Annotated in this window: 92 protein-coding genes and 1 pseudogene (2 of these 93 only partly in view); 15 read left to right on the forward strand and 78 right to left on the reverse strand. The window is 49.3% G+C overall.

All coding sequences use genetic code 11. The features are described 5' to 3' along the window. The 15 genes from FLT43_RS14140 to FLT43_RS14205 all read right to left on the reverse strand — a co-directional run. Window positions 1-161, reverse strand: partial view of an ABC transporter ATP-binding protein gene (locus FLT43_RS14140; protein ID WP_087443987.1) — the beginning only. Its footprint begins 532 nt before the window's first position; the window shows 161 of its 693 coding nt (coding positions 1-161); the start codon lies at window positions 159-161; the stop codon falls past the left edge of the window. Further along, window positions 161-1,261, reverse strand: a complete 1,101-nt coding sequence (locus FLT43_RS14145) for an ABC transporter permease (RefSeq protein WP_087443986.1) — start codon at window positions 1,259-1,261, stop codon at window positions 161-163. Before FLT43_RS14145 ends, FLT43_RS14140 begins: the two co-directional genes overlap by 1 nt. 298 nt (window positions 1,262-1,559) lie before the next feature. After that, on the reverse strand, window positions 1,560-3,824 hold the full coding sequence (locus FLT43_RS14150) for an alpha-amylase family glycosyl hydrolase (protein WP_208620096.1): 2,265 nt from the start codon (window positions 3,822-3,824) through the stop codon (window positions 1,560-1,562). Between the two features lie 360 nt (window positions 3,825-4,184). Next, window positions 4,185-6,197: an NAD-dependent DNA ligase LigA gene (ligA, locus tag FLT43_RS14155; RefSeq protein WP_087443985.1), complete on the reverse strand. Its 2,013-nt coding sequence runs from the start codon at window positions 6,195-6,197 to the stop codon at window positions 4,185-4,187. Window positions 6,198-6,299: 102 nt separating this feature from the next. Further along, on the reverse strand, window positions 6,300-8,675 hold the full coding sequence (gene pcrA / locus FLT43_RS14160) for a DNA helicase PcrA (RefSeq protein WP_087443984.1): 2,376 nt from the start codon (window positions 8,673-8,675) through the stop codon (window positions 6,300-6,302). A 155-nt stretch (window positions 8,676-8,830) separates the two neighbouring features. Next, a complete protein-coding gene (gene pcrB / locus FLT43_RS14165; RefSeq protein WP_164776532.1) occupies window positions 8,831-9,535 on the reverse strand; it encodes a heptaprenylglyceryl phosphate synthase in 705 nt (234 codons plus the stop codon). 179 nt (window positions 9,536-9,714) lie between these two features. Then, window positions 9,715-9,846, reverse strand: a complete 132-nt coding sequence (locus tag FLT43_RS30505) for a hypothetical protein (protein WP_255321612.1) — start codon at window positions 9,844-9,846, stop codon at window positions 9,715-9,717. A gap of 138 nt (window positions 9,847-9,984) precedes the next feature. Next, window positions 9,985-13,335, reverse strand: a complete 3,351-nt coding sequence (locus FLT43_RS14170; RefSeq protein WP_087443982.1) for a DEAD/DEAH box helicase — start codon at window positions 13,333-13,335, stop codon at window positions 9,985-9,987. 549 nt (window positions 13,336-13,884) lie between these two features. Continuing rightward, window positions 13,885-15,291, reverse strand: a complete 1,407-nt coding sequence (locus FLT43_RS14175) for an undecaprenyl-phosphate glucose phosphotransferase (RefSeq protein WP_087443980.1) — start codon at window positions 15,289-15,291, stop codon at window positions 13,885-13,887. 56 nt (window positions 15,292-15,347) lie between these two features. Further along, window positions 15,348-16,271 (reverse strand): glycosyltransferase family 2 protein, encoded by a 924-nt coding sequence (locus FLT43_RS14180; protein WP_174818210.1) that lies wholly within the window; start codon window positions 16,269-16,271, stop codon window positions 15,348-15,350. Next, window positions 16,268-17,218, reverse strand: coding sequence for a glycosyltransferase family 2 protein (locus FLT43_RS14185; protein ID WP_244194308.1), 951 nt, complete (start codon window positions 17,216-17,218; stop codon window positions 16,268-16,270). Before FLT43_RS14185 ends, FLT43_RS14180 begins: the two co-directional genes overlap by 4 nt. A gap of 11 nt (window positions 17,219-17,229) precedes the next feature. Then, a complete protein-coding gene (rfbD, locus tag FLT43_RS14190) occupies window positions 17,230-18,069 on the reverse strand; it encodes a dTDP-4-dehydrorhamnose reductase (RefSeq protein WP_087443978.1) in 840 nt (279 codons plus the stop codon). 3 nt (window positions 18,070-18,072) lie between these two features. Continuing rightward, window positions 18,073-19,089 carry a dTDP-glucose 4,6-dehydratase gene (rfbB, locus tag FLT43_RS14195; protein ID WP_087443977.1) on the reverse strand — a complete coding sequence of 339 codons (1,017 nt, stop codon included), beginning with the start codon at window positions 19,087-19,089 and terminating at the stop codon, window positions 18,073-18,075. A gap of 11 nt (window positions 19,090-19,100) precedes the next feature. Beyond that, entirely contained in the window at window positions 19,101-19,649 is a 549-nt protein-coding gene (gene rfbC / locus FLT43_RS14200; protein WP_087443976.1) for a dTDP-4-dehydrorhamnose 3,5-epimerase, read from the reverse strand. A gap of 15 nt (window positions 19,650-19,664) precedes the next feature. Beyond that, window positions 19,665-20,408 carry a sugar phosphate nucleotidyltransferase gene (locus tag FLT43_RS14205; protein WP_087443975.1) on the reverse strand — a complete coding sequence of 248 codons (744 nt, stop codon included), beginning with the start codon at window positions 20,406-20,408 and terminating at the stop codon, window positions 19,665-19,667. A gap of 728 nt (window positions 20,409-21,136) precedes the next feature. On the opposite strand from FLT43_RS14205, the gene FLT43_RS14210 reads away from it, so the two are divergent. Beyond that, the gene (locus FLT43_RS14210) at window positions 21,137-22,063 is read left to right on the forward strand and encodes an NAD-dependent epimerase/dehydratase family protein (RefSeq protein ID WP_087443989.1); all 927 of its coding nucleotides are present in this window, start codon (window positions 21,137-21,139) and stop codon (window positions 22,061-22,063) included. A 739-nt stretch (window positions 22,064-22,802) separates the two neighbouring features. Here FLT43_RS14210 and FLT43_RS14215 read toward each other — a convergent pair. The 9 genes from FLT43_RS14215 to FLT43_RS14255 form a co-directional block, all read right to left on the reverse strand. After that, a complete protein-coding gene (locus tag FLT43_RS14215; RefSeq protein ID WP_087443974.1) occupies window positions 22,803-25,700 on the reverse strand; it encodes a glycosyltransferase family protein in 2,898 nt (965 codons plus the stop codon). Between the two features lie 41 nt (window positions 25,701-25,741). Further along, on the reverse strand, window positions 25,742-26,689 hold the full coding sequence (locus FLT43_RS14220; protein WP_164776535.1) for a glycosyltransferase family 2 protein: 948 nt from the start codon (window positions 26,687-26,689) through the stop codon (window positions 25,742-25,744). Window positions 26,690-27,104: 415 nt separating this feature from the next. Then, on the reverse strand, window positions 27,105-29,192 hold the full coding sequence (locus tag FLT43_RS14225) for a CgeB family protein (protein WP_164776546.1): 2,088 nt from the start codon (window positions 29,190-29,192) through the stop codon (window positions 27,105-27,107). Window positions 29,193-29,219: 27 nt separating this feature from the next. Beyond that, entirely contained in the window at window positions 29,220-29,600 is a 381-nt protein-coding gene (locus FLT43_RS14230; protein ID WP_087443971.1) for a hypothetical protein, read from the reverse strand. Window positions 29,601-29,630: 30 nt separating this feature from the next. Beyond that, entirely contained in the window at window positions 29,631-29,936 is a 306-nt protein-coding gene (locus FLT43_RS14235) for a hypothetical protein (protein WP_087443970.1), read from the reverse strand. Between the two features lie 163 nt (window positions 29,937-30,099). Then, entirely contained in the window at window positions 30,100-31,392 is a 1,293-nt protein-coding gene (locus FLT43_RS14240; protein WP_087443969.1) for a nucleotide sugar dehydrogenase, read from the reverse strand. A 24-nt stretch (window positions 31,393-31,416) separates the two neighbouring features. Next, window positions 31,417-32,478: a glycosyltransferase family protein gene (locus FLT43_RS14245; protein WP_087443968.1), complete on the reverse strand. Its 1,062-nt coding sequence runs from the start codon at window positions 32,476-32,478 to the stop codon at window positions 31,417-31,419. 47 nt (window positions 32,479-32,525) lie between these two features. Continuing rightward, window positions 32,526-33,269: an ABC transporter ATP-binding protein gene (locus tag FLT43_RS14250; RefSeq protein ID WP_087443988.1), complete on the reverse strand. Its 744-nt coding sequence runs from the start codon at window positions 33,267-33,269 to the stop codon at window positions 32,526-32,528. Window positions 33,270-33,283: 14 nt separating this feature from the next. Next, window positions 33,284-34,102: an ABC transporter permease gene (locus FLT43_RS14255; RefSeq protein ID WP_244194307.1), complete on the reverse strand. Its 819-nt coding sequence runs from the start codon at window positions 34,100-34,102 to the stop codon at window positions 33,284-33,286. 339 nt (window positions 34,103-34,441) lie between these two features. Here FLT43_RS14255 and FLT43_RS14260 point away from each other — a divergent pair, with 339 nt between their 5' ends. Next, on the forward strand, window positions 34,442-36,910 hold the full coding sequence (locus FLT43_RS14260; RefSeq protein WP_087443966.1) for an O-antigen ligase family protein: 2,469 nt from the start codon (window positions 34,442-34,444) through the stop codon (window positions 36,908-36,910). Window positions 36,911-37,388: 478 nt separating this feature from the next. Then, a pseudogene (locus FLT43_RS29715) lies at window positions 37,389-38,410 on the forward strand (IS4 family transposase). Window positions 38,411-38,442: 32 nt separating this feature from the next. Here FLT43_RS29715 and FLT43_RS29340 read toward each other — a convergent pair. The 6 genes from FLT43_RS29340 to FLT43_RS14285 form a co-directional block, all read right to left on the reverse strand. Further along, window positions 38,443-38,610 (reverse strand): hypothetical protein, encoded by a 168-nt coding sequence (locus FLT43_RS29340; RefSeq protein WP_167386817.1) that lies wholly within the window; start codon window positions 38,608-38,610, stop codon window positions 38,443-38,445. Next, window positions 38,607-39,488, reverse strand: a complete 882-nt coding sequence (gene galU, locus FLT43_RS14270) for a UTP--glucose-1-phosphate uridylyltransferase GalU (protein WP_087440740.1) — start codon at window positions 39,486-39,488, stop codon at window positions 38,607-38,609. Before galU ends, FLT43_RS29340 begins: the two co-directional genes overlap by 4 nt. A 191-nt stretch (window positions 39,489-39,679) precedes the next feature. Further along, window positions 39,680-42,199 (reverse strand): U32 family peptidase, encoded by a 2,520-nt coding sequence (locus FLT43_RS14275; protein ID WP_087440742.1) that lies wholly within the window; start codon window positions 42,197-42,199, stop codon window positions 39,680-39,682. Window positions 42,200-42,868: 669 nt separating this feature from the next. Further along, window positions 42,869-43,300: a transposase gene (locus tag FLT43_RS30160; RefSeq protein ID WP_340162472.1), complete on the reverse strand. Its 432-nt coding sequence runs from the start codon at window positions 43,298-43,300 to the stop codon at window positions 42,869-42,871. Between the two features lie 63 nt (window positions 43,301-43,363). Next, window positions 43,364-44,149, reverse strand: a complete 786-nt coding sequence (locus tag FLT43_RS30165; protein WP_244951379.1) for an IS110 family transposase — start codon at window positions 44,147-44,149, stop codon at window positions 43,364-43,366. Between the two features lie 1,106 nt (window positions 44,150-45,255). Next, on the reverse strand, window positions 45,256-45,459 hold the full coding sequence (locus FLT43_RS14285) for a hypothetical protein (protein WP_087440166.1): 204 nt from the start codon (window positions 45,457-45,459) through the stop codon (window positions 45,256-45,258). Window positions 45,460-45,791: 332 nt separating this feature from the next. Between FLT43_RS14285 and FLT43_RS14290 the strand changes: the two genes are divergently transcribed. After that, window positions 45,792-47,420 (forward strand): nitrite/sulfite reductase, encoded by a 1,629-nt coding sequence (locus FLT43_RS14290; RefSeq protein ID WP_087440167.1) that lies wholly within the window; start codon window positions 45,792-45,794, stop codon window positions 47,418-47,420. A 221-nt stretch (window positions 47,421-47,641) separates the two neighbouring features. Here FLT43_RS14290 and FLT43_RS29720 read toward each other — a convergent pair whose 3' ends face one another. The 12 genes from FLT43_RS29720 to uvrB all read right to left on the reverse strand — a co-directional run bounded on the left by FLT43_RS29720 (window position 47,642) and on the right by uvrB (window position 62,377). Next, on the reverse strand, window positions 47,642-47,725 hold the full coding sequence (locus FLT43_RS29720) for a putative holin-like toxin (RefSeq protein ID WP_220182436.1): 84 nt from the start codon (window positions 47,723-47,725) through the stop codon (window positions 47,642-47,644). 183 nt (window positions 47,726-47,908) lie between these two features. Continuing rightward, window positions 47,909-48,676, reverse strand: a complete 768-nt coding sequence (locus tag FLT43_RS14295) for an HAD family hydrolase (RefSeq protein ID WP_087440229.1) — start codon at window positions 48,674-48,676, stop codon at window positions 47,909-47,911. 171 nt (window positions 48,677-48,847) lie between these two features. After that, window positions 48,848-50,077 (reverse strand): thiamine pyridinylase, encoded by a 1,230-nt coding sequence (gene bcmE, locus FLT43_RS14300; protein WP_087440168.1) that lies wholly within the window; start codon window positions 50,075-50,077, stop codon window positions 48,848-48,850. A gap of 58 nt (window positions 50,078-50,135) precedes the next feature. Beyond that, a complete protein-coding gene (locus FLT43_RS14305) occupies window positions 50,136-51,377 on the reverse strand; it encodes an HAD-IIA family hydrolase (protein WP_087440169.1) in 1,242 nt (413 codons plus the stop codon). A gap of 17 nt (window positions 51,378-51,394) precedes the next feature. Then, entirely contained in the window at window positions 51,395-52,156 is a 762-nt protein-coding gene (locus FLT43_RS14310; RefSeq protein WP_087440170.1) for a class I SAM-dependent methyltransferase, read from the reverse strand. 11 nt (window positions 52,157-52,167) lie between these two features. Continuing rightward, the gene (locus FLT43_RS14315; RefSeq protein ID WP_087440171.1) at window positions 52,168-53,184 is read right to left on the reverse strand and encodes a thymidylate synthase; all 1,017 of its coding nucleotides are present in this window, start codon (window positions 53,182-53,184) and stop codon (window positions 52,168-52,170) included. A gap of 18 nt (window positions 53,185-53,202) precedes the next feature. Next, window positions 53,203-53,670, reverse strand: coding sequence for a nucleoside 2-deoxyribosyltransferase (locus FLT43_RS14320; protein ID WP_087440172.1), 468 nt, complete (start codon window positions 53,668-53,670; stop codon window positions 53,203-53,205). A 66-nt stretch (window positions 53,671-53,736) separates the two neighbouring features. After that, window positions 53,737-54,429: a thiamine phosphate synthase gene (gene thiE, locus FLT43_RS14325; protein ID WP_087440173.1), complete on the reverse strand. Its 693-nt coding sequence runs from the start codon at window positions 54,427-54,429 to the stop codon at window positions 53,737-53,739. Continuing rightward, window positions 54,426-55,238: a bifunctional hydroxymethylpyrimidine kinase/phosphomethylpyrimidine kinase gene (gene thiD / locus FLT43_RS14330; RefSeq protein WP_087440174.1), complete on the reverse strand. Its 813-nt coding sequence runs from the start codon at window positions 55,236-55,238 to the stop codon at window positions 54,426-54,428. Before thiD ends, thiE begins: the two co-directional genes overlap by 4 nt. Then, entirely contained in the window at window positions 55,235-56,077 is an 843-nt protein-coding gene (gene thiM, locus FLT43_RS14335) for a hydroxyethylthiazole kinase (protein WP_087440175.1), read from the reverse strand. Before thiM ends, thiD begins: the two co-directional genes overlap by 4 nt. A gap of 1,373 nt (window positions 56,078-57,450) precedes the next feature. Next, window positions 57,451-60,327, reverse strand: coding sequence for an excinuclease ABC subunit UvrA (uvrA, locus tag FLT43_RS14340; protein WP_087440176.1), 2,877 nt, complete (start codon window positions 60,325-60,327; stop codon window positions 57,451-57,453). Window positions 60,328-60,379: 52 nt separating this feature from the next. Then, on the reverse strand, window positions 60,380-62,377 hold the full coding sequence (uvrB, locus tag FLT43_RS14345; RefSeq protein ID WP_087440177.1) for an excinuclease ABC subunit UvrB: 1,998 nt from the start codon (window positions 62,375-62,377) through the stop codon (window positions 60,380-60,382). Between the two features lie 461 nt (window positions 62,378-62,838). On the opposite strand from uvrB, the gene FLT43_RS14350 reads away from it, so the two are divergent. Both FLT43_RS14350 and FLT43_RS14355 read left to right on the forward strand, forming a co-directional pair. Next, complete coding sequence (locus FLT43_RS14350; RefSeq protein ID WP_087440230.1) at window positions 62,839-63,651, forward strand: flagellar motor protein; 813 nt, start codon at window positions 62,839-62,841, stop codon at window positions 63,649-63,651. Further along, on the forward strand, window positions 63,635-64,450 hold the full coding sequence (locus FLT43_RS14355) for an OmpA/MotB family protein (RefSeq protein WP_087440178.1): 816 nt from the start codon (window positions 63,635-63,637) through the stop codon (window positions 64,448-64,450). Before FLT43_RS14350 ends, FLT43_RS14355 begins: the two co-directional genes overlap by 17 nt. A 258-nt stretch (window positions 64,451-64,708) precedes the next feature. Here the strand turns inward: FLT43_RS14355 and FLT43_RS14360 are convergent, their stop codons facing one another. The 5 genes from FLT43_RS14360 to ftsE all read right to left on the reverse strand — a co-directional run bounded on the left by FLT43_RS14360 (window position 64,709) and on the right by ftsE (window position 70,658). After that, window positions 64,709-66,067 (reverse strand): PDZ domain-containing protein, encoded by a 1,359-nt coding sequence (locus tag FLT43_RS14360; protein ID WP_373994934.1) that lies wholly within the window; start codon window positions 66,065-66,067, stop codon window positions 64,709-64,711. A 191-nt stretch (window positions 66,068-66,258) separates the two neighbouring features. Beyond that, window positions 66,259-67,698, reverse strand: coding sequence for a S41 family peptidase (locus FLT43_RS14365; RefSeq protein WP_087440179.1), 1,440 nt, complete (start codon window positions 67,696-67,698; stop codon window positions 66,259-66,261). 72 nt (window positions 67,699-67,770) lie between these two features. Further along, window positions 67,771-69,006 carry a murein hydrolase activator EnvC family protein gene (locus FLT43_RS14370; protein WP_087440180.1) on the reverse strand — a complete coding sequence of 412 codons (1,236 nt, stop codon included), beginning with the start codon at window positions 69,004-69,006 and terminating at the stop codon, window positions 67,771-67,773. A 64-nt stretch (window positions 69,007-69,070) separates the two neighbouring features. Continuing rightward, window positions 69,071-69,982 (reverse strand): permease-like cell division protein FtsX, encoded by a 912-nt coding sequence (ftsX, locus tag FLT43_RS14375; protein WP_087440181.1) that lies wholly within the window; start codon window positions 69,980-69,982, stop codon window positions 69,071-69,073. Then, complete coding sequence (gene ftsE, locus FLT43_RS14380; protein ID WP_087440182.1) at window positions 69,972-70,658, reverse strand: cell division ATP-binding protein FtsE; 687 nt, start codon at window positions 70,656-70,658, stop codon at window positions 69,972-69,974. The genes ftsX and ftsE overlap by 11 nt, the downstream gene beginning before the upstream one ends. A gap of 278 nt (window positions 70,659-70,936) precedes the next feature. Here ftsE and FLT43_RS14385 point away from each other — a divergent pair, with 278 nt between their 5' ends. Both FLT43_RS14385 and FLT43_RS14390 read left to right on the forward strand, forming a co-directional pair. Next, on the forward strand, window positions 70,937-71,962 hold the full coding sequence (locus FLT43_RS14385; RefSeq protein ID WP_244193994.1) for an alpha/beta hydrolase: 1,026 nt from the start codon (window positions 70,937-70,939) through the stop codon (window positions 71,960-71,962). 104 nt (window positions 71,963-72,066) lie between these two features. Continuing rightward, window positions 72,067-73,503 (forward strand): VanW family protein, encoded by a 1,437-nt coding sequence (locus FLT43_RS14390; protein ID WP_087440183.1) that lies wholly within the window; start codon window positions 72,067-72,069, stop codon window positions 73,501-73,503. A 334-nt stretch (window positions 73,504-73,837) separates the two neighbouring features. Here the strand turns inward: FLT43_RS14390 and FLT43_RS14395 are convergent, their stop codons facing one another. Then, the gene (locus FLT43_RS14395; RefSeq protein ID WP_087440184.1) at window positions 73,838-75,013 is read right to left on the reverse strand and encodes a KamA family radical SAM protein; all 1,176 of its coding nucleotides are present in this window, start codon (window positions 75,011-75,013) and stop codon (window positions 73,838-73,840) included. Between the two features lie 312 nt (window positions 75,014-75,325). On the opposite strand from FLT43_RS14395, the gene FLT43_RS14400 reads away from it, so the two are divergent. From FLT43_RS14400 to FLT43_RS14430, 7 genes are all read left to right on the forward strand, one after another. Then, window positions 75,326-75,559 carry a lichenicidin A2 family type 2 lantibiotic gene (locus tag FLT43_RS14400; RefSeq protein WP_244193995.1) on the forward strand — a complete coding sequence of 78 codons (234 nt, stop codon included), beginning with the start codon at window positions 75,326-75,328 and terminating at the stop codon, window positions 75,557-75,559. A gap of 12 nt (window positions 75,560-75,571) precedes the next feature. Next, window positions 75,572-75,769: a lichenicidin A2 family type 2 lantibiotic gene (locus FLT43_RS14405; RefSeq protein ID WP_244193996.1), complete on the forward strand. Its 198-nt coding sequence runs from the start codon at window positions 75,572-75,574 to the stop codon at window positions 75,767-75,769. An 83-nt stretch (window positions 75,770-75,852) separates the two neighbouring features. Beyond that, window positions 75,853-78,903 carry a type 2 lanthipeptide synthetase LanM family protein gene (locus FLT43_RS14410; RefSeq protein ID WP_087440186.1) on the forward strand — a complete coding sequence of 1,017 codons (3,051 nt, stop codon included), beginning with the start codon at window positions 75,853-75,855 and terminating at the stop codon, window positions 78,901-78,903. A gap of 25 nt (window positions 78,904-78,928) precedes the next feature. Further along, the gene (locus FLT43_RS14415) at window positions 78,929-79,642 is read left to right on the forward strand and encodes a flavodoxin family protein (protein WP_087440187.1); all 714 of its coding nucleotides are present in this window, start codon (window positions 78,929-78,931) and stop codon (window positions 79,640-79,642) included. Further along, window positions 79,629-80,705, forward strand: coding sequence for a zinc metalloprotease (locus FLT43_RS14420; RefSeq protein ID WP_087440188.1), 1,077 nt, complete (start codon window positions 79,629-79,631; stop codon window positions 80,703-80,705). Before FLT43_RS14415 ends, FLT43_RS14420 begins: the two co-directional genes overlap by 14 nt. Beyond that, entirely contained in the window at window positions 80,702-82,840 is a 2,139-nt protein-coding gene (locus FLT43_RS14425; protein ID WP_087440189.1) for a peptidase domain-containing ABC transporter, read from the forward strand. Before FLT43_RS14420 ends, FLT43_RS14425 begins: the two co-directional genes overlap by 4 nt. Then, window positions 82,837-84,228: a S8 family peptidase gene (locus FLT43_RS14430; RefSeq protein WP_087440190.1), complete on the forward strand. Its 1,392-nt coding sequence runs from the start codon at window positions 82,837-82,839 to the stop codon at window positions 84,226-84,228. Before FLT43_RS14425 ends, FLT43_RS14430 begins: the two co-directional genes overlap by 4 nt. Before the next feature lie 364 nt (window positions 84,229-84,592). On the opposite strand, the gene argH is transcribed toward FLT43_RS14430, so the two are convergent. The 30 genes from argH to FLT43_RS14580 form a co-directional block, all read right to left on the reverse strand. Then, window positions 84,593-85,993, reverse strand: a complete 1,401-nt coding sequence (argH, locus tag FLT43_RS14435; RefSeq protein WP_087440191.1) for an argininosuccinate lyase — start codon at window positions 85,991-85,993, stop codon at window positions 84,593-84,595. 126 nt (window positions 85,994-86,119) lie between these two features. Beyond that, window positions 86,120-87,376 carry an argininosuccinate synthase gene (locus FLT43_RS14440; RefSeq protein WP_087440192.1) on the reverse strand — a complete coding sequence of 419 codons (1,257 nt, stop codon included), beginning with the start codon at window positions 87,374-87,376 and terminating at the stop codon, window positions 86,120-86,122. 57 nt (window positions 87,377-87,433) lie between these two features. After that, window positions 87,434-88,384, reverse strand: a complete 951-nt coding sequence (argF, locus tag FLT43_RS14445; RefSeq protein WP_087440193.1) for an ornithine carbamoyltransferase — start codon at window positions 88,382-88,384, stop codon at window positions 87,434-87,436. Window positions 88,385-88,505: 121 nt separating this feature from the next. Further along, window positions 88,506-89,708: an acetylornithine transaminase gene (locus FLT43_RS14450; protein ID WP_087440194.1), complete on the reverse strand. Its 1,203-nt coding sequence runs from the start codon at window positions 89,706-89,708 to the stop codon at window positions 88,506-88,508. After that, window positions 89,705-90,562: an acetylglutamate kinase gene (argB, locus tag FLT43_RS14455; RefSeq protein ID WP_087440195.1), complete on the reverse strand. Its 858-nt coding sequence runs from the start codon at window positions 90,560-90,562 to the stop codon at window positions 89,705-89,707. Before argB ends, FLT43_RS14450 begins: the two co-directional genes overlap by 4 nt. 133 nt (window positions 90,563-90,695) lie before the next feature. Next, window positions 90,696-91,949: a bifunctional glutamate N-acetyltransferase/amino-acid acetyltransferase ArgJ gene (gene argJ / locus FLT43_RS14460; protein WP_087440196.1), complete on the reverse strand. Its 1,254-nt coding sequence runs from the start codon at window positions 91,947-91,949 to the stop codon at window positions 90,696-90,698. Between the two features lie 39 nt (window positions 91,950-91,988). Continuing rightward, complete coding sequence (gene argC / locus FLT43_RS14465) at window positions 91,989-93,050, reverse strand: N-acetyl-gamma-glutamyl-phosphate reductase (protein ID WP_087440197.1); 1,062 nt, start codon at window positions 93,048-93,050, stop codon at window positions 91,989-91,991. 239 nt (window positions 93,051-93,289) lie between these two features. Continuing rightward, entirely contained in the window at window positions 93,290-94,504 is a 1,215-nt protein-coding gene (locus tag FLT43_RS14470; protein ID WP_087440198.1) for a cation:proton antiporter, read from the reverse strand. 64 nt (window positions 94,505-94,568) lie between these two features. Further along, window positions 94,569-95,021, reverse strand: a complete 453-nt coding sequence (locus FLT43_RS14475) for a cation:proton antiporter regulatory subunit (RefSeq protein WP_087440199.1) — start codon at window positions 95,019-95,021, stop codon at window positions 94,569-94,571. Further along, on the reverse strand, window positions 94,978-95,487 hold the full coding sequence (locus FLT43_RS14480; RefSeq protein ID WP_087440200.1) for a hypothetical protein: 510 nt from the start codon (window positions 95,485-95,487) through the stop codon (window positions 94,978-94,980). The genes FLT43_RS14475 and FLT43_RS14480 overlap by 44 nt, the downstream gene beginning before the upstream one ends. Window positions 95,488-95,786: 299 nt before the next feature. After that, complete coding sequence (locus FLT43_RS14485; protein ID WP_087440201.1) at window positions 95,787-96,725, reverse strand: YitT family protein; 939 nt, start codon at window positions 96,723-96,725, stop codon at window positions 95,787-95,789. Between the two features lie 207 nt (window positions 96,726-96,932). Then, window positions 96,933-98,049, reverse strand: a protein-coding gene (prfB, locus tag FLT43_RS14490; RefSeq protein ID WP_115057802.1) for a peptide chain release factor 2 whose coding sequence is annotated in 2 segments (ribosomal slippage) — window positions 96,933-97,976 and window positions 97,978-98,049 — 1,116 coding nt in all. Because the reading frame shifts where the segments join, the coding sequence is not laid out codon by codon here. A gap of 186 nt (window positions 98,050-98,235) precedes the next feature. Next, window positions 98,236-100,746 (reverse strand): preprotein translocase subunit SecA, encoded by a 2,511-nt coding sequence (gene secA, locus FLT43_RS14495; RefSeq protein WP_087440203.1) that lies wholly within the window; start codon window positions 100,744-100,746, stop codon window positions 98,236-98,238. A gap of 383 nt (window positions 100,747-101,129) precedes the next feature. Next, window positions 101,130-101,672 carry a ribosome hibernation-promoting factor, HPF/YfiA family gene (gene hpf / locus FLT43_RS14500; RefSeq protein ID WP_087440204.1) on the reverse strand — a complete coding sequence of 181 codons (543 nt, stop codon included), beginning with the start codon at window positions 101,670-101,672 and terminating at the stop codon, window positions 101,130-101,132. 202 nt (window positions 101,673-101,874) lie between these two features. Continuing rightward, complete coding sequence (locus tag FLT43_RS14505; RefSeq protein WP_087440205.1) at window positions 101,875-103,134, reverse strand: DUF438 domain-containing protein; 1,260 nt, start codon at window positions 103,132-103,134, stop codon at window positions 101,875-101,877. Then, the gene (locus FLT43_RS14510; protein ID WP_087440206.1) at window positions 103,127-103,375 is read right to left on the reverse strand and encodes a DUF1858 domain-containing protein; all 249 of its coding nucleotides are present in this window, start codon (window positions 103,373-103,375) and stop codon (window positions 103,127-103,129) included. Before FLT43_RS14510 ends, FLT43_RS14505 begins: the two co-directional genes overlap by 8 nt. 151 nt (window positions 103,376-103,526) lie before the next feature. Continuing rightward, window positions 103,527-104,621: a GerAB/ArcD/ProY family transporter gene (locus tag FLT43_RS14515; protein WP_087440234.1), complete on the reverse strand. Its 1,095-nt coding sequence runs from the start codon at window positions 104,619-104,621 to the stop codon at window positions 103,527-103,529. Window positions 104,622-104,660: 39 nt separating this feature from the next. After that, window positions 104,661-105,866, reverse strand: a complete 1,206-nt coding sequence (locus FLT43_RS14520) for a Ger(x)C family spore germination protein (protein ID WP_244193997.1) — start codon at window positions 105,864-105,866, stop codon at window positions 104,661-104,663. 2 nt (window positions 105,867-105,868) lie between these two features. Further along, the gene (locus tag FLT43_RS14525) at window positions 105,869-107,392 is read right to left on the reverse strand and encodes a spore germination protein (protein ID WP_087440208.1); all 1,524 of its coding nucleotides are present in this window, start codon (window positions 107,390-107,392) and stop codon (window positions 105,869-105,871) included. Between the two features lie 290 nt (window positions 107,393-107,682). After that, the gene (locus FLT43_RS30870; protein ID WP_087440209.1) at window positions 107,683-107,952 is read right to left on the reverse strand and encodes a glycosyltransferase; all 270 of its coding nucleotides are present in this window, start codon (window positions 107,950-107,952) and stop codon (window positions 107,683-107,685) included. A gap of 12 nt (window positions 107,953-107,964) precedes the next feature. Beyond that, the gene (locus FLT43_RS14535; protein WP_127510909.1) at window positions 107,965-108,501 is read right to left on the reverse strand and encodes a hypothetical protein; all 537 of its coding nucleotides are present in this window, start codon (window positions 108,499-108,501) and stop codon (window positions 107,965-107,967) included. 11 nt (window positions 108,502-108,512) lie between these two features. After that, a complete protein-coding gene (locus tag FLT43_RS14540) occupies window positions 108,513-108,695 on the reverse strand; it encodes a hypothetical protein (protein WP_087440211.1) in 183 nt (60 codons plus the stop codon). 430 nt (window positions 108,696-109,125) lie between these two features. Further along, the gene (locus tag FLT43_RS14545) at window positions 109,126-109,323 is read right to left on the reverse strand and encodes a hypothetical protein (RefSeq protein ID WP_087440213.1); all 198 of its coding nucleotides are present in this window, start codon (window positions 109,321-109,323) and stop codon (window positions 109,126-109,128) included. 139 nt (window positions 109,324-109,462) lie between these two features. Continuing rightward, the gene (locus FLT43_RS14550; RefSeq protein ID WP_087440214.1) at window positions 109,463-110,257 is read right to left on the reverse strand and encodes a formyltransferase family protein; all 795 of its coding nucleotides are present in this window, start codon (window positions 110,255-110,257) and stop codon (window positions 109,463-109,465) included. Further along, on the reverse strand, window positions 110,254-111,192 hold the full coding sequence (locus tag FLT43_RS14555) for a polysaccharide deacetylase family protein (protein ID WP_087440215.1): 939 nt from the start codon (window positions 111,190-111,192) through the stop codon (window positions 110,254-110,256). Before FLT43_RS14555 ends, FLT43_RS14550 begins: the two co-directional genes overlap by 4 nt. 198 nt (window positions 111,193-111,390) lie before the next feature. Next, a complete protein-coding gene (locus FLT43_RS14560; protein ID WP_087440216.1) occupies window positions 111,391-111,588 on the reverse strand; it encodes a cold shock domain-containing protein in 198 nt (65 codons plus the stop codon). Window positions 111,589-111,649: 61 nt separating this feature from the next. After that, window positions 111,650-112,450: an acylneuraminate cytidylyltransferase family protein gene (locus FLT43_RS14565; RefSeq protein ID WP_087440217.1), complete on the reverse strand. Its 801-nt coding sequence runs from the start codon at window positions 112,448-112,450 to the stop codon at window positions 111,650-111,652. Next, on the reverse strand, window positions 112,447-113,370 hold the full coding sequence (locus FLT43_RS14570; protein WP_087440218.1) for a Gfo/Idh/MocA family protein: 924 nt from the start codon (window positions 113,368-113,370) through the stop codon (window positions 112,447-112,449). Before FLT43_RS14570 ends, FLT43_RS14565 begins: the two co-directional genes overlap by 4 nt. Further along, window positions 113,371-114,354 (reverse strand): Gfo/Idh/MocA family protein, encoded by a 984-nt coding sequence (locus tag FLT43_RS14575; protein ID WP_087440219.1) that lies wholly within the window; start codon window positions 114,352-114,354, stop codon window positions 113,371-113,373. Window positions 114,355-114,422: 68 nt separating this feature from the next. After that, window positions 114,423-115,343, reverse strand: partial view of a nucleotidyltransferase family protein gene (locus FLT43_RS14580; RefSeq protein ID WP_087440220.1) — the 3' portion only. The gene runs 132 nt beyond the window's last position; only the last 921 of its 1,053 coding nucleotides appear in the window; its start codon lies off the right edge, out of view; it ends in the stop codon at window positions 114,423-114,425.

The following is a 115,343-nucleotide window of genomic DNA, read 5'->3' on the forward strand; positions in this document are numbered from 1 at the left end:
GCGATCGACAGAAAGGTGCTCTTCCCTGAGCCGGACGGGCCGACGACGGCGACAAATTCCCCTTCATCGACTTGCAGGGACACATTTTTCAAAGCCATTACCGTCGTATCCCCTCCGCCATACTGCTTATTGATATTTTCCAATACAAGCCTGGCTGTCATTACTCCACCCTCCCTATCGCTTCCATGGCGTCGACCTGCGCGATGCGCCGCAAGGATAACAAGGCTCCGAGCACCGACACAAGCACGAGCAGCCCCGAGTACGTGGCCAGAACCTTGCCGCCGAGCTCGAACGGCATGCTGGCCGGCAATATGAAGCTAAGGCCGAAGGTCAATCCAATGCTGATCGCGACGGCGACGACCGCCAGCAGCAGCACTTGTCCGATAAGATTCCGCGCCAAATACGATGTGCTCGCCCCAATCGCCTTGATGATGCCGTACTGATTCGTTTTTTGCAAAGTAATAACATAGAAGAAAACAGCTTGCACAAAAGCGGCGATGACGACGAGGAAACCGATCATCATCGATAAAGAGCCTTGTTCTTCCTTGAAACCAGGGATGCCTGACATCGCCTCCTTCAGCGTCGCCGTCTCGACGCCATCGAAGTGGGAAGCCAGCGTATCCGGAACCGACGGGTCCCCTTGTATCGCAATCGCGTTATAAGACGGGGCTGGCCGGCCCAACGTGTCCATCATCGCATCCATACTCTTCATATCCATGTAGATGACAGGCGTATGACTGAATGTCTGCCCTTCCGCAAAGCCGACGACCTTCATGGTTGCCTTCGTATCTGGGATGGTCAACGTATCACCGAGCTTTACGCCATCTTTTTGCAGTGAGCGGTCAACCACCACTTCATGCGCATCGTTCACCGCCGGGGATGCCCCTTCCACGATCGGAGGCATCAGCATCCCCTTCGTATCGATGGCGAACAGCGTCACATCGGACTTCCGCTCCGATCCGTCCCGGGTCAGCGTCAGCATCGTCTGCGCCAGCGGCGTTGCTTCCCGCACGCCGTCCTGCTTGGCGACTTGCGCCAATCGCTCTCTCGGCAAGGAGGAGCGCGCCAGCTTGAACTCCGAATCGGACTGGTAAACGAGGAAATCCGCCTTCATCCGCTTGATCGCGGACGCATTATCATCCGAGAGGCCGTTCGCCAGACCGGATATGATTAAGGTTAAGGAAGCAATCATGACCATAATGAACCCGATCAGCAAAAAACGGGCTCGGGCATGCTTCAATTCCCGCATCGCTAAAAACATGTTGTTCCCTCCTTCTCTCTTGCACGGAATGCTGGAAACGCCGTCTGTCACAGTCAACCAGTGTCCCTCCCGCTTGTGTCAGTATAGAATATGAAAATGAACTCATCATGAACGGAACGTTACAAAAAGGAAAGCGGACTAGATGCAGCCCAAAAAAGCCTTGATATGTCCGGATCGCTCCGAACGCACCAAGGCTGGTGGATAGAGATTACGCTATGGAAACACACTAAAATATATATGTCGATGCTGGGCATCAAGGATCGAAGCAATCCGGGCAATCATGTCAACCAACCCGAGTCTAAGGCTGCCAGGTGTACACGGGAGTGTCGCTTGTTCCCGTCGGGTTCGATGTCGCCGTGAACGTCCGGTTCGCCCCGCCCTCCCAAGTGACATGCCCTGCCGTGTCTGTGATGATGAATTTAAACTGGAAGGTTGCCCCGGCCGGCACGCTGACCGGCAAGAACCACTCTGGATAATTCGGATTCATGAAGGAATCGAGCGCTTTATCCGGATTCCAGCCCCCCAGTTCGGCAATATCGCCGATGACATAGACATTCTGTCCCGGCTGCGTCGTCTTATTGACGTGGAAAATGACCTGCACTTGATCCCCGCCCAGCACCTGGTACCGGAACGGGTTGCTCGTCTTCCCGCCCTTCGTGACGGTAATCGCATAGTCGCCGGCCGGCACATGCGGAACAACGGCAGCGATCCGGTTATCCTGTGCGGATACGACCGTGGCCTGCTGAGAACCGAACGCGACCGTTGTCGCACCGCCCAAGCCGGTTCCATAAATATAGACGGTGTTGCCTGGCCGGCCCATCGTCGAGATGACGTCGCCGATATGCGGTTCCGCAGGATCGGCTGGCGGATTATGCGACCAGACGCTGACCTCGCCGCCAGCGAGTGTAAAGGCCGGAATCTGAAACGCTCCGTTCTGATTGACGACGGTCATTGCCCGGCCATATAGCAAGCCGTCCAATGCATCGGCATAGGTCCCCGCGGGAAGGGTCGTCCTCAAGGCCGGGACGGATACGGAACGATCCGGCTGCCTGTTCACGGCGACAATGACCTGTGTGCCGAAGAACTGGCGCTTGTAGACGAGCGCATCGTCATTGCTGTACAAAATATCGGTCGTCCCGTATGCCAAGGCCTCATTGGACTGCCGCAGGGCCGACAGCTTGCCGATAAGGCGGTAGGCTACCGTCTGCTCGCTGAACGCCGGGGCCGCAGTCTGCATGAACAAGCGGCCCGCATCCGACCCGCCATGGCCCGGATTCAAATATTGCTCCGTGCCATAATAGAGGTTCGGGATTCCGCGCGAGGTAAGCAGCACGGCCAGAGAAGCATGATAGGGCTTGTCATTCGGCTGGATATAGCGGAAGCGCGACACGTCATGATTGTCGATAAAGGTGACGGCCTGATTCACCACCGTATAGTCCGCGCTCGTCTGTACGAGCATTTGTCCGAAATCGCTCATGCTTCGGCTGAAATCGCCAAACGCTTGCCGGTTCGCATTGTAATATTCGAAGTCCAGGTTGTTGACGCCTGTCCGATCCGGGAACGTCCGGTATTCATCATACTTCGGATCAGGCCGGCCGATGAAAAATTCCCCAAAGTGGGTCACCGGACCGCCCGGAGCAGAATCGATCGCATCCTTGAATCCCTTCACAAATGCCGGGTTCATATGCAGCGTGGCATCATGGCGGAAGCCGTCGATGCCCTTCGCCTTCCAGAACTTGCCCGCCTTCTCCAAATGCTCGATGACGACGCCGTTCTCCTGGGAATAGTCGGCGAGCGAAGCCAATTCCTTATGCCGGTACCCGAATTGGGATGTATCGCTGTCCGGCCGGTCCCCTTCATGATGGAAAAAGCCGTTCATATCGTTGAGGATGTCGGCGATTCGGTTCTCCACCTTGCCGTCGCCGTTGTAATCAATTGGGTTGCCGTCCGGGTCGAACACATACTGGCCGGAGCTGTCGCGATCCGGTTCATACAGCACGCCGTCGCCGTCCGGCCGCGGGCCGGAATGGTTGGTCACGAAATCGATAACCACCTTGATCCCGTTGTCATGAAGCGCATCAACCAGCGCCGTGAAGTCCTGCATTTTTCCGAAATGAGGGTTGGTGGCGAAGTAATTCCGCGCATGGTAGCCGTGATAGGACGCATACATGCCGGCGATCAGGTTCTCCCGGTTCTCGTACGGAGCGGAGATCCATACGGCCGTAATGCCCATATTTTTGAGGTACGGGATTTTCTCCTGAATGCCTTTCCAATCGCCGCCTTGATATTTGTTCAGATCGGTTCCGTCGCCGCGTCCATCCCCATTGTCATCATTGAACAGCTCCGGAGGCGTCCTCGGGGGAATGTTGTTCGCGGGATCTCCGTCATAGAAGCGATCCGTCAAGATCTGATAGATGACGTCCTTCGATGTCACCGGGCCTAATGATCGTCCCGACGCCGCGGCGTCTGCGGGCAGAGGATAGGCCGCCGTATAGCCAACGATCAGAGCTAGCGCCAAGAACACAGAGAATAGCTTCTTCATGAACCGATTCATTGTCATCATGATGGACACCTCTTCACCTATAATGGAAAGCTGGCTTGCCCTCATCGCGGTTCTTCCCTGTCTATCATGCTGAAAAAGGAAAGTTCCGCCTGGAGCGATTCATACGTGGTGCATCCGTTTCTTTTGTTTATGCCGTGAAGTCGATTATGCCATTCTAGGTCGGTATGCCGCCTTAGCTGGCTGGTGCTGAAATGATCACCTCCGCTTCTGCATTGCCGTTGCATCCAGGAACAATCTTGATTCAATGGTTTCTTATCTCATGATTACATAAATCTGTTATCGGTGTAAATGCATCTTTTCGTATGAAAAAAGCCCCTCTTCCTGAATGGAAAAAGGGCTTACCGTATCGCTTATGCTGTCTTATTCCGCTGGCATTGCCTCTTGCAGTAGACGAACTAACTCATTCTCGTCGGTAATGACGGAGATGCCCAACTGCTCGGCCTTGGCGAGCTTGCTGCCGGCCTTCTCGCCGGCGACGACGAGATCCGTCTTCTTGGATACGCTGCCGGTTACTTTGGCGCCGCATGCCTCCAGCTTCGCGGTCGCTTCTTCCCGTGTCATGAGATGCAGCGTTCCGGTCAAGACGACGGTCTTGCCGTAGAAGAAGGAATCCGTGCTGACCGGCTTCGGCTTCTCGATCGGCTGCGGGCGCACGCCGAATTCAAGCAGGCGCTTCACGCTCGTCTTGTTCACTTCATCCTCGAAGAACGAGACGATGCTGTCCGCGACAATGTCTCCGACATCCGGAACGGAGATGAGCTCCTCCCGCGTCGCATTCATAACGCCCTCCAGCGTGCCGAAATGCTCCGCAAGCGCTCGGGTCGTCGTCTTCCCCGTATTCGGAATGCCGAGGGCGAACAGAAACGCAGACAGATCGCGCGTCTTGCTCGCTTCGATCGCCTGGAGCAGATTATTGGCCTTCTTCTCTCCGAACCGGTTCAGTCCGACAAGTTGATCGAACGTCAGCGTGTACAGATCCGACGGATCATGAACGTCCAGCTCATTGTAAATCTGCTCGGCCGTCATAATGCTGAACGTCTCGATGTCCATCGCATCCCGGGACGCAAAGTGCACGATCCGCCCGACAATCTGCGGCTTGCAGTTCAGCTTGTTGTTGCAGAACAGATGGGCCCCGCGCATCTCCAGCTCCGATCCGCAGGACGGGCAATGCGTCGGGTACACGATTTCTTCTCCATCCTGCTCCTCCGTCACTTTACCGAGAATCTCAGGGATGACGTCGTTGGAACGCCGGATAAAGACGCGCGATCCAAGGGCGTGTTTCAAGTTTTTGCGCTCGATGTCCCCAACATTGTTCAAGGTGCAGTTCTGGACGGTCACGCCGGCCAGCTCCACTGGCTCGACGCGCGCGACCGGAGTGATCTTCCCCGTGCGGCCGACTTCCCAGTTGACCTCTTCAAGCACAGTCGTTGTCTCCTCCGCCTCGAATTTGAAGGCAATGGCCCAGCGCGGGAACTTGTCGGTGTAGCCTAAAACCTCCCGGGTGCGCATATCGGTAATCTTGACGACCGCCCCGTCGATCAGGTAATCAAGCGTCAGGCGCCGTTCCTGGATCTGCTCCAGCTCGGCATGCACCGCTTCGATCGAATCGAAGTAGGAGATATACGGATTGACCTTGAAATGATTGTCCTTCAAAAACGCCATCATCTCCTGATGGGTCTGGAAGGCCAGTCGATCCGCGTAACCAATATTATAGAAGAACGCGTTCAGCTTCCGCTGCGCCGTGACTTGCGGATTCAGGTTGCGAAGCGCGCCGGCTGCGGCGTTCCGCGCATTTTTGAGCGGATCGGCGGCCGTCTTGTTGTACGCCTCCAGCACAGACAGGTTCATAATCCCCTCGCCCTGTACCTCTATCGTCCCTTCCTTGTAAGGAATGGTCAACGGAATGGAACGGATTGTTCTTACTTGCGGCAGAATCGACTCGCCGACGGTGCCGTTGCCCCGCGTCGCTGCCTGGACCAGCTTGCCGTCCGTATACGTCAGATTGAGCGTCAACCCGTCGTATTTCAACTCGACGACATAAGCGGGATCCGGGAGCGGCTCCCGATCCGGATTCTTGGTGTTGTAATCCTGAATCAGGCGCAGCACGCGTTGATGCCAGGTGTGAAGATCATCTGCCGACTGGGCCTTGTCCAGACTCCATAGCCGTGCCAGATGACGATGCGGCGCGAAGCCCTTCAGCAGCTCCCCGCCCACGCGCTGGGTTGGCGAATCGGGGTGGATGGTGCCTGTTTCTTTTTCCAGTGCGTCCAATTCGTCATACAGGGCATCATATTCCTTGTCGCTGATCACCGGATTGTCGAGCGTATAGTAATGGTAATTGTACCGGTTCAATTCCGCCACGAGTTGTTCCATTCGAGATTGTGCGTTCGTCACGGAGGTACTCCTTTCTATCTCCTAATCGTTATGAGGTTGTTATAAAAGCAAATTCTAACCGGGCAAGCGCCCGCTGTCTCGTTATACTTTGGTTACCGGGGCGAATGCGGCCAGCAGACGCTTGACGCCGACCGGAGCCGGGAAAGCGATCTGCAGCTCCATGTCCGTGCCTGTTCCTTTGACGGATACGATGACGCCGGTGCCCCACTTCGCGTGCGCGACCTTGTCTCCGGCCTGATAGGAGGACGAATCGCCGTTCTGCTTCGCCTTGTCGAGCGAAGAGGTCACCGTCACTCCGCCCGGCTTGGACGAAGCCGGTGCTGTACGCTGACCGGCCGCATCGCCTGTACGGCTTGTACGGCTGCCCAAGCCGCCTGTGGAGGCGCCACTGGCGGGGCCGCTATAGCCGAGTCCGCGCCCGCCGTAGGAAGCCGCGGAATTGCCGCGGCCATAGCGGTCGAAGCGCTCGTGGCGCGCGCCTGACGGCGACACATCCTCCTTCAGCTCGTCCGGAATCTCCCGCAGGAACCGGGACGGCGGATTCGCATTCGTCCGTCCGAAGAGCGTACGGGAACGGGCACAGGTCAAGTAGAGCTGCTCCTCGGCCCGCGTAATGCCGACATACGCCAGACGCCGCTCCTCTTCAAGCTCTTCGTTATCGCTGAAGGCCCGGCTGTGCGGGAAGACGCCTTCCTCCATCCCGATAATGAATACGTACGGGAACTCCAGCCCTTTGGCGCTGTGCATCGTCATCAGAATGACCGCATCATCCTGCTCCTCCGGCTCATTGTTCATCGAGTCGATGTCCGCGATCAGCGCCAGGTCGGTCAAGAAGGCGACGAGCGACTTGTCTTCATTCCGCTGCTCGAACTCCTGGGTGACCGACAAGAACTCGTCGATATTCTCGAGACGGGCTTTCGATTCCAATGTATTTTCCCGCTGCAGCTCTAGCCGGTATTGGGATAGCTCCAGCATCTTCTCGGTCAGTTCCGTCACCGACAAATAATCCACCATCCGGTTCAGGCTGTCGATCATGGCGTAGAACTCGCGCAGCGCGCCCTTTGTCTTCGCGGCGATGTCGAGCCCGTCCATATTGTCGAGTACCTTCATCATCGACGTCCCCCGCTCGGCCGCCGCTTCTGCCAGCTTGGCCATCGTCGTCGCGCCGATGCCCCGCTTCGGCACGTTAATAATGCGCTCCAAGCTGATATCATCGTCGGGATTCGAGATCAGACGCAGGTAGCCGAGAATGTCTTTGATCTCTTTACGGTCGTAGAACTTGATGCCGCCGACGATCTGATACGGAATATCGGATTTGATCAGAATTTCCTCGATGACCCGAGACTGCGCGTTCGTCCGGTATAAAATGGCATGTTTGCTGTAGGATTTCCCGTTCGCTTTGTTCTTATTGATCTCGCCGATGACGAAGTAGCCTTCGTCATGCTCCGAATCAGCCTGGTAAAGCTTGATCGGCTGCCCTTCCCCTTGATCGGTCCACAGCTTTTTCGGTTTGCGGCCGGTGTTCTGGTTGATGACATTGTTGGCGGCATTCAAAATATTCGCGGTCGAACGGTAATTTTGCTCGAGGTAGATAACCGTCGCTTCCGGATAATCCTCCTCGAAGTTCAGAATATTCGTAATGTCGGCGCCGCGCCAACGGTAAATCGACTGGTCGCTGTCCCCCACGACGCAAATATTATGATGCTTGTCCGCCAACATGCGGCACAGCATGTATTGCGCCCGGTTCGTATCCTGGTACTCGTCGACATGAATATATTTGAATTTATTCTGATAAAAATCGAGCACCTCCGGCTCTTCCTTGAACAGTTGGATCGTTGTCATAATAAGATCGTCGAAATCAAGCGCGTTGTTGCTCTTGAGCCGCTGCTGGTACTTCGTATAGACCTTCGCCACCACGCCTTGGAAGTAGTCGCCGATGTTCTGCTCGAACCGCTTCGGCGAGAGCAGCTCGTTCTTCGCGCTGCTGATGGCGGCCTGGATGGCGCGGGGCTCGAATTTTTTGGTATCGAGGTTCAAGTCCTTCATGCAGCCCCGGATGACCGAGAGCTGGTCCGTTGAGTCCAGGATGGTGAAGTTCGACGTGAAGCCGATGCGCTCGATATCCCGGCGCAGAATGCGCACGCACATGGAGTGGAATGTCGATACCCAGATGTCGCGGCCCTCTGAGCCGACGAGCTTCGCGACCCGCTCCTGCATCTCGCGGGCCGCCTTGTTCGTGAACGTAATCGCGAGAATGGCCCAAGGCGGAGCCTTGCGCTGCGAGATGAGATAGGCGATGCGGTGCGTCAGCACGCGCGTCTTGCCGGATCCGGCGCCGGCCATAATGAGCAATGGGCCGTCCATCTTTTCAACCGCGCGGCGCTGCTCCGGATTCAGTCTCGCTATCGATTCATGGAGATCCACTCCGGGATGGGATGATTCTAAAAATTCAAACATGAGGAAGTGCTCCTTTCATCCTTACTGTCTAACCGCCTGCTAGGATTGCTTAGCGTTGGCGGCCGGATGCCGGTGCCCCTAAGCACCGGCTGTATATGCTGTCTATCATTACATGATGTCATTAGTAATGCGGTTTGGAAGGAAGGCCGCTCGCCTTATGGTGTAAGCCGGACGGCCTCGACCGTCCGCAGCGCGGCTTCCATGTCTTCGTACACAATGTTGCCGACCACGACCGTATCCGCCGCTTCCGCCGCCTCACGGGCCTCCTCCTCCGTACGAATGCCGCCCCCGTAGAACAGTTGGGCGTGGCTTAGGCTTTTTCGCACATGATGAACCAATTCCATATCGCCATACGTCCCACTGTATTCCACATAGACGACCGGCAGCCGCATCAGCTTGTCCGCCACCTGCGCATACGCTCCCGCTTCCGCCGCTGTCAGTCCGGTCTCCGCTTCCGTCAGCTTGGCCGCGGTCGCCTCGGGGTTCAATATAATGTAGCCTTCCGGGATGAGCAGCTCCCACGGAATCATATAGCCGTACTGCTGAATCGCACGCTGATGCTGACCGATCATCCAATCCGGATTCGGCGTGTTCAGCACCATTGGGATCAAATACGTATCGAATCCAGGCACGACGGAATCCAGATTCGACACCTCCAGCGCGGCCGGCAGCTCATAACGCCGAATGCGCGACATCAGCTCCACCGTATTCTCGAACGTCACGCCGCTCGATCCGCCTACCACGATCGCGTCCGTTCCGGACAGACAGATGCGGTCCAGATCGTCGTCGCTGATATCTTTGTCGGGGTCTAATTTGAACACGTGTCGCCACGCTTCGATTGCAATCACAGGGGTATGCACGATGTTGTCCTCCAAGCTTCGAATAAACTGCTCTTCCTAGTGTACCAAATTCAGTCTACGAATGCAGTCAGGAGGTGTCAATGAGAAGAGATGCGGGTCAGTGATAGAATGTATGTTCTTATTATAATATTGTAATCAAAATTAAGGGGGAAGTCACGAGGAAGTTGGAGGGGGGGGACCTAGCCGAACCATGCTTCGTATACGATGCTAATGATAATAACCCATAGCGCCACGCCTAGCAGCAGCGCAATCACCCAGCCACGGCCGGTTGCCAGATGATCGGTGTCGTTGCTTTTGTCCTGATGGTTCATTTCGCCCACTCCTCCATATATTACGTATATCCTCATTGTGGACGGAACTTGCCGGGGGATATACGTAAAATACAAAAACTCCCCCCCTGCAGGTTTGGTCCGGCAGGAGGCGAGATGGATGCTATTCCTTATTGGTAGTCACGTGACGCTCAGCAACTCGCGAATATCCTCTTCCGTCAAGGCGGACGAGGCGCTTCCTTCCGCATCGATTACTTCGTCAATCAGATCGCGCTTGCGCTGCTGCAGCTCTAATATTTTCTCTTCAATCGATCCTTCGGCCACCAGACGGATCACTTGAACGACTCGCTTCTGCCCCATGCGGTGTGCTCGTCCGATCGCTTGTTCCTCCACGGCGGGGTTCCACCACAGGTCATAGAGGATGACCGTGTCCGCCCCCGTCAAGTTCAACCCGGAACCTCCCGCCTTCAGCGAGATCAGGAACAGCTCCGCTTCCCCCGCATTATAACGGTGGCACATATCCACGCGCTCTTGGGCCGGTGTCTGTCCATCCAGGTAGAAGAGAGTCCTTCCGGCGAACTCCAGCTGTTCCCGAATCAATTGAAGCATACTGGAATACTGGGAAAAGATCAGCACTCTCCGGCCGGACGCGGTCAATTCCTCGACTTGCTCCAGCAGATGCTGCAGCTTACCCGAAGGACCGCTGTACCCTTCCACGAACAAAGCAGGATGACAGCACAGTTGGCGCAAGCGGGTAATGCCGGCTAATATTTTCATTCTGCTCTTCTGGAAGCCTTCCGTCTTCAGATCTTGCGCCGTCGTGTGCTGCAGCTTGGCCAAATAGGCAGCGTACAGCTTCTTCTGCTCCGTCGCCAGCTCCGGGTACTGCACTGATTCGATCTTGTCGGGCAGTTCGGTCAAGACATCTTTCTTCAACCGGCGCAAAATAAATGGGCGGACGATACGGGCGACCCGCTCTGCCGGAAGATCGCGGAAAGCCTTCTGGTTCGTGAACAGGCCGGGGAAGACCGCGTTGAAAATCGACCACAGCTCGTCCAGCGAATTCTCGATCGGCGTGCCTGTAAGCGCGAAGCGCCGTGCAGCGTTGATCTCGGATACCGCCTGCGCCGTCTGGGACGAAGCATTCTTAATCGCTTGCGCCTCGTCGAGAATCAGGGTGTGGAACGGCTGCTCCGCATAGAACTCGATATCCCTTCGGAGCAGCGGATAGGAGGTCACAATGACATCCGCCTCCTCCATCTCCGCCCATAGCGCGGCACGCTCTTTCTTCTGCCCTGCAACCACGAGCACGCGCAGCTGAGGAGCGAACCGGGCGCATTCCTGCGCCCAATTGTAGGTTAAGGAAGAGGGCGACACGATCAGAACGGGCTGCTTCTCTTCTGACGATTCCTGTTCCTGTTCCCGTTCCGACAGGATATAAGCGATGCTTTGCACCGTTTTGCCAAGGCCCATATCGTCGGCCAGGATACCGCCGAACCGATAGGATGCGAGCATTTTGAGCCATTGGAAGCCTTGTGCCTGATAATCTCGCAGCTGGGCCTGAAGCCCGTCCGGCACCTCATAATCAAGTTCATCCAAGTCATTGAACCGCTTCACGAATTGACGCAAATCACGGCCAAATCGAATGCTGCCGGATACGGACGCACGCTCCGGCAGCTGTAGCGCTCGTACAGCGGGAAGCTGGATGCGGTTGCCGCGAAGGTCGGCCGCGCCCATCCCAAGGCTTTCCATCATGTCAGCGAAGCCTTGATACTCCTCCTCTTCCAGCGACAGGAAGGAGCCGTCGCGTAGCCGGAAATATTTCTTCTTCTCCACAATGCTCCGCATAATGTGCAGCAGCTCGCGCTCCTCGATCTGCTCCAATTCGAATGAAATGTCCAGCCAATTCATATCCCCTGTAAGATCGGCGCGCACCTTCGGCTGACGCTTGCGATGGCGAACGATATTCTGCAGCGTCTGCGACAGATAGATCTCGGCTCCCTCTTCCTTTTCCAGTACAGGCAGCAAATGATACAGCACTTCATACTGCTCATCCTCCGTCTCGGACAGCCACCGCTGCCCGGTAGGCCGGAGCCCAGCCGCCTCAAGCCGCTGCAGGAGCTTCCCTTCGCGGGCGGCGTCACGAATCAGAATACAGTCTTGCTCCGCCGGGGCATCCTGTCGTTCCTCAAGCGGCTGAATCTCAATAGCCCCGTACCGGAATAGTGCCCGGGCGGTCAAGATGCCGTCGGCATAATCCACATACAGTTGAATCTGCGGTTCCGGTTCCCGGATCCGTTCACGAAGCGGCTTGGCGATGTTCACCTGGCCCAGTTCGCGCAGCGGGGGCAGCACATGCTGTACGAAGCCGTTCAACTGCTCCTCCGACATGTCCAGCTTGCCGTTCGACTGAGTTACAGACATATGAGTCAACAGATCGTGAAGCTTGTGGATCTCTTGCGGATCAAGCGGGTATACCATGCCATTCATCATCGCGCAACGATAAGACGGCAATACCGTTACATTCGCCAGCTCCCCTACGTCTAACTGATAGTTCGCCCCCGTCTTCCGGGTAATATGGAACTGGAGAGGAAGCTTGCCCTCCCCAAGTTCCATCCGGGTCCCCAGCGCCCCCAATCCTTCCAGTCTCGCATCGACATCCGGCAGCAGCCGCAGCATGTCCGCCCATTGTCGCGGATCAACGAACATGTCTTTCCGATCCGTCACAGGCAAATACCCTGCCAGATCGGAATAATACTCCCGGTAGGCTTCATCATTATGCTTCATCTGAATAAGCAGATCCAGCATCGCCCGATCTTGCTCTCCGATCTCGTGCCGCATCGGATCATACGTGAACAGCGCCGTGAATGGATGAGACTTGGCCAGTTCTACACTTTGCAGGAAGGATTTCACCTTCTGAACGACATACAGCCGCTTCACGCCGGTCCGCAATTCGATCATCACACTGGGATTTTTGAAAAATCGGTTGGTCACGACGCGAAATGTGTATTCGAACTTTAACCGCCCTAGGCCCTGTCCTGTACTGGAGCTGTCGAGCGAACTCTCCCCCATGCCGATAGCCTGATTCATCTTGTAATGAGCAATGAGATCGCCGGCGGGGCGATACTTTGCCGCTTCTTTCTCCGCCATCGTCAGCATCGCAGCTCGGTTGTCAGCGGGGCGATGCGTGTTGAGCCAGGCCGGTCCTGTACTGCGGCTTCCTGCAACGTCCAGAGCTTCTCTACCGCTCTCCTGATCATGGATCGCGATAAGCACTGCCGCAATATGCTTGCAATCATTATCATAGGAATAGAAGGCGGGACAATCGCAATAGGTGCTGATCTCCCCGTCAGGCCATATCTCTACCTCAACCGAGTAGCTGCTGCTTCCCTTCACGCGCGCAGTATAGCTGCATCCATCTGCAGACTTCTTCAAGCGTGACACCTTGCCCAGGCGGTAATAATCTTCTCCACGCTTATAGGAAGTAGAGCCGCAGAATGATTTCACATCTGTCAACGTAAATGCCGGCATTGCCATCTTCCCCCCATTCTCTCTTGCCTCGTCCTATCCGCCTCAACTCGCCCATCATCATAACATGATCCAAGCTCAATCTATGTCAATGAACGACAACCGTCGTGAGTCGCCACAAGTTCATCCCACTGCCGCTGCGTCGTTCGCATCTCTATGATAGGTATCGGTCCTGCCTCTTCGATACGAATTATATTATTCCGCTTAAGCGTCTCCTCAAGCTCCGCCTCATGTTCTTCCCATTGATGCCGTAAGGCGCCCCGCCGTCGGTGTATCCGACGATGAAGTAAAAGCTCTCATCTTGATCAAATTGCAACGGCTCGCATTCTGCCCATGTAACGCCACGCTTTTTCCTGGATTTGTGTTTGCTGCGTGATTTCTTCCGTGATATATCTATTCTTTCTCCTCTATCCTGCATGACCATATTCATTGATCCTCAAATCATTACCCGAGCCAAAAAAAGGTCCTTCTATCCTCAGATAAAAAGACCTTTTCTACCAAGTTTACTATTTTTGCATACCTACATCACCGCCCATATTTTGGATATATGATTCAGTATGCATTTTTATTAACAAACCCGTTCCAAATCGTCTTCCAGATGATTTTAATATCGAATAATAAAGACCAGTTCTCGATATAGAAGATATCATAGCGGATGCGTTCCTCGATCGACGTGTCGCCACGCAGGCCATTGCTCTGCGCCCACCCGGTAATCCCGGGACGGACATGATGCTTGACCATATACTTCGGAATCTCTTCCTTGAATTGCTCCACGAAGAAAGGCCGTTCCGGGCGCGGGCCGACGACACTCATATGACCCAGCAGCACATTGAAAAATTGCGGCAGCTCATCGAGACTTGTCTTGCGCAGAAAGCTGCCGAACTTCGTCTTCCGCGGATCATTCTCCGTCGTCCACACCGTATCCGATACGATGTCCGTGCTCACCTTCATCGAACGGAACTTGTACATGTGGAAGGTTCGACGGTTCAGACCGACCCGCTCCTGCTTGAACAGAATCGGCCCCGGCGAAGTCAGCTTAATGCCGAAACCGATAAGCAGCAGAACCGGCGAAGTAATGAGAATCGCGACAAGCGAGAATGCGATATCGAAGCCGCGCTTGAACACCCGGTTGCGAAGCACATCAAGCGGAATATCGCGAACGTTGATCATCGGCATTCCGGCAAAGTTGTCGAAGTATGGCCGCGATGGTAGATAATCGAAGAAGTCCGGAATGATGAGCGTCCGCACTCCCGCCTTTTCACAAGCCGCGATAATGTCAGGGAACTTGTGATGCGCGTTCAGCGGAAGCGCGATAATGACTTCGTCGACGAGCTTGTCGTTAAGAAGCTGAGCCAGGTTGTTGAGGGTGCCGAGGATGGGCTTATAACGCTTTTTCTCCAGGGCATCCCACTCAGCCTGATCGTCCAGGAAGCCGATCACCTCATACCCCATATCCGGATGATTTCGCAAATTTTCATAAAACCGCTTGCCTAAGGAGCCCGCTCCCAAAATAACGATAAACTGCTTGTTGTATCCCTTCTGCCGCAAGGAACGCAGCATCACCTTGACCGTATATCGATAAATAACAGTTCCCATTGTGGCCGCCGTAATAAAGATGGCCAGAAATTCGCGTGATATGTGGACCTGCTTGAAAAAGAACAACAGGCCAAGCAATATAAATAAACTGATAGCATGCGTTTGGATAATACGGAGAAGCTGATCAGCGAACCGCTTTTTCCGATGAAAATGGTACAAAGAAGACATCGCACCAACCATAAGCACAATAACGGCATAGATCCCGCCCCAAGCGACATATGTAGAATAAGGGAGAGCGCTGTCGTTCTCCAGCCATCCGCTTATGAACTTTATCCACCAGGCCATCCCAAACGCTATCGCGATAATTAGAATGTCGAAAATCATGTACAACTTCGACAGAAAATTTTGATTTTTGCGGAGCATATGCAACCCTCTTTTTCCTAGACCTAGCCCCATTATACTAGGATTCGGCAATAAGGTTAAGACGATATATCCTTTTTGTTGGAATAGGCTGGCTTGGGCGGCCGTAGAGACGCTCTTACACGAGCCAATACATTCATGAGCATCGCCAGTCCCAGCTTTGCTCCTATCCCGGCATACATGAGCGCAGTCACCCAGAACGGATACTTTTTCTTAAAATGCTTATTGTAAAGCACGTAAATCGCCCTATGAAATTCATACGTAATCTTATACGGTTTATTCCGGCTGCTGGCTCGTTTGTAATGAATGATCTGGGTCTTCGGGTAATAATAATTGACCCACCCCGCCTGCTTAATCCGGTAGCACCAGTCGACATCTTCCCCATACATAAAAAACTGCTCGTCCAACATGCCGACCTGATCGATCGCTTCACGCCTTACCATCATAAAAGCCCCAATCAAACAATCGATCGGATAAGCCTCGTCGGGGTCCAAATCTTCACGATGATACGCATTGATCCTTGGACTCTTCGGAAACAGCTTCGATAAGCGGGATACATAGAAGAACGTAGCCGCCGGCGTAGGGAACCCCCTGCGGCATGCCTTATCCAGTGACCCATCCGGCAGAACGACTTTACATCCTGACGCCCCAACTTCAGGATGTTCGTCCATGAACCGAATCATCACATCGAGCGTATCCGGTTGGATAACCGTATCGGAATTAAGAAGCAGAACATACCGGCCTTCCGCGACACGCATACCTTGATTATTGGCTTTCGAAAAGCCAAGGTTGTGTTCGTTCGTAATAAGCTTGACTTGCGGGCATTGCTGACGGAAGACTTGCAGCGAGTCGTCACGTGAAGCGTTGTCGATTAGGATGACTTCATACTGGAAGTTCGTTACCGATCGGTAGACGGACTCTATGCAGTTCAGCGTGAGCTGTTTGGTGTTATAGTTGACGATGATGACAGATAAATCAATCATTTTAGAATGTCCCCTCTTATCATCATAAGACGAAAAACGAGATTGTCCAACTTGGATTGCCGGTAGAGCGGCGTCGTCAAAGCATAATGAATTCGCGGTGCAAGGGTCCGGCCTGATACGAGAAAGTGTTGCAATCCCTCTCTCTGCTCTATTGGTAATAAATCTCCCCAGCAACGTTCAAACTCTTTCGCTTGAGTCCATAATATTTTTTGAGCCCGATGCTTTTTATAGCTGTTCCATTTTTTTGTCCATTTATCAACAAAGCCTTGCTGCCCACCTACAACATTATGTTGATGCTGCCGATAGTAAATGCTTGGTTTCTCATCATAAATGACTTTGCCAAAGGCAGATACGACCAAATATGCCCACCAATCATGCATGACGATATTTTTGGGAGACGGCATATTACGCTGCATCAAATCAATTGCCGGGCGGTTGATCATGATTGTGGCACCCACTGCAATATTTTCAACCAATGCATTAAAAAAAGATGGTCCTTTCTTCGGGACCGGGGGCCAACAGTTGAGCGGCTGCAGCGTATTATCCACCATGAGTGTAGGAGTTAAATACATCATGGGTAGACCGCCGGAATGGATACTTAATGTCTGTATGCCTCTCTCCAACTTATCCGGCATACAAACATCATCCTGATCGCAGAAGCATATATAGTCTGTATCCTTATGAACATGATTGGTAAGAAGCTCAAAAAAACTAGTAATGACTCCTACGTTTTTTTCATAAAAAGCCTCTATTTTATAAGGGTAGTGGGATACATATTCGCGAATAATTGCTGTTGTACGGTCAGATGAACCGTCATCACGTATGGTAATGAAGAAATGGGAGTGAGTCTGCTTCAATAAACTATCGAGCTGCTCCGCCAAATACTTTTCCCCGTTATAAGTAGAAACAAGAATCTGAACTTTGCCCCGCTGTTCTCCCATACTCATTCACTTCCATCTCAAGGTTGATGTAAAAAATCACGCAGCGCTTCCCGCCAGTGCCGAATCGGCGTAAAGCCATTCACTCGAATGGCCATTGGCTCCAAAGCTGAATAACGAGGCCGAGGAGCCGGGCGCGGGAATTGCTCTGTCGTACATGGATCAACCTGGACTGCCATCTTGGCTTCTTCAAAAATAGCTTTGGCAAATTCATACCAGGTGCATATTCCCGTATTCGATGCATGATAGATGCCGTACTTTTCAGTCGCAATCAGTTCTTCCAAAAAGAACGACAAATCACACGTGTATGTCGGCGAGCCCCATTGGTCATTGACGACTTGTAAGGAATCGCGTTCAGCACCAAGCTTTAACATCGTTTTGACAAAATTACTGCCGGAAGCTCCATACACCCAGGACGTTCTTACAATAAACCAACGGGAACTTAGAGACTGAACCAATTGTTCCCCCGCTCGCTTCGATTTTCCGTACACGGTTAATGGGTTAGTATTGTCATATTCATAATAGGGGCTTGAGCTATTGCCGTCAAATACGTAGTCTGTGCTAATATAACAAACTTTGGCTTTCACATGCTCTGCTGCTGCAACAATATTTCTCGTTCCGATGGCGTTCACCAGGTAGGCATTATCTTGATCCGTTTCTGCATGGTCGACCTCGGTATACGCCGCACAATGAATGATCGCCTCTGGCTGCAATTCAGTAATAATGTCTCGGCATCGCTTCTCGTCCGTAATATCTAAGTCCGATCTTCCCATCCCTATTACACGATGTCCTTTTTCAGCAAAAAGGCGGACTACGTCCGCCCCTAACTGCCCATTAGCGCCTGTTACGAGTACTTTCATCCCTTACTCCCCCAGCCGTACCCCGTATTGTTTTTCATAATAGGTTTGGTATGCTCCGGACTGTATTCTCTCCCACCATGTTCGGTTGTTCAAATACCATTCAATCGTTTCTTTAATCCCTGTCTCAAAGGTATGCTTCGGCTTCCAGCCGAGTTCGGTCGTTATCTTCGTCGCATCAATTCCATAGCGGCGATCATGCCCTAATCGGTCTTCCACATACTTGATTAACGAATCAGGCTTTCCAAGCTGTTCAAGAATGGTTCGAACAATGTGAATGTTCGTCCGTTCATTATTCCCACCTATATTGTATACTTCCCCACCGCGGCCTTTATGAATAACCAAATCAATGGCGCTGCAATGATCCTCGACATACAACCAGTCGCGAACATTAAGTCCATCCCCATAAATTGGGAGTTGTTTATCATTCAAGGCATTGGCAATCATTAATGGAATCAATTTTTCAGGGAATTGATAGGGTCCATAGTTATTCGAACAACGGGTGATATTCACAGGGAGACCAAAAGTCTCATGATAAGCTCGTACCAGCAAATCTCCTCCAGCTTTGCTAGCAGAATAAGGACTGTTTGGGGCCAATGGTGTTGTTTCAGAAAACAGCCCCGTTTCCCCAAGGGAACCGTAAACCTCATCCGTCGATACTTGAACGAATTTTGTGACACCGTGCTTTTTGGCAGCATCAAGAAGTACTTGTGTTCCTAATACATTTGTCTTCACAAATATTTCAGGGTCAAGAATACTCCGATCGACGTGGGATTCCGCCGCAAAGTTGACAACCACGTCCACACCTTCGCTAAACAACTTCTCCATCGCTTGAGAATCTGCAATATCCGCTTTAACAAAGCTATAATTTGGGTTGTCTTGAATTTGACTCAAATTCTCAAGATTACCTGCGTACGTTAATGCGTCTACGTTTACTATTTTATAGTCCGGGTATTTGTATAGCATGTAAATAACAAAGTTACTTCCGATGAATCCTGCTCCACCAGTGACTAGCAGTTTCATAAGACTTTCTCCTATTCAAAATTGATTTCTGCCAATTTGAGGACAGGATGAACCTTATCCTTGTCGGAAAGAATGGGATATGATGTTGGCCAATCAATCCCAAGGTCCGGATCATTCCACAGAATCCCTCGATCATGCTCTGGAGAGTAATACTCATCCACTTTATAAAATACTTGAGTATTAGGGACGAGCGTGCAAAAACCATGGGCAAACCCCTTAGGTACCAGTAACTGATGTTTATTATATTCGGTTAGTACTACCGCTTCCCATTGGCCGAATGTAGGTGATTCCCGCCGAAGATCTACAACCACATCGTAAATGGCCCCGGATAATACACGTACCAGCTTAGTCTGTGCCTTAGGATTCAATTGATAATGCAATCCCCTTAGAACACCTGGTTGTATAGATAAAGAATGGTTGTCTTGTATAAATTTATTCATAACGCCTAAAGAGTTGAACTCGTTCTCATTGTAACTCTCCATAAAAAAACCACGGTGGTCACCATGGACCACCGGTTCAATTCGCAATGCACCCTCTATGGATAGTGGAGTGATCTTCAATATTACTCTACCTCCTCACAGTTTCAATTTACCAAATTCATCACCTAAGACAATATTTTTAGCTAACTCATTAGCTCGTGACAAAGAAGTGTGCGTCCCGGCATCTGTCCACCAGCCCTGTAAAATATCATATGTTAATTCATTACGTTGGATATAGGCATTATTAACATCCGTTATCTCTAGTTCACCACGTAGTGAAGGTTGTAAGGTTTTAATGATCTCGAACACATGATGGTCGTACATATAAATTCCAGTAACAGCATAGCTGCTTTTGGGCTGTATGGGCTTTTCCTCTATAGACAAGATATGGTCCCCCAACAATTCGGCTACTCCAAAACGTTGTGGATCATGTACTTTTTGCAATAGAATTTTAGCACCTGATGACTGTTCTCTAAAATTTTGAACATACTCTCCAATTTGGTCTTGAAATACATTATCCCCAAGAATAACTACCATTTGATCATTGCCAACAAATTGTTCGGCCAACCCTAATGCCTGTGCAATTCCACCTGCTTCATCTTGTACTTTATAGGTAAAAGAAACTCCCATTTCTGTTCCACTGCCTAAGAGATTTACGACTTCCCCCATATGCTCTCTGCCTGTTACAACAAGTATATCATATATCCCTGCATCCTTAAGTTTATGTATAGAATGAAAAATCATGGGATATTTGCCTACAGGAAGCAAATGTTTGTTTGTAACCTTCGTTAACGGGAAGAGACGGGAACCCGTTCCACCAGCAAGTATGATTCCTTTCATTTCATGCATACATCCTTTTTAATTAATTTTTCTGACACATTCATGTGTTGTTTCAGTTTTCAGTTATAGTAAATTGAAAGAAAAGAACTATGTAAACCCAAAAAAGACTTATTTACTAACCCCACAATTGTTAATTCCCGCTGACTTTATTGTTGTCTGGCCACTATACTTTTTATTTGCTTTGCCTAAAAAATTATGTTCACACATAACCATTATTACGCTCACCAGTATAAGCGCAGGGTAGATTCTCATATAAGTCGCTCACGACGGTTACAATCCGGTGCTATAGACTACATCATTCAAATTTTTCAGGATTACATCAAGAAATATGTTTAGAGGCAACCTGTCTAGTCCGACAGGTTGGTCGGAAAAATATTGCTCACATCTTCCAAGCCACGCTACTTCAGTATTTAGAAATAGCTCAGGAATTCCTACTCACTCACTGATTTCTTCTGATGTCTAAGCGATCTACATTTAGATATTAGTACCTACGCTTGCATTACTTGAGCCAATATACAAGTAAGTTCGCAGATATTATAATGGTTATGAGCCACTTTCAATCGACCTCATAAATTTAGCTAGCTCAGTAAACTCTTTCTACTTTTTCTATTGCTCTCTTCATTTCTTTGAAAGGGGCTTGAATGTTGACTTTAATTCTAATCAATTATAAGGTGTAATTAACTATTTATCTATTAGATAATACTCAAGAGGTGTTTGACTTGAAAATAATGGTAATTGGCGGTGCAGGATTTATTGGCTCGAATATAGTAGATACATATGTTGAAAACGGTCATGAAGTTGTTGTTGTTGATAATCTCAGTTCTGGAAAGCTGTCCAACATCAATAAAAATGCTCGTTTTTATAATAAAGATATACGCAACAAAGACATAATCAATATCATTAAATCAGAGCGTCCAGATGTTATAAATCATCATGCCGCTCAAAAGTCTGTACCAGCATCGGTAAAAAACCCAACTCTAGATGCTGAAATAAATATTTTGGGTTTATTAAATATATTGAATGCCTCAATTCAAGCAGAAGTAAAAAAAATTATCTTCGCTTCTTCAGGCGGAGCACTAAGTGGAGATAATTCTATTATACCTACCTCAGAAGTAACTGTTCCTATTCTCATGTCACCCTATTCAATTACTAAGTTTATGGGAGAAAAATACATACAATATTTTTCTGATGCTTATGGAATATCTTATACTATATTAAGGTATGCCAATGTATATGGGAAAAGACAAACTTCGGACGGTGAATGTGGGGTTATTCCAATATTTATCGAAAATATTATTAATGGTCGACCATCATACCTTTTCACATACCATGACATGCCAGGCGGAACAACAAGAGACTATGTATATGTAAGTGACGTATCTTCTGTGAATAATATAGTATTAAATAAAGGGGATAATCAAATATACAACATTGGTTTGGGTACTGAGATCGGAGTTGCAACTATTTATGAGTTGCTTCAGGAATTAACGAATACTAATCTCCCCTTAGTACGAAGAGATGAACGTGCTGGGGATATAAGAAGAAGTTCATTATGCCCTAAAAAAGCCAATAAGCAACTTGGCTGGGAACCAAAAATTGATCTCTATGAAGGCCTAAAAATAACTTTATCCCACTATTTCGCATTACATAAATAGATAGAACCCTCCTGATCAGTATGGACCACCTATTTCGTAGACATCGATAAAGGTCCCTAGCCAGTTGAAGTGCCCCTTATAACAGATTTTGGTAACCCCTCCCTGGGTAAACCAATGAAATTATAAGGCGGCACTCCAGCATTCTGGTAGTGTGGGGACAGTTCACAACGAGTCTATCAACAATATTGTGTAGTTAGGGTAGCTGAGGGCAATAAGCGTTGGTTTCTACCCGCAATCGCGTTCAAATATCATTCGTACATTTCCCCTCCCTGAGCTCTCCAATCCCTCGTGGTATGGGATCATACCGTACCTGCTACCGATCCTGTTGTCCCCCACCTTTCTGGAACCAATTTCGGCTAGCACAGCTTACATTAACCCGTATTCCTAGTTTAAGTAGATTTTATCCGCAAGAATGCATTCGTGTATTCTTGTAATCCTTAGCGCTGAAGAACTGTGTCCAGTTGAATTAGTGAGTCGTCCACTCACTCTAGGAGGCTTCTAGGCTTAATTATCCAACAACTAGATAGTTTCTATTATCGTTCCACTTTTCCCGCGAAAACACGAGGTTGGGAGAGGCTGGTAATGCGACCTTCCACCGAGTGATGGTTTGTCATTAATTTTTTTGTAGGTTCTAATGCGCAATATTACCCGATACTACAAACGACTCATATTATGAAAAATGAATTCTTCTGCAAACCTTTGGATGGTTTTAGGCTACGTAAGACAAACCGCCCCTTTTTTATAAATCAGTTTGCCGAGGGCTTATCAGGCCAATTTCTCGCATAATACTATTTTCTTTCCCACACTGTACTCTAACCCGCTCTGCAGCATTCTTTGATAAAAAAGAAAACAAGTCTGGGTCATAGTATAATTTTTTTATTCCAGTAGCCAATCCTTTATAATCCTCAGCGTCGACGATAATCCCACACTTATCATCTAAAAATTCAGGTACTGCCGCAACTTTATTCGTAATAGGAACCAAACCTGAACACATAGCCTCATCTCTAGATACTCCTTGAGTATCCATTCTTGTGGGAACCAAAAAAATACCAAAGTCTCGATGTAGATTTGCAATCTCACTTTGCCTAAGAAATTTTTCAACCAAAGTAACATTGGAATATTTTTTCAATGGCTTTGTTGTTGCCTTAAATAATTTCCCGTGTCCAACTATCATAAATTGTAAATCATAAAAAAACGGTTCTTTGGCTAGTTCAAGGAGTGTCTTAACCATAAGATCGTTAGCATAATTATGATTACTATATGGTCTTATAGATAAAATCTTTTTTCTCTGATTTGTTTTTTTCTCTGCAAACACAAATACTTCCTCGTTGACGTAATTGTGAATGATACTATAATATTTTTCAGGCAGTCTCATACCTACATCCTCAAAAACTGTATCTAATAGATATGACGAAACAAATACAAAATGTAATGAATAATCGGAACCCAAAGCTAAATCAAATATTTGTTTCCAAAATGCTATTCTCTTTTCACTCTGTATCTTAGCATTTTCAATTGTGCGAGTATTAGTTAAATTATGCTCTCTTCTTCGATATGATTGAATTTCTGCACCGTGAATCCATATTATTACTCTTTTTCCTTTTATGATATTTTTTATACTTCCCCATAACTCTTCAGTTAGAGAATGAATAAGAATAGTTTTGTAATTCCCATTTAGAAGAAGACTGTTTAAATGTTCATAATAACCCGTAGTAATGTCAATTCCATAAAATTCAGAATATTTTGATACTTCTTGGTTATTATATTTAAACACATCTACAATCATGCCGTTTTTCTTATACTCCAATAACCGCGAATGAATAAACGTATAACTATATAGATTGTCATAAGATGGGTAAAAATTTGAAATTAGCATAATACTCGATTTATTTAAATGAACATCATCAATCCACTCACTACGGTCTTCCATGGAAGGTTCTATCATTTCAGCAATCTTGTATAACTTATTCATACTAATTCCAGTATCAGTTACTACAAGATCATCAACAGTACTGCAATTATCACCTGTAAAATTCATACAATAATTGAATTCATCAATTGATAAACCCTTGGCTTTAAGTACCCCCTCATCAATATCTTTAATTATAGTATTTAGTTGCTCGCTACTAAAAGCCTGTGAGCGTATAAACGCTCTCCTCATTGCGAATTCTTCTGTTGTGTGATAGCTTAAGCCCTCTTCGTACAAGTTAACCATTCCATTATCGAAATAATAATAACGACATTTTCCTAAAGCATCCAATTTCGTATACTGAATAGATAAAATGAAATCTTCAACATAATGTCTGCCATAGTAATCGTGAGGAGAAAAAAATACAAAATAAGGGTATTTATTCTTAATAATATTCATTTCTGATAAAGTAATCTCTTCATAGATACTAACTAAATCATTTTCAATTTCAAGGTTCCCTAAATCCGAAATAATAAACAAATGTTTATTTAGTAACGATTGATTTTGAAATTGCTTAATGATGTATTGAATTTCTTCAATAGTTGTACAGTTCGCAAATATCGCAACTTGGTCATCTTCTGATTCAACCGAAAAGTTAGAGATTTTGTTAAGTATATAGAGGAGACGATGACGATAAGTGTGTTCACGTAAGACTTTTCTAAGACCTAAAAGTCTAAATTTGGCATAATAAATATCATCAGAAAAATTTATAATTTCATCAATCAATCTTTCCCCATCATCTGTAGAAATAACTAAATCTCCAAAAAAATTACGTCCCCCCCTTGAGTAATTACTAAACGTAACTGTATTGGATGCAAGCAATTCAAAAATACGTCTTGCACACATAGTTTGTGACTGCTTAACAGAATTCAAATTTATATTATAACGATAACCTTTATAGGCTTTATTAATTTCCTTTGGAGGTAAGTATCCTTTAATTAAACGCCTAAACGATGGCGGAAACATATAATTAGCGTCCTTACCATTATAATTTCTATCGTAGATATCAACTTCTTTGATTTTGGAGAGTTTTTCAATAAAAACATTTAAATCTTTATTCCGCTCTGGATATCTTTTATAATAAGCTCCTGCAAAGCAAACCTTATCTTCTCTTTCTATCCATTCTATTGGATTATGGAATTTAGGCTGAGCTGCAAATGGCATTAAAAAAACCCGTTCATGCTTAAGCAATTTCTTATATTTAGAAATACAATCAATGTCAGTTGTAAATACATAATCAGCGTACTTTGCTACAGCTAGAAATGTATTAAAATGAACAGGATCCTCCTTATTCCAAAAAACAATGGGGATATTCTTTTTTCTGCAGTAATGAAATATCCCAATTAATTCATCACTTAAGAAATTAACTTTAGAATTCCAAGATCCATTAATGCCTCTCCATGCAGATTCAACAAAGAACAAATCCGGTTGAAAGTTATCGAATTGAATTTTCCATAAATCAGGTTTGATCTGAAGCATTTTACACTCCGGTTCAAAAGAGTGGTACGTAAATTCATCCATTATACAGGAAATTTTTACGTTTTTTAGATTGTTAAAGTGTTTATTGTTAGCATCATCAATATCCTGAACAATATTTAATTCTAAAAATAGTTCTCTTCTTTTTTGATTTAAGATAGTAGTTCTTTTATTGTAATAATCGATGTCCAAAAGTTCATCCCTCCTCCCATCTGCCTATATAATGCCCAATCTTACACATATATTTCACTGTGTAAGATTTTGATACTTTCCAGGATAGACTCTGTTTTTTTCTTGTGTAGAGGATACCATTTTTTTATTATTTCATCATAATCTCCTTCAGTTACTTTTGTAAGCATACTTTCAGTTGTACTATTAATCCTCTTTATAAGTTCTATTGTCAGTTCAATTAAATCATTTTCAGGGCTTGCATTTTCTAAACAAAAATCAAAAATACATTGTAAGATTGTATCACGGTCAAAAAATGACTTACGGTTAAATATTTGAGTAATAGATAAGTTCTCATCATCTTCACGAATGGTTCGAAAATGAATAATATAAGGACAAACTACAATTTTTTTAGAATAAAACCATGTCTCTAACGATGGTGGTAAATCTTCAAAGTAAGTTTTTTTTAAAAAACCAATATTGTTCTCTTTCAAGAGTGATAATTTGTAAATCCGATTTGTAAAACTTCCACTGAAAAAATCATGAGGAGGTCCTAACCGAAGATTAGTATAAGGTTGTCTTATATAATTGTTAATTTTAGACTCAATATACTGGACAGGAATTAATTTTTCGTTAGACTCCAATTTTTGAAACATTCTGCCTAGGGCCATATCTGCATTATTTCCACTTATGCAGGTATACATTTTTTCTAAAGCATCTAAAGGATATGCATCATCTGAATCTAAAAATGTAATATAAGTACCTTCTGCATAATCAATTCCTGTATTTCTCGCTTCTCCAAGGCCACTATTTTCGGTATGATGTAATATCTTGAATTTTTTATTTCTTCTTGCATATTTTTCGGCTATAATCATTGAATTATCTGGTGTACAATCATTGATAATTAGTACTTCGATATCCTCCATTGTCTGATTTTCAATAGAATAAAGACACTCATCTAAATACTTTTCGGTATTATATACAGGGACAACAACAGTTATCTTCGGAGCCATATCCATCCCCCTATCGCCTGAAATAAGGCTAACTTGCGCCACTATTAGGAAAACAAATTCGTTTTCTTCAAAATATCCCGCTAATCTTTAAAATAACCAGTATTTAAAGCTCTATTTTTTAAATTCAAACAATTGATAAATTCCATGGATACCCACTTCTTTGGGAAGTGCCTATCTTCCTTTCCACACAAATCCTTCGGTTCTCGCTGGTCTCTCCTCAAGCATAAAAAGCATCTTTCGCAAACACCCTGCCAGTACGCCTGTACATTCTGCATACTTCAGTAGCTTTAAGAGCACGCCCCATAATAAATTCCGCTATGAAACTCAAAAAAGGGACTAAAATGCACGACTAAAGTAACATTCACATCCATGCAAATTAAAGTTAGGATGGTTATCATACTATAGGACGAAAAACTTAAACCTGTTTTTTTAATAGGTTTACTAAAGACGACTTTGGAGTTGGGTTAAGAGCAATTTCTTTTATAATAACTTGGACATCCGATTTTATTTCCATCGTAAACGTTAAATAATGCGAACTTTCCTTTTTTCTAATAGTAGTGCATCCAGTAGGTAATAACTGATTTGCTCCCAAATACCGATCCTGAGCATCGTAAAAGGAACATAACAGTCTAAAATGTCCTTGAACAACGGTATTTAAATATACACAAATCAGACCTTCAGAGTTGCAATACTCTTCAACCGTTATTTTTTTCCTAAAATCTAACTTAATCGTTTTTTTGATGGAATCAACTGTATACAATCCAACACTTCCATCTGATGTAATATACTTCTGCAAACTCTTCGGTGTATGAACAATATTAAATAAATGATTTCCTTTAATTGACAATGGAATGTCATAGTATAGTGATTCAGGTTTAATAAAATCACTAATTTCATTTATTACCTGCATTGATACGCCTTCATTTAATTCAATATCATCTACTAAATCACACTTCTCAAAAGGATATCCTTCACAAAAATTAAAGGGGTCAATAGATAGACAAGGGACGCCATTAATTGTTGAAGAGTCTATAAAATTACTTTCGAACCCAATCTCTTTTATATAATTCACTGAAATAATTGAACGATCTATTTTCAAATTATCGGTTATTACATATTTTTTGTTTCCATCTTTCAACTCAAACGAATTATCTCTATAAGAATAATAACACCCTTTACCAACGGCTGTTACTTTTTCATATTTTAGAGATAAAACCAAATCAGTTAAATAGTTTTCTCCATAATAGTTGTTAGGACGCAGAAAAGCACAATAATCAGAATCATTGAAGATAGCTGAAGACATCGAACTCTTCGGTACAACTGAAATATTACTGTCGTCAATTTGATTTGATATTGACGACCATTTATCAGTGAATATATATAATCTTTTATACTGGTACTTTTGTCTTTTAAATAATGTAATAACAGAAGTAGCCTCAGCTATATCTTCAACTATGCTGTAAATGGTAATTCTAGGAGAATTGCTATTTGCACTAGTCTTATATACAATTTCATAAATAAATTCGATTCTCTCCTTATAAGTATGCTGACTCAATACTTTACGTAATGCAGCAAGCCTAATTTTATCTAGCAAAAGCTGATCACTTAAGACTGCAGTTAAACGTCGCTGGAAAGTATCAGGATCCTCGAATTGAATTATTAGATCTCCAAAAATAGTCTTAAGTCCCTGACATTCATTACTCACTACCAGAGTGTTACATGATAAAAGTTCAAATGCTCTCCTTGCCTGCATGGTTGAAGAGTGCTTTACAATATTAAGAGTAATCCCCATTGTATAGCTTTTATATGCAATATCTACTTTACTCGGTGGAAGGGAACCAGCAATTAATTTTTTATATTTTTTAGGGTACATATAATCGGTATTTCCTGGATAAGGATTCCGATCATAAATTACCACTTCCCCATATTTCGTCAAATTCTCTATCATATCTTCAAAGTCTTTTTTTCTTTCTTCTCGCTTATTGTAAAATGAGCCGGCAAAGCAAGCCGCATTAACCCGTTTGTACTTTTCTAGAGGTGAATATATCTGAACACAAGAAGCAAACGGCATACAGTAAATTTGATCATGCCCTAATAATCGCTTATAGAGTGGAACGCAATCTAAGTCGGTAGTTAACACATAATCAAAATATGAAGCAATGTGCAGAAAAGTAGTAAAATGAATAGGATCCTCCTTATTCCAAAAAACTGTTGGTACAGCATTAGAATTACACCATTTAAGCAAATCAAGAAATTCATCTGAAGGTTTAGGTAATAGCTTTCTTTTCCAAGACTTATTAAATCCATTCCAAATTGACTCTACAAAAAAAATATGAGGCTTAAATTCTTCAATTTGCTCTTTCCAATTTGTAAAGTCCAGATTCAAGAATTTACACTCATGAGGAAAAAACAATTCACTTAGCTCGTCCAACATACCAGCAATTCTTAAGTCTGATGCAACCTGAACTGGTGGCTCAATCGTCTTCATTCTATACAATAGCACTATTAATACCTCTCCCATTTAGTTGATTCAACGTTTTTTCTTTAGATATCCCCCAATTTTTTTGGCAGTTCCTTTTATACCTAGCACAGCATAATAATAAGCAAGCTTTTTAGTAGGATAGAGAACTTTCGAAAAAAAACTAGATTCAGACGATAAAATAATAGGAAATTGATCATATGAAGCTGTTGAAATGTTTAAATGGCTTACTTTTGGGTTTTGTACTGGTTTCTCAGCAAAATGCCTTCGAGAAGTGCTGCCGCTACCTTTACACTTCATCAATTCTAAGTTTAATATGTCTACTTGCTGCCGCAGCTCCCTATTTTCTTCTTGATATAGTTTACAAATAGCTTTAAGCTGTGTCTCACAATAATTCTTTTTTTTTCGACTCGCACTGTAATCGTTCGACATTCACATTTAGCTCCTTTACAGTTTAAACATTCAAAAATTTTCTGGCACCCTCTTCCTATACTTCCAATATTTAATTGTCAATTTAGCAAGTTTCGCATTACGTATCAGATTATACTTGTATTCTAAATCAAAATATTTTGACTCTAATTGGCAGTTTTGGTATATTGCAGACCTGTAATGTCTTAGGGTTTCTTCTTCATTGTCTAGTTGTTCAAGTAGGTCTCTATTTTTTTGATCGATGATTTGTTCTAACTGTTGTATTCTCCCCTTAAGTTCTTCATTTTCTTCTTTCAACTTTTTTAAAAAATCAAATGAACAATCTGATTGCGATACCATTTTTTCGACTCCTAAAACTTTAGTAAGGTTTAGCTTCTAAAACTCAACATAAAAGAAAAATTAGTTAATGACTTTTAATACTCATTCTTATCTTGCACTGTTATGTCTCTCGATGGATTACATACCAAAATCTCTAGAAAAAGTTGTGTGTTCCATTATTACCTCATCCAACAACTTCATACATTTCTCCTTTACTATTGCGTTTATATTGGTATATATTACCAAAATTGATTACTTCCAAGCCTGATCTCAACTGTGACCTAATGATATTCTTCGTATCTAATAACATTGGAGTTCGCATTAATTTTGCTATCTTAATTTGATTTAATTCCTTAAATTCATTATGATCTGTTAGTACCAAAATTAGATCAGCGCCGGTAACAGCTGTTTCCTCATCTACAAATTCAATATGGGAAACATGTGGATCATGGATTGATAGGTTATATCCTTTTTCTTTGAGGATCTCTATGATTTCTAGTGCAGGAGATTCACGCATATCATCCACGTTCCCTTTATAAGTTACACCAAAGACCGCGATCTTCGGACAATCGATCCCCTGCAACAATTCACTAGATAGTTGAACAACAAATTCTGGCATACTGTTGTTTGTATCTCTTGCAAGTTTAATGATATTTGCATAATCAGGTGACTTTGCGTAAATAAAATAGGGATCTACCGCTAAGCAATGTCCTCCCACACCTGGACCCGGACTATGTATATTTACTCTCGGATGCTTATTAGCCATATTAATTACATCCAACGCGTTTATATCTAAGTCATAGCAAATTTTAACTAATTCATTTGCCAATGCAATATTCACGTCTCTGAAGGTATTTTCCATACATTTCGACATCTCGGCAGTCTTTGCTTCTGTCCTTATGATCTCCCCTTGTACAAACGCTGAATACACCTCTGCTGCAGCTTGTGTGCATTTTTCAGTAATCCCACCTACAATTCGATTATTATGGATTAATTCTTCTAAAATTTGCCCAGGGAGCACTCGTTCAGGACAGTGTGCAAGATAGACATCCTCTCCTGCTTTAAATCCATTATTTTCGAATACTACTTTAATATGATCATCCATAGATCTCGGAGAGATTGTAGATTCCACAATAATAGTATTTCCTTGTTCCAAATACGGGATAATGGATTGACACGCACTTACCACATAGGACAAATCACAGCTCATATATGAGTCATTATTATTTGGAGTAGGAACTGCCACAATAAACACATCAGCCTTTTCGGGATGTAAGGAAGCCTTAAACCTCTGAGAATGAATAGCATCTTTAATCAAATCCGCAAGCCCAGGTTCTTCAATATGTATAGACCCGTTGTTCAATGTCTCAACAATGCTTGCATTTACATCCACACCAATAACTTCGTATCCATGACTCGAGAACATTGCTGCAGTAGGTAAGCCAATATAACCAAGACCTAGCACACAAATTTTCATTATTAATCCCTCACATCTACATCTTCATTTTATAAGTCTATTTAAAAATGCCAGATAGTCTGATGACCTTTTAATCCAAGAATTTTCATTTATAAATGATTCATTTACCTCAGTATGATCATTCGATTGAGATAACTGTAGCACTGCCCTCTCGAATTCTTTGTGCTGGGAATAGAATTCCAACCGATTGTAATTAAATTTATCTAATTCTTTCCAATAACTGCTTATGATTGGTTTAGTTAAAGCAATATACTCGTAAAGCTTCACGGGATCAACGGCCCTAATCAGTTCATTAACCTGAAATGGTAATAACATGATATTTCCTGAATAGATATAGTCAATAACGTCTTCATGGGGAATTACCCCCACTAAAATGATGTTGTCTGGCAACCCTTCAGGCTTGTATTCGCATGGACCTATTAAATAAATTGAATAGTCTGGGTATTGCTTTGCAAAAAAAATAATGGTCTCCCAATCGAGCCAATGACTAATCGTTCCTATATAAACTAGGTTGGGTTCAAAGAGTACCCTTTTTTTAGGTACTCGACTAAACGTGTTCTCATCCACTGCATTTGGAATGGTCGTCACAGCCAACCGACAGTCTTGATATCTGCGTTTCAATTCAAGAGACAATTGTTGAGAGCTTGTAATTACTGCATCTACTTGATTAAGAGTGATGCTTTCTTCTATAATCATTCTTTCTCGAAGCCTGCCGCTATAAAAAAAAGGCATGTTATCCATACACTCGTATACAAGTACAGCTTTCCCTTTTTTACACTCTGGAATGTATTGATGCTGCAAAGGGCCTGTTAGTATAATAATATCGTATTCACGGTGGTTTAATAGCGTTTGTATATATTTTACGTTTATCATTTCAATAGCTCTCAGCTTAAGCGAGAAGGGGAGAACATAAGTATCTATAATACTTAAGTTTCCTTTACTAAGCTTTTGAACTACGCCTTTGCCCAACGGTGTTAGTGAAAGAAAATCCACCTCTACATCTTGTAAAGATAAATACTCGGCTATAAATTGAGGTCTTTGCTTAATCCATTTCCAACTAACAGTAGAGAAATATAAAATTCTCATGTTTCACCTCTTACAGCATCAAACGCAATTAACATTTTGTACTCATTTCATTTACTTTTCGACATATTTTGATATTCTTTAATGACCTCTTTAGAATCTCCGACTCTTGCTACTTGTCCCTGTTCTAACCAAAGCACACGATCACACAACTTTTCCACTTGACCTAAAGAGTGAGAAACAAACAGTACGGTAGTCCCCCCCTCCATCATAGATAGAATTTTCTTTTCTGATTTTTCTTTAAAGTTCATATCCCCGACGGCCAACACTTCATCCACGATTAGAATCTCAGGTTGAACTATTGTAGCAATGGAGAAACCTAGTCTGGCTTTCATCCCGGAAGAGTAGTTTTTTAATGGAGTATGGATAAACTTACCTAGATCAGAGAACTCAACAATTTCCCTAAGTTTTTCATCAATAAATTTTTTGGAGTAACCTAGCAGCAATCCATTCAGTTTTATATTTTCAATGCCAGTTAGCTCCCCATTGAAACCGGCCCCTAATTCTATTAAGGGGGCAATGTTACCCCTTCTAGTAATCGTTCCGGTCGTAGGCTTTATCACGCCAGCAATAATCTTAAGCAGAGTACTCTTTCCAGCACCATTGTTCCCAATAATACCAAACACTTCACCTTTTTTTACGCTGAGGCTTACATTACGTAGTGCAAAAAAATCTTCATAGCTGATTTCCTTCTTCATCTTTTTTACAAGAAAATGTTTAAATGAATCAACTCGTTCTGTAGCCAAGCGATATTTCATCGTTACATTGGATACCTCAATAACTATTTCATTCATAGTATACCTCTGTCTCATAAATGATAAATAAAACGATCCTGTGACTTATAAAACACAAATAACCCCAGAACTCCATATATAAGCATATATGCGATGCAAAGCAAATGCGACATAAGATCAGGAGCAACGCCATTCATCATAACGTCTCGAAACATATTCACGATTGTGAACAGAGGATTTATCATTATTAACGGCATATATTTCTCGGGAATAATAGACGCAGGATAAAAAATTGGCGTCATGTACATAACAACCATTAATATAATTGAATAAAAATGCTTCATATCTTTAAAAAACACATTTATTGAGGCTAGGATTAATCCTATGCCGGCTGAAATAATTAATAAATACAACATAGGGAAAAGAAACATTAGGTTAATCCATCGAAAAGAGAGTCCGGTAACTATCATTACTGCTCCAAGCGGGACTAGTGCCACAAATGTCGTAATAAAAGATGAACACACACGCGATAACGGGAAGAAGTACTTTGGAACATATACTTTCTTTATTAATTGACCATTTGCATAGATTGAATCCATCGCAAAATTTGTAGCCTCCGAAAAAAACTGATAGACAATTCGTCCAATCAAAACATAAACGGCAAAATGAGGAATCTCATTTTTAAATAATGTTGCGAACACAATACTCAACACGACCATCATTAATAAAGGATTTAACATACTCCACAAAATTCCCAATACGGAGTTACGATATTTTAACTTTATATCTTTTCTAACCAATTCGAAAAATAAATCTTTATACTTAAATAAATTACTTAGATATTGATTCATTTTATCTCCCTTAGCTATATTTATAGTATCGTCTTCCATCATTTCAAGTGATAGAGCTCAAGATCCAGAAAAATGCCAATGACTCCAAAGCGGCTTGATAGCAACTTGGAGTTCATCATCTTATTCTTGCTTCCAACTTGGAAATGCAGCAACAAACGACAATATGCAATTGCTTATGTTGATTCAGCCATATTTTTGTCGCTTTATACATTATAGCGCAAGTTGATGACAGGGATCGAACATAAAATCTAGTGTCGAATCTTTCACTACAATCGCTAAGTAAAATGTTGTAGGTCTAGTTCTCATAAAGCAGTCAAATGGAAGTTCTCCCCCGCCTATGCTATTATTATATTCGTAATTTACTAGCAAAGGAGAATAACTTTGTCTACATATGGCTACGGGGCTAAAAAGCCCAAACAAAAAAACGACAAAAGTAACCATTTTTCTCTTGCTCAATGGGGAGCAATAGTTACTCTTATTTTATTCTTAATCTGGTCGCCATTTCAGTTCGGTCTATTCAACGGACAAATCACACAATTTGAAAAACCAATTTACTGGTCTATTCTCATAGCTTCTATTCTAGCATTTTTGACAGTAGGAGTCCTGCTTCAATTCAAAAAAAGAAATTATGACCAGTCTGACGTGCTTACTCTCTTTGTATTTCTACTGCCTTTAACCTACGGAGTTTCGGCATTTTTCGCGGCTTCCAGTTATTTGGCAGTAAATGCGATTTTTATTATGTTAATTTATGCCGTTTTCTTCGCTCTTATTAAACTAACAACAGGCGAAGAGAAGATCAATCGCATCATCCAGATTACGTTAACAGGTTCCGCCTACGCCATAGTCTGGTTTGGATTAATGAACTGGTTAGGAAATGGGAAGCTTGCGGCGGCATTGATTGGCTGGTTTTCTAGGCTTAATGCGGATGGACTATATGAGCAAGCGATTTGGGTAGATGCGAATGGACCGCGTCTTGCCTCGGTGTTCCAATACCCGAATACGTATGCGGCCTATTTGATGGCCTTTTTGTTTGTAGCCGTGTTTTACTTAACGACAACCCGTAAGGCCGTTAGTCATGCGGTCCACGGTTTTATGTTGGTGCCGATTATTTTATCTATTCTTCTAACCCTTTCCCGTAGCGGTCTGGTGTTATTGCCAGTTGTGTTTGTGGTGGTTCTCTTATTTGTAAAGCCGGCACGGCAGATTCTGTGGATTATCCATCTGGCCATCAGCGGCGCTGCGACACTAGTTATTTTGAATACAGTATCGGCTATCGGGAATCAAGTACATCTGAACGAGTCAGGCAGCTCCACCTTGAGAGGGTGGCTCTATATTCTTGGAGCGTCCGCTGCATGTGCCATATTATGTTGGATTGTACAACGATTCTTTGCACCATGGTTGGAACGCAAACTGGAAGGCTTCTCAATGAAGAAGTGGTCCAATGCTCTTCTTCCTGTAGGGGGAACCATCATTGCTGGAGTGCTGATAATCTTTTTGCTAGGAACCGGCCTCAAGAACTTGTTGCCGGAAAGTATCTCTTCACGTCTCAGTTCAATCAACTTCCAGCAGCACAGTGTGCTCGAGCGGATTACGTTCTACAAAGACTCTATGAAGCTAGTGGCTGACTATCCAGTCTTCGGTGCGGGCGGCGGCGCTTGGAGCGCATTGTATGAAAAGTACCAAAACAACCCGTATGAATCAGCCCAAGCTCACAGCTACTACATGCAGTATCTTGTTGAGTCTGGATTTTTTGGCTTCATTATATTAATCGCCTTTCTGGGCATTATTTACTGGAAGTACGTTCAATCCTTCCGTAACGCGGAAGAGACGAAGCGGAATAGCTATTTCATGTATTTCATTTTGGCGACCAGCATTTTGGTACATAGCGTGATGGATTTTAACATGAGCTATGTTTATATCGGGATTATCGTCTTTATTAGCTTGGGAGGAATGGCGGCATCAATTTCAACGGAGCCACTTAAGAAAATAAAGCCAAGTACAATCAAAGCGGCTACGGCAAGTATTCTCGGCATCGCAGGAATAATAATGTTCATCACATCTCTATTGTTTATTCAGGCGTCGAGCTCGTTCGCCAAAGCGGATAAAACGCTAGTTGAAACCAAAAATTTCAATCTGACAATGGAATACTTGAATAAGGCATTGAAAATACGACCAACCGTTCCAGAGTATGCTGCATTTAAAGCTGACCTGTTCAAACAAGTATATACTCAACAGGGAGATGAGGACTTTTTTGCTGAAGCGGAGCATACGTTGCGACAAGCCCTTGATAAACAACCAGGGAACCGAATATTACTATTACGACTGATAGATCTTTATGAACAAAAGGGAATGGATTCGGAGTTGTACGAAGTACTCTCTGAAAATGCTGAACGTTTTCCATGGGATATGACTTGGTATGAGAAGTACATGGCTGCTACTTTACGCCAAGGGATTATCATTAATAACGATTCACCAGACAAGAAAAATGAATATATGGATGAGATTATTGCAGCATTGCGCCATGTCGAACAAGGTGTGGAACATCTCAAAACTTTGCCGGAAGGACAGCTTCAGGGGCGAGAATTCATAGTAACGAACACGATGGCCATGAATGCTGGCCGGGCGTATATCATGAAAGGAGAGCCTGGGGAGGGGGCTGAAGCAATGAAGCCTTACCTGAACGAGGACCTTTCTAATGCGGATAACCGGGAGCTAGCCCGTTGGTATGTCGGAGCAACTATCCAGAACGGCCAAGTTGATCAGGTATGGTATGATAAGATGCTCAGTGTGGACCCTGAAGAAAAAGAGCGAATTGAGCAAGTTGCTGGAATGCGGTTTTTAAAACAATAGAAACTAAAAAACGGTCCTTACGGGCAATGTCATTAAGATAAGGCGCGGAAACCATAATCTAGCAAAAGAGCAGGTTATCGAAAAGATAGCCCGCTCTTTTTTTTGAAAGAAAATCAAGACTTAACAGGTAGATGGATATGTGTGGCGAAGACCCTTGAAACACGAGGAGGCCACGTCCATGAATGAGTATGCGATTTCGCTAAAAAAAACGCTGACATCCCTCATACGAGAAATGGCAGCCGCACCAGCTCCTTATGTCAAAAATCCTAAAAAAGACTTTACCCGAAAGAAAAAGCTTTCTTTTGAAACGGTGATGCAACTCCTTATCTCCATGGGAGGGAACAGCCTATATAAGGAACTTTTGGAATCACAAGGCTATGACGTAAACACCGCAACCACTTCTGCTTTTGTCCAACAGCGGAATAAAATTCTGCCGTCTGCTTTGGAATTCTTGTTTCACGCATTTACGCAATCGGTTATGGACATCAAGGACTACCGAGGGTATCGATTACTTGCCGTTGACGGTTCGGATTTGCATATCGCAACTGACTCTGCGGACACGGACACCTATTTTCAAAGTCAACCGAACACGAAAGGCTATAACCTTCTGCATTTGAACGCTGCCTATGACTTGTGCAACAGACTGTACGTGGATGCCATTGTTCAGCCACGAAGGTTATGCAACGAGGGAAGGGCGCTGGCTGCTATGGTTGACCGTTCTCCCATCAAGGGCAAAACCATTGTGATTGCCGATAGAGCTATGAAAGTTACAACAATTTCGCGCATCTTGAACGCAAAGGGTGGAACTATGTCATACGGGTAAAGGATTTGGATTCCAATGGTATTCTTTCGGGCTTGCGTTTGCCCTCTAGCGGAGAGTTTGATAGGGACATTCATCTGACACTTACCAAAAAACAAACCAAAGCGGTCAAGGCTCATCCAGAGAGGTACAAGTTCGTCCCTTCCACGTCAACCTTTGATTTTTTGTATTTTCACGAGAACTTGTTTTACCCGATTTCCTTTCGGGTGGTTCGTTTCGTCCTGCCGAGTGGCGCTTTTGAGACCGTCATTACGAATCTTACCGCCACGGATTTCCCACCGGGTGAAATCATGTCTATGTATAACATGCGATGGGGCATTGAAACCTCATTCCGGGCATTAAAGTACACCGTCGGTCTGACGAATTTTCATGCAAAGAAACGAGAGTCCATTACCCAAGAGATTTTCGCAAGAATGATCCTGTACAATTTCGCTGAAATGATGACCTCGCACGTCGTCATTTCCCAAATGGAGAAACGGCACCCCTATCAAGTCAACTTCACGGTTGCCGTTCACGTGTGTAGACACTTCCTGCGCTCAAGGGACGATGAACCCTCGCCCGATGTTGAAGCACTGATCCGCAAAAACATTTTGCCGATTCGCCCCGTTCGCCCAGGGCAGCAGAATACGCGCAAAATCCGCTGGAAATCAGTAGTTAGCTTCGTCTATAGAGTAGCATAATTCGTTTCATATGAACATTTTTTTTAAGCGGATCATCCCTCCGCTTTGTTTGCTGTACACTTTTTTCCTTGCTTGTATACAAAAAAGAAACGGCACAGGGCTTTTTCCCATGCCGTTTCGGATTCCATTTTTATTTCCGCTCTTGTCTTGGAGCTAAACTTAATGACATTGTCCTTACGGGCCGTTTTTTTAATACTCATTTAAAATAGTATGGCTCCTTTATAATATCCTTTAAATATTTCAGGAGCTCATCTCGCAAATCAGGCCGTTGCAGGGCATAGTGAAGGGTCGTTTTGATAAAGCCTAACTTCTCTCCGACATCATGCCTTTCCCCTTCAAAGTGATATGCCAGCACTTCCTTCTCTTGGCTTAGCTCAGCTATGGCGTCCGTAAGTTGAATTTCGCCATGTACTCCCTCTTTCTGCTGCTCCAGCAGTTCAAAGATATGCGGTGTAAGGATATACCGACCCATAATGGCCCAGTTCGAAGGGGCTTGGTCTTGAGCTGGTTTTTCGATAAGCTGTTTTGCACGAAGCAACCGTTCGTTTATTTGTTCCCCTGCAACGACGCCGTAACGTGATACGTCTTCCCACGGAACAGGCTGGACCCCGACAATGGGCGCTTCATGTGCCTCGTACACGTCAAGCATTTGTCTCAGACACGGCGTATTGGCTTCGACGATATCGTCCCCCAGCAGCACGGCGAATGGCTCATTGCCAATAAATTTGCGGGCACACCAGATGGCATGGCCCAATCCGCGCGGCTCTCTTTGTCTTATGTAATGGATATCTGCCAATTCGGACGGCTTTTGAACTTCTTCAAGCAGGGCAAGTTTGTCTCGTTCACGAAGCAAATACTCCAGTTCAAAGATACTATCAAAATGATCCTCGATCGCGCGCTTGCCTTTTCCCGTCACAATAATAATATCCTCAATCCCCGATGCGACAGCTTCTTCGACGATATATTGAATGGTCGGCTTGTCCACAATAGGAAGCATTTCTTTCGGCATCGCTTTCGTCGCTGGCAGGAATCGGGTTCCCAGCCCAGCCGCCGGGATAATCGCCTTTCTGACCTTCATGAAGTTTCTCCTCTCTACTTCAATTTCTATTCTAAATCACCGTTTTTTCTTGTATTGGTTACCGCCTATTATATCGCAAAAACGGTAGACCCGCTTCATAAGGAGCTTCAGGTGGAGAGAAAAACCCTTCCTAACAAAAAAAGCAGGAACCCACGCAATGCAATGGTTCCTGCCTTATATAAGCAATTACGTTATTTCACCAACTGCCCGCGCGTGACACCGAGCTGGTTCGTCGCCTTCAAAGTGCGCCATACTTCGGTGCCGCTGATCTCAGCACGGAGAGCGCGGCCGTACAGGTCGATAACTTGATGAACCTGTTCCGGCGTCTCCTCCAGGAATTCGACGCGGTAGCTGCCTACGCCTAAGTCCAGGAAGTTGGCAATGTACTCGGCTCCGGACTGCTCAATGGCGTTGTAGACCGTGTTGCGGCAGCCTTCATCCACGCGGACCGGGTGGGACATGCCGATGCGGTCGCGCAGGGAGACGCGGTGCTCTTCGCACGGGCGGCCGCAGTTCGTGTAATCTGTTCCTTCGCTAAGGAAGGTGCAGTAGACGCAGTGCTCCGTATGGAACATCGGCAAATGCTGATGGATGACGATTTCCAGCAACGAGGTGTCGCTATGTCGCAGCATATCGACCATCTGCTGAATGTTCAGATCATAGGATGGCGTGATGCAATCCAGACCCGAGGCGGCGAACAGTTCCACTGTTTTGTGGTTAGCTACGTTCAAGGAGAAGTCGCCGATGAGCTGCGGGAAGACTTCGCCCCGCTCAGCGGCCTCGGCCTTCGCCTGCATGTAGAACTGCAGCGCGCCAGTATTGCGGACAAGCACCGCGTCCGGCTTCAGCTTTAGGATGTTCCGGTGATAGCCATTTTCGCCGGGCATATGGATGCGCGGCGTGACGAGAGCGATCGGCTTGCCGGCAGCGCGGCACGCCTCGATGGCGGCCGGGAACTGCTTGATGAACTCGAAGTCGGCGTAGATGAGTTCCGCCTCCGTGTTCACGGCCGCCTCCACTTGCGCGAGCGAACGGCACAGCGCCGTCAGCCGCGCTTGGCCCGGCTGCACCGCCGTGTGCTCCCGCACCGCGCCGCCGTAGACGTCAACGCCGCGGTGCTCGTAGACCGGCGGCTTCGGCCGCTCGCCCGCGAGCAGTTCCACCGCCCGGCGGCGGACCGCATTCAGCTCTCGCATCGGCACGATAACGTCGCCTTCCAGGGCGACGTCCAGCCGCTCGAGCTGATACACCGTTCCGCCAAGGCGGCCGAACTGCTCCTCCAGAAGCGCCTGATCCATCGGGCGCTTCTGGGCCGCTTCCAGCGCCAGCTCCGAATCCACCTGCACCGTCGTGCCCTTCGGGACGTCGGTCCACCAGGTGCGGAGCGGCTCGCCGGCGCGGCCTTCCACGCGCACATGCACGGGGAACACGCGATACGGCTTCTCCGTATCGAACGTGGCCCGCATGCGCTTGTCCAAAGCCGGGTCGCTCGTCTTCCAAATCCGGTCGCCGACCTTCACCCGCCGCAGGTCAACATCGTGTCGTCCCGGCACGATATCGACCAGCCAGCCCTCCTGCGCCTCGCCTTCCAGCTTAACGCCTTTGCGGCGCAGGTCGTACACGCGGCCGCCCTCCTCCTTCTTCGTCGGGTCGCCTGCGTCAAATCCAATCCCGTCGCCGCGCTTCAACGGCGCCTCCAGCTTGCACACGATCCCGTCGCGCAGCACCTGCTCGACACGGCCGAGATAGACGCCGCGGCTCTTCGGGAACGTGCCGTCCACGAGCTGCTTGTTGTTCGTCCCCTTCAGGAAGCCGTGCGTGAAGCCGCGCGAGAAGCTCTGCTGCAGCTCGCGAACCTCTTCCTTCGTCGGCCCGGTCCAGCGGCCATCAAAATAATCATCGATCGCCTTCCGGTACTTGCTGACCACATTCGCCACATATTCCGGCTGCTTCATGCGGCCCTCGATTTTGAACGACGTCACGCCCGCTTCAATTAGCTCCGGCACGAGATCGAGCGCCGCCAGATCCTTCGGCGACAGCAAATACGTCACATCGCCCATCGGCTGATGCTTGCCGTCGACCATCATGTCATACGGCAGACGGCACGCCTGCGCGCATTCCCCGCGGTTCGCGGAGCGCCCGCCCCACATTTCCGAGGTAAGGCATTGCCCCGAATAGGACACGCACAAAGCGCCGTGCACGAACACCTCCATCGGAAGCTGCGCCTCGGCCCCGATCTTCTGAATCTGCTTCAGATTGTTCTCGCGGCCGAGCACGACCCGCTCCAGCCCGTACGGCTTCGTGAACGAAGCCGCCTCCGGCGACGTAATCGTCATCTGCGTCGAGCCGTGAATCGGGAAATCCGGCGAAATCTCGCGAATCAGCTTCACCAGTCCCAGATCCTGCACGATGACCGCATCGACCCCGGCCGTGACGCACGCATCGATCAGCTCCTTCGCATCCGCCAGCTCATTTTCAAATACAAGAATATTGAACGTCAAAAAACCCTTCACGCCATAGCTATGCAAAAACGCCATAATCTCAGGCAGTTCATCCATCTGGAAATTGTTCGCGCGCGCCCGCGCATTGAATTTCTCCACGCCGAAAAAGATCGCGTCCGCCCCATTCGCCACCGCGGCCCGCATGCAATCCCAGTCGCCCGCAGGCGCCAGCAGCTCAATATCTTCACGCCGCAGATTCCGGGGCGCCATGCCCGCTTCCTGCATCGCAGCCTTCACGACATCTACGGCTTGTCTATCGTTATGTTGCTTGATCGTCGTCATTACGTTGACCCCCAACCTGAATTCTTCAACTCTGCCTACCATTCAACAAGGCCAGACATCGAAGATGCCTTACATAGTATAGCGGTCTTTCGGCCAAAACTCCAGTAGCGGCGATATCTTCCTCCCCTGCGATTGGACCCTGTCTAGCTGCGGCCCCAGCCCCTCTATCTGCCTTCTCCCGCTCCCTCTCCCCATCGCTCCCTCTAGAGGCAGCACTTTTCTCTTGCATACTCGCTTATTCGCAGGATTTCATCTTCCTTTGAGAAGCAGTAACAGGATTTAGAATCGGCAGGTGAACCCGAAATCGGTTCAACGGCATGCGGGAATAGAGGGATCAATCCAAATCCCATTTTATTCCTTGCATGTCGCACGTTTCTCCACAATCCTCTGAGGATTCACGCTCCCATGTCTCAGCGGGTCTACGCCCTTACCTTCCTTCGTTATACCTGCTCAAGGAGTGGAGGTCGATCATGTTCAGTAAACGGGTCCAGGCCCTTTAGCGACGGGAACTCGATCCTCCGTGCGATTTGAATTCCTGCGAACGAGCCAGTATGCAACTACTACTACTTCAGATAAACGATTGCGCAGACGGTGTCACTATGCCGCTCTAGTCAATGGATTTGCCCTCCCTTCTTGAAATGCTTCTCCTGTCCGAGCCATGGCAACCAGAATACGCGCTAGTTTGCCTATAAGCTTGAATACCGATCTCTGTTTTTTCATCTTCCGTACCTCTACGTTCTGCCGATGCCATTTTTTAAAGGATGGATGGTGAGCGACCAAGTTCATGACAGCCAAGTACAAATACTTACGGAGTTGCCTCCGCCCGCGTTTGGAGATGACGACTTGCCCCTTCTTCTTTCCTGACATGCTTTCGGCCAGATTTAGGCCTGCCATCGACAGCAGTTGGCGGCCATGATTGAATTGCCGCAAGTCGCCTGCATTGGCTAAGAGGACTGCAATATAGAGGGACTTAGCCCTTAATGGAGGAAAATAACTCCACAGTCTCCGGAATTTCCTCCAGCAGCGCAGCTATCTCACGGTCTATTTCCTGCAAGCGCTCAGTGAGACGTTCATAATCTTCCACCAGGCGGCTTACTTCACGTCTCGCTTCTTCATTAGCATCCGCAGCGCCAACAGACAGACGGCAGGCCTCAATAGCTCCTGTGCCTTCAGCAGGCCGGTTCTCCCGCCGGCACGTTGCATCCGTTTCTTCCAGGCATGCACGAGGTCTTCAGCAGTATGCTTCAGAACATCGGCTGGAAGCGGAAAATCCTTTAACGTAGCGAGCGGACGAGGCTGCTCCCAATACTTGAAGACCTGAGTGAACTCAGGAAAATAGATATCCATCCAGCGAATGAGACGGTTCATGATATTCCCGCGGATGTCGGCCCAGTATTCCCTTTCGTTAACGACTACGCGAAGACGTCTGTAAAAAGGCTCCTGCTTGTTATAGTCGCTGTAATACCCTCGTGAAACGACATCCGCAATCACGAGAGCGTCCTTGGCATCATTTTTCGACTGCGAATTATCCCGATTTTCTTTGTTCCGCTTCGTAGTAAGTGGATTGACCAAAACGACTTTAATCCCCTTTTCTGAAAGCCAGTCGGCAAGATTAAGCCAGTAATGCCCCGTAGACTCCAAGCCAACAATCTCTTCAGACAGCTCACTTTTCTTTTGTAAATCACGAATCCAGTTCAATAATTTACTGAAACCGAATTGATTATTTTCAAATGCTAATCCACGGCCCTGTTCGATTCCACGGAAATTGACGGCTCGTGCAACATGTGTATTCTTAGCAATGTCAATCCCAACTACAAGGTGAATCGTGGTAATTCGTTCAACTCGTTGATTATATGCGGTAGATTGTTTAAACTTCATATAGAGCGTCCTCCTTGGATGATGGGTTTTTTAGGGCTATGACCCGTTGACACCCCCATTGTACAAGGGACGCTCCTTTTTTTTCAAAGCCAGAATCTTGGCTCTGACAGGAATGTTCAGACACACGGCGTGCCTGCCGCACAACAGCTCCTGGATTACAGCCTGTTTCTATGACTTCCGAACCTCCTGTTTCCTGTCCCTGCCTTCATATAAAATCAATAGAACACTCTTCTCCCGCCAAGCCGCGGCAATGAACAACCGATAGGGGACTTTTCTTCCTGAGCGAGAGGGAGTTTGGCTAAAAGAACTCGAACACCTATATCCATTCTGCCCTCCCTATCCAGAAAATAGAGCAGCCAGCCTCCTCTACCATGTTGTCCGAAAAACTTCCGCTACACTCCATCTCTACCTTTAGCAGAAGATTTACAATCGTCCTCGTTGCCTGACCCGATGGGAGAATGGAGAAAAGAAGCGCGCTGCACCTGTTCACCACCGTTGGCTGTATCGCAAAAGCGCTAATTCCACACTGCCTCCCTGAACCGACGGGATATTGATGCTAAGATAAGAGCACAGCACTCCCACAAATCCCGAACAACTGCAATTGGAGCTCGCCACTTCTCCCCCTGGCCCATCTTCTCCCTCTCTTTAGCCCGTATCTACCCGGAACCATCGGCACTCACGCACCCGGCAACGCTACTCCGGAACACCGATGCCGGCACCCCACAACAACGCTACCCTACGACAATCCCTGTCCCGACTTACAAAAAGACGCCATGCCCCACAGCATAGCATCTTTGCTTCCTATATTATGGTTTGGTGAACCGGAACGAGTCGAGGTCCTTTTCGAACTGTTCCACCATTCTGGCGTGCGGGATACGTCGTATAGGACCGCCAGGGCCAATACCCCGCAGTAGGGCCCCTTCACCGTGACATGATCTCCTTTCATACTCTTCTCTCCCTTTTTGCCAAAAGACCTCATTCTCCCGCCAAAACGGCGAAAAAAAGCCCTTTGATGATCTACATCAAAGAGCCTGCATGTTCACTGTTCGTATGTGTGCGGAGCTCGGATTCCCATTGAAACCGCTTAACTATTATGTAGCTTTACGTTACCAACCTGAGATCATCTTCACGTCTGCAATCAAAAAGATAATCAAGCTGACTACAGCAAATCCAATCGCAAACTTATTGCGCGGACGCTGCTTAACTTGGCGGAATACCGCCCAAACCAAGATTAACGTAAACACGATCATAAAGATGTCAAATAATTGAAACAGACTTTCGGTCTGCTCTGCTCCTTCGGCCAGAAACATGGTGCGACCTCCCTCTACACGCGCATTTTACCTATCTTCCCCTATGTTATATTTACCCAGCAAGAGTTGCAATACTTCTCCCTTATATTTAACAAGATTGTCACGAATTTTTCAAGTTTTCCGGTCCAAATGCTATTTACGGATGAATCATGTCATAGCTAGCATTCTAATTCGCCAATTATAACTGATTTAAATGGGATTCATTAGAAAAAATGATTCCTGGTTTTTCCCTATTTTTGTTGTCGCTCCCCAGGAAATGTGGTACGATGACACCAATCAATTCACACTATTTATATCGGAATTATTAATTTTAGAGGGCGGGGGATAACCAAATGGCATACGAACCGGTATGGATGAAGGACCCTTCGAAGTTGAACAAGTTTGAATTTATTAAGATGGAAAAGGACGGGCTGGATGTCATCCGCGACATCATTGAGACCTATGCCGAGCAGGGCTATGAGTCCATACCGGAGGATGACAAAAACCGGTTTAAATGGGCCGGCGTCTACGAGCAAAAGCCGAAGGACGGCCACTTCATGATGCGCATCCGGATCAATTCGGGCATATTGCAGGCGGCGCAAGCCCGGGCCTTGGCGGACATCTCCAGGCTGTACGGACGAGGACTCATCGATGTGACGACGCGCCAGGCCGTGCAGTACCACTGGCTGCGCGTCGAGCATCTGCCGGACATTTTCAAGCGGTTGGAAGCCGTCGGCTTGTACTCCTATGAAGCTTGCGGCGACTGCCCCCGCACAATCGTCGGCAACCCGCTGGCAGGTATAGACCCGGATGAGCTAATGGACACGACCGAATTAGTTAATGAGGTGAATGATTTCTTCCTGCTGAACCGGGATTTCTCGAACCTGCCGCGCAAATACAAAATGTCCATTTCATCCAACATCTATAATAACGCGCATGCGGAAATTAACGACCTTGCCTTCACCCCGGCGACGAAGCAGATCGGCGGACAGGAAGTTATCGGCTTCCACGCCTGGGTCGGCGGCGGCTTGTCGGCGAAGCCGTATCTGGCGCAGCAGCTCGACCTGTTCGTCCGCCCGGAAGAGGTGCTCAAGCTAGCCATCGGGGTCACGACGCTGTTCCGCGACTACGGCTTCCGCGAGAAGCGGCATCAAGCCCGCCTGAAATTCCTGATCGCAGCTTGGGGAATCGAGAAATTCCAAGCTCATCTGGAGGAGCTGATCGGCAAGCTCCCTTCCCGGGGCGAAGACCGGATTGCCGGGTGGCAGGCCGCTTATTTCGATGGCGTCCACCCGCAGAAGCAGCCGGGGCTTCACTACATCGGCCTGAATGTCCCCGTCGGCCGGCTTGACGCCGATGAGTTCGAGCAGCTGGCAGACGCTGCGGAACGATATGGCGACGGCACGCTGCGCACGACGATGTCACAGAACATCATCCTTACCGGCATTCCGGAGCGAGCCCTGGATACGGTGCTGGCGCTGCCGGTGCTCGAGCGCCTGACTCCGTATCCGCGGCCGTTCATGAGCCGCACCGTCTCCTGCACGGGCAACGAGTTCTGCAATCTCGCCATTGTCGAGACGAAGGAACGGGCGCGGCGCGTAGCCCAATACTTGGACGACCATGTCGGCGATTTGAACGAAAAGGTACGGATTCATTTCATCGGCTGCCCGAACTCCTGCGGCCAGAAGCATGTCGCCGACATCGGTCTGCAAGGCTCGCTCATCAAGACCGAGCAGGGCATGGTCGACGCCTTCGATATCGCGGTCGGCGGCATCCTCGGTCCGGGCGCCCGCTTCAACACGGCGCTCAAGGGCCGGGTCCGAGCCGACGACGTGCCTTACGTTCTGGAGCAGCTCCTCCGCTACTACAAACAGGAGCGGAACGGGCAGGAATCGTTCCACGCCTTCTTCCTCCGCGTCGGCGCGGAAGCCTTCCAGGCGAAGCTGACGGAGGTGCTCGCTTCCCCCGCACTCACGTCGTAGCAGCCAAGCCCGGAGAAGGCGGCAATTGTTGCAGTCCATCTTCCTATTTATTTTTATCTATGGTATTATTTTTATAGTGACATGTTTATTTGGAACAACACCTGAATACACTAAAAAAGACCGCAGATGCTGGAACATCTACGGTCTTGCAATAGATTGCCTCTTAGGCAGTCGACCATTATGGAAGGTAGACCTCCACCGGCCGGGAAGCTCAGGGAGGTCTACTTCTTGTTAGAGAAGGACAGCAGCGCAATCACGAACAATCCGAATGCAATCATCAGACTGAGTGATTCAAATACTGTCATAGCCTCACCTCCCTTCCAGGAGATGTGCCGACCACCCTTAACGAGCCTATTCTATTGCACCCATATTATACCACACTATCACCTTTGTCAGAACATATATTCCGCCTTATAAGAACGGGCACCCCCCCTCGTTCCGCAATCCCGGAACGAGGGGGATATTTTTTTCAACACATTCCGATCCACCTACGCTTGCAGCCCGATCTCACCATAAGCGCGAATCATCGCATCGGCGGCGGCCGGCGCATCGAGGAAGGCGCGCTCTTCATCGATGAAGATGTTCAGCGCTACTCCGGCGCTGCGTCCCATCTCCATGTCGCCGACCGAGTCGCCGATGACGGCGACTTCCGCCGGCTTCAAGCCGATCTCGCGGCAGGCCAACTCGACCATGTCCGGGAATGGCTTGCCCCGCTCGACGCAATCATCACCGATGACCGCATCAAAATAATGCCGAATCCCCATCTTCTCCAAATGCTGCTCCGATGGTCCCTGGTCATCGGCCGTGACGACGGCCAATGTCAGCCCCAACGCCTTGCAGCGCTCCAGAAATGCGACGGTGCCGGTAATCGGCACGATATTGGCTTGCTCGAGCACCTGCTCGTTCGCGTTCTCGAAAACGGCGGTAACGCGCCGCAAGGCTTCATTCCACGGCACCCCCGTCCGATGCAGCAAATACGTCGCGATGCCGATCATTTGCGACGGAGAGCCCATCGCGAGCGCTCCCTGGCGGTCATGCCTACGAATCGAACCATCCTCTTCAATGATAACCCCTAATATATATCCAGGCTGCTCCGGCAGGGAGCCGCCCTCTTTTTTCAACTCCTGCTCCAGGTCGTGAAGCACCTTCTCAGCCCACCAGCCCCACAAGCTCATAAATTGCAGCAGCGTGCCGTCCTTGTCGAACAGAATGCCGCGGACCCGGGCGCTGCGATCTCCCGCACTCAACTGAACCATCTGCATCAACCTCTCCTCTGTATTGACAACTACATTCGGCGCCGGACCCTTTTTTCCTCTTTTCACGGCTGCCTTTTCATGGCTTCGTCAAGCTCCGGCTTCCTTCCCTTCCCCGCACACACAACAATCCCCCTCTCCCGTACGCGCCGGATGGAGGGGGATATGGAAGCTTTAGCTCGCCAGGCTCGAGGCGTCCGTCAAGCCGAGCGCTTCGGGCAGCACTCGCTTGGCATCCTTCAGCCACGTGCGCACTTCAGGCCCAAGCCGGAACACACGATTCGACGGCTGGTTCACGATACCCGACAATTCGGAATAAATCGGATAATCTTGCATCAATGCTTCGTATACCTGATGCCGGGCAGGCAACAGATACTGTGGATATTGGCCATCGGCCTGCGGGCGCAGAGCTTGCTCTACCGTATCCGCGGAAGCCATAATATTCGCCAGTTTTTGGGCCAGCTCCGGATAGGCCGTCTTGGAGTTCACGCTCACGACATCGCTGTAGAAAAGAGGAATGTCCTGCCCCGCCGATGAGGAAATCGTCTTGAACTGGACCTGATCCGCATACTCGCCCATGCGCATCATCGACTCGCTGTAGCCGATGAAGGCCCTTCCGCTGCCTTGCGCGAACCACGACGCTCTTACATAGGAGTCGCCATCCTCAGGAGCATACTGAGACGGCTTCTCCCCCGCCATATCAATTAGCAGCCGCAAGCCGCGAATGACTTTGTCATTCAGGGGGTCGAGCGGCGGAAGAAGGTCATATTCCGTATACTGGCCAGTCACATCGATAAGCGCCTCCAAATACATGCTCGCCTTCGTCGTCCCGCCAGCCATATTAATTAACAAGCCCTTATTTTTCAAAGGCGGAATCTGCTCGGAATGGTTGGTTCCTATTTTTTTGTACAGCTCATATATATTGTTGACTTGCCCTATCTTCAAATCGCCTTTCCGGTAAAAAAGCAGGTTCGTGCACAAAATTTGCGGCAGGCCGTATACCTTGCCGTTGCGCGTCGCTCCTTGCAGAGCAAAAGGGATTACATCCTCCGCCTGATCGATATCTTGGCTGTCGAAGGGCAGCAGATACCCCCCATCGACAAAATGGCTTAAAAAAATAGAATCCAGCACGAACACATCCAAATCATCCGGCGGATCCTCGGAATAGGAATCCCATTCCGTAAACTCCAGCCTGACGCCAGGCTCTAGCTGCTGCCACTGGTCAAGGACGGCTGCTTGGAAACGGGAAGGATCGGGCACGTACGGATAGATTGCCACCTTCAACGTAATATCGGAAGAAGCGTCGGAAAGAGCCGCCCCGGCTCCGGCCGGACTGACAACCACGAGCAGCAATACCAGCATAACCATGAATTGCTTATAAATGAAGCCTTTTATCTTTGACATAACCTAATCACCGCCTCTATTAAAATGGAACTTGCTATCCTTACTTAATAGATTCGTTCTAACGGAAAATACAAAGCGATTCCGCCGCCAAGGCATCCGCGATCCACCGGGGATTCATCGGGAGCACATTGTCCGGCAGTCGGTCCACTTCGAAAAAGTTGACATCCAACGTCTCGTCCCCCGTTCTAACAAGCGCTCCTCCCACCGTGTCACAGCGAAAGCATGCCGTCACGAAATGGCTGACCGCTCCGTTCGGGTAGGTGTATACTTGGGACTCGGGATCGGAATACAGGCCGACCAACCGCTTGACTTCCACCTGCAATCCGGTCTCTTCACGGATTTCCCGCACGATTGCCTCTTCTACGCTCTCCCCCCGCTCCACATGACCCGATGGGATTCCCCAGCATCCGTTGTCTGACCGCTTCATCAGGAGAACCCTGCCTTGTTCGTCCATGACGATGCCCGCCACTCCAGGCTTGATATCGTCCGGCCAAGGAAAAGCCGGGTGAACCCAACGATCCAGGATCAGCTCTTCATCCCACAAGCTGCGCAAATCGGGGATAATCGCATCGGGCTTGCGGTAATCCCGGGCAGACGAATATCCGCTATACGGCCCGCTGGATATAAGAACCGCCGAGATGCCTATCCGGTGTGCGCCTACGATATCCGCATCGGGCGTGTCCCCGAACATGATGGCCCGCGACCAGTCCTCCACCTGCTGCAGCGCTTGCCGGAACATATAAGGGTAAGGCTTGCCTACGATATAGGGCGTCTTGCCTGAAGCCATTTTGATAGCTTCCACGGCCGTCCCAACCGCCATCATGGGCCCATCAGGGCCCGGGAAGCTCCAATCGGCATTGGTGGCGAAGAACTGGGCGCCATTTGCGATACGCGTCACCGCGCTTTGGATGTCCCGCAGCGTCAAATCATCGTTCCAGCCGACCACGACGGCCTCGGCGTCGTTCACGCCCACAATGTCAAGGCCAGCCTCCCGGCACTCCCGCTCCAGATGCTCATCCCCGAGCACATACACCGAGCCCACCTGCCGTTCCCGCAGGCAGCATGCCGTTGCCCAGCCTGAGGAGATAACTTCATCCGTCATGGCCTCAATACCAAGACGGTTCAGCCTGGCTGCGGTCTGCTCCCGCGTCATACAGGGATTATTGGTCAAGAACCTGATCGTCTTCCCTCCGGAGCGCAAACGGTCCAGCGCTTCGACTGCACCGGGCAGAGCTTCCGGCCCGACATAGATGACACCGTCCAAATCAAACAAAAACACGTCAAATGCATCGTATAACACGTCGTTCCTCCTTACATTCACGCCTCTTTGACTGCCCGATAAATGAGGAAGGGCGGATAATCCCGCTCCATTTTCCATTGATCGAACCGGCTCTCCATCTCGATTCTTCTTAACTCATCCGGCGAAATATCGTGCAACGTCGGCTCCATACATTCGATATGCCGGAAGCCCGCATCCTCCAAAAGCTCCCGGTACATCTCCTTGGGCCAGTGGAAGTCATGGAGAATCATCTCTTCGCCGTTCGGAAGATGAAGCCATTCTTGCCGGGTTTCGCCATGCCCGTAGACTTTCCCCGGAACCCCGTTGCGGAACGTCGAGAAATCGATCCCGGTCGAATCCGGATGCGTATCCAAAATAACGTAGGAAGCGCCCGGAGCCAGCACCCGATGAATCTCACCGATAATGCGCGCGATTCGCTCTTGACTGCTCGTATTAATGAACACATAGCAGGTCATGGCCCCATCTACCGAGTTGTCTTCCAGGAATGCTAACCGATCCTGCTCGATATGGCGATAGTCGATCCGGGGGTGAGAGCGTTTCTGCATGGCGATATCGAGCATATGCCTCGATTCATCTGCGGCAATCACTTGCACATCGGCCGTTTCCGCCAAGCGGTAAGCCACCTTGCCGGGACCGCAGCCATAATCCAGCACCCGCTTGCCGGCGGGAACGGTCTTCAATAGATCGAACACGAAGCGGAACCCCAACGTCTGCTCCAAAATGTCGTTATACGCTTCGAACTGCTTCGCCACGTCCTCTTCCTTCCACGAAGTCTGCATCGTAATCCCCCTTATTTTTGCTGATGATGCTCGAGAAGCGATAGCGTCGCCTGCTGCGGCCATTTGTGATGCAGCAGCCGCTGATAGAGCGGACACAACGCACGGAACACGGAAGCGTCCGCAGGCCTCCGGTAAGCGACAGACTGGTAGAAGCTGAATAGCAGCAGAACCTGCTGCCAGTATACAGGCAGATCCAGCGCCTCGATGTCCGGGCCCGACAAGGCAACGCGGTCTTCTCTCAGCAGCGTTTCATATTCCAGGACCGTCTCCAGATGAGGCCATGGATTACCGGAAGGCATGACCGGAAATTCGTCCCTCTGCCCCTGCGTACCGGATGCGGCTTCGGCCAACACTCTCTCCACCGCCTCGTCATCCGGCTGATAGATATGTACCGAACCGACAACATGATAATAATCGCCCAGCTCCAGCCCCAATTCTCGCGCGAGCAGCTCCTGCATGAACGTGAACGAGAACACATCGCTGACCATCCCCCGGAACGCATCGTTCGCGCGCATGTAGGCGATCGCATACAGCTTCTGCTCCCGTACGAAAAATTGCAGCCCCAACGTGCAGGACACATCGATATTGGCGGAGCCAAGCTCCTCGTTGGCGTCGAAGATTTGAATGAACGCCCGCTTGGAATCGGGATCATCCTGGCCCAGCAAATCCGCGATTCGCTGCCATTGATTCACCTGGCTGGTTCCGAAGCGGAATATTTTAGGCCCGTATGCCGTTCCGGTAAGCGTTTGGCCGTTCATCGAGTACTCTCTCATTTTTCGATTGTAATAGCCGATAAAGTCCAGATCGTCCCTGGCAGACAAGTACCACAGCGCCTCGGCAAAATTGAATACGATATTCGTGCGGCGGCTCGCCAAATAACAGATACGCTCTGCGGGATTCGCTAGAGAGAATTGATAATTCAGCCGCTCGCGGCTCTGATGGCCGCGCGGCGCATTGCGGAATTGCGGCTGGCTGCCGACGGTATCCAGCGTAGCCAGATAAGCTTCGTGAAAACGGTCGAAGCGCACTTGCCCCTCCCCCTTCTATTATGAAATAGCGAACATTCGCTCCAATTCCGATAGATAATCTTGCTCCTCCCGGTAATAGATATATGTTACGTTGGCCACCTGGCCTAGCCCCCGAATGAGGAAGGCATACTCCTTCCCCTCCTCCAGCAGCAAAATGATCGGCTTGCCAAAAGCGGAGGCCCAACCAATCTCGATATGCGTCCCCGGAGAAGCCGGACAGCCGGGAAAGGCGACGAACTGATCGCAGGCGCGAATTTCTTCGAAGTCAATGGCTGTGCACTGATCGGGCGTCATGAAATCTTTTCCCCAGCCCTCACGTTTATGGGCATTGTGAACATCATAATCTCTCGCTTCAAAAAATGAGATGAGCTGAATCAGCTTACGTTGTTCATTCTCCTGCATGCAGCCTGTTTCCACATCTACCAAGCTCTTGAATGGCCCTGCCAAAAACAGCTTCTTCGTACCCGCTTCCTTCGCGATACCCATCCTGAATTCCACCTTCCCTAAAAATTGAATGAGTCAATGTCAATACGCTCCTGCTCCGCCCCTGTGCTATGCTCGCCGCGACCCGGCGACTCTCTTGCCCTGGTCCGATTCCGGCCCCAACCGGCGGAAGCTGGCCGCGGCCGCCCGAATATCGTCCGCGCCGGTCAGCGCCGAGATGACAGCGATGCCATCCGCCCCCGCTTCCATGACCGCCCCGGCGTTCGCGAGCGTAATCCCGCCGATGCCGACAAGCGGCACATGGATGCCCGCCGCCCGAATGTCTCCGATGATAGAGGGACCCTGTGCTTCCAGGGCATCTTCCTTCGATTGGGTCGGGTAAATGGGACCGATGCCCAAATAATCCGCTCCCTGCTCTATTGCCAGCCGCGCCTCCTCGACCGTGTGTGCCGATACGCCAAGCATGAGTCCGCCAATACGGGAGCGCACGCGATCGGCCTGCTCATCCTGCTGCCCGATATGGAGGCCGTCGGCGCCAAGCTCCAGGGCCAGCTCCAGATCGTCGTTCACGATGAACGGAACGCCGTGCCGCTTGCACACCGCTTGCAGCTCGGCTCCCAGCCGCTTTTTATCGTCGCCGATTAATGCGCCTCTCCCCTTCTCGCGGTATTGCAGCACCGACACGCCACCCGCCAACGCTTCTTCGGCTACCTGAACCGGATCCATCCGGCAGTTCACGCTGCCCATGACCAGGTAAAGCGGCAGATGAGCGCGCATCTCCTCCGACCGGACTCTGCTCATGAGCGCACCGCCATTCTGCGGCCGTAAGCCCAGTGGTTGGTCGGCCCATGGCCTTGGCCGATGCCGAGTGTCTCTTCCAGCGCCGCCTGGATGAACGCACGGGCGGTTCCGACGGCATCGGTGACGGACGAGCCTTTGGCCAGCTCCGCCGCCATGGCCGCGGAGAAGGTGCACCCGGTTCCATGCGTATGGCGGGTATGAACCCGCTTCCCGTGCAGCTCCGTGAAATGCACGCCGTCATAGAGCAGGTCCGTCACATGCTCTTCCCCTTCGCTGTGTCCGCCCTTGATGACGACGTATGCAGGGCCACAATCGCTGAGCCGCTTGGCAGCCTCGCGCCGGTCCTCCATCGTCCGGATCGGAATTCCGGTCAGCACCTCGGCCTCGGGGATATTGGGGGTCACGACGAGGGCATGCGGCAGCAGGTGCTCCTTCAACGCTTCGACCGCCTCTTTTTGCAGCAGCTCCGATCCGCCCTTGGCGATCATCACCGGGTCAACCACGACGGCCTTCCAGCCGAAACGCACGATGCGGTCAGCTACCGCCATAATAATTTCCTTGTTGAACAGCATGCCTGTCTTGACGGCATCCGGGGCGAGATCGGATCCGATCGCATCCATTTGTCCGATGACAGTCTCGGTCGGAATTGAATGCACCCCAGACACGCCCAACGTATTCTGAACCGTGATGGCCGCAATCGCCGACATCCCGAATACACCGAGCTCCTGGAACGTCTTGATGTCGGCCTGAATCCCGGCTCCCCCGCCGCTGTCCGAACCGGCAATCGTCAATGCCTTGTATATGGTCATCGCGCTTCACCTTCCTTTGCTAAAGCGGGCTCGAACGGCTTCACTTCCGTATGCGTTTTCAGCGAATCCCGATTCAAGCGGGACAGCTCGTCCAGCAGCGCAATCTGGAAGCTTCCCGGCCCGTCCTCTTCCGTACGTGCCGCCGCATCGTACGCAGCCGCAGCGTAGAAGGCAAGCCCCGCAGCTCCCGCCAGCAGCACATCCCGCTCCACGGCGGCGAATGACCCCAGCACCGATGTCAGCAAGCAGCCCGCGCCCGTGACCTGTGCCAGCAGAGGATGCCCGCCCTTCACGATATAGCCGGCTTGTCCGTCGGTAATGACATCCTCCGGCCCCGTAATGGCCACAACCGTCTGCAGGCTGCGGGCAGCGCGAACAGCCAGCTCCACTCGCTCATCCTCTGCTGAGTCCCCTGCATCCACGCCTTTGATAACACGCTGTTCACCAATCAGATTCGCCAATTCCGAGGCATTGCCGCGGACTAGTGACACTTGCACCTCGCGCAGCACGCGCAGCGCCGACGCCGTCCGATAACGCGTCGCACCCGCTCCGACCGGATCGAGCAGCACGGGTACTCCATGGGCATTGGCAGCCTGTCCGGCGACGATCATCGACTCTATCGTATCCTCGGAGAGAGTGCCCAGATTGAGCACCAACGCCCCCGCGATAGATGCCATGTCGGCCACTTCTTCACGCGCATACGCCATGACAGGCGACGCCCCTAACGCGAGCAAGCCGTTCGCCGTAAAATTCGTCACCACCACATTCGTCATATTATGAACGAGCGGTCGAGCTTCCCGCAGCTTGTCAATCAGCGCGGACACTTGATGTACCATCATGATCCATCCAACCTTTCTCACGAGCGGGAGCTTGCCGAAAGCCGGTAGAATCGAGTCTTTACATAGATTGCTAGACTATTAGGACAAAACCATTGCAGGAAGGTTACAGAGAACGGAACATAACGTGCAAGAACATTCTTCTCGCTTCACGAGAACGAGCATCCTGCCCGATAGACATGAGGTATATGAAGCAGTATCAAAAAGAAGACATGAAAAATCATAGTTAGCTAGACATTTGATAACAAATAACATTCGCGAAAAAACATGCATGGCCAATCCAATACATGTTCCCTCATGTTCGCTTCCTACGCTGGCATTACCCAACAGGTTCGATCGGTCAACAACAGACTAGTTGTACTCTCAGCTTGCTTCAGCAGGCTCCCGCTAGTTATTTTGTTAATATTGTACTCTACTTATTATCACTTCCATATTATAGGTTAAAAATGTAAAAAGCAACGACAGATTTGTGAAGGTGTAAAAACCGCCCTCTCTGACTTCCGCCAGAAATGAAAATCGACAGAACTGGAATGGGGAATACCGGGTTCATACTTCCCTATTATTTCCTTACGACCACTCTCCCATTGGGTCAGGTGACTCGGACTCTTATTTCACTATCCCATCGCATAAGGTGTCCCGGGCTCCTATTTTCACTATCCCATCAGGTCAGGTAGCCACAGACTCTTATGTTCACTATCCCATCGTGTCAGGGAGACACGAACTCTTATTTTCACTATACCATCAGGTCAGGGACCCTCGGTCTTCTTCCATTCACTAATGGAAAATAACCGCCGGATATAGGGACTCCTCGGCCCCATCAGCTTCTCCTTCCATCCAAATGACGATATGTTTTACATCGAAGAAAGTTATAAATTTTCGAAAAGAAATCGAGATGAATCGGGTCACTACAAGGGAAAATACCTAATAGGAGTTTAAAACAAATAGTTTGGGTGCCTGAGTCAAGGGGAGATTGTCCATAAGCCCTTCAACATACAACTACTTACCTGAACCTTAGGGAGATTACCCATAAGCCTTCAACATACAGCCCGTACCTGAACCTTGGGGAGATTATCCATAAGGCTTCCACATACAGCCACTTACCTGAAGCTTGGGGAGATTGTCTATAAGCCTTCCACATACAGCCCTTACCTGAAGCTTGGGGAGATTGCCCATAAGCCCTTCCAGATACAGCTACTTACCTGAAACTTGGGGAGTTTGTTTGTAAGACTTCAACGTATATTCGTCAAGCAATGTGATGCCCCTTCTTGAACTTGCTTCTGAACACGAAAGAAGGCACAGCCCTCTCGGGGCTGTGCCTCTTGAATATATTTGGTAAGTTGTTCGCCGTTTAGCACACACAGAACGCTCCTTGGCGTTTATGCCTCTTGCGCTACGCTGCAGGCCGTCTCAAGCTGTGCGGTCCGCTCCCGGTCCCGTTCCAGAATCGGCTTCAAGTAGCGGCCCGTATAGGAGCCTGCCACCTTTACGACCTGCTCCGGCGTGCCGGTTGCCACAATCGTGCCGCCGCCGCTGCCGCCTTCCGGCCCGAGGTCAACCAAGTAATCGGCCGTCTTGATGACGTCGAGGTTATGCTCGATCACGAGTACCGTCTCGCCGGAATCCACCAGGCGATGCAGCACCTGCAGCAGACGGTCGATATCCGCGACGTGAAGACCGGTCGTCGGCTCGTCGAGAATATAGAACGTCTTGCCTGTGCTGCGGCGATGCAGCTCCGCCGCGAGCTTCACCCGTTGGGCTTCGCCCCCGGACAGCGTCGTCGCCGGCTGGCCCATCTTCATGTAGCCAAGCCCGACATCAAGCAGCGTCTGGATTTTGCGTTGAATACGCGGCACGTTCTGGAAGAACTCCGCCGCATCCTCGATCGTCAGCTCCAGCACATCGGCGATGCTCTTGCCTTTATATTTCACTTCCAGCGTCTCCCGGTTGTACCGTTTGCCTTTGCACACTTCGCAAGGAACGTATACATCGGGCAGGAAGTGCATCTCAATCTTGATAATTCCGTCGCCCCGGCAGGCCTCGCAACGGCCTCCCTTGACGTTGAAGCTGAAGCGGCCCTTCTTGTAGCCGCGAATCTTCGCTTCATTCGTCGTCGAGAACAGATCGCGGATATCATCGAATACGCCGGTATAGGTCGCCGGGTTAGAGCGTGGCGTCCGTCCGATAGGCGATTGGTCGATATCGACGACCTTGTCGATATGATCGAGGCCGCGGATCTCCTTGTACTGGCCGGGACGCACCTTCGCCCGGTTCAGATCCCTCGCCAACGTCTTATACAAAATCTCGTTCACGAGCGTCGATTTGCCGGAGCCGGAGACGCCGGTCACCGCCGTGAACACGCCAAGCGGGAACTTCACGTTCACGCTGCGCAGATTGTTCTCCTTGGCGCCGACGATTTCGAGCCATCGGCCGTCGGGCGCGCGGCGCTTCGACGGGACCGGAATGAACTTGCGACCGCTCAAATATTGGCCGGTAAGCGAATGCTTGTCCTTCATGATCTCTTCCGGCGTCCCTTCGGCGATAACCTGCCCGCCGTGAATTCCGGCGCCCGGACCGATATCGATAATATGGTCCGCCGCTAGCATCGTGTCCTCGTCATGCTCGACGACGATAAGCGTGTTGCCGAGATCGCGCATATGCTCCAGCGTCTGAATCAAGCGATCGTTGTCGCGTTGATGCAGCCCGATGCTCGGCTCGTCCAATATATACAGCACGCCCATCAGGCTGGACCCGATCTGGGTCGCAAGCCGGATGCGCTGGGCTTCACCGCCGGACAGCGTTCCCGCCGCGCGGCTTAGCGTCAAGTAATCCAGCCCGACGTTCACCAGGAAGCCAAGCCGGGCGTTGATCTCTTTCAGAATGAGATGGGCGATCAACTGCTCCTTCTCCGTCAGCTCCAGACCCGAGAAGAAACGCTGCGCCTCCCCAATAGAGAGCGCCGTCACATACGCTATATTTTGATCATTGATGGTAACGGCGAGACTTTCCTTGCGCAGCCGATGCCCTTTGCAGGTGCCGCATGGCTTGGCGCTCATGAAGCCTTCAATATGCTCGCGGATTCCTTCCGATGCCGTCTCGCGATAGCGCCGTTCCAGGTTATGAATAATCCCCTCGAACGCCACCTGCGCTTCCTTCTTGTGACCGAAGTCGTTCTCGTAGCGGAAGCGCACCTTCTCTCCTCCCGTGCCATGCAGCAGCTTCGTCATCTGCTCTGGCTCCAGCTGCGACACCGGCACGTCCGTCGGTATGCCGTAATGCTCGCATACTGACTGCAGGAACTGCGGGTAGTAGTTCGACGTGCTGCCTGCCCACGCCTCGAACGCGCCGTCCTCGATCGTCTTCTGGGAGTCCGGAACGAGCAGCTCCGGATCGACGATCATCTTGACGCCGAGACCGTCGCAATCCGGGCAAGCGCCGAACGGACTGTTGAAGGAGAACATTCGTGGCGACAGCTCATCGATGCTGAAGCCGCACTCCGGACAAGCCAGATTCGAGCTGAAGACCAGCTCTTCTTCGCCGATGATATCGACGATAATCCGCCCGCCCGACATATGGAGCGCCGTCTCGATCGAGTCGGCCAGCCGCGCCTGCACATCGTCCTTCACGACAATCCGGTCGACGACCACTTCAATATTATGCTTCCGGTTCTTCTCCAGCTCGATCGTCTCCGACACGTCACGAATCTCGCCGTCGACGCGCACCCGCACGAAGCCCTGCTTCTGAATGTCGGCGAAGACGCCCTTATGCTCGCCCTTGCGCCCGGAGATAACCGGCGCCAGAATCTGCAGCCGGGTCCGCTCCGGATACGCCATAATGCGGTCTACCATTTGCTCGACCGTCTGCGACGTAATCTCGAGGCCGTGTACCGGACAATGAGGCCGCCCAATCCGCGCGTACAGCAGCCGCAAATAGTCGTAAATCTCCGTTACCGTTCCAACGGTGGAACGCGGGTTGCGGCTCGTCGTCTTCTGGTCGATGGAGATGGCGGGCGACAGGCCGTCAATCGAATCTACGTCCGGCTTCTCCATCTGCCCGAGGAACTGGCGCGCATAGGCGGAGAGCGACTCCACATAACGGCGCTGGCCTTCGGCATAAATCGTATCGAACGCCAGCGAGGATTTGCCCGAGCCGCTCAATCCGGTGAGCACGACGAACTTGTCGCGCGGAATCGTTACATCAATATTTTTCAGGTTGTGGGCCCGCGCCCCTTTGATCACGATATGTTCACTCGCCAATGTTTTAACCTCCCGCTTCGGGTCCACTCGAACCTCGTCAAGCCTCTAAATTCTAGTCCATCGCCCGCAATTCCATCAAGGCGTCGCGCAGCTCGGCCGCGCGCTCGAACTGCAGGTTCTTGGCCGCATCCTTCATTTCCTTCTCCAGCCGCTGAATGACCGTCTGGCGATCCTTCTTCGACATCTTATCCACTGACGCGCTGACATCATAGCCCGTCTTCGACTCTGCCGTCTTCGTCGCCTCGATGACTTCGCGGATTTTCTTCCGAATCGTCTGCGGCGTAATGCCATGCTTCTCGTTGTACGCCATCTGAATGGTGCGGCGCCGCTCCGTCTCCTTAATCGCCTTATCCATGGATTCGGTCATTTTGTCCCCATACATGATGACGTGGCCGTCGGCATTCCGGGCCGCCCGCCCGATCGTCTGAATGAGCGATCGCTCGGCGCGCAGGAAGCCTTCCTTATCCGCATCCAGTATGGCGACAAGCGACACTTCCGGCAGATCAAGCCCTTCTCTTAGCAGGTTAATCCCGATTAGCACATCATATACCCCAAGACGCAAATCGCGAAGCAGCATCATCCGCTCCAGCGTCTTGACGTCCGAGTGAAGATAGCGGACCTTGATTCCGATTTCCTTAAAATAATCGGTCAGATCCTCGGCCATTTTCTTCGTCAAGGTGGTGACCAGCACCCGTTCGTCCTTCTTCAGACGCAGACGAATCTCTTCAAGCAGATCGTCGATCTGCCCCTTCGTCGGCCGCACCTCGACGACCGGATCAAGCAATCCGGTAGGCCGGATAATCTGCTGGATCATCGTCGGGCAATGCTCCAGCTCATAAGGACCCGGCGTCGCCGAGACATAGATGGCCTGCGGCACCTTCGATTCGAATTCCTCGAAGCGAAGCGGCCGGTTATCCAAGGCCGAAGGCAGCCGGAACCCGTGCTCTACGAGCACTTCCTTCCGCGCCCGGTCCCCGTTGTACATTCCCCGAATCTGCGGCAGCGTCACGTGCGACTCATCGACGACGACGAGGAAATCATCCGGGAAGTAGTCCATCAGCGTATACGGCGTCGCCCCGGGCTCCCGGAATGTCAACGGTCCGGAATAGTTCTCGATGCCGGAGCAGAAGCCCATCTCCTGCATCATCTCAATGTCGTACCGAGTCCGCTGCTCGAGCCGCTGCGCTTCTAGCAGCTTGCCCTGGCTCCGCAGTTCTTCGAGCCGCTCCTCCAGCTCGCGCTCGATATTTTTCAATGCGATCTTCATCGTCTCCTCCGCCGTAACGAAGTGAGATGCCGGGAAGATGGCGATATGATCGCGCTCGCCGATAATCTCGCCTGTGAGCACGTCAATCTCGGTGATACGCTCGATCTCATCCCCGAACAGCTCGACGCGGACGGCATGCTCGCTCTTCGAGGCCGGGAAGATCTCAATGACATCGCCGCGCACCCGGAACGTGCCCCGGATGAAGTTCAGATCATTGCGCTGATACTGAATATCGACCAGCTTGGCCAGAATCGCATTGCGCGGCTTCTCCATCCCCGTCCGCAAGGACAGGACCAGATTCCCGTATTCCATCGGAGATCCCAAGCCATAGATGCATGACACGCTGGCGACGATAATGACGTCCCGCCGCTCGAACAACGAGCTCGTCGCCGAGTGGCGCAGCTTGTCGATCTCTTCGTTGATGCTCGAATCCTTCTCAATATACGTATCGGAAGACGGAATGTACGCTTCCGGCTGATAATAATCGTAATAGCTGACGAAGTAGGATACAGCGTTGTTCGGGAAAAATTCCTGAAACTCGCTGCACAACTGGGCCGCCAACGTCTTGTTGTGGGCAATGACCAGCGTCGGCTTGTTCAACTTGGCGATCGTCTGGGCAATCGTGAACGTCTTCCCCGTGCCCGTCGCTCCAAGCAGCGTCTGATGGCGCTTGCCCTCATGCACGCCCTCGACCAGCTTGTCGATCGCTCCCGGCTGATCTCCCTGTGGCGCAAATTCCGATACCAGCTCAAACGGCTTCGTCAACACTTCCCATTCCGCCATAGCTTCACCGCACTTTCTTCCAAATAATAATCGATATGCTCAACCCGTGAGCAAGAAGAAGCTTGCTGTCATGGGCTTCATGTTCCGCAGCTTGCCGCTTCGTTCCCGGAATAAGCCTTCCCGAACGGGCCACATTTCCGCTCAGGCCCAATTCCAGCGGTTCTGTAGGTCTCCCGAACCAAATAACAGGCCAAAATCTGCGTAAATTGCCGCTCCCTAAACTTTACCCGATAATGACCCGATAATAGGATCAGACAAGCAAGTGGAAAGAAGCGGGGTTCCGCCCACGAACGGCCTTCTCGCCCCCGCGAACTTCTATACGTGAAAGAGTACACAACTCGCAAACATCGCCAATCGGCTGCCATATACAGCCACAAATAAGAATGTTTGTTCCCTTTCGATTATACTCTTTTCACGGTATGGATGCAAATGGGAAATGTTAAATGGGAGAGGATTACAGTATGGATAAAACAACAGTCATCGGGATTATCGCAGGATTAGCCGCGCTCATCGGCGGTTTCTTGTGGGAAGGCGGAAATATTGGCGGCTTATGGGAAAAAACGGCAGCGCTCATCGTTATTGGCGGCACCATCGCCGCAGTCGTCGTCAGCTTCCCGGGCAAGCGGCTCCGCAGCATTCCCCAGGCGCTGAAGATGGCCTTCGCGCACCGCGCGCCTCAGCCTGAGAAGCTCATCGACGATATCGTGGCGTTGAGCACGGTAGCGCGCCGCGAAGGAATGCTGTCCCTGGAAGACACGGTGCAGCGGCACGAGAATGAATATTTGCGAAGCGGCATGATGATGGTCATCGACGGCACGGAACCCGAGCTGGTGAAGCAGATGCTTGAGCTCGAGATGGACGCAATCGCCGAGAAGCACGAAGGCTATGCCAAAATATTCGAAGCCGCCGGCGGCTTCGCTCCGACGATGGGGATTCTCGGTACGGTCATGGGACTGATTCACGTCCTCGGCAGCCTGAACGATCCTTCCATGCTCGGACCTGCGATTGCCGTCGCCTTCACGGCGACCCTGTACGGCGTAGCGACCGCCAACGTCATCTATCTGCCTATCGCTAGCAAGATTAAAGAGCGCAGCGCAGACGACATCCGCATCATGGAGATGATGGAGTACGGCATTCTCGCCGTTCAGGCAGGTGAGAACCCGCAGATCGTGCGCAAAAAGCTGAGCTCCTTCCTGCTTGCCGAGGATGCGTTCGAGTCGCTCAAGGCGGATCCGTTGATGAAGCGGGGGATGATCCATGAGACGCAGAAGTAGACAACGGGCCCAGGAAGCCGCCAACCATGAACGTTGGCTTATCACCTATGCCGATTTGATTACGCTGCTGCTCATTTTTTTCGTTATTATGTACGCCATGAGCCAGGTAGACGCCGTCAAGTACCACTCGCTGTCCGAGACGCTCCAGCAATCGTTCAAGAGCGGCAACACTCCGATGGACCAAGGCGCGGGCATCCTGGACGGAGCCTACACGAAGCCCGGCCAGACAGGAGCGCTGAAGACCGCCGAGGACGGGGGCTCCGGAGAAGTCGAGGAAGAGAAACCGGTCGCCATCGGCGTACTGACCGACAAGGACTTGGCGTTCCGCAAGCAGGAAGAACAGCTGAAGAACTTCATGGGAGTGATTCAGGAGTACATCAACGACAACGATCTGGGCGGCCAGATCGAAGTGACGGATATCCCCAAAGGGATCTCGATTCGGCTCAGCGACCGGCTGCTATTCGATTTGAGCCGTGCCGAGCTGAAGGACAAAGCCTTGCCGACCCTGGACAAGCTGGCTACCCTGCTGCCGCAGCTGGACACGATGGTCAGCATCGAAGGGCATACGGACAATCTCCCGTTCGCTTCCGGCGGACGCTACAAGGACAATTGGGAGCTGTCCGCAGCCCGGGCCCTGTCCGTTCTCCGCTTCTTCGTCGACGACAAGAAGCTGGACGCCGACCAGTTCCAGATCGCCGGCTATGGCGAGACGCGGCCGGTTGTGGATAATGACACGGAAGAGCACCGCCAACAGAATCGGCGGGTGGAGATTATCGTGCTGCGCAGCATGGTGCAGTAGACTATCCCCATTACCCACCGTTTATACACATCCTGGAGGGGAGTTATCCCCTCCTTTTTTTATTTACTAACAAGTTATCCACATAAAAAGACTGTCAATGACGATGCTTATCCCGAATACCCACAGGATATCCACAACCTAGACACCCATCTGTGCACAACGAAAAACATCAATAGAGAACGACAAATAAAAGCTCCCGCCTGCGCCTGAGCACAGGAGGGAGCTTCTCGCTTTTCTTCTATCCACGATGTCGCACCATTATGTCGCTGAAGTATCTACCGGCTTCGCCTCCGGGGCATCCGCCGCGCCTAAGCCCGGCTGTTCCGCTCCTGGCTCCGGTTCCGGACGGCCTAGCATCGTCTTCAGCTTCGTCCAAGGCATCCTCAGCAGCGCGAACAGCGACGGCTGACGCGTCACGGCGACGAAGGCGACGCGATCGTCCGGCGCGAGCAGGACGCCGAGCTGATGATGCTCGCCGGCATAGAGCGCGCGCTGCAGGAAGCGCACCTCGCCGTCCCGGTTATATACCTCCAGCTTGCAGAACGCGGCATTGGCGCGCAGCCCCTGATGCAGCTGCTCCTTCGTGCGCACCGGGACGCCGTTCACCTTGGCGATGACTTCGCCAATCCGAATGCCGAGCGCTTCCGCCGGACTTCCCGGCAGCACCGCCAGCACACGCAGCCCGAGCGGATCATGCGTGAAGACCGGGCTGCGCTCGTTCTCCTCGCGGCGGCTGAGCCAGATGAGCGCTTCATGCAGCCCAAGCGCCGCGATCGCCGCCAGCGGGACAAGCGGCGGCCACCAGGAAGCCGCCAGCCCGAGCGTAAGCAGAATCGCCGCATAGGCGAACAAGCGCGAGGCGCTGACCGCGGCCTTCTCCTGCGGCAGACGGGTGTAGGTCAGCTCGGAGAAGCCGATGACGACCGGGAACGCGATCAGCGTCCAGCCGTGCTCCCACCCCGTGCCCAGGAGCGGCGTCCACGGAAGCGGCGTTCCCGTCGTCACCGACGGAAAGAGCAGCAGCAGCGGAAGCGGCCACAGGCTCTGCATCTGATAGGCGCCGACAATCCGGCCCCGCTTGCTCTCCATGAACAACGGGCCGGCCATGCGCGCGGACTGCTTGCGGATAAGCCAGGCCTCCGCCGCGTGCAGCAGCGCCACCAGGATGAGCAGCCCCGCCGCATCCATCTCCCGGATAGCGGCCACGAACGGCGCGAGGAAGCCTTCCGGCGCCCAGGCCGGGGCGAACGTGTTCAGCGCGAACTGCGCCAGCGCGAGCACGCCCCCCGAATAAGCAAGACATAAGAACCGGACGCGGAATAATAAGAGCAGCAGCGCGACCGTCCAGAGCGCGATTATCGCTTCCGACGTGAAGGAGATGCCCAGGCCGATCGCCGCGGCCGAGACGGCGAGGCCCGCCAGCAGCCCGCCCAGCCAGGCATGCCACGTATGCTCGATCCAGCTATGCATCTTCACCGCGAACAGCCTTCGCTCGAGCAGCATCTGTCTGCGATAGATGAGTGCAATCAATAGAATGGATACCCAATAAAAAGGCGACAGCAGCCACTGAAGCAGCGCTTCCGCCAAATGAACGCCAATTTCCGTAAGGAGGTCCACTTCATTCACCCCTTTCGAATATGCGACTTGCCATGTCACAAGCAGAGACGCGGTCCCGCTCCAAGCGAGGACAGCGCTGCTGCGGGGAATCGAAGCCACGTATAGCTCAATCTCATACTTTTCCGTATACCTGAAAAAAGGAAGGCCGGCAAGTTCAAGCTTGCGACCTTCCTTTCCCTATTCGACGGCGGTTAGCGAATTTCCTGCTTCACCGTTTCTACCGCTTTTTTCAATTGCGCATCATTCTTCGGATCACGCATCGCCTTCAAAATATCGGCTTCCAGCTTCTCCGCCGTCTTCGCGTCCGCCTGGCCGTTCGCGCTCAATCCAGCGGCGCTCTGGAACGACTTCAGAGCGGCTTCGGTCTCCTTGGAGAAATAGCCGTCCGTCCGGCCCGGCTTATAACCGAGACCATCCAGCATAAGCTGCATATTTTTCACGTCCGCATCGTTCATATCGAACTTGAGCACTTTGTCCTTCGGAATCGGCGCGACGCTGTAATAGTCCGGCTGATGAACAACAATATCCGGTTCGATGCCTTTTTCATGAATCCAATTGCCGTCCGGAGTGAGCCACTTCGCGATCGTAATCTTGATCAGCCCGCCGTCGCCCGAATCATAACTCGTCTGCACCGTTCCTTTGCCGAAGGTATGCTCGCCGACCAGCTTCGCTCCGGCGGATTCCTTCAACGCGCTCGCCATAATCTCGGATGCGCTCGCGCTGCCCTTGTTGGTCAGCACCGCGATCGGATACGGCTTCACGGCGGTGGAAGTTCCTTGGGAGTTGTACTTGTCGCGCTCCTTATTGCGGTTCTCCACCTGCACGATCGTCTTGCCCTTCGGAACGAACTGCTCCGTCATCTTCTGCACGATATCGAGCACCCCGCCCGGGTTGCTGCGCACGTCGATGACAAGGCCCTTCATGCCCTGCTTCTCCAGCTTCTCGAGTTCTTCCTTGAAGCGCTCGAACGTGTTCATCGAGAACTGGCGTACCTCGATATATCCAATCTTGTCATCCAGCATCTTCGGATAGACCGTCTCGAAGTCCACCTCGTCGCGGACGACCGTCAGCTCAATCGGATCGGATTGGCCGGCGCGCTTGATCGTGATTTTCGCCTTGGTGCCTTTCGGGCCGCGAATCTTCTCCACGGCTTCATTCAGCGTCTTGCCTGCCAGGCTCTCGCCGTTGACAGAAAGAAGCACATCCTTCGGCTTCACGCCCGCCTTCTCCGCAGGCGAGCCCTTGATCGGGGATACGACCGTGACCTCGCCATTCTCCATCGTCACTTCCGCGCCGATGCCCGTAAAGGCGCCTTCGATGCTGTGATTGAATTGTTCGGCTTCCTCCGCCTCCATATAAGAGGAGTAAGGATCCTGCAGTGCCGAGATCATGCCATGTACAGCCCCGTTCACAATCTTCTCGCGTTCTACCGGGGTTACATACTTATTTTCAATAATGCCGAGAGCGGAATTGATCTTCTGCATCTCCTGTGGGGACAAGCCTTTGCCTGTGGCCGCCGCTTGTCCTCCGCTGGCCAGAGTGGGCAAATCCACCGCAGCCAGCGTCACCACGCTGCTCGCCAGCACTGCCGCCCCTACAAGTAAGGCGACCGTCCGTCCTTTGAACGACATTGAATCACCGCCTTTGTCTTGTCCATATGCGCATGCTTAGGTCTTTACTAGTATATGCCATTGCAGTGCATTTTATTTGAGATAAGTGTCCGGATTCACCTGTTCGCCATTCAGCCGCACCTCGAAATGAAGGTGGTTGCCCGTCGCGCGGCCGGTCTGGCCCACTTCCGCGATTTTGTCGCCACGCTTGACGATATCGCCCTTCTGAACCTTGATGCCGCCCGGGCGAATATGGCCATACAGCGTCCAGAGCCCGTTACCGTGATCAATTATAACACAATTGCCATATCCCCCATACCACTCGGCTACGATAACCGCTCCGTCCTCGGCCGCATAGATTGCCGTCCCGCCCGGGGTCGCCATGTCAATGCCGCTGTGGAACGCGCTTTTGGCGCCGGTGATCGGATCCGTGCGGTAACCGAACGGCGAAGAAATGTAGTAGTCAGCCTGCAGCGGCAGACCGAGCTTGCCGCCGGAGTACGTATATACTTTCCGCGACGTTTGGCCCGTCTTTCGCTGCTGGCGCTGCGCATTCAGCTCATTCTTTTTGCGAATCAGCTCGGCGCGCTGCTTGGCGAATTCCATCAGAAGACGCTCCTGCTCTTCGCTTATGCCGTGATTGTCTTCCGCCTCTTTCTCGTAGCTGGCGATCATGACCTTCTTCTCTTTTTCCTTCAGCTGCAAGTTCTTCTTCGCTTCATCCAGCTTGGCGTACAGCAGCTTGACCCGCTTCAGCTCCGTCTCGATCTCCTGCTTCTTGACGACGGCCAGCTCCTTGTCGCGCTTATGCTCGGTCAATATTTCCTTGTCCCGCGAAGCGATCGTCTGCATCGAATCGAGCCGATCGACGAAGTCGGAGAAGCTTGTGGCGCTGAACAAGACATCGATATAAGAGACGGCGCCGTTCGTATACATCAGCTGCACGCGCGAATCGAGCAGCTTCTCCCGTTCGGCAATCCGGTGCTTGATATCCTCCAGTTCTTGGGCCGCCTCCTCCAGATTCGCCTCCGTCTGGTCGATTTCGAGCGTCAGATCGAGCATTTCCTTCGTCTTCTTCTCGATCTCGCCGACAACATAATTCAGATCCTTGGTCGTTTTCTTAATCAGCTTCTCGGCCTGCGCTTTCTGGGCATCGGCCTCCTGCTGCTTCTGCTCCGCTTCCTGCATCTGCCGCTGCAGGTCCTGAAGCTGCTTGTTCACTTTATCCAGCTCCGACGCTTCCCCAACCGTCGGCGGCACGAGTGTTAATAGAAGAGCGCCCCCTGCTATCAGGGCAATCCATTTCTTCTTCCATCCTTGCTTCGTCAACACGGCTCCTCCTTACCTGGTCATCTGGTGCATCTGCATCGAGTGTCCTATTTTGAAAAAAGGATTATACCTTCAAGAACTTCCGTATCGAAATCGTGCTCCCCCATACGCCGATGACGACGCCGAGGCCAAGCAGCGTTCCGCCCACGAGCAGCCAAATATCCGCCAGGGGAACCAGCTTAATAATCATCAGTCCGAACTCAAAATGCGTGGTCAGCTGCTGATACCCGTAGAATAGCAATGCGATGGTCACCACCGAGCCAATGATGCCGAGCAGGGCTCCTTCGACGAAGAACGGTCCGCGAATGAATGAATTCGTCGCGCCGACCAGCTTCATAATGCCGATCTCGCGCTGGCGCGCCATAATCGTCACCTTAATCGTATTCGAAATGAGGAACATCGCCGTAACGGCCAGCCCGGCAACGACAAGCAGCCCGAAGTTGCGGATGGTCGAGGTGACTTTGAACAGCGTCTCGACGGTGCCCTTGCCGTACTGCACCTTCCAGATCGGCTTGGCGCTGTTCGTCTCGTTCAGCATTGTGATTTTTTTGGCGACGATCGGCACATGATCCGGCTCGTACACATCAACCGTGAAGGAATCCGGCAGCGGATTGGTCTCGTCGTTGTACCCGGCGAGCAGTTCCTTGCCGTCTTCGCCCATTTGCTGCTCCAGCAGCTTCATTCCTTCCTTCTTCGAGATGAAGACGACCTTGCTGACCTCGGACATATTGCCGATATCGGTCTCCAGCAGCTTCGTCTCCTCCGGCGTCACATCCAGTTGAAGGAAGACCCGAATCTGCACTTGATTATCAATATTGTTCGTAATCTCATTGACGTTGATGGACAATACCATGAATACACCGAGAATGAACAGAGAGATTACGATCGAACTTACGGAGGCGAATGACATCCATCCGTTGCGGAATAAGCTCTTGCTGCCTTCTCTCAGATGGCGGGCCAACGTATTAAAAGTCATATCCGTATTCCCCCCGTACCTCATCCCGCACGATATGTCCGTGCTCAATCGCGATAACCCGCTGACGCATGGCATTGACGATGTCCTTGTTGTGCGTCGCCATGACAATGGTCGTTCCGCGGTAATTGATTTCCTCCAGCAGCTTCATAATGCCCCAAGAGTTCTCGGGGTCGAGGTTGCCGGTCGGCTCGTCCGCGACGATAACCGAAGGATTGTTCACAATCGCCCGGGCGATTGCAATTCGCTGCTGCTCCCCCCCAGACAATTGGGCAGGCAGACTCGATGCCTTATGCTTCAAGCCGACCAGCTCGAGCACCTCAGGCACCCGGCGCTTAATGACCTTCGGCGGAGCCTCGATGACTTCCATTGCGAAGGCTACATTTTCATAAGCGGTAAGCTTGGGCAGCAGACGGAAATCCTGGAACACAACGCCGATATTGCGCCGCACGAACGGAATCTTGCGCTGCTTCAGCTTCCCGATATTGAACCCGCTGACGACAATCTGTCCTTTCGTCGGAATTTCCTCTCTGTATATCAGCTTCATAAAGGTTGATTTCCCCGCTCCGGAAGGACCAACCACATAGACGAACTCATCCTTGTCAATTCGGACAGAGACCCCGCGCAATGCATGCGACCCGTCCTGGTATGTCTTCCACACATCCTGCATTTCTATCAAATCATCACACCCTACGTTATAAAAGATTAGCCTCTACATATTCGACACCCGCACGCCAATTCCTCTAAGAACAAGCGAAATTCAACATCTTTTTCCGGCCTGCACGAGGCTCGATATTACGCATCATGCGGAAAATGTCGATTCGAACCATAGGTCAACCCTACAAGGGGAAGGCCATTTTTCCTGACCACCCTCCTTATGTTACAATCTCCATACTTGCATTAGCGGGTCAACTAGCCAAGGAAGCAACGACAACGAGAAAGGAAGGGTTGATTCGAATGAGAACAAAGCAATCACGTCACCGAATTACACGATGGATACTTGGCACCGTTATCGCGGCTATCTTGGTTATTCCTGTATTGCTCATATATATCATCGGTCAGTTTACGCCTTCGCTTAACGCCCTGATCATTAAGCAGCTTTTCGAATGGAAGCCCTTTGCGTCGCCCAGCAACATCGAGACAATCACTAAGCAAATCCACGTCGTAAAAGATATTGTGTATGATGAGCACGGAATAGAGAATAGCCTCCTCGACATCTACTATCCGCAAAACGCCGACAAGGCTCTCCCCGTAATTATGTGGATACATGGAGGGGGATTCGTATCCGGGAATAAAGAGCAAACGCAAGAGTATGGAATGGCACTCGCCAATGAGGGGTATGTCGTTGCCAATATCAACTACGCTCTTGCTCCGGGGCAGAAATATCCGGGGCCCGTCATTCAGGCCAACCAAGCGCTGATATATTTACAGGACCATATTGGGCAATACGGCGGCGACATGAGCCGGTTATTTATTGGCGGCGATTCGGCGGGAGCCCAGATCGCCAGTCAAACTGCAGCCGTCATAACAAATGAAAACCTGGCAAAGTCGATGGGGATACAGCCCTCCGTCGATAAAAATCAACTCAAAGGCGCCCTCTTATACTGCGGTCTTTACAATATGGATAGAATGACTCAGTCCCAGTCCTCTTTTATTCTGCGGCTTGGAGTGAAGTCGGTTTTTTGGTCCTATACGGGAGTTAAAGATTTCGCCACCTTCTCCCGGCTGGACGAGATGTCCACGATTAACCATGTCACGCCGGATTACCCCCCTGTCTTTCTTACCGTGGGAGACGTCGATCCATTGGCGCCGCATTCCGCCGATCTCATCGACGTTCTCGTTCAGAACGGCGTCGAAGTGGATAGTGTATTATTTGAAGGCACCAATCCCGAATTGGGCCATGAATATCAATTTGACTTTACTTCCCCCCATGCCGAAAAAACATTAGGGAGAACATTTGAATTTTTGAAAAAGCATAGCTGATGCCCCGGTAACCGCCCCTGCGCTTTCCAAGTAAAGTTTGCCTCTGCCCGCGCATATAGTGAGAGAGACTGAATTTTACTTTCTTCATGCAGGAGGCAATCGGTTTGAAAAAAATACATGCGCTATTCATCGTAGCCGCATCGCTGCTGCTGGCCGTTACCGCCCTCTGGGGCTGGGCGAACAGCTATGCTTCGCAAGACCGCCTTCCGCCGGAGGTCCGGCTCTCTTCTTGGGAAGTGGGCGGGATGTCCTTTGCTGCCTTCCGCGAGGAACTGGATCAGCGGCTGCGGCAATTGGAAGCGACGCCGGTGGAGGTCACCTTCGGCTCCAGCGGGGTAGCTCCGGTCAAGACGACCTTGTCCGCGCTCGGGGTAACCTATGACGCGAAGCCGCTCTTGGCCGCGCTGAAGCCGTTGCAGGAAGGCTCTCTCTGGAAGCGGATTATCGCCAGAAGAAGCTTCAACAAGGAGTGGGAGCTGCAGTTTCATTGGAAAGCGAATGTGTGGAAGGAACGGTTTACGCCAGGCTGGGAGACGGCAAGCTTCGGGAAGCCGGTCAATGCCTCGCGCGAGATTTCGAAGGATGACCAGGTCGTCTATACGCCGGAGCGGCAAGTATACCGCGTCGATCGGATGCAGCTGGAGCAGTTGATTCGGGCAGCCATTCCTCCGGTCTGGTATGAAGGAGGGGCCATCCGCATCGAAGCCCCCCTGGTGCTGACCGATCCGCCGGTAACGGTCGCCTCCCTGAAGGCGGAAGGGATCGAGCGGAAAATTATCGAGTATTCGACCGGCTTCGCCAAGTCTGAGGACGGGCGCACGCATAATGTCGTATCGGCCGCCCAAACGATCGATGACATGATATTGAAGCCCGGCGATATTTTCGATTATGACAAAGTGATCGCGGAGACCGAGAAGAAATACGGCTTCAAGGAAGCTCCTGTCATTTATAACGGCAAATTGGTACCCGGCATCGGCGGCGGCATCTGCCAAGTATCGAGCACGCTTTACAATGCCGTGCTCCGGACTGGACTGGAAATCGTCGAACGGCGCAATCATTCCTTGCCGGTCTCGTACCTGCCTCTGGGGCTGGACGCGACCTTTTCCCAGGGCTATATCAATTTCAAGTTCAAAAACTCTACCGGCAAGCACCTCCTTATCCGGACCGAGACCGAAGATGGGCGCTTGACGATCAAATTTTTCGGCACGATGGATAATAACCTCTCCTACAAGATGGAGACGAAAACCGTCAAGGTGCTGGATCCGCAAGTAAAGTACGTCAAAAACCCGAATCTGCCCGCCGGCACGGAGCAGGTGCTGCAGCAGGGCAAAAAAGGATATGTCGTGGAGTCGTACCGCATTAAACTGGTGGACGGCAATGAGGTGGAGCGCGAGCGCATTGCGATGGATACCTACCAGCCTCAGCCGTCGCTGATTGCCGTGAACAACGGCAGCGGGACCGTTCCTGCGAAGCCGAAGACGGAGAAGGAACCGATTGTGGAGGATGGAATCAATGGGCCTGATTTCAAGCCGAATACTTGATCGGATCCCGTGATGCGGGGAACGCCGCTCGGAGACCTTGCAGACGTATGGGCGGCATACGAACAGCCTTGGCCGTATGGGGCCAAGGCTGTTCCCTGTCCAATATGATGTTCTTATGGGTCGCCCTGCCGTCATGCGGTGAGCGCCGCCTCTTCATAAGAATGAAGTTGGATCCGGATACAAGGCGATCAATTGCAGTTCGCCGCCATTCCCTGTAGTCGGTCGTCCGAGGTTGTTGGCCTTTCCGCCAGGTGGACAGGCCAGGCTGTTCACCGGAACCCGGAGCGGTCAACGGGAACACCAAGTCGGACAATCGACAGGGCGGAACTTTGCATTACGCATCCCTCTTCGTTCGACGCTGCGGCATATCCGGCAGCGCATTGACGGACACGACGTCCTCGGTCTTCTTCACCGGCGGCGTCCAGAACTGCTCGTTCCCCGGCAGATCATCGAACCAAGCCGCGTCGTCCGGACAATCCAGCACCATGAAGCGCCCATATTGGTTGTCGCGGGATTGATGATATTTCAGATACGCCTTGCCGTCTTCGATTGCGAGAATCTCGATCTTCCCTGACGTATGGCTCATCGAGAGACGGACCCGCTTCCCTAAGCCGGATGTCTTCGCCTTCGCTTCCTCTACCACGCGATACACATCCTTCAGCGGAAGCACGAACTCGCGATTCCCCGCTACCGGGCGGTTGATGAAGAAATAATAAGGCGTTACGCCTGCCCAGGACAGCTTGTCCAGCAGCTCGCCGAGCACATCAGCATTGTCATTGATGCCGCGGAGAACGGGCGTCTGATTGACGACGATGGCGCCGGCCTGATGAAGCGCTTCGAAGCCCCGCTTCGCTTCCGCCGTAATCTCGCGCGGATGGTTAATATGAGCCATCACATAGATGCGCTTGTCCGCCGAGGAGAATTCGCGGATCGTCTCCAGCAGTGCATCGTCTTCATAGATTCGCATCGGATTGAATACCGGCATTTTGGATCCCAAGCGAATGATTTGCACATGCGGGATGGCGCGAAGGCGTTCCAGAATCATTCTAAGCTTCGGTGTCGCGAGGATGAGGCTATCCCCGCCGGTTAACAGGACATTGTTGATTTCGGGGTGGTCGGCAATATAGGCCAAGCCGGGATTGACATCGGACATGGCTTCTTTGACATCGTTGCGGAAGAGACGCTTGCGGAAGCAGTATCGGCAATAGGCGCCGCATACTTCCGACACAATTAATAAGGCGGTGGTGCCATACTTGTGCTGGCAGCCGGGGACGACATAGTTGGTGTCCTCATCCGAGGCATCCCAACGGCCGTACTCCTGCAGTTCACCCGTATTCGGAATCACTAGCTTCCGAATGGGGTCATCGGGGTCGTTCCAATCAATGAGGTTCAAATAATAGTCATTTACACGAAATACGAACTTTTCCGTGATCTGCTTCAGCCTTTTCCTTTCCGTCTCGGGTATCTGCGTGATCTTCTCGATGTCGGTAACGTACTTCGGCATAGGCATGGACATCCCTCCTGTATAAAGTTGTATCGGCCAATGAAAGCGCCTTCCTTTCATTATACAACAAGTAACATATGGTGGCAAATGAAGGTCTTGTTAACATTTACGTTTAAGTTTCGCCAATTGGTACCATTTTCCTCTAGATGAGGGGGTGTCTCGGATGCTCTTTTGGCCAGTCTCCCATCCGGGTTGTCAAGAACTGATTTCGGTTTTGCTGTAGGTTTCGCCATATTTGCCCACCTAATCTTTTTATGATAATCTATGGTTAAATCTAGCAAACCACGCTAGATTAATACTTTTCAGGAGGGATTTTGCATGACGCAAGAGGAAATCAAGTTGATGAATCAAAGCTGTGGAAATGGACTGAAATCTCTAACTATGGAAGAAATGCAAAATATTTATGGAGCTTCCGATGTTGAGCCTAGAGCAACACCAACAATTGTCCCGGCTATTTCAGCTGCGGTTCGAACCAGCTCCAAGGTTTGTTTATCTTTAGTTGCAAGTGCTATCGGTGGTATTGCTTCCCATAATAACGATTGTTTAGGATAAGGAGAGATGGCCTTGAATAATCAATTAGAGCATTCCCCTGTCGGGAAAAGCTTAAAGAGCTTATCCGAAGAGGAAATGGCCTCCATCTTCGGTGGAAATGGTATGGATGTAGAGGTAAGATCATCACTGGTTTGCGGTGCAGGCATTAGCTATGTTGCCTCATACCTGGCATCTGCTGCTTTTAAATGCGGTAAAAAAAATAAGAACTAACTGCATAATATGTTCATTGGGGCAATACTCATCGTATTGCCCCATATCTATATGCTAAATAAACCTTCCTAAGAGGTGAAGATATGCTAAACAATATTTTCAAATCTTTGACTATTGCTGAGCGCTACGAATTATTAGCACCGCTGAATTTGAAAGAAGCTCCTCAAAGCATCAACCATTGGCGCTCTGACATGTCTATCATTTCTGATAAAACCTTTGAACATATGCTGTACATAAATCTTTACAACCAAGACACCTTCTCACACGCAGTACAGTATGCCCCTGAAGCTGAAAATATCGAGAAATATCGGAATAAAGCTATGCAATCACAATGGTTTATTGTTTATCGGCAAGCCATGGCCTTGATGGAAGATAGCTCTTTTCATGAGGACCGTAAAAATGATTTACATGATAGCTTGCGTCCTTTTATGCGATACTCTCGTAAAATAATCCACGATTTCTTAGTAACGCACGAACATATCCATTTAGAAATCGAAGTAGTAAATCAAATCCTTATCCAATTAGAGCAAACTTTAATGGATATGGCACATAAATCGTTAGTGCTGGAGTTAAATCTGTGCAGAGAAAACGGACGATTAGAAGGCGATACATCCGAAGAAAGATTTTTATCATTTGTCCGCAAATTTGACGAGAAAAATTTTGTTGATGAATTTTACAATAAATATATTGTGTTAACCCGTCTGTTATCCACCGCCACCATGTTTTTTACACGAAATATTCAAACTCTATTGTCCCGCATCTTTGAGAATCAACAGGAGCTCACAACAACATTTGATATTACCGATTTTACGATACAAAGCATTACATTAGGCGAGGGTGATACGCACCAGCAAGGGAATACGGTTTCCGTCATTACGTTTGCCGACAACAATAAAATTGTGTATAAGCCCAAACGATTGCAGATCAATCTGGCATTTAACCATCTGTTAGACTGGTTGAATGCTCATTCTATACTACAGCTTCGTGGTGTTACTACTTTAGTTTATGATGAGTATGCATATGAAGAATTTATTGCGTATAAGCCATGTAATAACTTGGAAGAGGTAGGAGCTTATTATCAGCGGTTTGGACAACTCATGGCTGTTATTCAATTGTTGAACGGTACAGATATTCATATGGAAAATCTTATCTCTCATGGCGAATATCCAGTAATTATTGATTTAGAAACATTAATCCAGCAGCCCATGCCAATTGAGAGACAGTCCTTGCACTACATAAAGGAGATAACGGATACGCTTTTCCATCATGTAACACGTACGCTGTTTTTGCCTACTAACGGCGTCAAAATCGAAGATCCGCTTAAAATTGATCTCAGCGCCTTAAATGGCCGTAAAAAAAAGTTTCAGTTTAAGGTGTTACAGCCTGTAAATCAAGGAACAGATCAACTGAAATATGACTACCAGGATTTTGAGCTGGAAGGAGCAAACAATCTTCCCTTTATCGAAAATGATGATCTGATCATTGACTACAAATTGTATAGGACGCATATTATTCAAGGGTTTAGAGATGTATGTGAGGTTTTCCTGCAAAATAAAGAGGAATTAATTCAAGACGGCAGCGTTCTCTACCACTTCAATGGGATTTATACACGTTGTTTATTTAGAGATACGAGCCAATATGCCAATATAATGATGCACATGCAGCACCCTGAAATGCTGATGGATATGCTTGACCGTGAGAAGGCGATTGAAAATATGTGGGCTTTTCCATCCACAGATAAGCACCTAATTCAAGCCGAAGCTGCAGATATGATGCATAACGATATTCCTGTTTTTTTCAGCCGGACAGATAGACCAAGCATTATAAATAGCAATAATGAAGAGATTTCAGACTTCTATACGATAAGCTCATTTGAATATTTCATAAAATCAATCAACAACTTAAGCGAAACTGAAATCAACAAGCAGATCTCTATCATTAATCTTCATTTTGGCGATTTCTCGGAATATCGTAAACAAGAAAATGAATCCCTAACCCAAAGCATAAATTTAATTAAAGACTTGCCGTACATGACGACAGATTTCGTGCAGGAAGCAGAGCTTATTGCTGAAGAGATCATGAGGCGTGCCTTTACAGGAGAAATGACCAGTTGGATTATTCCATACTCTTCAGAACCGGATGTGTGGTCTTTAATTCCGATTCGAGAAGACTTTTATAATGGCGTCGGAGGCATCTATTTACTGTTTCACTTCTTGTATCAGAAGACACAAAATGAGAAATATGTACATTTCGCAAATGACATTTTAGAGCATTATCCTGTTGAACAAGCAATAAATTTTGAATTAGGGCTAAGCGGTTACCCGGGGTTATTGTATGCCTTTTCACTTATTGATGATTACGGCACCAACAAGCTAAAGATTACGAAAATGATTAATAAATATTGTGAAGGATTTGAAAAGCTTGCTGATAAGGAAATTGAAGAAAAGCTCCAGTTCGATTATGTTAATGGATTTAGTAGCTTAATCAATGCTTTATTAAGATTTTATCACAGACGCAAAGACAGTAAATTCATTCAACTTGCTATGAAATTAGCCAACCATCTAACTGCTAAATTAGCGCACCTCGATCAGCTTGATACAGGCTTCGCACATGGCGTCACAGGTTATGCGTTAACACTGTTCAGAATGGGTGAGGTCACACAGCTTCAGCAATATACAAATCAAGCAAAAGCGTTAATGAAATATGCTAACGAGCATATTGATGAAACCTATAAAGCTATGAGCTGGTGTCATGGCTTTATTGGTGAAGGCATTGCCAGAATGGAGATGGAACCGTGGCTTGGCGAATTAGATGATGCCATTATTCAAGCGGCCATTCTAGACAAAACCAAAAACTCGCAGCTCCTCGCCAACGATTGCATGTGTCATGGAAATATGGGGATTACCGAATTATTTCTTACCCACTACAAGCTAACCAAGGATACCGACAGTATCGAATTGGCGAGAACGATTGCTAGTCATGTCGTAAACCTGAAGCAGCAGTATAACCGCAAGTATAAATTAATGGATATTACCGAGTACCCGGATATAACCTTATTTACAGGCTTATCCGGAATTGCTTACCAACTGTTGCGTGTAACCGATCCAAAGGGAGTCCCTTCAATACTAAGCTAACCATTTAAATGGAGGGTGATGGAGATTGAAAAACATATTTGTATATATCGGATCTCGAAATAAGGATTCCAGACTGTTTCGGTACACATACCAAATTATCGATTTTGTCCGTAACAATGGTAATGCTGTAGGAAATATCGACATTTACTCTCCACTTAATTGTAATCTTCATCCATCCACAGGATGCAAAAACTGCTTTCAAAAAGGATTTTGCCCGAATGAAGAATCGCCTAACGATGATGGAGAACTGATTAAAACAAAAATAGAGCAGGCTGATATTGTTATTTTGGCTAGCCCTGTCTATTCTCACAACGTGTCATCGGATATGAAGGTGCTAATTGACCGCCTTTCCTATTGGGCACACATCTTCAAGCTTGCGGGTAAATCCGGTGTTATCGTGACTACGGCTGAAAGCAATGGTGCACAGTTCGTAGCCGACTATCTGACAAAAATAATGACTTATATGGGCGCTTCGATTGAACATATCGTTAATTTTGTAAATAGTGAGCAAGACCTTGCTGAGATGTACGCGGAAGAAGCTGCACACAAAATTATTGAAATTTGTGATGATAGCTATCATGTTACACCGACAAGTCAGCAGGAACTTACGTTCCAAACTTTGAAGCTGATCCTGCTTGACTACCCACGGGACCATTTTGAGTATCGTTATTGGAAGGATCACGGCTTATTTGATTGCCAATCTTATGAGGAGCTTGTAAACAAATATGTTAAAGTTTAAGCAGTTTTCCTTACATCCTTTTACGATTACTATCATTTATCCGCTTATTTCATTTTTTCTTTTTTTGTGGACGAAGGAAGACACCTTGTTTCTTGTATCTACATGTTTTGTATTAGGTTTTGCATGTATTACAATTCACGAGTTAGGTCATGTTTTTGCCGATTATGTAATGGGATCAAAGTTTCATTTCATGTCAGCAGGTCCGATTCTACTCTTGCCAGGCAAGCAGGGCCAATTCAGAGTTGCTTTAAACTCCGATTTATATATGATGTGTGGCATGGCAAGCAGCTATATCCCTTCGAACCATTTATCAGATAAAGTGCTGCAAAAAAAACTGATTCCCGCTTATTTGGGTGGTCCGCTTGCTAATTTGTTTGCCATTGTGATAGGTTTCCTCGTCAGATTAATGCCAATTGAAAACGAGTGGTTATGGGATGCAACGAGTTATTTCATCATTCTGAATATGGCAATATTTATTGGTACAGCGTTTCCTTTTAGTAGTTATACAGATGGCGGCAAAATATTGGAACTGATTCGTGGACGAAATATGGAGCCTTATCGTATAGGGAACCAGTATCTGAATCCGGATTTTACATTAACTGCTTCAACGGTCAATGCTTGCGAGCAGCAGCTTGATGAAACACCCCAGCTTTCCAAAAGCTATCACCTAGGCATCACGCTCATACAATACCACATGCAAAATCGTAATTATGAGCGCAGCTTGCATATTATTGATCAACTGACCAGTAAGCTTACAAAAGGAGATGATCCGATTATGGAAAATCTGATTTCTTTTTATCGCGGCTTATTCCTATGGGCATCTAAATCAGACATTGATGAAGACATTCTAGCGCGGCTTAAAAATATTAATTATACCTATGGCCGTTCTTTTTGCTATCTGGCGGAAGCAATGATTCATTATGCCGAAGGACACCAAACAGACAACCGACAGAAGCTCTTACAGCATTCAAAAAAATGGCTTTACAAGATTATGGATCATCGCCAAGAAGATATTATTACCTATGCAATTGATTCTATTCAAAAAAATGAGATGTGCGCATGACGATACGAAAAAGAGTGCCTTTTATCCAACAGATGGAATATAGTGAATGTGGTTTAGCTTGTCTGGCCATGCTTTTGAATTATTATCGTCATCATATAGACCTCAATCAATTAAGAGAAGAGTATCCTGCTCCTAGAGGCGGCTACTCTCTCTTCAATTTGGTAGAAATAGCTCAAAACAAGCATTTCGAGACAGAAGCGTTCCGAACTGATACCGGGCACCTGAAACAACTTCATCTGCCGGCGATCATCCACTGGGAAGGCAAGCATTTTGTTTTGTTGGAAAAAATCCATGCTCGCAGCTATACCATTGTAGATCCGGCCAGCGGGCGTCAACGCATCACAGAGGAGGATTTTTTGCGCAAGTTCACAGGTTATATTGTGACACTGAAGCCCTCTTCCGATTTTGAAACAAAAAAAGCGACAACGAGCAGTCTTCTTTTAAATTATTTAAAAAAATATAAATGGATCCTCCTATCTATTCTTATATTTACATTAGGTCTGCAAGCCGTTATGGTAAGCATTCCTTTATTCACGAAGTGGTTTATTGATCAGGTGGTAGCGACTAAAGATGCAAGCTTTCTAAGCCAAACGGGATTTATGCTGTTGCTCATGCTTATTACGTATATTTTCATTAACGGTATGCGGAGTCTCATTATCGCTTTTGTCCAGACCAAGCTGGATCGCGCTATCATGGATGACTTTATGGATACTTTGCTGCATCTTCCCTTCCCTTTCTTCGACAATCGGAGTAACGGTGACATTTTGTTTAGGGCAAATTCAAATATTTATATTCGGGAAATTTTGTCAACTACCTTAGTTACGTTATTTATTGACTTATTGTTGTTAATTACCTATTCCGCAATGATGATCAAGTTTTCATTACAGCTTAGTCTAGTACTTATTTGTACAAGCGCTGTACTTGGACTTACATTGTTCCTCAATTCCAAGGTCGTTAGAAAGATGGTGGATAACAATATACGTGATAAAATTCAAGTTCAATCTACCGTCACGGAAATGGTCTATAATACGTTGGATATTAAGGTTTTAGGCATTGAGGACAGGCTGTTTGGTAAATGGAAAAAGAAATATGAGCACCAGCTTCACAGCACACAAAAGCTTAATATTTGGGGGTCCTTAATTCAGACATTCACCTCTGCAATCCAAGTGATTCTCCCGCTTTTAATATTATGGCTTGGTGCTTTTATGGTGCTTCGAGGCGATATTACGATGGGGACGTTACTTGCCTTCAGCTCCATTGCAGGTTCTTTTATCACCCCTGTCATCTCGATCAGCAATAACTATACTGAACTTGTGTCGTTAAAGTCTTATTTCTCACGTATTCAAGATGTGTTGAAGACTAAAAAAGAACAGGAGCAACCCGATAAGCTACTTGCCCCTAAGCAATTGAAGGGAAAAATTGAGTTCCGGAATGTATCATTTAAATACAATCGTTTTAATGAAGAAATAATTAAAAACATTTCTTTTATTATTCATCCCGGGGAAAGTGCAGCGATTGTAGGTCACTCTGGTTCAGGGAAAAGCACCATTGCCAAGCTGCTTTTAGGGCTTAACAAACCTGCCTCAGGCCAAATTCTGATAGATGATATTCCGATTGAACAATATAACCTAGTTAAGCTTAGAGCCTTGATGGGTTCGGTGCTTCAAGAAGCCCAACTGTTTAACGGAACGATCAGAGAAAATATTCGAATGAGCTCTGAAGCAAATGATGAGCAGGTTATTCATGCTGCACAGAAGGCTTATATTTACAATGAAATCATGAGTACACCATTAGGCTTCGATACGATTGTTACAGAATCCGGAGCTAACTTTTCGGGTGGACAACGCCAACGTTTACTTTTGGCAAGAGCATTGGTGTCCGCGCCAAAGGTACTTATATTGGATGAAGCAACAAGCAGCTTGGATAACATATCTGAATTGTATATTAAAAAAAGCATCAGCAAACAGCCATGCACCAAGCTCATCATTGCCCATCGACTGGATACGATTCAAGATGCGGATAAAATTCTGCTCCTGCATAACGGTCAAATAATCGAAGAAGGCGATCATACCAGCCTCATTCATCAGCAAGGTCATTATTATGATTTGTATGTAAAGAAAGGAGAGGTTGTATGAAGAAACTGATGTACTCTTGTTTATTTATGTTATTTGGAATGTTTATATTTACTTCTCATGTAGGAGCCCAAGCTGGCGAAACTACTATTTTATTCAAACCAGAGGTTTCACTAGAGGAAAAGCAAGAATTTTTAGCCCAAAATCAATTTGATCTGCTCTATGAAATTCCAGAGGTAAATCTCGTCACGGTAAACATGGATGAAGCACAAATCGCAGAGCTAGAGCGGCACCCTTTCATTGAAGCTTTAAATCCGGCAACCTCCATAAAAAAACCGGAGATAACCACAATTCAACCTGTCACCTTTCGGCCTGTGCAAAGACTTCAAACTCTGATGAGTCCTATTTCATTGTTATGGGATTTTCAATGGGATATGAAGGCAGTGACCTCAGACGGTCAAAGCTATTCCTTGCATACACCTTCAACGGGAACGGTGATTGGCATTATTGATTCAGGGATTGATACCTCCCATCCAGATTTACAGCATAGCATTGTAGAGGGATCAAAAAATTTAGTTCCCGCAGGCGGACATAATGGAACAGAGCCGGAAGAGCAAGGAAAACTTGATGATATTGAGGATAAATTAGGACATGGTACAGGCGTGGCGGGACAAATTACAGCAAATGGTATGCTTAAAGGCGCTGCCCCGGGTATCGGTATTAAAGTTTACCGAGTATTCGGAACCAAATCGGCAAAAACAAGCTGGGTGATTAAAGCAATTATTGAAGCGGCTAACGATGAGGTAGATGTCATCAACTTAAGCATAGGTGAATATATGCTCGTCAGCGGCCAATTTAGCAATGGAGCTAATGATTCGGCTGAATATAACGCTTATAAGCGTGCTATAAATTATGCCTATGAAAAAGGCAGCGTTGTTGTCGCCTCAGTTGGAAATGACGGTGTACAAATATCAGACAATCAACAAATGATAGATGTATTAAATAGCAAGCTGAATAATATCACCGTGGTCGAAGGAAAAGTGCTGGATATGCCCGGACATCATCAAAATGTTGTGGCCGTTGGTTCAACTGGACCAACAAAGGAGCTGTCCTTATTCAGCAACTATGATCAAGACTTCCTAAATGTGCTTGCGCCAGGAGGGGATTTCAGATACTTGTATCAATATGGACAAGACCAATGGACAGAAGAGAAATGGTTTGAAAAAGAGCTGTTACTCACAACTTGGCTTGAAGGCGGGTACAATTATGATGCCGGAACGTCATTTGCAGCACCAAAGGTTTCAGCCGCTGTAGCATTGATTATAGATAAATACGGGTGGAAGGATAATCCCGAAAAAGTGATGGGGCATTTAAAAAACTATTCTACTTACGAGCCGGATTTAACCGATAACTATCGCCATCTAAATATCGTTAATCTGCTCACGCATTAATCTGTTCAAAACTAATACAATCAGCACCAGTTCTTCCCCGCATAACCTTCCAGCCAATAAGGAAGACTTCATTACCGGTGCGGAGGGAAAGAAGCAATTCGCAGCACCAGAACGTACTTCTCAACGACGGGGAGAGGATGCCTCCGGACTTTTCGCAGCAAAGGACAGATATCAACCTAACCACAAGCGGCCTATGTGCCCATCGGAGAAAAAGGTCCCTGCCGCATCAGGCAGGGACCTCTAGAATTACCTTGGCATGCGTCAGCGCCTCACGGGACGCTATTAACGCATGCCCAGCGTTATAACGGGCAAGGCCCATTTTCATGAACCCGATGTGTCCGAAATGTAACGGTTATGCATTCGGCTACTTCTCCTGCACCCAGGCCGCCGTCTTCGCCGCTGCTTGCTCGGCGCGGGCGATCGCCGCCTGCACCTGACCGGTCGCGGTGCCGCCGTATACGTTCCGGGCGTTGACCACGTTCTCCGGCTGCAGCACCGTATAGATGTGCTCGTCGAACAACGGGGAGAATTGCTGGAATTCTTCCAGGGTCAGATCGAGCAAAAACTTGTTCCTCTCGATGCAGTAGAGCACCGTCTTGCCGATTACTTCATGCGCCTGCCGGAACGGCAAGCCTTTGTTCACGAGGAAGTCGGCGATGTCGGTCGCGTTGGAGAAGTCCTGGCGGACCGCGTCGGCCATCCGGCCGCGGTTGACCTTCATCGTGCCGATCATCGGCGCGAACAGACGTAGCGCTCCATCGAGCGTATCCACCGTATCGAACATGCCTTCCTTGTCTTCCTGCATGTCTTTGTTGTACGCGAGCGGCAGCGCCTTGAGCACGGTCAGCATGCCGACGAGATGACCGTACACGCGTCCAGTCTTGCCACGCACCAGTTCGGCCACATCCGGATTTTTCTTCTGTGGCATAATACTCGAACCCGTGCAGAACGCGTCGTCCAGCTCGATGAATTGGAACTCGGTACTCGACCAGAGCACCATCTCCTCGCACAGCCGGGACAGGTGCATCATAATGAGCGACGCGTTCGAGAGGAACTCGACGATGAAATCGCGGTCGCTCACCGCATCGAGGCTGTTCTCGTACACGCGGTCGAAGCCAAGCAGCTCGGCGACCAGATGCCGATCGATGGCGAAGGTCGTTCCCGCCAAGGCGCCGGCGCCAAGCGGCAGAACATTGATCCGCTTGTAGCTGTCGATAAGGCGCTCGATATCGCGCTCGAACATGGATACGTACGCCATCAGATGATGGGCGAACAGGATCGGCTGCGCCCGCTGCAAATGAGTGTATCCCGGCACGATCGTGCCGATATTTTCCTTGGCCTGCTTGATAAGCGCGTTCTGCAGGTCAGCCAGCAGGCCGACGAAGGAGACGACATGCTTGCGCAAGTAGAGATGCATATCGGTCGCCACCTGATCGTTGCGGCTTCGTCCCGTATGCAGCTTCCCGCCGACCGGGCCGACGATTTCTATCAGCGTCTTTTCGATATTCATATGGATATCTTCATCAGATACGGAATATTCCATCTCGCCGTTCTGAATCCGGTTCAAGACTTGATTCAATCCGTTTTTAATAGTCTCGACATCGTCCTGCGGTAGAATTCCGCAGCGGCCCAGCATGGTGACATGCGCGAGGCTGCCCTGAATGTCTTCTTCTGCCATCAATTTGTCAAATGAGATCGAGGCCGTATATTGTTCCACCAGCTCGTTCGTCTGCTTCGTGAACCGGCCGCCCCATAATTTGCTCACCCTGTAACCCCCTCCACCTTGCTTGCGTTGCAGACCCGCAACCCGTGCCTGCGGCAAGCGGCTGCAGCTGCCGTACGTAACTGCCTTGCGCAGCTCCCTAGTCTCCGCCTGCCTGTTCCGTGCTGTCTATTGCTCCAGCTTGGCTCCGTGCACGCTGGCGCCATGGACGCCGGATGCGACCTTCAGCCGCAGCGCGTTCAGATGAATGAAGCCGGTCGCATCATTCTGATCGTAAGCCTGGGTCGGATCGGCTTCCATCGTTGCGATATCCGGGTTGTACAGGCTCAACGGGCTCTGCACCCCGGCGCCGAGGACATTGCCTTTGTACAGCTTCAGGCGAACGGTGCCCGTCACATGCTTCTGGCTCTCGTCCACGAGCGCTTGAATCGCAAGGCGTTCCGGGGCGAACCAGAAGCCGTTATACACGATCGAGCTATACTTCGGAATGAGCGAGTCACGCAGATGCATCACTTCGCGGTCCATCGTGAGCGACTCCATTTTCCGGTGTGCAGTGAACAGAATCGTCCCTCCCGGCGTCTCGTATACGCCCCGGCTCTTCATGCCGACGAAGCGGTTCTCGACCATGTCGACGCGGCCGATGCCGTGCTTGCCGCCAAGCTCATTCAGCTTGTTCATCACCTGCAGCGGCGTCATATGCTCACCGTTGACCGCGACGCAGTTCCCCTGATCGAACGTCAATTCGACGTACTCGGCTTCGTCTGGCGCGTCTTCCGGCGCCACGCTCAGCACGTACATTTCCTTGTTGCTGTCGGCAGCCGCGTCGAACCACGGATCCTCCAGCATGCCGCTCTCGAAGCTGATATGAAGCAGGTTGCGGTCGGTCGAGTACGGCTTCGCCGCCGATGCCTGCACCGGAATGCCATGCTTCTCCGCATAAGCGATCATCTCGGCGCGGCCCGGGAATTGGGACCGGAACTCTTCGGAGCGCCATGGGGCGATCACTTCGATGTCCGGCGCCAGCGACGCGACAGCCAGCTCGAAGCGCACCTGATCATTGCCTTTGCCCGTCGCGCCATGCGCAATGAACTTGGCCCCCTCCTTGCGGGCGATCTCGACCATGCGCTTCGCAATCAGCGGCCGCGCGATGCTCGTGCCGAGCAAATATTGGCCTTCGTACAGGGCGCCCGCCTGGAACATCGGGTAGATGAAATCGCGAGCGAACTCCTCCTGGAGATCGTCGATATATACTTTGGATGCGCCGGTCGCGATCGCTTTCGCTTCGAGGCCGTCCAGTTCTTCCTTCTGGCCCACATCTGCGGTGAACGCGATAATTTCGGCGTCATAGGTTTCTTTTAACCAGGTTAAAATGACCGACGTATCGAGGCCGCCCGAATACGCCAATACGATTTTGATCTTTTCCACTTCTGTCTCCCCCGTTCCTCTTCATCCCGTTCCTGCCATACTATCTCTTCTATCCCGTTATCCCATCAAAGCCGCCAGGATCGCCTTCTGTGCGTGCAGGCGATTTTCCGCCTCGTCGAAAATAACCGAATTGCCGCCGTCAATAACGTCCGCGCTTACCTCTTCGCCGCGATGCGCCGGCAGGCAATGCATGAAGATGTAATCCGGCTTCGCATAGCGCACGAGGTCCTCATTCACCTGGAAGCTCTTGAACGCCTGCTCCCGTACCTTCTGCTCTTCCTCGAAGCCCATGCTTGCCCACACATCCGTGTAAATGACATCCGCAGCCGCGACCGCTTCGGCAGGATCCTGGGTGACAACCAGTTCCGCTCCGGTCAGCCCGGCCTGCTCCTTGCATTGGGCAATCACATTGGCATCCGGCGCGTAGCCTTCCGGAGAAGCGACAGCCATGTTGACGCCCAGCTTCGCGGCGCCCATCATAAGCGAGTGCGCCATATTATTGCCGTCGCCGATATAAGCGACTTTCAAGCCGGCCAGACGGCCTTTATGCTCGAGAATCGTCTGGTAGTCGGCCAGCACCTGGCAAGGATGGCTCATATCCGTCAGTCCGTTGATGACCGGAATTGTCGCGCTGCGCGCCAGATCAATGACCGTGCGATGAGCGAACGTTCGAATCATGATGCCGTCCAGATAGCGGGACATCACCTGCGCCGTATCCGAGATCGTCTCTCCGCGCCCTAACTGCAGATCGTTTTTGCTCAAAAAGAGCGCATGTCCGCCCAACTGGTACATGCCCACCTCGAAGGAGACACGCGTCCGGGTGGACGACTTCTCGAAAATCATGCCAAGCGTCTTCCCCGCCAGCGGATGGTACACCTCGCCCGCCTTCTGCTTGCGCTTCAGTTCGATCGCCAAATCGATTAAGTACTCCAGCTCTTCCTTCGTATAATCAGCCAACGCGATGAAATCGCGTCCGCGCAAATCAATCTTCGCCCCTGTCAATGTCATAAAGCCACCTCCGTAATCCGTCTCGTCGCGGCGGTTCGCCGCGAATGTATTCCTGTTGCGCCTTCAATGAACGAAGCCCCCGGCCGCAAGCGCCCGGCAGGCTCCGGGTATGGTATTTGATTTATACGAGCGCCTTCGCCAGCGAACGCGCCTCCAGCACTTGATGCAGAATCGAGACCGCCTCATCGATCTCCTCCGGCGTTACGAGCAGATTCGGCAGCAGCCGGACGACGTTCGGACCGGCCGTAATGACGAGGAGTCCGGCGGCGCGGGCCGCTTCCACGATGTCCGCGGCCGGTTCGCTGCATTCGATTCCGATAATGAGCCCCAAGCCGCGGACATCCTTCACCACCGGCACGTCGCTCAGCTTCACCTTCAGCGAGTTCAGCAGATACGCTCCGCGCTCCGCCGCCCGCTGGGCGGCCTTCTCCTCGATCATCGTCTCCATCGTGCCGATGACCGCGGACATCGCGAGCGGATTGCCGCCGAAGGTTGAGCCGTGGCTGCCGGGGCCGAACGCTTCGCGCAGATGCTCCTTGGCGAGCATCGCGCCGACCGGGAAGCCGCTGCCCAGCCCCTTCGCAACGGTGAATATATCGGGCTCAAGCCCGTAATGCTCGTGCGCGAACAGCGCTCCCGTGCGGCCCATGCCGGTCTGCACCTCGTCGATGATAAGCAGCAGCCCGTGTTCGGCGCACAGCTTCGCCACTTCTTGGGCGAAGGCTGCCTTAATCGTATGCACGCCGCCTTCGGCCTGCACGATCTCCAGCATGATAGCGGCTGTCTTATCGCTCACGGCCGCCCGCAGGCTCTCGATATCGTTGAATGGCACATAGCGGAAGCCTTCCGGCAGCGGGTGAAACCCTTCCTTCACCTTATCCTGCCCTGTCGCTGTCAGCGTCGCCAGCGTCCGTCCGTGGAACGACTGCTGGAACGTAATGATCTCATAGCGTCCGCTCTTGGCCACCTTGGCGTGGTAGCGGCGGGCCAGCTTGATGGCGGCCTCATTCGCTTCCGCTCCACTGTTGCAAAAGAAGACCGCGTCCGCGCAGGTATGCTTCGTCAGCCATTCGGCCGCCTGCTCCTGCTGCGGAATGCGGAACAGGTTGGAGACGTGCCAGAGCGTCTCCAGTTGCTCCTGCACGCGCGCCTTGACCCGCTCCGGCACATGCCCGAGATTCGCGACAGCAATGCCGCTCATGAAGTCGAGATACGAGTTGCCCCGATCATCCCATAATCGGCTGCCGCTTCCTTTCACGAGTGTCATTGGATAGCGCGCATAGGTTGGCAATAATGATGATGTTACGTTGTCCGCCTGCGTCACTGTACTCCCTCCTTATCCTGTTCCTGCACGATTCGCGTGCCAATAATCTCTCCGCTCATCAGGCGATGCAATATTCCGGGCTCCGCTCCGTCTGCGATGACGACTTCCTTCACTCCGCCCGCCATGCACTGCATCGCGGCGCGAACCTTTGGAATCATCCCGCCGTAAATCTCTCCGCTCGCGATCATCGACTCGATCGCCTCTGTCGTCACGACGGGCAGAACGGTGCGAACGCCGTCGTTCATCTTCATAATTCCCGGCACATCGGTAATGACGATGAGCCGCTCCACGCCGAGATGCGCAGCAACCGCGCCGGCCGCCGTATCCGCATTAATGTTGTAGCGCTGTCCGCCGCCGTCGAGTCCGATCGGCGCGATTACCAGCATATACTGTTGGCCGATCAGCGCCTCTACTAACTCGGCATTTACCTGCGTTACGTCGCCGACGTAGCCGACTTCCGTCTCGTTGGCGACCGGCCGGGCCTGTATGAGCCCGCCGTCCGTTCCCGACAGGCCGACCGCACGCGCGCCCGTCCCGGTCAAGCGCCGGACAATCTGCTTGTTGATCTGTCCGGCCAGCACCATTTCCACAACGTCCAGCACGGTCTCATCCGTCTTGCGCAGCCCGCCTACGAATTCGCTCTCGATGCCGAGCTTGTCGAGCATCGCCGAGATCGCCGGACCGCCGCCGTGCACGATGACCGGCATCATGCCTTCCGCCTGCAGCTGCGTCAGCTGCTGATAGAATGTATCGGGCAGCGCCGCCAGGGTGCTGCCGCCGCATTTCATAACGAACCGTTCCGTCCGTACGAAGCGCTTCGTCTTCGTTCCCTTCTCCTGATCCTGAGACAACATGTGCAAGGTCCATCCCCCTCTCCACCGGGAAGCCAATCTCTTTGTAAGCCTATTACATCTATTTAGTAACATTATTACTGCCTATTTTCTTAGCGGGATAAATGATTCATCCCGTCAATTATCCAAGGTCTGTCTATGTCCGGTAGGCCGCATTGATGCGGACATAATCATAGGTCAGGTCGCAGCCCCATGCCGTCGCTGCGCCGGTGCCCATATGGAGGTCCACGTGGATATGCACCGTGTCGCCCTTCAAATAATCCAGCGCCGCGTCTTCATCGAACGGCACCGGGGTCGATTGCTTCAACACCTCAATCGGCCCGATATGAATATCGACGGTGTCGACATTCACCGGCTGGCCCGAATAGCCGACCGCCGCGATAATCCGCCCCCAGTTCGCATCCGCCCCGAAAGCGGCAGACTTGACGAGGCTGGAGCCGATAACCGACTTCGCGATCGCCCGGGCCGCATCCTCGGTCACCGCGCCGATGACGTTTACCTCGATGAGCTTCGTCGCCCCTTCGCCGTCACGGGCAATCGCCTGCGCCAGCTGACCGCAGATGTAGCGGAAGGCGGCGGCGAACGCCGCCCAATCCGGATGGCCCTCGTGCAGCGGTTCATTGCCCGCCAGGCCGCTGGCCATCGCGAGCAGCATATCGTTCGTGCTCGTGTCGCCATCGACCGTAATCATATTGAACGTCACGTCGGTCGTCTGCCGCAGCAGCCGTTCCAGCGCGGAGCGCTCAATCGCAGCGTCGGTCGTCACGAAGCCCAGCATCGTCGCCATGTTCGGATGAATCATGCCGGATCCTTTGGCCGCGCCTGCAACAGTCACGCTCTTGCCGTTCACCGTTACCGCCGCGCAGGCTTCCTTCTTGACGAGATCCGTCGTCAAAATCGCCTGCGCGAACTGCTCGGCGCCGTCCGCCTCGGCCGTCAGCCGGGCAGGCAAAGCCGCCATGCCCCGCTCGACGCACTCCATCTTCAGCCGCTCGCCGATAACGCCGGTCGAAGCGACTGCCACCTCATGCGGGGCGAAGCCCAACTGCGCGGCGAAGGCGCTGCGCATGCGGTAGGCATCCGCCTCGCCCTGCTTGCCGGTGCAGGCGTTGGCGTTGCCGCTGTTGACGAGCACGGCGCGCAGCGTGCCGGCTTCCGCCAGGCTGGCGCGGGTCACAGCCAGCGGGGCCGCCTGGAAGGCGTTCGTCGTGTAGACCGCCGCCGCCGTCGCCGCCACGTCGCATACGATGGCGCCGAGATCATTACGATCGGTTTTTTTCAGTCCGCAATGGAGGCCCCCGGCCCGGAAGCCAAGCGGCGTCGTAATGGAACCTGCAATCACCTTATAGGGCACCTCTGTGGCAGTAACCAAGGTTTCTTTATTTTTCATAAGGCATCGACCTTCTTCTTCTGAAATGGTAAGTTGCGGTTATGGGTAGACCGGAGCGAGCTGCAATCCGCTGCTCTCCTCCCAGCCCATCATCAGGTTCAAATTCTGGATGGCCTGCCCGGCCGCTCCCTTGACGACGTTGTCGAGGACGGAAATGACCGTCACCCGCTTCGTGCGGGCATCGACCGCGAAGCCGATATCGCAATAGTTCGAGCCGAACACTTCCTTCGTCGCCGGCAGCTCCCCTTGCGGGCGTATGCGGACGAAGCGCCGCCCCGCGTAGCTCTCCTGATAGAGCCGAATGAAGTCCTGCTCCGTATACTCCCCGGTCAGCGTGGCGTACATCGTGCACAGAATGCCGCGCGTCATCGGCGACAGATGGGTCGTGAAGGTCACGGTCACTGGCGTTCCCGCGGCTTCGCCCAGCAGCTGCTCGATCTCCGGGATATGCTGGTGCTTATTCACCTTGTACGCCTTGAAGTTCTCGTTCATCTCCGCATAATGAACATTCAGGCTTACGCCCCGGCCTGCTCCGGACACGCCGGACTTGGCATCGATAATGAGCGTCGCCGGATCGATCCAGCCCGCCTGCACCGCAGGCGCAAGGCCCAGCAGCGCAGCTGTCGTATAGCAGCCCGGATTGGAGATCAGCCTTCGTCCCTTCACCAGCTCCGCTCGATCGCTCCATTCGCACAGACCGTAGACCGCTTCCTCCAACAGCTCGGCAGATGGCGCCTCATGCTTATACCATTTCGTATATTCGGCCCCGTCCTTCAACCGGAAATCCCCGGATAAATCGATGACCTTAAGTCCCGCCTCCAGCAGTTGCGGCACGAGCTTGGCGCTGACGCCCGAAGGCGTCGCCGTAAATACAACCTCGGCCTTGCTCTTGATAAGCTCCGGGTCGACCCCGTCCAGCGTGTCGGTCACGATCTCATGCAGATGCGGAAATCCGGCGGTTATCGGTGTCCCGGCGCTCGATGCCGAGATGACGGAAGCAATATCCACATGCGGGTGATTCAGCAGCAGGCGAATCAACTCCACACCGCCATAGCCCGTCGATCCGACAATCGCCACCTTCAATGCCTGTTCCTTCCCCATATCTCGCACTCTCCATTTCTCTGCCTCTCAGTAGAAAATACGTTCCGGCGCAATAATTTATGTATCATTATACATCTGGATTTATATAAATACAATCACTTTTCCATTTTTCCATTTTTGTCCCCTCCACAAAGGAAAAAGGCATGGGGAGCGAAGCCGTGGGCTTCTCCTCCTCATGCCTTTTTCATATAAGTGTATACACGCTTCCGCTACCCGCTCCGATCCATGCGGAGAACGGACTACATTCCCTTATGCTGCTGCTTCGGCTTGGGCTTCTGCCTCGGCTTGCCGAATAATCCGTATATTCGCTCTGACTCCTTGGTCAGCAGCGGGCCCAAGACAGCCAATATAAGCACATACAGTACGGCGAACGACTGAACGACTGGCAGCAGTCCGCCCATTTTTCCGATATTGGCCATAATAATTGAGAATTCGCCCCTGGATACGAGCGTAAAGCCGATGTTTATCGAGGCACGCCCGGAAATGCCGGCCACGCGTCCCGCGATATAGCCGGAGAGCATATTTCCGATAATCGTAAGCAGAACCCCCAGCAAAGCTACCCATACCGCCCCGAACAGCGAGGTCGGGTCAATCGTCAAGCCGAAGCTGAAGAAGAAGATTGCTCCGAACAAGTCGCGGAACGGCAATATATAATGCTCAATCCGCTTCACATGGCTCGATTCCGCAAGCACCATACCGACCATCAAGGCCCCGATTGCCTCGGCGACATGGAAGGTCTCCGAGAAGCCTGCTGTCAGGAACAGCGCCGAGATAATGACAAGCAGGAACAGCTCCGCCGACTTGATATTCAGCCCTTTGTCGATAAAAGGAATGAACCTTCGCCCGATGAACAGGAAGAGCAGAATGAAGATTAAGGCCGACAGCGAAGTCAGGAGCACGCTCCAGAATGAGCTGTCTCCGCTCAGCACAAGCCCGGACAAAATCGAAATATGCACGGCGATGAATAAATCATCGAACATAATCATGCCCATAATAATCTCGGTCTCGGGGTTGGCTGTCCGCTTCAGATCGACGAGCACCTTCGCCACGATGGCGGTGGACGAGCTCGTCATGATGCCGCAGATAACCATCGTCTCTTTGAGCGGGAAGCCCATCAGCCATCCGAGCAGCAAACCCGAGACAAAGTTGATCCCGATGTAGCACAGCCCGCCGACGACAATCGATTTGCCCGACTTCAGCAACCGTGTGACGGAGAACTCCAACCCGAGATAGAATAGCAGGAACAGCACGCCAATGCGTCCCATGAAATCAATAAATACTCCGCTCTCAATGAACCGCAAGTCGATGACTCCGAAATGAGGAGCGTGCGGTCCGACGGCCATCCCAATCAAAATATAGAACGGGATGACCGAGAACCGGAGCTTGTTCGACACGAGTCCTACGATCGTAATTAAGGCTATCGCCAGTCCGATTTCAAAAATTAATGTATCCATATATCCCCCTTTGTACATAGGGATAGCAGCATATATCGATGCGGCTTAGCGCCGCCTCCCCTCATCAACTTTCATCGCATCCAGTAGACAAAAATGCTTTCAGCGCTTTCAGGTGCTGCCTTTCCCCGGTGACTACCAGCGTCGTATTCGGTGCAAATTGATAATCCGGACCCGGATTAATGTGCTTCGATTGGTTTTTCTCGACTACGGCGATGATGGTCGCGCCCGTTTGTTCGCGGATCTTCAATTCCCCGATGCGTTTGCCGATGCATTTTGAATGCGAATCCAGTTTGTACCATTCAATGACAAGGTCGTTCAGTGCCATCTCTACCGTTTCCAATGCTTTCGGTTGATAATTCAATCCACCGATAATACCGGCGATCATGCGGGCCTCCTCATCCTCCAACGTTACCGTCGACAGAATAAGCTCGGGATCTTCCTCGTCGAAATGGTACATTTCCCGGCGCCCGTCGTCATGAATAATAATGACCAGCTTGTCTCCGCTCTCTGTCTCCATAGAATACTTCCGACCAATTCCCGGTAAATCCGATTGCCTGATATTCAATGTGATTCCCTCCACTATCGTAATGATTCAGCTTTTTGCTCCCGGCTTTGCCAGCTGTGGGCATGGATTTGTCCACAAACGCCGAGGTGAATTTTACGGGCATGAGAAATAAACATTTGAGCGCAATCGCAATAAATGCCAAAAAATGAAAGATATGAGGTGTAATTTCAGATGGAGTGTTCCATTTTAGAATCGAGGGGGTCATACTAATCGGAGGCGGGCCGACGAACTTCATCATGACGTTCGGCCTCGTGATAACAATGGTATGCGTATACGGTTCAGCCACTTGCTTCGGCGACTCTTCCGTAACCGGATGAAAATCAACGTGCATCGGCATGATAATCGAGGTCACGAGAATAAGCACCACGATGAGAAGCGCGCACGGATTGCCACGGATTCGATTGTTCGTAACTGCCATTCATGCACCTCCCATAACTCAGTCATCAATCGGCCGGTTAGTTCATGCCGTGGTTCTGGCAGATGAATCTTATCCATCCTCTATCCAACATATATATGATGGAATCATTCATAGGAGTCGTCTACTTTTGTAAAAAGAGTATCTTCCCATATGTAGGTAACAATTCTGTAATAATCGTACCATCGGCTGGCTGCCCAAGTCAAGAAAGTTTAGATAGATTCATGTAGAAAAGAGTCTGAACATTCGACAAATGTCCAGACCCTGCCTGAAGAGGGATATATTGATGGTTATTACTCCGCTTACGGCTTGTCGGGAGACAGCTTGAACCCTTCTCCCAGCACTTCATTCGTGTCGCTAATAATGACGAAAGCTTGCCGATCGACAGAACGGACCAGCTCCTTCAGCCTGATAATCTCCGTCTGGCCGACGACGACCATCAATACGGTTCTTCCTTCCCCCGTGAAGCCGCCTTCCCCGCGCAGCTTCGTCAAGCCGCGATCAAGGTCATGCAGGATAACCTCCGACATGCGCTCGGCCTCCTCGCTGATGATGAAGGCGACCTTCGTCGAGCCGAGGCCCACCTGGACGATGTCGATCGTCTTGCTCGTAATGAACAACGCGATGAGCGCATACATGGCGCTTTCGAACGAGAGCATGAAGCCAGCCAGCGCGATGATGACGCCGTCGCAGATCGCGACGGACAGCGAGAGGCTGATGCGTCCGTACCGGTGCAGGAGCTGCGCCGAGATGGCGTTGCCCCCTGTCGAGCCGCGCCCGCGGAAGACGATGCCGAGACCCAGGCCGATGCCGATGCCGCCGAATATGGACGCCAGCAGCGGGTTATCTGTCGCCGGCTCGATGTGGCTCGTCAGAAAAATAAAGGTCGGCAGCGCCAGCGAGCCGACGAATGTCCGTACGCCGAACTGCTTGCCGAGCAGCAGAACGCCGATAATGAATAACGGAATATTGAAGGCATACTGAGTGTAGGCCGGGTTCCAGCCGAATTGCTTGTCAAGCAGAATGGACAGACCGGAGATGCCGCCGGAGGCAATGCGGTTCGGCAGCATCAGACTGTTGAACGTGAGCGCCATAATGAAGGCGCCGGCCAAAATCCAGCCGTAATCAAGAACGATTCGGAGCGGATGATGGTAGGGCAGCCGGGGCTCGCGGCGCCGCGGCTTGCGGGAAGATGCCGATGAGGCTTGCGATTGGGATTGAGATTGGGATTGAGTTGGCATTACGATTGCGTCTCTCCTTCGTCACCATAATTGCAGAGCATGGACCGCGTCCATGATAGTATTGCATTCCGGCCAGCACTCTAGTAAAGTGAAGCATTGCCGTGCAGAAAAAAACCTGCGCCGATGTAAACACCGGCGCAGGTGGCAAGTCGGTCTATATTAGGGCGAGTCAAAAAGCCGGGGCTTTTTTGAACTGAACAGCCTCTATCAAGATTCGGAAGCGGGTTGGATTAATGTGCGCAAATACGCTTCAATGAATTCGTCGATGTCGCCGTCCATGACAGCCCCGACGTTGCCCGTCTCCACCTGGGTGCGATGGTCCTTGACCATGCTGTACGGGTGAAACACGTACGAACGGATCTGGCTGCCCCACGCGATATCCATCTGATCGCCGCGGATCTCGGCAAGCTGCTTCTGCTGCTCTTCGATCTTGCGTTCGTACAATTTGGATCGCAGGAGGGTCATCGCCCGTTCGCGGTTTTTGATCTGGGAGCGTTCCGTCTGGCATGTCACGACGATGCCGGTCGGAATATGCGTAATCCGCACGGCCGAATCTGTCGTATTGATATGCTGGCCGCCGGCGCCGCTGGCCCGGTACGTATCAATCTTCAAGTCCTCTGTCCGCACCTCGATGTCGACATCATCCGTAATCTCGGGAACGACATCGCAGGAGACGAAGGACGTATGGCGTCTTCCTGAGGAATCGAATGGAGAGATGCGCACCAGCCGGTGAACGCCTTTCTCCGCCTTCAAGTAGCCGTACGCGTTGTATCCTTTGATAAGCAGCGTCACGCTCTTGATGCCGGCTTCATCCCCTGGAAGGTAGTCCAGAACCTCGACCTTGAAGCCCCGCTGCTCGGCCCAGCGCGTATACATGCGCAGCAGCATTTGGCCCCAGTCCTGCGACTCGGTGCCGCCTGCGCCCGGATGAAGCTCCAGAATGGCATTCATCTTATCGTACGGCTCGCTGAGCAGCAGTTGAAGCTCGAACTGCTCGACCCGCTCGTACAGCTGCTTGACGCTGTCTGCCAGCTCTTGCGCCAGGCCTTCGTCATTTTCCTCGTCGGCCAGTTCCAGCATCATCTGCGTGTCCTCGTGGTCCTGCTGCAGCTTGCTGTACTCCTCAACAATACCCTTGATGGCGTTAAGCTCGCTAATAAGGCCTTGTGCCCGTTCGTTGTCGTCCCAGAAGTCCGGAGCCGACATCTTCTCTTCATAGTTCGATATCATCTCTTGCTTCAGATCGAAGTCAAAGAGACCCCCTAAGGTTGGTCAATTTGGCTGCGATATCCCGCAATTGATGACGTACGCTTGCATCAATCATGTGCTGTCACCTCGACCATAGTGTATGGGAAGGAAAGGCGTCCCATTCCCTCCGATCCGAATAACGGGCGGCTCCCTAATCTGCCGCCCGTCCTTCTCATCGGCTTACTGCCATGCCGCCGCTCAGACAGTGCCTCCTGTGGTTGTAGTACATTGACCGACCCGAGGCCTATCGAAGAACGGCTCCTTATCCTTGCTTGCCATGACATTGCTTGTATTTCTTGCCGCTGCCGCAAGGGCAAGGGTCGTTCCGGCCAATCGTTTCGCCCTTGGCAACCGGACGCTTGACCGCCGGCTCGGCGTTAGTCGACATTTTGCTCTCGTCGACTACGGCTTGGCGTTCCACGTTCTGCTCCACCTGAGCCTTCATAATGTATTGGGAGACTTCTTCCTGAATGGAAGCAATCATGCTGTTGAACATCTCATAGCCTTCGAACTGATATTCACGCAGCGGATCGGTACCGCCGTAGGCCCGCAAGTGAATGCCCTGGCGAAGATGATCCATCGCATCGATATGATCCATCCATTTGGAATCGACCGCGCGGAGCACGACGACCTTCTCGAACTCGCGCACGAGCTCCGGTCCGATACGCTCTTCCCGCTCGGTATACTTCTCCATGACCTTGTCGAACAGGAACTGGACGATCTCGTCCTTCTCCTTGCCCCACAGGTCATCCTTCGTAATCGTATCTTCATCAAGCATCGTCCGGTGCATATAATCGACGATCTCCTGCAGCTCCCAGTTCTCCGGAATATCATCCTCATTGCAGTGAGCGTCGACATTACGTTCGATGCAAGGCTTGATCATATCCATAACGATCTGGCGGATATTTTCCGCTTCCAGCACCTCGTGGCGCTGGCGGTAAATAATCTCGCGCTGCTGGTTCATCACGTCGTCATATTGAAGGACGACTTTGCGCAAGTCGAAGTTATTGCCTTCGACCCGCTTCTGCGCCGATTCTACCGCGCGGGTAATCAGCTTCGACTCGATCGGCTGATCTTCTTCGAAGCCGAGGCGCTCCATCATGCCGAGCACGTTGTCCGCGCCGAAGCGGCGCATCAGCTCGTCTCCGAGCGACAGATAGAACTGCGTCGATCCCGGGTCGCCCTGGCGTCCCGCACGGCCGCGAAGCTGGTTATCGATCCGGCGGCTCTCATGGCGCTCCGTTCCGATAATATGCAGCCCGCCAAGCTCCGCCACACCTTCACCGAGAATAATATCTGTACCGCGCCCGGCCATATTGGTCGCGATTGTAACTTGACCCGGCTCGCCCGCACGGGAGATAATCTCGGCTTCCTCCTTATGGAACTTCGCGTTCAAGACCTGATGCTTAACGCCTTTTTTCCGCAGCTTATCTGACAGCAGCTCCGAGTTCTCGATCGATACCGTACCGACAAGAACTGGCTGCTGCTTCTGATGCCGGTTCACGATTTCTTCGACGACCGCGTTGTACTTCGCGTTCTCCGTCTTGTAGACGACATCCGCCCCGTCCTTCCGCTGGTTCGGCTTGTTCGTCGGAATCTGAATGACCTCGAGGCCGTAGATGCTCTTGAATTCTTCTTCCTCCGTCTTCGCAGTACCAGTCATGCCAGCCAGCTTACGGTACATCCGGAAATAGTTCTGGAACGTGATCGTCGCGAGCGTCATACTCTCGTTCTGCACTTCCAGCTTTTCCTTCGCCTCAATCGCCTGATGGAGACCGTCGCTGTACCGGCGGCCCGCCATCATACGGCCCGTGAATTCATCGACGATGACAATCTCGCCGTCATTCACCACATAGTCAACGTCGCGGCGCATAATCACGTGCGCCTTGAGCGCCTGCTGCAAGTGGTGGTTCAACGTGACGTTCTTCAGGTCGAACAGGTTATCGACAGCAAGCACCTTCTCCGCCTTCGTTACCCCGGCTTCTGTGAGAGCGACCTGGCGTGTCTTGACGTCGACCGTGTAATCCTCTTCTGGGTCCAACAGTCTCGCGAATGAATCCGCAAAATGGTAGAGATCTGTCGACTTGGCAGCTTGTCCAGAAATAATCAGCGGCGTCCGCGCTTCATCGATCAGAATCGAATCCACTTCATCAATAATGGCAAAGTTCAACGGGCGCTGAACCATTTGTTCCTTATAGAGCACCATGTTATCGCGCAAGTAATCAAAGCCGTACTCATTGTTGGTGCCATACGTAATATCGCACGTATAGGCTTCCTTTTTCATTAGAGGATCCATGCCAGCCAAGTTCAAGCCGACCGTCATCCCTAAGAACTGGTATATTTGCCCCATCTCTTCGCTGTCACGTGTTGCCAAATAGTCATTGACCGTGACAACATGCACGCCTTTGCCTGTGAGGGCGTTCAGGTAGACGGGCAAAGTTCCGACCAGCGTCTTCCCTTCCCCGGTTTTCATTTCGGCAATCTTGCCTTCATGAAGTACCATACCGCCAAGCAGCTGCACATCATAGTGACGCTTGTTGAGCACGCGCTTGCCCGCTTCGCGGACGGTAGCGAACGCTTCAGGCAGCAATTGATCCAGCGTGTCGCCTTTCTCGAGACGGGCGCGGAATTCCTCCGTCTTCCCACGCAACTGTTCATCCGTTAATTTCGCGAATTCCGGCTCCATGCCATTGATCTGTTCCACAGTCTTCATCAACCGTTTCACTTCGCGTTCGTTGGCATCACCGAATATCTTTTTCACAAGTCCTAGCATGCTAAACCCCTTTCACGCAAATCCGTTCGTGATTTCTTCGTCCATCCCACCCCCGCGGAGCGGGTGGATTCGGGAATGGCGGCGTTGACTCGTTTTGCAATAAATTGTAACAGTTTCAAAAGGCGCCCGCAACCTTGGCAGGGCAGGAATTCGCGCATTTCGGCCAATTCAGGCCGTCCTGCCTTGCAGAATGAGTGAATGTCTCGCTTTCGCAAACAATATGAAACTTTTCAAGTCAAGTCACAAGTTGTATATAAAAAACATCCTTACTAGAATATATACGCGAAAAGAGCCCATTCCGTTGTGGAAATAGGCTCAGTCCAAATTTGGGTATTGGGTGCAGACTCTGACATCGCGATGCACCAGAGCCGGCCAAGCCGTTATCAGCCTTGTTCAATCAAGCCGTAGCGCCCGTCATTGCGGCGGTAGACTACGTTCACTTCCTTCGTCTCAGAGTTCGAGAAGACGAAGAAACTATGTCCAATCATATTCATCTGCAGAATCGCTTCCTCGACATCCATCGGCTTCAGCGTGAACCGCTTCGTCCGTACGACTTCGAGCTGGTCTTCCTCATCCACCGGTACTGGTGTAGCCGCATCACTGAACAGATGCGCCTCGGTGCCCGTCTGACGGAACTTCCGGTTGACCTTCGTCTTGTGCTTGCGAATTTGCCGTTCCAGCTTATCCGTAACGGAATCGATGGAAGCATACATATCCTTGCTCCGATCTTCCGCTCGCAGCAGCAAGCCTGGCAAAGGAATCGTCACTTCAACGCTATGCTGGTCGCGTATTACGCTCAGCGTCACGTTGACATCTGACGTAGGGGGAGCTTCGAAATAGCGTTCCAGCCGCCCTAGCTTCTTCTCGACATAATCGAGCAAGGCGTCTGTCACTTCAATGTGTTGACCTCGAACTTTGTAATTCATAGGACACTCCTCCTTTGATGTCTACATTATACCATAACTGCCCAGCGGGAACTACGTGAAACGGTTACAATTCATTAACAATATGTATGAGCTATGTACCCGGTTGAAGCGTGTTTGAATCCGGATTTTTGTGGATTTTATTATCGTTAGAAATAGGAAAGGCCGTCCCTGCTAATACCGGGAAACGGCCACACCCATGAATCTATGATAATCCGGAATAAATGCGCTTCTCTCCCTCAATGGCCTGAATCGGCGCTATATTCTGCGTAAACTCCAATGTCCCCATATAGCGTCCATCCGTCTCTCGAATGGCAAAATACCGGATCAGCACATACTTGTCTTTCATCCGAATCCAGAAATCTTCTGCATCCCTCACACCCGACTTGAAGTCATCCAACAGCCGGTTGACAATATGCACGCTTTGCGGCGGATGGCAATTCTGCACGGTACGGCCGATAACCGACTTCGTGCGGGTAAAGATGCGTTCCGGGCCATGCGAAAAATAGCGGACGACATCATGCTCGTCGATGAGAGTGATATCAACCGGAAGATGATTCAGCATCAGTTCCAGTTGCTTCAAAGATAGCAAGCCAGTCTCCAGACGGATATATCCTTCTCGTATCGCCGTATCCTCAGCTTCAGCTGGCGAACGCTCAGGCTTCCATTCGGCGGGCGGTTCGATAAAGCAGTATCCGATCTCTCCGCTCTCTGCGGCGATGCGGACCCATTCATCCTCTGTCAATGTCTGCAATGCCATAGGAAGAAGTATATTTTCTTCCTTAAAGATCATCTCATCCACTTCTTGAATAAGGCTGCGCAGACGTGCCGCGATGCCTTCCCGTTCTTCAATGTCGGCGGAAGACAAGTCGGATATAGTCTGTCTTACCGCCTTCACATCAGCCCGGATACAATCGTCGACGCCCCACATGACCTGCGTTGGGCCGTGAATTCCGTACTGCTCCAAATACGGAAACAGCAAGTTCTCCTTGCGGCTGTAGTGCTTATCTATCTCCATCAGCAGCTTCAAATCTTCCAGTACCTTGCCACGGCTGTGCTCGCTTCCATCCTGCATGAACCGATCCATATGAAGGGAGAGCTTGAAATGCAGCAGTCGCTCCATCTCGCGATTTTCCAGCTTGAACGTATGAACCGGATGTCCGGGCTGCTCCTCTGGCTGAGCCGAACGGTGCAGCTCCTGGATGGACCCCTTGAATACGGCCGTGTGGACGGAGCAGAGACGCTGCACCTCCTCGACTGGAATTCCCTCTTCTCCGATCAGTGCCTGCTCAAGCTCCGAAATTTCCGCCACCGTAACGTCGCCCACCGCCTCCTCATATTGGGCCCTGACTTCATCAACCGGCTTACCCTCATGGAGTTGTTTAATAATTTGCTTTAGCTTCTCCTGACGCTCCCGATTGGTTTTATGACCATGATGCCCGCGGTTGCTAATGATCTCACTCATTGCGGTTCCCCTCCTTGCCGATGACGTGATAACCTTCGCGTTCGAATGTATCCATAATGACATCCATATCAATTCCCCTGGCCTTGGCTCCCCGCGGAATCGTCATGATGCGGCCGGCCGTATTTAATAAGGCGGGATTCGCAATCTGCTCAAACCCCAATGACTGCATAATGAGGATAACCTCGGGATCGGATGCGCATAAGTCGAACACCGTTTTCGTCAGATCGAGCGTCTTATTCATTGCCAGTCCCCCTTGCAGCTTGCATGGTACATCTATGCTTAGAATGAGAATAGTTCTCATCTCTTGCTTCAGAGTAACACGGCCCATTCGAACAGCTTGTGATTGCACGCACATAGAGAGTGACAGTATGATGTCGGGCACACGCTGGAGGTTACTGTTTTCCCTTATGATACTGACGCTTAATCATCAACCCTATGAACAATAGAAGGGGAATAGCCACACCCGACGTAAATACGATGGTGATCCAGATTGTGGCGGTGAATTGATGCTCTGCAGCCGAATTCGGAAAAACCTTTACCGATACAACGACTAACAGCGCGACCATAGGCAGCAATATGGGTCGATAGCTTGGAAGGCGGGCAAGACGAACAAGCCCTGATACCGCTGCGTAGAAGTAGAGGGACATTTTCACAAAAGTCGTTATTAACCACAGCCCCGCCGCAATCGCTTCAACCCGTTCCAGAAATTTGCCAATGTTTATTCGCTGCGCCAAGGAATAAACCGGATATTCTTGCAGTGAAGTGACGTTGGCGCCTAGCACGAGGATGGTTAATGCCGCGACGACACTAGATAGAACTCCGCCAACCAGTACAGCCCCAGCGAAGGCTCGAGGGGCTTTCCTGGCATCTGTCAGCTCGACCGGTTGAACCATCAGGAAGACCGCGAGGGGCATGTAGGACAGGCTCAACACCACCAGAACCGAATGGGCCAGTTCCTTCGGCCCTGCTTCCAGGAAAGGCTGGACATTCCGAACATCGATTTGCGGAAGCAGAAGCGCCACCATAAAGAGAAACAGAAGCGCAAACCATGGGAACAGCAATTCCGTCATTCTGGCCAATGTATCGAAGCCGCTCCCGATCGCATACAAGAGAAGAATAGCAAACAATGCATTGACAAACAGAAGCGGTGTTTCCGGCATTAACACTGTAATAATGAACTTGCCGACATCAAATAACACCAATGAGGCTCCAAAAAAGGAAAACAGGATAAACAGCAGCGCCAATCCCTTCCCAATCCATGTGCCGAACAGCGACTCGCCTATTTCAACGATCGTCATTCCGGGAGCGGCACGGGTAATCCCGTTATAGAGCAGGACGAGCAACAATCCCGGCGCCATTGCCGCGATGGGAGCCATCCAGGCGTCTTGTCCGATTTCAGCGGCTAACCCAGCTGGCGTAATCAAAATCGTCGTCCCGACCGTGAAGAGAATGGCAAATATTTTAAATTGACGCAGATTGATTTTCATCGGCTTCACCACCAATTCGCCCCCATTGGTACAAGCAGCTTATTCTTTCACTTTTTCAAGAAAGGTACCTTTCGTTTTCCCGGAAGTTCTTAGCTTCACATCGACATGAAAATGGACGGGAACGGAATCCATACGTTCTGGCCAATGCGACTTCAGTCGTGCCCATGCTCCGGGAGCGGAACGATGCAGGGCAGCCCCCAGGCCGATAAAGTCCGTCTTCAGGTCGTACGCTTTTTTCAGCGTCTTCTCTAAAATCAATTTCCACTCCTTTTCTCCAATCTTTTCCGCGGCGCGAATGACGGCTGGATCTCCAAGATTATCCTTGCACTGCGTTTCTCCGACATTGGCAATCGCCTTGATATGGATATCGATTTGCGGCGTACGACTGCCTTTACCTACATGAATCCGGCTACTGGTCCGCATATTTTCCAGCGCAAGATTGCCTTCTTCGCTAGGGCAAGGGATGACGCCCACGGTGCTCCTTACGCTCCCCTTTATGTAGTTATAGCCTTTGCTCTCCTCTTCATTAAGCCAACCGATGAGCTTATCCTTCCGAAAGACCGCCATACCGTCATATTTTAATTGGGCCGGCGATTCCGTTGCCTGTACGTTTTTTCTCGTCTTCCCTTCCTTAATATCGCCAAGGTACCGAATGCCGGTAATGACCGGCGTTTTTCCTGCCGTCATCATATCGGATATCAGCTCATCCAGCTTCACCGTCCCGGTCGCCGCCCACGATTTGCTTGACATCTCCAGCGAGGAGAACATTTTATTTGCTGGGATTTTTTCGATAGCCGGGTAATCCTTCAAAATCTCCTCAGCCCTGATCTCCCTGGCAATGGCGATATAAAAGTCGGTTCGAAATTCATGATCCCGGGAAATAAATTCGACCGCATGGCCAATGCCCTTTCTCGCCGCTTCTTCGCCGATGAGGAACATCCTTAGATGGGAAAAGTAAATTTTCCGCGCCGACGTTGTCGTCATCCTCCTGATGGCCTCGAACACCGTCTTTCCCTGCTCCTTATAGACCGTAACCGGAGCATGTCCGCTCCCCTTTTTCGAAGCGATTTCTGCCGGATCGACGACCTGCACGCTTACGGTATACCCCGCTTCCGCCTGGTCCACCCCCATCGCTACGGCGATGACCATATCGTTGACTTCTCTCCTGTCCCAGCACCCGGTTAAGGCCAGCGTCACCATCAGCCAAAGCGCCGCAGTACGCCATATATATGCCGCATGTATCACGGTTATCTGCCCCCATCACGCTTCTTATTCGTATTGATCGGGTGTATGCGTTGGGCGAGACTAACTTTCGGCAGTCTGAGGAGGCTGTCTTGCTGTTCCCGCAGATCGAACGGGGAGAACGGAGTCATGTACGGCACGCCGAACGATCTCAGGCTGCACAAGTGAACCATAATTATCCCGAGCCCGATAAAAATGCCATACAACCCCGCCATAGCCGCCAATCCCATTAACGGATACCTCAAGATTCTGACGGCAATTCCCATGCTGTAGGCAGGAATGGAGAAATTGGAGATCGCGGTTATCGCGACAACAATAACCATTCCTGGCGATACCAGCCCCGCCTCTACCGCCGCCTGGCCAATCACCAGCGCGCCGACAATGGATACGGCCTGCCCGATCGCCCGGGGCATGCGAACGCCTGCCTCCCGCAAAATCTCGAAAATCGTCTCCATAATCAAAGCTTCCACAAAAGCAGGGAAGGGAATGCCTTCCCGCCCGGCCGCGATACTGATCATGAGCGGTGTAGGGAGCATCTCTTGGTGGAATGTCGTAACGGCGATATATAGGGACGGGCCCAGCAGAGCAATAAAGAAGGCCAGCATTCTCAGCATTCGAATCAACCCGAAGTCGGAGCGCTGGTAGTAATCTTCGGAAGCCTGGAAGTATTGAATGAAGAGGGCAGGCACCAGCAAAACGAAGGGCGTCCCGTCAACCAATATCGCTACGCGTCCTTCCATCAGCCCGGATGCAACCACATCGGGCCTTTCCGTGTTGTACATCGTCGGAAAAGGGGTGAATGTCCGGTCTTCAATAAGCTCTTCAATCATGCCGCTTTCCAATATGCCGGCCAGCTCCAGGTTGTCCAATCTTCGATGAACTTCTTCCACCACCTGAGCGTCTGCCGTTCCCTTCATGTACATGACGGCTACGCTCGTCTGCGACAGCGTCCCGATCGTTTTGGTCTGAAACCACAGCTTCGGGTTTTTGATTTTCCGGCGAACGAGCGCCGTGTTCGTCCTCAAGTTTTCGGTGAACGCATCCCGCGGACCTCTCACCACCGTCTGATCTTCGGGAGTTTGAACCCCGCGATCCTCCCAGCCTGCCGTATCCGCGGCAAGTCCGCGGTCGCATCGATCAAGCAAAACAATCGTTGCCCCGCTCATCAGGCAGCTGAACAGCTTGCGAAAATCGGGGACTTCTTCAAGGTGGGATACCGACACGGCATATTCTTTGAATATGGTGAACCAATCCGCCTCTGGCGAGCGCTCCTGCGCCTCCGAAATCATCTCGCTGCTCGTAACCGCCCTCACGACAAAATCTTGCACTACCGTCGTATCGGCCAACCCATCGATGTACAAAATAGCTGCCTTCAGATCAGGCCTTCCTCCCACCCACATTTCTCTTACGACGAGATCCGTGCTGTCGCCCATCGTCTCCTTTACCTTTTGCACATTCTTCTCCAAGGCCGCGGCTAACGGTTCGTATTCCAGCGCGGAGTACTCCAAGGTTTCATCCTTCCCGCTCATGTCCAGCCTCCTTCCGCGGTATATTGTATTTGGAGTATTCCCGGTTGGGGTATTTTTTACAAACAAAAAACAAGCCCAACGCCCTATTAGCGGCGTTGGGCTTGTTTTGTTAGGTAGAAGTTACTTACTGAATAATGTTTTTGAAGCTAGAAATATATGATGTAAATGCTTACTTCACACGATGAAAGCCATTGCTGTGCAATACAAACTCCGTCAAATCTGAACTAAGCATCGATGGTGCGGTTCCTTTCGACTCGTTTCCATCCATTCCTGACGTTTACAACCTTCGATTAATGAAGTAATTTATGTAATTTCACAGCATCAATTATTTGTTGCGCTCTGTGAAGCCATAAGTGTCCGGAAAGTATTACATTTCTAGCGTTGTGAGACATAAACTCTAATAATTCTGTATTCTTATAGAGTGTCTCGATTCTATCTAATGAGTTTAATTCCTGATAATTATAATATAAAATACTCTCAGTGTCTTTAAAATGTTCATCCAGGTACTCATCATTATAATCAACTATATTAACACTCCCTGCAAGAGCAGCCGTAAAAATCCGTTCATGACCTCAATGTTTGAATGTAGGTAATACACAGAGGGACATTTTTGCAGTTCCCATTTTCATTATTGTATCTTCAAAAGATATAGGAGAATGAATTGAGGCAGTTATCCCACTACTCAAGGAGTTCCACCCATTTCCATAAATATTCATAGGAACAATTTTACAAAGCCTGGTCACAACATCTCGCCTGATAAGGTTTCTATTATATAAATCAACTAACTGAAAGAGTGGAATAAGCTTGGTATAATGACTGATATTATACTCCCAGCCTCGTGAATACATTATCCTCTGAACACAATTTTCAAAAGGTAAATTAGAGTACGCCAAAAATTCTTCTGATATTTCATCACAAAATTTTTCTTTAGGGATGTACTTTTCCATAAGACTTACATGGTTTCTATCGACAAATGAAAAAATCATATTGTTTACGGCTGAATATTTGACTCTTTCTAATTGATAAATCGGGTGATCCACAAAAGAAACGAATGGAAGGTTAAATAAGTCATAAATTGAACCTTTCTCAACACTTATTTCCATTCCCACTGCATTCATACCTAATGCAAAAAAATATCCCCATTATTCAGTGCTTCTTCCAGTGTACTAAAACAATTTTCAGCCAACAAATCAATAATAATAGATTGATAACCTATTTTATTAAAGGCTAGTGCCAGATCATCAACAAAATAACGTAATACATCATACTGACTCTGTCCTTTAAATAAAATTACTTTTCTCATTACTCGTCAATCCATCTTAGAATAAAGTAGAAAACCGTTCTCAAGGCCTCCCCCTTATCAAACCGCACGTGCCCCATTAAGGCATGCGCCTCACCAACGTGATTCAAAATGAAATCAATATGTTGCTAAGCGTTGTGCATATTGCATTTTTTCGAACAAGGTCAGGAGTGTAATAGTTTTGTCCTTGTTCCTTTGCTTTCTGCACTTTCTAAGCATGTATTGACTTTGTCTGTTCTTTATGTAGTCGAAATAGTCTTCGAGCGTATAGCCGTACTGCGCATTGTTGTATAGCCAGAACGCAGGGATAAATCCGATCGGATCAAGACCTCGTTGTTCCATTTCGTTTTCATCGTACGCTTTAAAGGTCAGGTAATAGTTAACCTTGCCTCGAATAATTGGAATTGACGCGCCCTAGCACTGCTCTGTGTTTTCAGCGCTTTGCTTTAACTTTTTTCTTAAAGTCCTTCCAGGTAGCGTCTCTGGGTTCCACAATGAAATAAGGCTTCCCATCTATCCTTCGTTCCCTCCAGTTCTGGAACGTGAATCCAAGAAAGTCGAAGTCGTCGTACTTCAAGTTCACCGCTTTGGTTTTCTCCGTGGCAACACTTCCAGCCCAAGTTCTTTTCACGGGTTACACCTCATTAGTTTGTTGTCTCAACAACTACATTCTACTTGAGGGATTTGAACATGGCTCTCTTCATTTATCGGAAGAGGTTTATACAATTTTTCGGGATCAACTCAACAGGCTTGGCAAATCATTCGCTTCATTATCCAACATATGGATTCAAAAATTGTTTTAAGTCCCTAGACTCAAGTTTGTCTTTAATAAATTGGGGATCGGGAGAGTTTTGTAAGTACTTTTGAGCAACCACATCGGTAAAGTCTATATTTCGTGTGTATCTTATTTCGTATTTTTTTTCTTGTTTAACCGGAGTAAATTCATTTATTTTCCCCGTACTAATGTACTCGATCAATGAATCATGAGCAGCTTTGACTGCCTTCATCCCAATAACGAAAGGGTCAATTACTTCAGCTCTAGGAAATGCATGGAATAACATATCTCCTGAATCGAGACCCTTACTTAACATATGAATAGTGGCCCCGACCAATTCTGGATTACCATCATACATGGCCCAAAAATTGCATGAACTTCCACGATAATATGGAGAAGTTCCCATGTGAATGTTTATGGCTTTATTGGCAACCAGAAAATCGCATAATGGTCCTTTAATGTAACATGAACCAAAAACAATGTAGTAATCGGATTTAAGTGCAGGAGATAACGTTTGGATGTCTAACATATTTAAATCCCCGCTTTTTAGTACAAGCTGACTTACATTTTTAGAAGTGAACTTTATATTTCCGAATACTTCTCGTTCCGCGTTGATAACATTACTGAAATATTTCTGCATAACATCGCTCTTAATAAAAAAATCAGCAATTCTTCCTGGAAAAACCGTATTACACTCTTGAATCGCGTACACTTCATCCGCAATAGTCGCCAGAGACTCTATTAAAGACACATGCCGTGGTTGGTTGCTTGTAAAAACTGTTATCTTCATATAACGTCAATCTCCATTTTTCTCAGAATGTTAGCATGATCTTCTCTCGGAAATTCATAAAGTGAATGAAAGTTATCCTTCATATTGGACCTAAACCCTAGTTTTATATGGAGTTCTTTTAATACTTCAATTGTCTTATGGTTATAAGAGTTACATGGATGTGACATACAATCAGGTTTCTCTCCAATAATAGCTGAAAGAACCTGTAGATTGGTTTTGTACTCATTCATCTGTTCCCTACTATCTAAATCAGCCGTTGATGTAGGGTGGGAGTGCGTATGTAGTCCGATCTTGTGTCCCTTTTTATGTAATTCTAAAACATTCTCCCTAGTCATCCAAAGTTTATTTTTTAAGGAATAAAAATCTATATTATATTCGTACAGCATCGCTTCCATAAGTCGGTGATATTTCGTAGCTTTCAAAATCTGATCTCTTAGATATCGAAATGTCCGATCGTTATCCGTATAAAAGGAAAAATCCTTTAAATATGATGACGGGATAAAATTGTCTAAGGATTTGATAACCTCAGCTCCATATTCCGACTTCTTAGCTAAAGTAAAAAATGCATGATAAAAATCATCTACATCTTGGAAGTATGCAAACCTAAAGTATCTGTAAATCTCCAGTTTTTCTAATTTTCCTTCTAATGGAGATGTATATACAAACCAAAATGCTTTCAAACTGAACTTTTGTAACACGGGATAGGCTATATCATATTGACATTTAAGGTTATCGTCGAAGCTTAAACAAAGCTCATTATGTTTCAAAGTGCCGCGTAACGCCTTATCCATCCATTCATCTGCTGATAATATGTCATTATTCTTTTGTAAATATAGGATCATTTCTTCTAATTTACCTGCCGATATCGAACCCTGACCACGAATATGTTCAGAATCATCATGAAAATGATGAAACATTATGCCATGAGGTTTCATGTAAATTCTCCTATTACTTATAAACTGTAAACCAAATCCTAATGTATATATCGGTCTTTAAGAGATAATTATTTATCTTCAGATCATATAAATTACACCAGAAGAATCCTCCACAAGAACAAAAAAATCCTGGCACTTAGTGCCAGGATTTCGTCTAGCTAATCGGAATCATATATAATTCGACTCACGTCGGTATAATTACAGTTTGATTACGTTAGCTGCTTGTGGACCGCGTGCGCCTTCCACGATATCGAACTCAACTTCTTGACCTTCTTCCAGAGTCTTGAAGCCGTCCGATTGGATAGCGGAGAAGTGAACAAACACGTCGTTGCCTTCTGCAGTCTCGATAAAGCCATAGCCCTTTTCAGCGTTAAACCATTTTACTTTACCTTGCATGTCGATAACATTCCCTTCATCTTCAAATCAGTGAAGATTGTCCTTCACAATTCCGACTATATCACTGGCTGGAAGCGTTGTCAATGGAAATGTTGATGTTCGACTTATAATCATAAATATTCTTAATATTTATGTACACTTCCTCAAACCCTTTATTGTCTTGGAGTAACTTTATATATATGTATTCCATCCATTGGAAATCTTGCTCGCAGTCGATATCTAGTACAAGCGTGTCCTCCATTTCAACCATTCCGCAGTTGCCGTCAAAAAGGTGCTCCGCAGTAATAAGGTAACTTGGGTCATATGCATAAATAGAGGCGTTCATGTCATAAGTTTGGGGTACCTGTTGTCTTGCTGTGTATCTTGCCTCTTGAACTAATCTCGCCTTTCCGGCTTCATCTTTCACCATATTGAAGAATGGGCTTCTTCTAGACCTAACCACTGAAAATACTACATCCAAATCCTTGTTTTCATTTTTCAAATCAATGACCCGTATAATATCATTCACCGTTCTTATCGGTGATGTAATATCCAAATCTAATACAAGGTCATAATTAATGCCCGTATAATCACTGGTCTTCAATAAAGTATCGCGTATTACATTGAGTTTACTAACATGTTCTCCAGCCAACGCCTGTTCTCTGTTTACTAAAATAAAGTTGCGAAAAGACTTAGTTAACTCTATAATTTCCATGCTGTCCGTATTTATGGCCACATCAACGTAATGATTTAGTTGCTCCATCAACAAATCAATGACAGAAAATGTATAAAGGACCAGAGGATAGCCGTTAAAAATTTTTGTATTTTTCCCCTTTACCCCTTTGGAACCGGCCCTTCCACAAACCGTGATGAGTATATTCATTGTAATATTTCTCCCTTAGCAAGCATTAGAACCTTATAAGCATGAACTAAATCGTTAAAGTTGTCTTTCTCGGTAACGACTTCGTTTAAAAAATAATTCAGCTCGTTCAGATACATTACGTTCGTTTCCTCGCGGATCTGGTCAATAAGACCATTTTTTTTTGATGTGATCGTATCTTGCAAAAGATCACATACAATTAAGTCCTCGTTTGTTGTTAGCTCTATTTTTCTCTGTGGATATATTCCGAAATAGTCTAAATGAACCTCTACAATTTTATCGTCATACTCCATCGTATATACCGCAATATCGTTACTGTCTATGCTCAGATTCGATTTCTTGCCTAATAAAACATTCACTCGCGATGGAAATCCGAATAAATAAGTTACATAGTCCAGTTCATGGATACAGTCCAACTCTACTCCTCCGCCTAAATCTTTCATGGCTGAATAACTGTTACGATAATCCATGTTTCTCCAATGGGGCAAATAAGAAGAGCAGATCACTCTTACGGAATAAATGTCTTTGTCTGCTATAAATTCTCTTAGTCTCATCATGATATTTTTAAAACGCAAGGGAGCGGCAACATAAACTTTATGTGATTGTATTTTCATTGCTTCTATATTATGCTTGCGATCAAATAGTGGTTTCTCTACAAAAAAATACCGCGCCCTTTTCTTAATAGAGTTCAAGGTCTCGTAGTGATAAGAGGTAGGATTCGTAATAAATGCAGCATCATAATTTCCTGTAATTTCATCCATGCTGTAAAAATTGGTTGCAACACTGCTCACATGGGCATTATTTTGTTTATTCGTTCTATAAGCATGTACTTCTAAAGCGATATACTTCTGCTCACATAGCGTTCGTAAATTTTTTAGATGCCTTTGCCCAATTGAACCCAGGCCAAAAAATATAACTTTCAATTAAATGTCCCCTTCAACCCCATCTATGACCTGCAAAATGTACTTATCCTTTTCAAATGAGTATTTTGGTTCAGTTATTTTGCCAGAAATGTATCTGATAAACTCATTTAGTTCCTCCAAATATGCATCTTCAATGATGGACGAAGCATATGCTTTATCATTTATGAAATCATTGTACAATATAATGTTATCCATTTTATTTTTCTCATTGTTCCAAACTTGCAAGCCAGTCGGCGAACCATTCCATTGTACCTGGAACTCCTCACCTATTAACTCGAAATCTCTCTTTGCTATCTTGGATACCACATTAACATTTATCGTCCCGACAGTTCCGTTGTTATGTTCCAAAATAACGGAATAATTATCTGGATAATCAATGTCCAGATTAGATACTTTATTTTTTACAACCAAATAATTATTAATATGACCAAATACTTCGGTAATCCAAGGCAGTTCAATGGCCAATATCTCCCTGCATCCATTAGTTTCTTTATGTGCTACAAAGAAATCCCGATACGACTCCCACGGATGCCAATCCTTTAGATACTGACCTACATGATATCTATAGAACATTTTTCTGTTGGATTTCTCTACTAACGAATTTATATATTGGATTTCTTTCCGGTACAAAAAAGTCGAAGATAGAAATAATTTCACATCATTCTTTGCAGCTAAATCAAGAATCTCGTCATAGTATTCACTGTTTAAGTTTATCTCCGTGAACACATGAAGTCGATAGTCTATCGCTTGCTTTATCATATCTTGATGCGTATTGGGGGAGGTACAAATTATAACGGCCAATAAATTACTATCCCTTAGTTCCTCTAAGGTGCTGTATGTCTCAATTCCCAATAAGCTTAGCGCCTCATCCCGTCGGTCTTTTCTCAAATCCACACCATAGATGATGATATCCCTAACATTTTTTTGCAAGAGCTTTATTCTTCTTTTTCCCATCGAACCTAAACCGATGACCGCTATTTCCATATATTCTCCATCCTATTTGTTCTAACTATAGATTATTAATATGTACCCATAAAGAGTTCAAAACTTAATTAAATAACTCCCGTTTCTAAATCGAAATTAGCCCGCTTGAAGTCATCCATTCGTCCTATGTCAATCCAGTACTCGCGAATAGGAAAGACTGTGGTTTCATAATTGTTTTCAATAAGCTTCTGAAACAATTCTGGCATATCGTAATATCTTCCTTTCGGAATGAACTGCAATGTCTCAGGTTGAAGAACATAAAGTCCGCCGTTAATAAAATATCGTTGAACAGGTTTTTCCTCTATCCCAAGCAACTTATAATCATTTGTACGTACAACACCATAAGGAACTTGGTATTCGAACTCACGGACACCCATCGTTGCCATAGCTTTATTCTCTATGTGATATTCTAATAGACGATCGAAATTAACTTTAGTAAGCAAATCTCCATTCATTACAAAAAAAGGTTCAGTGATACCCATGTCGCTCAAGTAACTGAGTGCTCCGGCTGTTCCAAGGCGTTCCGACTCATTTATGTAAGTAATCCCTATGCCCCATTTTGAACCATCCCCGAAATACTCTTTAATCATATCGGCGTGATAGTTGACGGATATAAAGTAGTTATGGAATCCATATTCCATGAAATTTTCGATGATTAATTCCAATATCGGTTTGTCTCCAAGTTTCAACAAGGGTTTGGGACAATCGTCAGTTAACGGTCGTAAACGAGTACCCAGACCACCCGCCATCAATACTATGGGATTAGAATACTGTTTTTTCTCAATAAAATTGTCCATCAGTTCGATTCGAGCAAGTCTTCCTTCGTCATCCACCACCGGAATTTGCCGCAGCTGTTTCTTTTTCATTAGCATAAAAATGCTTTGTCTGCTATCGCTAAAACGGGCCACGACAGGATTTTCATTCATAATCTCGGTAACAGGGCTTTGAAGAGATACGCCCCTCAAAATTCCTCGCCGGACATCTCCATC

It is taken from the genome of Paenibacillus thiaminolyticus (assembly GCF_007066085.1).
GTDB lineage: Bacteria > Bacillota > Bacilli > Paenibacillales > Paenibacillaceae > Paenibacillus_B > Paenibacillus_B thiaminolyticus.

Bases quoted from the DNA above. Each gene is read 5' to 3' on its own strand.
- FLT43_RS14145 (WP_087443986.1), bottom strand. From the start codon at position 1,261: ATGTTTTTAGCGATGCGGGAATTGAAGCATGCCCGAGCCCGTTTTTTG.
- FLT43_RS14150 (WP_208620096.1), bottom strand. From the start codon at position 3,824: ATGATGACAATGAATCGGTTCATGAAGAAGCTATTCTCTGTGTTCTTG.
- ligA (WP_087443985.1), bottom strand. From the start codon at position 6,197: ATGGAACAACTCGTGGCGGAATTGAACCGGTACAATTACCATTACTAT.
- pcrA (WP_087443984.1), bottom strand. From the start codon at position 8,675: ATGTTTGAATTTTTAGAATCATCCCATCCCGGAGTGGATCTCCATGAA.
- FLT43_RS30505 (WP_255321612.1), bottom strand. From the start codon at position 9,846: ATGAACCATCAGGACAAAAGCAACGACACCGATCATCTGGCAACCGGC.
- FLT43_RS14170 (WP_087443982.1), bottom strand. From the start codon at position 13,335: ATGCCGGCATTTACGTTGACAGATGTGAAATCATTCTGCGGCTCTACT.
- FLT43_RS14175 (WP_087443980.1), bottom strand. From the start codon at position 15,291: ATGCTCCGCAAAAATCAAAATTTTCTGTCGAAGTTGTACATGATTTTC.
- FLT43_RS14180 (WP_174818210.1), bottom strand. From the start codon at position 16,271: ATGATTGATTTATCTGTCATCATCGTCAACTATAACACCAAACAGCTC.
- FLT43_RS14185 (WP_244194308.1), bottom strand. From the start codon at position 17,218: ATGAGTATGGGAGAACAGCGGGGCAAAGTTCAGATTCTTGTTTCTACT.
- rfbD (WP_087443978.1), bottom strand. From the start codon at position 18,069: ATGAAAGTACTCGTAACAGGCGCTAATGGGCAGTTAGGGGCGGACGTA.
- rfbB (WP_087443977.1), bottom strand. From the start codon at position 19,089: ATGAAACTGCTAGTCACTGGTGGAGCAGGATTCATCGGAAGTAACTTT.
- FLT43_RS14205 (WP_087443975.1), bottom strand. From the start codon at position 20,408: ATGAAAGGAATCATACTTGCTGGTGGAACGGGTTCCCGTCTCTTCCCG.
- FLT43_RS14210 (WP_087443989.1), top strand. From the start codon at position 21,137: ATGGTAATTGGCGGTGCAGGATTTATTGGCTCGAATATAGTAGATACA.
- FLT43_RS14220 (WP_164776535.1), bottom strand. From the start codon at position 26,689: ATGGCTCCGAAGATAACTGTTGTTGTCCCTGTATATAATACCGAAAAG.
- FLT43_RS14230 (WP_087443971.1), bottom strand. From the start codon at position 29,600: ATGTCGAACGATTACAGTGCGAGTCGAAAAAAAAAGAATTATTGTGAG.
- FLT43_RS14235 (WP_087443970.1), bottom strand. From the start codon at position 29,936: ATGGTATCGCAATCAGATTGTTCATTTGATTTTTTAAAAAAGTTGAAA.
- FLT43_RS14240 (WP_087443969.1), bottom strand. From the start codon at position 31,392: ATGAAAATTTGTGTGCTAGGTCTTGGTTATATTGGCTTACCTACTGCA.
- FLT43_RS14245 (WP_087443968.1), bottom strand. From the start codon at position 32,478: ATGAGAATTTTATATTTCTCTACTGTTAGTTGGAAATGGATTAAGCAA.
- FLT43_RS14250 (WP_087443988.1), bottom strand. From the start codon at position 33,269: ATGAATGAAATAGTTATTGAGGTATCCAATGTAACGATGAAATATCGC.
- FLT43_RS14255 (WP_244194307.1), bottom strand. From the start codon at position 34,102: ATGATGGAAGACGATACTATAAATATAGCTAAGGGAGATAAAATGAAT.
- FLT43_RS29340 (WP_167386817.1), bottom strand. From the start codon at position 38,610: ATGAGTATTAAAAAAACGGCCCGTAAGGACAATGTCATTAAGTTTAGC.
- galU (WP_087440740.1), bottom strand. From the start codon at position 39,488: ATGAAGGTCAGAAAGGCGATTATCCCGGCGGCTGGGCTGGGAACCCGA.
- FLT43_RS14275 (WP_087440742.1), bottom strand. From the start codon at position 42,199: ATGGCGCCCCGGAATCTGCGGCGTGAAGATATTGAGCTGCTGGCGCCT.
- FLT43_RS30165 (WP_244951379.1), bottom strand. From the start codon at position 44,149: ATGAAGTTTAAACAATCTACCGCATATAATCAACGAGTTGAACGAATT.
- FLT43_RS14285 (WP_087440166.1), bottom strand. From the start codon at position 45,459: ATGTTTCTGGCCGAAGGAGCAGAGCAGACCGAAAGTCTGTTTCAATTA.
- FLT43_RS14290 (WP_087440167.1), top strand. From the start codon at position 45,792: ATGGCATACGAACCGGTATGGATGAAGGACCCTTCGAAGTTGAACAAG.
- FLT43_RS29720 (WP_220182436.1), bottom strand. From the start codon at position 47,725: ATGACAGTATTTGAATCACTCAGTCTGATGATTGCATTCGGATTGTTC.
- FLT43_RS14295 (WP_087440229.1), bottom strand. From the start codon at position 48,676: ATGGTTCAGTTGAGTGCGGGAGATCGCAGCGCCCGGGTCCGCGGCATT.
- bcmE (WP_087440168.1), bottom strand. From the start codon at position 50,077: ATGTCAAAGATAAAAGGCTTCATTTATAAGCAATTCATGGTTATGCTG.
- FLT43_RS14310 (WP_087440170.1), bottom strand. From the start codon at position 52,156: ATGCAGACTTCGTGGAAGGAAGAGGACGTGGCGAAGCAGTTCGAAGCG.
- FLT43_RS14320 (WP_087440172.1), bottom strand. From the start codon at position 53,670: ATGGGTATCGCGAAGGAAGCGGGTACGAAGAAGCTGTTTTTGGCAGGG.
- thiE (WP_087440173.1), bottom strand. From the start codon at position 54,429: ATGAGCAGAGTCCGGTCGGAGGAGATGCGCGCTCATCTGCCGCTTTAC.
- thiD (WP_087440174.1), bottom strand. From the start codon at position 55,238: ATGACCATATACAAGGCATTGACGATTGCCGGTTCGGACAGCGGCGGG.
- thiM (WP_087440175.1), bottom strand. From the start codon at position 56,077: ATGATGGTACATCAAGTGTCCGCGCTGATTGACAAGCTGCGGGAAGCT.
- uvrB (WP_087440177.1), bottom strand. From the start codon at position 62,377: ATGGCGGAATGGGAAGTGTTGACGAAGCCGTTTGAGCTGGTATCGGAA.
- FLT43_RS14350 (WP_087440230.1), top strand. From the start codon at position 62,839: ATGGATAAAACAACAGTCATCGGGATTATCGCAGGATTAGCCGCGCTC.
- FLT43_RS14355 (WP_087440178.1), top strand. From the start codon at position 63,635: ATGAGACGCAGAAGTAGACAACGGGCCCAGGAAGCCGCCAACCATGAA.
- FLT43_RS14365 (WP_087440179.1), bottom strand. From the start codon at position 67,698: ATGTCGTTCAAAGGACGGACGGTCGCCTTACTTGTAGGGGCGGCAGTG.
- ftsX (WP_087440181.1), bottom strand. From the start codon at position 69,982: ATGACTTTTAATACGTTGGCCCGCCATCTGAGAGAAGGCAGCAAGAGC.
- FLT43_RS14385 (WP_244193994.1), top strand. From the start codon at position 70,937: ATGAGAACAAAGCAATCACGTCACCGAATTACACGATGGATACTTGGC.
- FLT43_RS14395 (WP_087440184.1), bottom strand. From the start codon at position 75,013: ATGCCTATGCCGAAGTACGTTACCGACATCGAGAAGATCACGCAGATA.
- FLT43_RS14400 (WP_244193995.1), top strand. From the start codon at position 75,326: ATGACGCAAGAGGAAATCAAGTTGATGAATCAAAGCTGTGGAAATGGA.
- FLT43_RS14410 (WP_087440186.1), top strand. From the start codon at position 75,853: ATGCTAAACAATATTTTCAAATCTTTGACTATTGCTGAGCGCTACGAA.
- FLT43_RS14420 (WP_087440188.1), top strand. From the start codon at position 79,629: ATGTTAAAGTTTAAGCAGTTTTCCTTACATCCTTTTACGATTACTATC.
- FLT43_RS14425 (WP_087440189.1), top strand. From the start codon at position 80,702: ATGACGATACGAAAAAGAGTGCCTTTTATCCAACAGATGGAATATAGT.
- FLT43_RS14430 (WP_087440190.1), top strand. From the start codon at position 82,837: ATGAAGAAACTGATGTACTCTTGTTTATTTATGTTATTTGGAATGTTT.
- argF (WP_087440193.1), bottom strand. From the start codon at position 88,384: ATGACATTGACAGGGGCGAAGATTGATTTGCGCGGACGCGATTTCATC.
- argB (WP_087440195.1), bottom strand. From the start codon at position 90,562: ATGTTGTCTCAGGATCAGGAGAAGGGAACGAAGACGAAGCGCTTCGTA.
- argJ (WP_087440196.1), bottom strand. From the start codon at position 91,949: ATGAAAAATAAAGAAACCTTGGTTACTGCCACAGAGGTGCCCTATAAG.
- argC (WP_087440197.1), bottom strand. From the start codon at position 93,050: ATGGGGAAGGAACAGGCATTGAAGGTGGCGATTGTCGGATCGACGGGC.
- FLT43_RS14470 (WP_087440198.1), bottom strand. From the start codon at position 94,504: ATGGATACATTAATTTTTGAAATCGGACTGGCGATAGCCTTAATTACG.
- FLT43_RS14475 (WP_087440199.1), bottom strand. From the start codon at position 95,021: ATGGAGACAGAGAGCGGAGACAAGCTGGTCATTATTATTCATGACGAC.
- FLT43_RS14480 (WP_087440200.1), bottom strand. From the start codon at position 95,487: ATGGCAGTTACGAACAATCGAATCCGTGGCAATCCGTGCGCGCTTCTC.
- FLT43_RS14485 (WP_087440201.1), bottom strand. From the start codon at position 96,725: ATGCCAACTCAATCCCAATCTCAATCCCAATCGCAAGCCTCATCGGCA.
- secA (WP_087440203.1), bottom strand. From the start codon at position 100,746: ATGCTAGGACTTGTGAAAAAGATATTCGGTGATGCCAACGAACGCGAA.
- hpf (WP_087440204.1), bottom strand. From the start codon at position 101,672: ATGAATTACAAAGTTCGAGGTCAACACATTGAAGTGACAGACGCCTTG.
- FLT43_RS14505 (WP_087440205.1), bottom strand. From the start codon at position 103,134: ATGAGTGAGATCATTAGCAACCGCGGGCATCATGGTCATAAAACCAAT.
- FLT43_RS14510 (WP_087440206.1), bottom strand. From the start codon at position 103,375: ATGAATAAGACGCTCGATCTGACGAAAACGGTGTTCGACTTATGCGCA.
- FLT43_RS14515 (WP_087440234.1), bottom strand. From the start codon at position 104,621: ATGAAAATCAATCTGCGTCAATTTAAAATATTTGCCATTCTCTTCACG.
- FLT43_RS14525 (WP_087440208.1), bottom strand. From the start codon at position 107,392: ATGAGCGGGAAGGATGAAACCTTGGAGTACTCCGCGCTGGAATACGAA.
- FLT43_RS14540 (WP_087440211.1), bottom strand. From the start codon at position 108,695: ATGAGAAAAGTAATTTTATTTAAAGGACAGAGTCAGTATGATGTATTA.
- FLT43_RS14550 (WP_087440214.1), bottom strand. From the start codon at position 110,257: ATGAAGATAACAGTTTTTACAAGCAACCAACCACGGCATGTGTCTTTA.
- FLT43_RS14555 (WP_087440215.1), bottom strand. From the start codon at position 111,192: ATGAAACCTCATGGCATAATGTTTCATCATTTTCATGATGATTCTGAA.
- FLT43_RS14560 (WP_087440216.1), bottom strand. From the start codon at position 111,588: ATGCAAGGTAAAGTAAAATGGTTTAACGCTGAAAAGGGCTATGGCTTT.
- FLT43_RS14565 (WP_087440217.1), bottom strand. From the start codon at position 112,450: ATGAATATACTCATCACGGTTTGTGGAAGGGCCGGTTCCAAAGGGGTA.
- FLT43_RS14575 (WP_087440219.1), bottom strand. From the start codon at position 114,354: ATGGAAATAGCGGTCATCGGTTTAGGTTCGATGGGAAAAAGAAGAATA.